Below are 115,343 nucleotides of genomic sequence, written 5' to 3' on the forward strand. Positions count from 1 at the left end.
GCCCCCCCCCAACTCCGGCTCACCGCAGAATTGCGGCCCCCGCCCATCGGCTTGACAACAAAGAACCCCCGGGTCTCTGACCTGGGGGTTTCACATGGAGCGGGTGACGAGAATCGAACTCGCGCTCTCAGCTTGGGAAGCGACGGCGCTTGCGGAGGCGAATAGCTTCTGACCTGGGTGTATGTGCTGTGACGTGACGTCCGAGGGCGCAAAATCGCACCGCTGTTGACCGTGGTTTACCGGTCTTATGGGCACGCTATGGGCACGCGGTCGGCTCGGAGGCGCGGGGAGCGCTTCTCACGGGCTGACGGAAAGCCGGCTTCCGGAGACGAGCCTCGGTCGGCAAGGTGCCGTTGCAGGAGCACATGGAATCACCGATGTCCCGGTCGTGCGTGGCGGGTCAAGAGTGGTCGAGAGGTCCGCTACTCCGGCACAGCGACTCCGTTGACCGTCTGCCCGGGCGCAGGCGCCGGGATCTTCTGCATGCCTGGCATCTGGGCGGCATGCGCGTTCCAGCCCGCTCGGAACATGTCGCTCTGCAACAGCGTCACCTCATCGGCCAGCGTCTCCATCTCCTCGACGGAGACGGCAGAGGCGCGATAGCCCAGGCTCTTCTTCAGAGGGTTCATCGCCTCGACGCCGCTGCCGGATTCGGCCGGTGTGTAGAGCGCGTGCACGATGGTGTTGCGCCGGTTGCGGAAGTTCTCTGCGCGGCTGAGCCAAGCCTCGATCGCCGTCACGTCCTCCGCGGGGAGGTGCCCGACCTTGAGAGCCGGCTTGCAGAACTCAATCAGCTGACTGGTGTTGGCCGCGTTCGCGTACATGATCAGCGTGGGTTCGATCGTGATCGCGCCGAGCAGGTGGCGCAGGCTGAAGTCGAGTTCCCCGCCGGCAAGCGTTACGCGGCCGACCGCTTCTGGACACGTTGGGCGGGCAGGGACCACGGTCCCTGCCCGCCCGACGTCAACGCGTGGCTCGATGGAACGCCTACGCATGAGCGGATGGTGCCCCAGTGTTCATGGCTTCCGGATCAGAGGTGCTTCGGTGCGGGCGGCGATGTCCTCGGCGGTGACCCCGGGTGCGGTCTCGACGAGCGCGAGGCCGGCCGGTGTGACGTCCAGTACGCCGAGGTCGGTGATGACCCGGTGGACGCACCGCTCGCCGGTCAGCGGCAGGGTGCACTCCTCGACGATCTTGGGGGTTCCGTCCTTGGCGGTGTGCTCCATCAGGACGATGACGCGCCGGGCGCCGTGGACGAGGTCCATCGCGCCGCCCATGCCCTTGACCATCTTGCCGGGGATCATCCAGTTGGCCAGGTCACCGGCGGCCGACACCTGCATGGCGCCGAGCACGGCGGTGTCGATGTGGCCGCCGCGGATCATCCCGAAGGACAGGGCCGAGTCGAAGAAGGAGGCCCCGGGCAGGACGGTGACGGTCTCCTTGCCGGCGTTGATCAGGTCCGGGTCGACCTCGTCCTCGGTCGGGTAGGGCCCGGTGCCCAGGATGCCGTTCTCGGAGTGCAGCACGACCTCCACGCCGACCGGCAGATGGCCGGGAATCAACGTGGGCAGGCCGATGCCGAGGTTGACGTACGAGCCGTCGGTGAGTTCGGCGGCGGCGCGGGCGGCCATCTGGTCGCGGGTCCAGGCCATCAGGGTCGTACCGTCCTCTTCTCGATCTGCTTGTCGGCCGCCTGTTCAGGAGTGAGGGCCACGATCCGCTGGACGAAGACGCCCGGCAGGTGGACCTCGTCGGGGCTCAACTCACCGGGCTCGACCAGCTCTTCGACCTCGGCGACGGTGGTCCGCCCGGCCATCGCGGCGAGGGGGTTGAAGTTGGCGGCGGCGCGGCGGAAGACCAGGTTGCCGTGGCGGTCGCCGCGCCAGGCCCGTACGAGGGCGAAGTCGGTGGTGATGCCGCGCTCCAGGACGTGCGGGCGGCCGTGGAAGTCGCGGGTCTCCTTGGGAGGGGAGGCGACGGCGACCGAGCCGTCGGGGGCGTACCGCCAGGGCAGACCGCCCCGCGCCACCTGCGTTCCCACTCCCGCCGGGGTGTAGAAGGCGGGGATGCCCGCGCCGCCCGCGCGCAGCCGTTCGGCGAGGGTGCCCTGCGGCACCAACTCCACCTCCAGCTCACCGGACAGGTACTGGCGGGCGAACTCCTTGTTCTCACCGACGTAGGACCCGGTCACCCGGGCGATACGTCCGGCGGCCAGCAGCACGCCCAGCCCGCGCCCGTCGACGCCGCAGTTGTTCGACACGACTTCGAGGCCGGTCGCGCCCTGCTCGTGCAGGGCCCGGATCGCGGCCTCGGGTACACCGCTGAGTCCGAAGCCGCCAACGGCCAGTGACGCACCGTCGGGAATGTCGGCGACCGCCTCGGCCGCGCTCACGCGGACCTTGTCCATGGGTGGGAGGGCCTTTCTGCTGCTACCGGTGAAGGGCGTCGGAGATCGACTTGACGCCGCCGTGCGCCGTGAGGCCGCCGTCGACCGGGATCTCGGCGCCGGTGATGAAGGACGACTCGTCGGATAGAAGGAAGACCACGAGCGGGGCGACCTCCTCGACCGTGCCGGTGCGGCCGAGTGGTGTCTCCCGGATGTTTGCCTCGCGAAAGGCGGGCGCCGCGGAGGCGGTCATGTCCGTCTCGATGAAGCCGGGGTGGATCGTGTTCACGCGGATGCCGCGGGGCCCCAGTTCCATGGCAGCGGTCCGCGACAGGCCGCGCAGCGCCCACTTGCTGGCCGTGTAGGCGACCGGGTAGTGGCCGGTGAGCGCCGCGGACGAGCCGACGTTCACGATCGAGGAGCCGGGCGGCATCAGCGGCGCCAGGTGCTGGATGCCCAGCAGCGGGCCGGTGACATTGACCGCGTGGACCCGGGCCATGTCCTCGGGGCGTACGTCGTCGATCCGGGCCCGCCAGGTGACGCCCGCGTTGTTTACCAGGCCGTGCACCTGCCCATACGCCTCACGCAGGTCGGCGGCGAGTTCCGCCCAGTCCTTCTCGCTCGTGACGTCGATACGGCGGCAGCCGGGTGACTCCGAGACGTCGGTGGCGATCACCCGGGCGCCCTCGCGGGTCAGCGCCTCGGCCTCCGCGGCGCCCTGGCCACCGGCCGCGCCCGTGACCACGACGACCCTGCCGAGGAGCCTTTTGGGATGGAGATCGGTCACGGCCGTTGCCTCGTGCGGCGTCGGGCGACGGGAACGGTCATGGGGTCCGGGCCGGCCACCACGGTGTTGGAGACGGAGCCGATGCCCTCGACGGTGAGGGTGACCGTGTCGCCGGGCTTCAGGGGAGGCGGGGACTGCTCACCCCGTACACCCCACAGCTCGGCGAGGCAGCCGCCGTTTCCGCAGGTCCCGGAACCGAGGATGTCGCCGGGGCGGACGACGGTGCCGCGGGAGGCGTAGGCGGTCATCTCCTCGAAGGTCCAGCTCATGTTGGACAGCAGGTCCTTGCCGACGATCTCGCCGTTCACCGAGGCGGTGAGCGCGAGCCTCAGGAAGCCGTCCGGGTCGCGGTACCTCTCCAGCTCGTCGGCGGTGACCAGGTAGGGACCCAGCGTCGTGGCGGTGTCCTTGCCCTTGCAGGGGCCGAGGCCGACCTTCATCTCGGCGGACTGCAGGTCGCGGGCCGACCAGTCGTTGAAGACGGTGTAGCCGACGATGTGGTCGCGGGCCTGCTCGGGGGTGAGGTCGCGGCCCTCCTTTCCGATCACGGCGGCGACCTCCAGCTCGAAGTCGAGCACGCTCGACCCCGGCGGCATGGGGATGTCGTCGTGCGGCCCGTACATCGCGTAGGGGTTGCCGAAGTAGAACGTCGGGGCCGCGTACCACCGCTCCGGTACCCCGGCAGCCCCGTCCACGGACCGTCGTACGCCCTCGACGTGTTCCTCGAAGGTGACGAAGTCCCGCACGGTGGGCGGCTGGAGCGGCGCCAGCAGGCGTACGTCGGAGACGTGGGGGCCGGCCGGGACGTCGAGGGTCGCGGAGCCCGCGTCGAGCAGTTCGGGCAGGCCGCCACCCTCGGCGAGCAGGCCGGTCAGTGAGCTGACGCCGGGCAGGGGGTGGAGAGTGCCGTCCTCTGAGACGACGGCCACCTGGCATCGGTCGCGGTACTCGTACGTGGCGAAACGCATGGCAGTTTCCTGTCGGCTGTCGGCGTGAGGGGTGGCACGAAGGCCGGGGGCGCGGCAGGGGAGTCAGGGCAGTGACAGGGTCACCGCGCCCCCGGGGACTCAGGGCTTCGCCGATCAGACCGGCGGGGCGACGAAGACGCCGCGGTCGACGTCGTTGAAGGACTCCTTGGTGACCAGTTCGTTCATGGGGTTGGCGGTGCCCCACTGGTCGGTGACCTCGGGCTTCGAGAAGTCGTAGACGTGCGGGTGCCAGGTGTCCTCGTCCAGCAGCTCCAACTCCGTCGTGTACTCGACCGTGTTGCCGTGCGGGTCGAGGAAGTAGGTGAAGGTGTTGTCGCCCGCCATGTGCCGGCCCGGACCCCAGATCTTGCGGGCGCCGGAGCGGATGACACGGCCGGAGCCGCGCATGTACTCGTCGATTCCGCGCATCTCGAAGGAGATGTGGTGCAGCGAGGTGTGCGGGCCCTTGGCGATGGCCATGGAGTGGTGCTGGTTGCTGATCCGCATGAAGTGCATGACGTCGCCGATGTGCGGATGGCCGAGCGTGTCGGACAGCCGGAAGCCGAGGTGCTCCTCGTACCAGGCCTTGGTCTTGTCCAGATCCGGCGAGTTGAGGACGACGTGCGACAGCTTGACCGGGATCGACTCCTTCTCCTCGATCTTGCGGTGCTGCCGCACCTCGACGTCGGCGGAGACCTCGATGGTGCGCCCGTCCACGTCGAAGAACCGGAAGCCGTACCCGCCCCCGGGGGTGTCCACCGTGCCCGGCTGGGAGATCAACTGCACGCCGGCCGCGAGGAGTTGTTCGGCGAGGGTGTCCACGTCGGTCGTGTTCGCGGCGCCGTAGGAGACGAGGTCCAGACGCTTCTCGTCGGCCTTGCGCAGCCGGACGACGTACTGCTCGGGGGAGCCCTCGGCGGCCAGGAAGGAGATGCCGGAGTCCTCGGCGACCTTGGTCAGGCCCCAGACGCCGGCGTAGAAGTCGAGTTGCTTGTCGTAGTCCGGTACGGCGAGATCGACGTGGCGGAGGTGGGTGAGCAGGCGGTTACTCATGGGGGCTCCTCAGTCGAGGTTGAGCAGGGCGGCGGCGTTGCCGCCCCGCACCGCGTGGAAGTCGTGGTCGGGCAGGTCCGCGGCGCGCAGCGCGCCGAGCGGGTCGTCGCTGCCCATGTCGAAGGGGAAGTCGGAGCCGAGCAGGACCCGTTCCGGGCCGACCGCTCGCAGCAGCTCCCGCAGCACCTGAGGGTCGTGGACGAGGGAGTCGAAGTACAGCTGCTTCAGATAGCTGCTCGGTTCCCGCTCACAGCCCTGGGCGTCGGGGCGGGCCCGCCAGGCGTGGTCGGAGCGGCCGATGTGGGTGGGCAGGTAGCCGCCGCCGTGCGCCGCGATCAGCCTCAGACCCGGATGACGGTCCAGAACGCCGGAGAAGATCAGGTGGGAGAGGGCGACCGCGTTCTCGGTGGGCTGGCCGACGGTGTTGGACAGGTACCACCGGTCCAGGCGCTCGTCGAGGGTGCAGCCGAACGGGTGGAGGAAGAGGAAGGCGCCCGTCTCCTCCGCATGGGACCAGAGGGGTTCGTACGCCGGGTCCGACAGTTCGTGGCCGGGCGCGTGCGAGGAGATCTCCACGCCCCTCAGCCCCTGGTCCAGGGCGTGGTCGAGCAAGCCGACCGCGAGGTCGGGATGCTGGAGCGGGACCAGGCCCAGGCCGTGAAGACGGTCGGGAGCCTTCGCACAGTGTGCGGCGGTGCCCTCGTTGGCCAGTCGGCAGACCGTCTCGGCCAGTTGGGGCTCGGCCCAGTAGTGGTAGTGGGACGGCGAGGGGCTGACCAGCTGGATGTCCACGCCCTGCGCGTCCATGGCCGTCAGGCGCACCGCGGCGTCCGTCAGCTTCGGCACGCGCGCGCCGACCATCGGACCGTTCACTGCCAGGGCCGCCGGGCCGTTGCGGCGCGCGTCGAGGGCGCGGGCCGCGGCGAGACCGGGATGACCGGCGACGGCCTCCTCGACCTCCGGGAGCAGGAGGTGGGCGTGGACGTCGATGGTCGGCGCGGAGGATGCGGTGGTGGTCACGGGCGCTCCTTGAGGAGGTTCATGGTGCGGCCGACCAGCCCGGCCATGTCGGCGTCGCGTACGCCGTCCAGCTGCCACTGGCCGATCTGCATGGACGCCTCGACGACGGTGCGCACCCGGGGGATACGGCGGTCGTGGTAGGCCTGGAACAGTTCGTCGTCCCAGTCCCGTCCGCTGGTGAGCAGCTCGGCGAGGACGAGGGCGTCCTCCAGGGACATCGCCGCGCCCTGGGCCAGGGTGGGCGGGCAGCAGTGGGCGGCGTCGCCGATCAGCACGACGCGGCCCCGGTGCCAGGAGTCCTCGACCAGCAGGTGGTCGAACCAGGTGTAGTTGACCTTCTTCGGGTCGGTGATGTGCTCGGTGATCTCCGGCCAGACCCCGCCGTAGCTCTGCGCCAGGCGGCGCATCTCGTCGGCGTAGGTGGCCGGGTCGATCGAGGTGCGGTCGCGGCAGGCTTCGACGACGTACGCGTAGAGGGTGTTCTCGCTGGTGGGGCAGTAGCCGGCGATGTAGGCGGGGCCGCCGTAGGCGAGGTCGGTGCGCGTCACGCTCTCGGGCCGCGGGGCGGCGATGCGCCAGATGGCCATGCCGGTCGGCTCGGGTTTGTCGGTGATGCCGATCGCGGCGCGGGTGGCTGAGTTGAGACCGTCGGCGGCGATCACCAGGTCGTATCTGCCCTCGCTGCCGTCGCTGAAGCGCACCGAGACGCCGTCGGCGTCCTGCTCCAGCGCTTCGGCGGTGGTGCCGAGACGAACGTCGGCGCCGGAGGCGCGGACCGTGTCGATGAGGATCTGCTGCAGCTGGGGGCGCTGCATGCCGAGGGTGGCGGGCAGGTCCTCCCCGCCGGTCTGGATGTCCTCGGCGACGAACAGGACGGTACCGTCGGGAGCGGTCACGCCCAGCGAGCCGAAGGCGTATCCGGAGGCTTTCACCTGTTCCCACACGCCCAGTTCGCGCAGGACCCGCAGGGCGTTGCCCTGGAGGGTGATGCCGGAGCCGGTGGTGGCGTTCCAGTCCGGCTTGGCCTCGATCAGGTCGACGGCGATGCCGGCGCGCCGCAGCAGGATGGTGACGGCGTTGCCTGAGGCGCCCCCGCCGATGACCAGGACGGTGGGTGTGCCCCCGGCCGGAGGCTGGGGGAGAGTGCGGCTGTCAGCCATGTCGGGGATTCCTCCCGGGGTTGGGCCGCGCGACTTCGGGCGGCGGGGGCTGCGGCTCGCCCGCTGCGAGTGCGGGCCAGAGGTGGGGACGGGGGTGCGGGGCCGGATGTGCCGCTGCTGTCCGGGGAACGGCGCATCCGGCAGTGGTGCGGGTTACTTGACGGCGATCGGGCTGACCGGGGAGCCCACGGCGCCGGTGATGGGGAGGGGAGCGGCGGTGAGCCAGAACTCGTACACGCCGTCGTCGGCGCAGTCGGCGGCGAGTGCGTCGAGGTCCCACATCTCGCCGATCAGCAGGCCCATGTTGGGGATGACGACCTGGTGCAGCGGCTGGAAGGCGTCGTCGAACTCGTTCGGCCGAACCTCGAAGCCCCAGGTGTCGGTGGCGATGGCGGCGATCTCGGTGCGGTGCAGCCAGCCGGCGGTGGTGAACGACAGGCCGGGCGCGGGGCCGCCCGCGTAGTCGCCCCAGCCGTCGCGCCTTGCGCGGGCGAGGTGTCCGGTGCGGACGAGCACGATGTCGCCGCGGCCGGCGGTCACCCCGTGGGCCTCGGCGGCCCGGGTGAGGTGCTCCTCGGTGATGGCGAACCCGTCGGGCAGCTCGCCGTCCGTGCCGACGACCTGGCCGACGTCGAGGAGCACGCCGCGTCCGGCGACGTGCGGCGCCATGTGCTCGATGCCGGTGACGAGGTCGCCATCTGAGGTGACCACCTTGTCGGCGCGCCGCCCGTTCCAGGCGAATCCGTGGTCGAAGATGTGGCCGAGTCCGTCCCACTGGGTCGAGCACTGCAGCGGCATTGCGATCACGTCGTCGGCGCCGCCGATGCCGTGCGGGAAACCCTGGTTGCCCAGCGCCGCGTCGGTGCCCGTGTCGAGCATGGTGTGCACCGGGTTGGTCCGCCGGCGCCAGCCCTTCTGCGGGCCGTTCATGTCGAACCGCTGCGACAGCGAGAAGCTGACGCCGCGGCGCACGAGCGCCGCGCCCTCGCGCCGCTTGGCCTCGTCGAGGAAGTTCAGTGTGCCGAGCACGTCGTCCGCACCCCAACGCCCCCAGTTGGAGTACGCCTTGGCTGCCTCGGCTATCGCGTCCTCCGGGTCGCGGCGGTCCAGGCTCATGCCGTTCCCTCCGCGACACAGCGGGTGCGCTGCACGCCCAGACCGGTGATGGAACCCTCCATGACGTCGCCGTCGCGCAGCAGGCGTCCCCAGTGGATGCCGTTGCCGGCCGGGCTGCCGGTCAACACCAGGTCACCGGGTAGGAGTTGAGCCGTCCGCGAGGCGTACGACACCAACCGGGCGACTCCGAAGAGCATGTCCTTGGTGGACTCGTCCTGCATGGTGTCGCCGTTGAGCTTGAGCGTGACCCGCAGGTCACCGGTGTCCGCGATCGACTCGGCCGGTACGAGCCACGGGCCGAGCGGCGTGAAGCCGGGGGCGTTCTTGCTGCGCAGCCAGTCGGTGCCGATGGCCTTCATGTCCCGGCGGAACACGGTGGCGCGGTCGGTGAGGTCGTTGGCGATGGTGTAGCCGGCGACGTACTCCAGGGCCTCCTCGACCGTCACCTGGTAGGCGGGCTTGGCGATGACGGCCGCCAACTCCAGCTCCCAGTCCGGCTTTTCGGCCCAGGCGGGCAGGACCACGTCGTCGTACGGGCCGGTGATCGCGCTCGGCAGACCGATGAAGACGTACGGCAGGTCCTCGGCGGCCCGGCGGTCCATGACCGCGGCGATCTCCTCGCGGGCCTCCTCGACCGTGCGCGGGTCGTCCGGGGAGCGGTGGGCGACCTCCAGGTCGATCACGTGTTGCCGGTAGTTGGCGCCGGACTGGAAGATCTGCCGCGGCTCGATGGGGGCGTGCACCCGCAGGCTCTCCAGTGGCCGCCAGCCGTGCGCGTCCTCGTCCGCCAGGACGCGCAGTACGGGCAGGGCCTCCTTCCACCGCTCCACCACGGCGCGCACGCTGGACGGTGCCCAGGCCAGGACACTGCTCAAGTCGAGTACCCGGCCCTTGGCCAGGAGGCCGGGAAACGACTCCCCGTCCTGAGCGGAGAACGTGCCGAGCGCGAACGGGCCGGCAGGTTGCGCGAGCGTTGCCATCTGATTTCCTCCTGCTGGGTTGCGGTCTACTCTGGCCCCGATCGGTTAATCACGGAAATCAATCCTGTGGATGCGCCGAATCCATGACATGGATGACTCTCGCTGCTAGGTGGTTGCCCGGTGAACCTGTCCCGACTCGACCTCAATCTGGTCCTCGCCCTTCGCGCGCTGCTGGAGGAGCGCAATGTCACCCGGGCCGGCGAGCGCATCGGCCTCAGCCAGCCGGCCATGAGCGCCGCGCTGTCCCGGCTGCGCCGTCATTTCGACGACGAATTGCTCGCCCGCACCGGCAACGCCTACGAGCTGACCCCGCTCGGCGCCGCCCTGCGCGACCGCAGCGCCACCGCGTGCGACCTGCTGGAACGGGTCTTCGCCAGCCAGGCCGACTTCGACCCGGCGGCGGAGTCACGTGAGTTCACCCTGCTCGCCTCCGACTACGGGGCGGCCGTGTTCGGTGCCGCACTCGCCCGCGCCCTGCACGAGGAAGCGCCCGGCATCCGGCTCACCTTCCAGCACCCGGCACCGTCCGTCGTGGAGAACACCGCCGCGGTGCTGAGCACCGTCGACGGACTGCTGATGCCGCACGGCGTCATCGACGGCTTGCCCGCCGTCGACCTCCACCAGGACCGCTGGCTGTTCCTGGTCGCCGACGATCACCCCGAGATCGGTGACGAACTCACCCTGGACCAGCTGGGGCGTCTGCCCTGGGCCGTCTACCAGCGTCCCTACGACGCCCCGGCCGCCCGCCAGCTCAGCATGATAGGGATCAGTCCCCAGGTGGAGGTGTCCGTGCAGACCTTCCAGCTGCTGCCCCACATGGTCGAGGGCACCCGCCGGATCGCGATGATCCAGGAGCGCCTGGCGCGCAAGGCGGTCCGCTCCGCCGCGGTGCGCGTCCTGCCCTGCCCGTTCGAGGCGGTACCGGTGCGGGAGGCGATGTGGTGGCACCCGGTGCACGCGCAGGACGCGGGCCACATCTGGCTGCGGCAGAAGGCCGCGGAGGTGGGCATGACGCTGGCGGGCAACGGCTACAGCAACGGCAAGGGCCCAGGGAAGGCCGTGACCGTCGACCAGAGCGCGGGGCTGCCGCCGGGCCGGCTCTGACCGGGCCCAGCGGCAGCCCGTGAGCGACGCGCTGTCGGCGGGCGGACTGGCCGCCCTCAGAACCACCGCTCCTGGCAACCGCTGGGGACGACACCCGTACAGCGGGCGGACCTTGCTGCCCTCAGGCCAACGCTCCGGCAACAGCCGGGAACGGACGACATCCGTACAACGGCCGGCCCGCGCGCCCTCAGGCCAACCGCTCCAGCAACGGCCAAGGACCGACAGCGCCCGTACACCGGCCTGCCCCCCTCAGGCCAACTGCTCCGGCAACGACCGGGGATCGACGGCACCCGTACGACGGCGGGCCGCCCACAGCCCCGCCGCGACGAGGGCGGCGGCCAGCCCCAGCACGCCCACCGCACCGGGGAGACTGCCGATGGCAGCCTCCCCGGCGAGCAGCACCAGCGGGCAGACGAACTCACCGCCGAAGAAGGCCGCCGTCCACAGCCCCGTGCCACGGCCGCGGTCCTCGAACGACAGACGGGACATGGCACTGGTGAGAAGGGCGGGAAGCAGCATGCCGGTGCCCACACAGTTGACGACCGCCCCGATGACCAGCAGCGGGGCGTTGCCCGCGAGGAACATCACCCCGAAGCCGACCGCGCAGACCGCGAGAACGACGGGAAGCATCGGGTCGGGAGAACGCTTGAGCCGGGCGAAGGTGACCGCTCCCCCCACGGTGGCGGCACTGGCGATCGCGGTGGCCAGTCCGATCACGCCGGTGTTCTCCACCCCGAGGTCGTCGAGCAGGTACGACATCTCCACCGGGACGGTGTAGAAGACGATCGCCCCGAAGAAGGTGAGGGCACAGATGCCCGCCAGCTGCCGCCAGGGGAACGGGCGGCGGGCCTCCGCCTCGGCCGGAGCCGCGGCCGGGACCTCGTCGCCGTCCGCACGGGCCGCCGGGTTGGGCAGGGCGGTTGCCATCAGCGGGGCCAGCAGCAGGCTCACGGCGTACACCCAGAAGGGCATGCGCCAGCCCGCCGATCCGGCGGCGCCGCCGAGCACGAAGAAGACGGTGGCCGATGCCGAGGCGCACATGGTCTGCAGGGCGAGGTACTTCACCCGCTGCCGACCACTGTAGTAGTCGCCGATCAGGGTCGTGCAGGCTGTCATGATCGCGGCCTCGGCGACTCCGACCAGGGCGCGGCTGGCGATGATGCCGCCCAGCGAGTCCAGCCAGAGCGGGGCGGTGCCGAACGCGGCGTACAGCAGGGCCGCCACGACCAGCAGGCGCTTGCGGCCTACCCGGTCCACGATCACACCGGCGAACGGGGCCAGCAGCGCCAGCGCGAGCGCCGGGACCGTCAGCGCGAGGGGCACCAGCGCCTCGGCCCCCGGGACCGACGCGAAGTGGTCCTGCATCTTCGGCAGCACTGGGGCGATCAGCACCGCCCCCAGGATCGGCAGACAGCTGCCCGCCATCAGAAGGGTCACCCGCAGCAGATGGGCCGGGCCCGACACGGCGACGGCTGACGGAGCGGTGGCATCGACCGCGGCGGGAGGCGGCGGGGGCACGGAACCGGGCATGGCGACTCCAGGGAACGGCGTAAGGGAGCGGGCATGCCTCACGGGCGCCGACGACGCACGGCATGCTGGGGACTCGCACGTCGGCGGCATCCGGACAGCGGCGTGCGGTAGCGACGACTATGGGGGCGCCAAGGCGCCGGTGCCATCCCCAGCGCAATCCGAATCCCGTATCCGGGTTATCCACGCGGTGGATGGGATGGGTAACCGTCACGCGGACGAAAGACGTGCACGGCCGTTCCTGCGCGCGAACAGTGGTGTCCCGGAGCTCGGTCGTCCCGGCTCCCGGGACACCGCCCGCAGTCGGCAGTCGGCAGTCGGCAGTCGGCACGGTCGCGCACGCCAGGCAGCGTCAGCGGACAGGCAGCGGCAGGACGCGCCGATAGGCGGCGACGGCGACGACCGCGACCACCACATGCATCACCATGAGCGCAGCGACGGCCAACGGCCCACTGCCGGGCGTGCCGCCACCGAGCAGGGACAGGTCGGGCGCGAACGACACGACCACGAGCACGGGCACCAGCCACCGCAGCAGCCCCGCCGGGTGCTTGGCGAGACGACGGACGACCGCCCAGCCGATGGCGCCGAGGACGACGCCGAACACCGTCAGCGGCGCGTACGCGGAGAGGTGCAGCGCAGCGAAGTCGTCCGACGCCCCCGCCGCGTGGGCGAGCACCGCGACCACCACGTTTCCGAGGACGGCCACGACAGCCGCCGCGAGAAGCCCCGCGACCACGGTCAGGCCGCGGGAGCGCGGCGCGGGCGGGGCGGACGATACGCCTTCGGGGACGGAACCGGACATGGGGACCTCCTGTGGAGAGCTCAAGAACGACAGGTGCAGCGCCAGAAAGACAGGCGTTTGATTCCTCAAACACCGGGGACGCTACTCCAAAGTGTTTGAGCAGACAAACATCTCGGTTAGAGTGGTCGGCATGACATCCCCCCGTTGGCTCACTCCCGAGGAGCTGCGCGCCTGGATCAACCTCCTCGACTGCTCGACGTTGCTGAGCGACTACCTCGATCAGCAGTTGCGGCGCGACGCGGCCATGACACACGCGGACTACAGCCTCCTGGCCCGCCTGTCCGTGGCACCCGACCGCGCCCTGGGGATGTCCTTGCTCGCCGAGCAGTTGAAGTTCACCCGCAGCCGCCTCACGCGCGCGGTGATCCGCCTGGAGGAGTCGGGCTATGTGCGGCGCCGGGAGGATCCGGCTGACGGACGGGGACAGCTGGCCGAACTCACCGAGGCCGGCAGGGAGTTGATGACCAAGGCCGCCCCCGGCCATGTGACTGCCGTCCGCCGCGTGGTGTTCGACGCCCTCAGCCCTGAACAGGTGGAGCAGCTCGCCACCATCACCGCCAGTGTGGTCGCCTCCCTCAAGCAGGCCGGTGAGGAGGACGCCTACCCGTCGGCCCTGCCGTGGCATCGCCGCTGACTCCGAGAACCTCGAAGTCCGACAACCGTCCCAGGTGGCCACAAGGCCACCTGCCCAAGCCCGTTCGGGAGGACGCCATGCGCGTCGCGATCACCGGGTCCACCGGACTCATCGGATCCGCCCTCACCCACTCGCTCCTCACCGACGGCCACCAGGTCGTTCGCCTCGTCCGCGACCGGTCGGCACGCCCCGCGGGGGACGGCAGCGAGGCGGCGCACTGGGATCCGATCGGAGGCCGCGTCCAGCCCGGTGCGCTGGACACTGTGGACGCCGTCGTGCACCTGGCCGGCGCCGGGGTCGGAGACAAGCGCTGGAGCGCCGCGTACAAAGAGGAGATCCGCCGCAGCCGCGCACTGGGAACCCGGACCATCGCGCGGGCCTGCGCCGAATCGTCCACCCCACCCCGCGTCCTTCCTTCCCCTCTCGTCACGTCGTGCACAGTGTGTCGATCTCGGCGCCCAGTTCGACCACGCGGGCGTCGCGGGCGAGGGGGCCGAGGTCGGTTCGTAGCCCCTGGAGTTCACGGGCGACGTATCCGGAGAACGTCGCTCGGGCGAGCTGCAGGGCCTCGCGGCCGTAGGTGAGGACCTGGTCCGGGTGGTGGCGCTTGGCGCCGATGGAGGCGAGGTCGGTCAGGACGGCGCCGCGGCGCCGGAAGGACTGCCCGGAGGCGAGCACGTCCTGGCTCAAAGCGGTGGTGAGGGCCTTCTCGGCGAGGTCGAGGCGGCCGAGTTGGAGGTAGCGGGCGCCGCGTTCCTCGGCGAGGCGGGAGCCGTCGAAGCGCAGCCAGCCGCCGTTGTGGAACGGGCCGTTGAGATGGCGCTCGTCAAGGAGGCCCTGGCCGCCTTACCTCCTCGAAGGCCAGGAGATCCCTGATGGCAACTTCTGGAGCCGTATTGCCCGTGAGATCACTCTGACCGATCTGCTGCGGCACGGCAGGATCACCGCCACCGACAATCTCCAGCACCTCATGCGCGCCGCGATGAGCACATGGAACGCCCGGGTATGCGGCGTAGCCCCCTCCTCCGTCGCCGCTCGCCGTGGCGCAGCCCCCCTGCACTGGACTACGGGCGAGGGAGTCCTGAGCTTCGACGCGCCCGGCTTCGTTCTCACGCTCGCACAGAAGGTCGACCACCTGACATCGGCGGCGGCACGAGCGGCGTACGAACTGCCGGCCCTCGACGAGGTCGGCAATCGTCTGCCGCTCCTAGGGCTGACCCTCAAGGCCATCACACTGGTCAACGGTGGCGGAAAGGTGGCGTACGAAGGAGAGGTGGGCGCCTTGCATGGGGACCGTCTCCGCCACCTCAGTGAATCTCTCGGACCTGGAACCCTGGTCAGGACACTCGAAGCAGCCCTGCCGCCAAGTGGCGTATCGGTGAGGTACAACTTCTCCACCCGGACCGCCTCGGTAAAACCACCCCGCGGCAGTGTCCCCCTACTGGAGCTCGTGAACACGTCCATTCGACTCTTCACGGACCTTTCCCAAGCGGAGGAGGAACGCCTCGTCGAGGTGATCCCGTCGGGCGGCCGCACCCTGCATGCTGGAATCGATCACGACATGCAGGGGACAGAGCCCCCCCCCGCTGACTGACGCGCGGCGGGTCCACAGTGGGCACACCGACACGACTCCACCGCGTGAGGCTCCGTACCACGGGAGGTACTGCCGTACTGCGGGTAGCCATGCCACGCCAGGTTGTCCGTGCCGAACCGACGTACGGCCGTGACGCTCATTTGACGCTTCGGACGCCCGCTGGCCCTCATTCGGGATCCGAAAGCCTCTCTGACCTGCTGTTTTAACGCTTGCGTTCAGGGCGACATGTTTCCGATGACGCATCATGTGGAGTGCGTTGCCATCCTTGAGCCGGTGGCTAAGGGCTCCTGACCTGCGGGTTCGCCAACTGGGTGGCTCCCGCATCGTGGGGCGCTGCCCTGGCGGACGGGGGGGAGTCCAGCACGGCGGCAGCAAACAGAAGAGGCGCGTGGAACGCGCCTTCCCTCGTGAGGGACCCGTTGAAGCGCGTGCGTTTGAGCGGCTGTTGCGATTGGTTCCTGACCAACACCCGCACCGGGTTTCCCAGTGGTCACTACACGCGCCGTCCGTGCCTCGTGCGCGTCCCCTTTGCGCACTGGTTCACCTGAAGGAGCCGTTCCGTGCGGCGTGACCGCCGATCGCGGCTCCGACCAGCCGCCTCTCGAAGGAGAGGAGTATCTGTTCGAGATCCGTCGCGTCGAACGACGTCGCATCAGTCCCGAGACTAATTCCGGCCGTCTCGGACATACCCCACACAACGAAGCAGAGCTTTCCGGAGTACGGGTCGACAGGTTTGGGGAATCGTCTGTAACGGCTCGATTCCATGGCTCGCTCGATGTCCTGCTGTGCCCTGTCCGCGCGAGCTCGGATCAGCGTGCGGGGCGCTATGGGGCGGATGTTGACCACGTACGGGTTGTGCGCGGAGCGGCCCAGTTCGGCGGAGACCTCGGCCAGGGATCGGGCATAGCGGTCGGGCTCCCGCAGGCTGACGGAGGAGGACCTGACGAGCGTCGCGTCGACGGCCCGGCACAGCGCCGGGAACCGGTCGCTGCCCAGGGACGTGTCGACCGGGACGAGGACCCTGCCGGCGATATGGGCCACCGCCTCGCGGGCGAAGGCGGTCTGCCGATTGGCCATCACGGTGTTGAACACGCAGTTGCCGATGCCGAGGTGCTCGGCGAGCGCGCACGCGTACGCGGCTTGCAGGACGGCGGCCACGGATGTCCGGTACCGCGTCGCCAGACCGGCTGCCGCGAGCGCGACCGCCGCCGAGTCGAGGCATACGAAGTTGTAGACGGCGTCCCCGTCGCTGCTCGCGGGCGCGTGGAGTTCGGGCATGACGGACTGACGGAGCATGGCCCGGTCATGGGTGTCGACACGATGGGCGTGGCGCAGCCCCGAGGGACTGGCTTCGAAGCGCGCGATCTGCCGCGGCTGCCACCCCGAACCGAGGTCGGCGCCCGGATCGGCGGACAGTCGGGCTATGCGTTCGGCCACGATCCGGGCGGCCGTCGTGTCCGCCGAGAAGTGGTGCAATGACAGCGCGATGTGGATGGGCCTGCCGTCCGCGGTGACGACGGCGGCCCGCAACGGCAGGTCGTCCGGGGCGAATCCGGGCTCGGCCAGCCGGAAGGTGAAGGCGCTCAGCTCGTCGTAGGTCGCCGGGGCGTCGGAGGCGTACTCGTCGACCTGGAGCACCCCGGAGGCCACGACGACCGCGCGCGGGTGCCCGTCCGCGTCAGGTGGATACAGCGTGCGCAGCGCCTCGAAGTGGGCCATGACCACGGCGAAGGCATGCAGCACCGCGGCCATGTCGGGCGTGCCGTCGAGTGCCCGCCCCATCCGTACGTTCCTGTTGAGGGGGCCGTGGAGATGGGGGTGGCATCCCTCGCGTGCATGGGCCTTCTGCGACCACGTCAGTTCGTGCTCTCCAGCGGTGCCGGCGACGAAGACGACGTCATGGCGCGCGATCTGTCGCATACCCGCCCCGGCCCTCCTCCGCTACGTCGGCGGCGCGCCGCGTCTCGTAGTGCGTGCCGCAAGTCCGCCGACCGGACGGCGTGGAGGCCCTCGATCCCCCACGCCGTACGGCGGTACGACGACGCGGCCGGAGCGCGGGCGCCCCATCTTCAGGCAGAGGATAGGTTCACGCGGACCGCGTGAGTCAATGCTCGGAAGGCATGGAACGCGGCAGCGGCGGACGGTTTCTGCCGCGTCCGGCCGTCACCGTGTCAGGCCGCAGAGCGAGATGCGGCAGATCGTGCACCCCGGCTACCTCCGCGGGCATCGGCGCGCTGACCGTGCGCCAGTCGTACCGGCCGTCGGTGCCCGCGGGGAGGCGGAGGAGCGTCAGCCGGGAGATCAGGTCGTCGACTCGCTGTGCGAGGGGGAGCAGGCGCAGGGTCGTGGAACGGCAGGTCGTTGGTGGGCGGCTCGGGCGGGGCGGCGTACGGCTTTCCTCGATTGCATGTCATGACGTCGAAGCGCTTCAACGTTTGATCTCGCGCTGAGCCCTGCGTCAATCACGTCTCGTCCAGCCGCCGCAAGCCGTTCTCCGAGCGTTGACGTTCCTCTCTGAGAGTTCGCCCAGAGGACAGTTCACCTGGGTAAAAGCCGCATGGAGGCCGGAGCGGGCAATCACCTTTGGCCGTGCCTGTTACCGAAAAGTGACCTGGACGGCCCGTTGTCGTGCCCGGAAACACGGTCTTAGTCTCACCGAAATATCGAAGCGCATCGACACAGCTTTCCTACCGCCGGTCGGATCTCACGAAAACGAAGGGCGGCAAACGGCATGAGCCTCGAAGACGAACCGCCGGGCTGTCCTGAGCAGCAAGAAGGACCTGACCGCCGCCCTGCCCGCCCACGGCCCCAGCACGGTCGGCAATCCGGACATCGCGTCCGTCAGACTCCCCAACGGAGCGGTCACGGAGCCGGGTTACCTGACTTTTCCCGCACGCCCGAAAGGCAAGGACCCGTCATGCCCCATGCCCCGCACCTCTCCCGCCGAGGACTGCTGGCCGCCGGCGCGGCCGCGGCCGCACTCCCTGTGCTCGCCCCCTCCGCTGCCTCCGCCGCGCCCGCCCCCGCGGCCGGGAAGCCCAGACGCACGCCCTACACCTTCCGCAACGCGGACATAGTCGGCGGCGGCTTCGTCACGGGCATCGTCTTCAACCAGTGCGAACCCGGACTGGTGTACGCCCGAACCGACATCGGCGGCGCCTACCGCCTCGACACGGCGTCCCGGCGGTGGATTCCCCTCACCGACTGGATCGGCTGGGACGAGTACGGACACAGCGGCATCATCAGCATCGCCACCGACGAGGTCGACCCCGACCGCGTCTACCTGGCGGCGGGCACCTACACCATGCCCGAATGGGACCCGAGCATGGCGGCGATCCTGCGCTCGACCGACCGCGGCCGCACCTGGAAGACCACTCCCCTGCCGTTCCGGCTGGGCGGCAACATGCCCGGCCGGGGCATCGGCGAGCGGCTGGTGATCGACCCCCACCGCAACAGGATCCTCTACCTGGGAGTGCGCGGGGGCCACGGGCTGTGGCGCAGCACCGACCACGGCAAGACGTTCGCGAAGGTGACGAGCTTTCCCAACGCGGGCAACTTCGTCATCGACCCCACAGACCCCGACGGCTACAACGGCGACAACCTGGGCGTGCTGCAAGTCGTCTTCGACAAGCGCACCGGCAGAGCGGGCAGGGCCACCCGGACCCTCTACGTCACCGTCGCCGACAAGGACAACATCCTGTACCGGTCCACCGACGCGGGAGCGACCTGGGAACGCGTACCCGGGCAGCCCACCGGCTTCATCCCGCACCACGCGGTCTTCGACCACGTCGGCGGCTACCTGTACCTGGCGACCAGCGACACCGCCGGCCCCTACGACGGGTCCAAGGGCGACGTGTGGAAGCTGGACACCGCCACCGACACTTGGACCCGCATCAGCCCGGTCCCGTCCACCAGCGACGACAACAAGTACGGCTACAGCGGCCTGACCATCGACCGGCAGAACCCGGACACCCTGATGGTGTCCACCCAGGTCAAGTGGTCCCCCGACTGCATCCTCTTCCGCTCCACCGACGGCGGCGCGAACTGGACCCCCGCATGGGAACTGGGCCCGAATTCCGAGCGCACCCTGCGCTACGACATCGACATCTCCGCCGCCCCCTGGCTGACCTGGAACGCCTCGCCGTCGCTGCCCGAGATCGCACCGAAGCTGGGCTGGATGATGGAGTCCGTCCAGATCGACCCCTTCGACTCCGACCACTTCATGTACGGAACCGGCGCGACGATCTACGGCGCCGACAACCTGTCCGACTGGGACAGCGGCGGCACCGTGCACCTGTCCGTACGGGCCCAGGGGCTGGAGGAAACCGCGGTCACCTGTGTGATCAGCCCGCCCGCCGGGGCGGCGCACCTCTTCTCCGGCGTGGGCGATGTCGGCGGCTTCCGGCACATGGACTTCCGCAAGGCGCCGAAGATGTACGACAGCCCGACCTTCGGCGCAACCCCTGCCCTGGACTACGCGGAGCTGGCGCCCCACACCATCGTGCGGGTCGGCAACCCCACCAGCGGCTGGACCCAGCACTTCGCCGTTTCCACCGACAGCGGCGACACCTGGAAGCCGTCGGGCAGTGAGCCCTCCGGCGTCACCGGGGCCGGAGTCGACGACCAGGCCGTCGCCATCAGCGCCGACGGCAGGCGGATCGTCTGGTCACCGGCCGGTGCGCCGGTCAGCTGGTCCGACGACCACGGAGCGACCTGGACGGCGTCGAAGGGGCTGCCGGCCGGGGCCCCCGTGCGCTCCGACCGGGTGAACCCGGCGAAGTTCTACGCCTACGACGCCGGCGTCTTCTACCTCAGCACGGACGGCGGCAAGAGCTTCGAGGCCACGGCGGCGACCGGTCTGCCCACCGCGGGGAATGTCCGCTTCAAGCCAGTACCGGGCCACGAGGGCGACATCTGGCTGGCCGGCGGCACCAACAAGCCCACCACCCCCACACCGTACGGGCTGTGGCGGTCGACCGACTCCGGAACGTCCTTCACCAGGTTCACGGCGGTGGACGAGGGCGACGTCGTCGGATTCGGCAAGGCCGCGCCCGGCGCCGAATACCCCGCCGTGTACACCAGCTCCAAGATCCGCGGCGTGCGCGGCATCTTCCGGTCCGACGACGCGGGCCGGCGCTGGGTCCGCATCAACGACGACCGGCACCAGTACGCCTGGACCGGCAACACCATGACCGGAGACCCCCGGGTCCACGGTCGCGTCTACTTCGGGACCAACGGACGCGGAGTCATCTACGGCGACCCGAAGTGAGGTTCGCCTCCCGGGCGCCCCGCTCCGCACCCGCCGTCCCGAAGGGGAGACCGACGTGGCCCTGCCACCATGGCAGGACGACGGACTTCTCCTCTCCCGTGTGATCCCCCCACTCAGCACACATTCCGGAGGGCTGATGAAATTCCGTAGCGGCTGGGCCGCGCTTCTCGCGGCTCTGGCTCTCGTCTTCACCCTGCCGAACTCGGCAGTGGCAGCGTCACAGACGTACTGGTTCAAGCACTACGCGACCGGCGGCAACGCCTCGACGTGGTACAGCAACGACAACTCCTGGGGTGTGAACTCCTCGACAGGCACCGGCTTCGTCGCCATGGTCAACGGCAAGGACTGGGGCTGGACGTCCCCGGTGACCACACTCCCCAAGAAGATCCGCGACGTCAGCCCCACCAACAACACGTGGTTCAGCCAGTCGGCATACCCGAAGTCCGGCTCGTACTACGACGCCGCGTACGACATCTTCATCGACCCGTACCCCGCGCCGACCGACCGCAACTCCAAGACCGAGCTGATGATCTGGCTCAACTGGTACAACACCAAGCCGCTGGCCGACCACTACGACGCGAACGGCAACGCGATCCCGGCCGCGACCAACGTCAGCCTGGGCGGCCGCACCTGGGACATCTACGAGTACACCTGGAGCAACGGCGGCCATACCCTCAGCTTCCTGGACAGGAGCAAGTCCGGCTGGTGGTCCGGCAGCCTCACCCCGTTCTTCAACTACGGCCTGAACAGGGGTTTCTACACCAACGACCACTACCTCAACAGCGTCATGGCCGGCTGGGAATTCGGGCCGGGCGACTACACGGCTCACTCCTGGGGCGCTGTGGGCTTCTGACGCCGCCACAAGCAGAAGGACGGACCGGTGACCGGCCGCCCTCTGCCGGGAAGTACCGCCCGACTCTCCGTACGGAGAGTCGGGCGGCCCGGGAGCAGCGCCCGCCTCTCCACAGGGCGGCATCGTCATGACCACACGCTGCATCACTGCAGAAGACAGCTCTCCGGTCGGCGCTCCCACGTGGCCACGGAGGAGTGGTAATTCCGGCGCCCTGCAGGCGTCCCGCAGAAAGCGACAAGATCCGTAGAGTTCTTGATGACGGTGACGCGTCTGCCGCACCGAAGGCGGGTGCCCAGCGGTTGGACAAGACGCCGGCTCGCCCACGGCGCATGACGGCGGCGGACTGCCGGGCCGCGGTCGCCCGCACACCACACGGACTCTGGGCGCCCTCACGTTGTTCGGCGAGGCGTACGGTGTGGGCGTTTCACGGGTACGCGGACGCGTGGAGCGGGCGTGGCCGGGGGCCGCTGTTGTTCTGGCCGGTGCACGGCGGGCTGGCGCGTCAGCTCGTCCCGCGCACGCAGCGCCAGTACCGCCGCGGTGACGGCCACGCAGAGCAGCACCGCCAGCAGCGCGGTCAGTCGGCGCATGCTCGCGCTGGTGGCGAGGGGCCGCGGTCTGCACCTGACGGTCGCCAACCTCCTGGACCAGGTGCCCTTTCCCGGCCTCGCCGTCGTCCCCGTGCTCGACATGCCGCCCATGGTGGTGGTCCCGGTCTGGCGGTCGACCCGGGAGAACGCGACCATCCGTGCGTTCGTGGCGTCGGCCGCCCGCGTGACCGAGGAGCGGAGCGCCGTGATCACGCGGGGGACGACACTTGCCGGGAGCAGCCGCCCGGTAGCCGCAGGGCTCGCCCCACGCCTTACGGCGTGGTCGCCACCCAGTCGGGGTGGTTCGGCATGGGTGGTGTCGTGGGTCCGTACAGCCAGGGGCGGAGGAAGGACTCCATGTCCTCGCCCGTCGTCGCGGATGCCAGATTGATGAAGTCCTGGGTGCTCGCGGTCTTTCCGCGGTAGTTCGTGAGCCAGGCCCGCTCGATCTTCTGGAAGTTCTCGGCGCCGACCTTCTCGCGCAGCGCGTAGAGCACGAGGGCCGAGCCGTCGTAGCGCATCCGCTTGAACAGGTTGGATTCGGTGGGCTCGGCCGGGGCGCCGAAGTCGCGGCGCCACAGGTTGTGGTTCGTGTACGCCGTCTTCATGGCGGCCTCGAAGCTGTCGCCGCCGTGCTCCTCGGAGTAGAGGCGCTCGTAGAAGCGGGCATGGCCCTCGCTGAGCCACAGGTCCGACCAGGTGCGCAGCGCAACGCTGTCGCCGAACCACTGGTGGGCCAGCTCATGGACGAGAGTGCGCTCGGCGTCCACCGCGGTGCCGAGCAGTTCGGCCTTGGGGACCAGCGAGAGCGTCTGCGTCTCCAGTGCGACCGAGAGGTCGGTGTCCCCGACCAGCACGCCGTACCTCTTGAAGGGGTAGGCGCCGAGGCGCTGTTCGAGCCAGTCGAGGTGCTTCGGGGTGAGGTCGAGATACGCGTCGGTCCGCTCGACGAGGTCGTCGGGTACGTAGTCGCGAAGGGGGACGCCGCCGGTGGTCGGCCGGTCGACGGGGGTCAGCTTGCCGACGGCCATCTGCACCAGCTGGGTGGAGACCGGCTGTTCGGAGTCGTACGTCCAGCGCTCCCGGTCGCCGGGGAGCGGTTCACGCGAGACGAGTCTGCCGTTCGCCACCGCGGTCAGTCCGGCGGGTGCGGAGATGCGGAAGGTGACGGGTGCACGCTGACTCGGGTGATCGTTCGACGGGAAGATCATCTTCGCGCCGTTGGGCTGCGGGTACAGCGCGGTGCCGTTGGGCGTCGGTATCCAGCCGTAGTCCTCGATGGCGTCGTCACGGTGGCGTATCTGCGTGGGGTCGGCGGTGTAGGTGACCGTGACGGTGAAGGCGCCGTTGCGCGGCAGCGCCAGCCAGGGCGTGACGACCAGTTCGTCGCCTTCGCGCACAGCTTCGGCCGGGACGCCGTTCACGGTGACCTTGTGAAGGGTGTTGCCCGCGAAGTCCAGGTTGAAGCTGGACAGTTCCTTGGTGGCGGTGGCCTGGATGGTGGCCTGCGCCTCGAACGGTGTTCTCGGCGCCTGCCAGTCGAAGTCGAGGAGGTAGCGGTTCACCGTGTAGCCGCCATTGCCGTCGAGGGGTAAGAGCGGGTCGCCGAGCCCGGCGCCACCGGGGACGGGGACCGAGTCGCGGCCCGCGGCCGGCGCGGCACCGGCCGCGGGGGCGGTGAGGGCGGCGGTCACGGTGATCGCGGCGGCGAGGGCGAGGTGCAGGGCAAGGCGGGGCTTTACCTGTGGGTTCATCAAAAACCTTCCGGCTGCAGGACGGAGGCGCCCCGCGGAAGAGTTCGGCAGGGCGCCTCGGATCATGACGTGACGGTGTGCCTAGTACGGGTCGTAGTTGCCGTCGGTAGTCGCAACACCCGTGGCGGAGGACACCTGGAAACCGTCCGGAACGGACGGGATGCAGCCGTCGGCGCACTGCGGGGTGACTGCGTCCGCCCGGGCGATGGCGGCCGGGCCGACGAGGAGTGCTGCGGCGACGCCGCCCACGGTCAGGAAGCCTGCGGCCCGGCGAGGAGTCCACTTCAATGTCACTTCTTTCGGATCCCTTCTTCCCCTTCTGGGCCTTCTGATCCCTCTGGTGAAACTCTGCAAGGCAGGGCAGCCCGATCAATGCCTCTTTACTTATGCGGCGATTAGTCGCAGTGAAGGGCGTAGCCTGCCAAACCAGCCGCGGTTGGAGGACCTGGTCATCGGGGCATGATTCGGGTGCGGCAGGAGTACGCGGCCGTCCTCATGACTTCTCCCTGTCCCAGGTGACCGGCAGGCTCTTCACCCCGTAGATGTCCGCGGTCTCCGGACGCAGGCCGACCTCCTCGGCCGGTACGGCCAGGCGCAGCGTGGGGAAACGGTCGACCAGCGCGCGGAACGCGACCCGCATCTCGACGCGGGCCAGTTGCTGACCCAGGCACTGGTGGATGCCGTGGCTGAAGGCCAGGTGCCCGCTCGTGTCCTGCCTCCGCAGGTCGAGCACGTCGGGGTCGGTGAAGCGCTCGGGGTCGCGGTTGGCGGTGTTGAAGGACAGCACGACCGTCGTGCCGGCCTCGATGGTCAGGCCGCCCACCTCGACGTCCTCAAGGGCCGTCCGCATGAACGTCTTGGCGACGCTCAGATACCGCAGCAGTTCCTCCACGGCCTTGTCGGTGAGCGCGGGGTCGGCGCGCAGCGCGGCCAGTTGCGCCGGGTTCTGCAGCAGCGCGAAGGTGCCGAGGGACAGCATGTTCGCGGTGGTGTCGAAACCGGCCGCCAGCAGGATCAGGCTGATCCCCTTCAACTCCTCATCGGTCAGATCGCTGTCGGTGAGTTCGCTGAGCACGTCGTCGGTGGGGTTCGCGCGCTTGGCCGCGACCAGCTTCGCGAGGTACTCCTGGGTCGCCGTGTAGGCCGCTATCAGCTCCTCGTCGCTCGTCTCCCCGCCCATGAACGTGTCGATCTGCTCCTGGAAGGAGCCCCGGTCCTCGTACGGCACGCCCAGCAACTCGCAGATCACGATCGTGGGGATGGGCTTGGCGAATGCGGTCACCAGGTCCGTCGGCGGCCCGGCCTGCTCCATGGCGTCCAGACAGTCGGCGGTGATCTGCTCGATGCGCTCGGTGAGCAGACGCATCCGCCGTACGGTGAACTTGCCCGCCAGCGGCTGGCGGTAGCGCCGGTGCTGTGGGTCGTCCATGAGGAGGAACTCGCCGGGCGGCGCGGGAGGAAGCTCGAAGTCCACGACGTTCAGAAGCTCCTTGCGCGAGCTGAACCGCGGGTCGGCCAGGACCGACCTGACCAGGTCGTACCCGGTGATCAGCCAGCCGGGTTTTCCGCCGGGGTGGGTGAAGCGACTGATGGGTCCGTGGCGGCGGGCTTCGGTCAGCTCCGCCGGAGGGTCGAAGGGGCAGCCGGACCGACGCGTCGTCGGCAGCGTCGTGACGGTGTGGACGGACTCGCTCATGGCCATTCCTCATCTCGCGGCATCACGTGTTTGACGATGCTCGAAAGCTACGTTGCGTTTATGAAAGCGTCAATCACGTAAAGCGCATCTTCCCAGGTGCGTGCCAGGAAATTGATGCAATGGCGAGAGAATTGAATGCAACGTTGCGTTGCAATGGATGGCGGTGAAGGTGATGCGGTCCCACAAGGTGGCCCTCCCGGACGGCAGTCGGTGAGGCGCCCCTGCGTCTGCCGGTGCGGTGATTGCGGAGGCCGGCGCAGGTAAGGGTTGGGTGAGAGCGGAGGGCGGTCGGCTCGCTGGGCATTGGGCATGTACCGGACGAAGAGTAGGGTCGGTTCGATATCGACGACGGCAGAACGGAAGCCGGTGGGAATCCGGCACGGTCGCGCCACTGTGTGCCGGTCCCTGGGAACGGGGCGGCGAGTCAGACCCGTAGCCGTCGTCATGTGCACCACCGAGATGGGACGCGAACTCCCTTAAGGAGGCCCTGCCATGGCCCAGCATGTAGCTCAGCCGACCGCCACCACCCCCGCTCTCCCCGCCAAGCTGCCGATCGGCGCGATCGTCCCGTGGGCGGTCTTCTTCGGCATCCTGATGCTGGTCCTGCTGTACTTCGTCGGCGCCGAGCAGGGCGCCACCGCCGTCGTCTCCGGCGAGGACGTCCACGAGTGGGTGCACGACGCCCGCCATCTGCTCGGCTTCCCCTGCCACTGACCCCGCGGAGTCACCACCCTCATGAACTCCGCAATCGTAAGAAACCTGCTCGTGCGGGGCATGCTGGCGGGTCTCGGTGCGGGTGTGCTCGCGCTGGTCGCCGCCTACTTCCTCGGTGAGCCGAGTGTCGACAAGGCGATCGGCTTCGAGGAGGCGCACGCTCCCGCGCACGAGCACGAGGTCGAACTCGTCTCCCGCAGTCTTCAGTCCACCGCCGGCCTGGCCACCGGTGTGCTGATCTACGGGGTCGCCTTCGGCGGTATCGCCGCCCTCGTCTACTGCTTCGCCCTCGGTCGCGTCGGCCGGTTCACCCCGCGGGCCACCGCGTTGCTGCTGTCCGGCTGCGCGCTGCTCGCCGTCTATGTCGTGCCGTTCCTGAAGTACCCGGCCAACCCGCCGGCCGTCGGTGACCCGGACACCATCGGCAAGCGGACCACGCTGTACTTCCTGATGATGGTGCTGAGCGTGCTCCTCGCGATCGCGGCGACCATCCTGGGCAAGCGGCTCGCCCCGCGGTTCGGGAACTGGTGGGCGACCGTGGCGGCGGTCCTCGCGTTCGCGCTGGCGATCGGGGTGGCGTACGCGTTCCTGCCGGTCGTCAACGAGGTGCCCGCGGACTTCCCGGCCACCGTGCTGTGGCGGTTCCGGCTCTCCGCGCTGGCCATGCAGGCCACCCTGTGGGCAGGGTTCGGGCTCGTCTTCGGCGAGTTGGCCGAGCGGCTGCTGAACCCCGGGCCGGCCGCTGCGGCGTCGGCTTCGACGGCGGCCGCCTCCGGCTGATCAGGACGCGACCATGCGCGAGGGCCCGCGGAACCATCCGGGGGCCCTCTCGCGTTCTTCGGACATCCGACCGACCCCCGGCCAGGACATGACCCGACGATCCGAGCGACCGCACCGACGGGACGGGGACGACCGAGGCGAGCAGCGGAGGACCCCCGTGGCCAAGCACCCTCAGCCCCGCCGTATCACCCTGGGCGGCCGTGAGGCCGTCGCCCTGACGCCGGAGGAGTACCGGCAACTCATCGCGAGCCGACGGCAGATCGGCGGCCAGAGCGCCCGGGTGCGGGTACTCGCCCAGCAGGCGAAGCGCACCGAGGAACTGCTGAGGGAGTTGGAGACCCTGATCGCCGCTCCGGAGGCGGGCCCTGGTGCGCCGGCCGGGAGACCGTCGTCGGACTGCTCCGGGACGTGCCGGGCCGCCGACGTGCCGGGGGAGACGAACACGGACCCGGGCTGTCTGCGTTGCGCCATCGCGGCGCTGCTGCGTCGTCATCGCGACCCGAGCGTCTGAAACCCGCCGCGTCCTCGCGACCCGAGCGTCTGAACCCGCCGCGCTCTCGCGACCCGAGGTCTGAAACCCGCCGTGTCCTCGCGACCCGAGGTCTGAAACCCGCCGTGTCCTCGCGACCCGAGCGTCTGAACCCGCCGCGCTCTCGCGATCCGAGGTCTGAAACCCGCCGTGTCCTCGCGACCCGAGGTCTGAAACCCGCCGTGTCCTCGCGACCCGAGCGTCTGAACCCGCCGCGCTCTCGCGATCCGAGGTCTGAAACCCGCCGTGCCCTCGCGAACCTTCCCGCCCTCACCCGTCGTTGTCGGCCCCCCGCGCGTGCAACGGCTGTCCCAGGCCGAGGTTCCAGCGCCCGGACCGCCCGCTGATCGCCGTCGCCGTCAACGGCGGCACGTCGACCCGCCAGAAGGCCGCCGCCGGCGCGTCCAACACCTGCACCACCACGGCCCGTACGACGTCGGGCTCCACCACGGCGACCGTACGGCCCTCCGTCCGCGCCGCGCCGTCCAGCCACCGCCCGATCCGCAGGCACAGGTCCCGCACGGACTCCCCGCCGTGCGGCGCGGACGCGGGGTCGGCGAGCCACTGACCGACCGCCGCCGGCTCGGCGCCGCTGACCTCGTCAAGAGCAAGGCCCCGCCAACGGCCCACGTCCAGCCCGGCGAGCTCCACACTCGGCTCGCCCGCCCCGAGTTCCAGCGCCTCGGCGGTCTCCCGGCAGCGCACGCTGGGGGACAGGACCACCAGGGCAGCGGGTGGCAGCACCCCGGCCGCCGCGCGCGCTTGCGCCATGCCGATGTCGTCGAGCGAGGTCGTCCCGTCGTCGAAACGGGGCCGACGCAGCGAGGGGTTCATCGCGGGGGAGACGAAGGTGACGCGGCTGGTCATCTGGCTCATCTTTCTGCCGGTGGTCGGGTGGAGGGGGCGCCCGGTGCGCAGTTGGCGCTGCTCGGCACCCGGTTCCGTAGCCCTCGGGTACCACCTTGTCGAAGTGCGGGGGCAGTTGCTCGCCGAGTCACCCGCCGCCTGGTTGGCCCTGCCGTTCATCTGAGTGGAGCAAGATCGCGAGCCCTCGGCGTGGCAGGGGGATATATTGCGACTTTTCCAATTACCCTCTCATCACTGTACGAAGTCGATCCCGCACGGATCGCACCCACCTCACTCCATCGGAGAAAGACATGCACAAGCTTCGCAAGGCTGCCGTCCTGGCCGTCGCCCTCGGCAGCGTCGGACTGCTGGGCGCCGGTACGGCCAACGCCCAGGGTCTCGACGGCGGCGGCAAAGGCGGGGGCCAGGTCAGCGTCCTGCAGAGCTCCAACTGCAAGTCGCACGACCTGAATGTCGACGTCCTCGGCCAGGTCGGCGTCCTCAACGGCGCGCTGGGCAACGCGCTCAACGGTGAGGGCAACGCCGGCGGACAGGCCGGCACCCACCTGGGCTCCGACATGGGGTGCAACAGCAGCGCCTTCTGAGGCGCGTGCTGGAACGGGGCCTCTCGGCCCGGACCGGTGCCCCAAAGGCGGGACCTGCCGGTGGAGTACGGGCCGTGGCACACGGTCCATGGGGTCCCGCTGACGGCAGTGCACCGGCGTCCCGCGAGCCGTGCTGACCGGCCGCAGGGCGATGAGGATGCCGCCGGGTTGACTGCCCCTCGGAAACCGGGCAGGGGTCCGATCCACGACCCTGGATCGCGCCCCTGCCCGGTCTGTCGCGTGGATCAGCGGCGCAACCCCAGCGCCGCCCGCCCCGCGTACCGCGCCTGCGTCCCCAACTCCTCCTCGATACGGACGAGTTGGTTGTACTTGGCGGTGCGGTCGGAGCGCGACAGCGAACCCGTCTTGATCTGGCCGCAGCCGGTGGCGACGGCGAGGTCGGCGATGGTGGTGTCCTCCGTCTCGCCGGAACGGTGGGACATCACGACGGTGTACCCGGCGCGGTGCGCGGTGCCGACGGTGGCCAGCGTCTCGGTGAGGGTGCCGATCTGATTGACCTTCACCAGGATCGAGTTGGCGATGCCGTCCCGGATCCCGGCGCGCAGCAGCGCCTCGTTGGTGCAGAACACGTCGTCGCCGGTGAGCTGACAGCGGTCGCCGAGCCGCGCGGTCAGCGCGCGCCAGCCCTCGTGGTCGTCCTCGGCCATCGGGTCCTCGACGGAGGCGACCGGGTAGGCGTCGACCAGCGCCGCGAGGTAGTCGGCGTGCTCGGTCGGAGTCCGGCGGACGCCCTCGCCCTTGTAGTCGTAGACACCGTCGCGGAAGAACTCCGACGTGGCCGGGTCCATCACCAGGGTGATGTCGGTACCCGGCTTGTAACCGGTCTGCTCGATGGCGCGTACGACGAAGTCCAGCGCCTCCTCGGCGGTGCGCAGGTCGGGTGCGAAGCCGCCCTCGTCGCCGACGTTCACGCTGTGTCCAGCGGCGACCAGGTTGCCGCGCAGGGTGTGGAAGACCTCCGAGCCCATCCGGACCGCCTCGGCGAAGGTGGCCGCACCGATGGGCGCGATCATGAACTCCTGGAAGTCCAGCGGATTGTCGGCGTGGGCACCGCCGTTGACGATGTTCATCATCGGCACCGGCAGTACCCGGGCGTCGACCCCGCCGACATAGCGGTACAGCGGCAGCCGGTGGGAGGCCGCGGCGGCCTTGGCGGCCGCCAGGGAGGCGCCCAGGATCGCGTTCGCGCCGAGACGCGCCTTGTCGGCCGTGCCGTCCAGGTCGATCAGTGCCGCGTCGACGGTCGCCTGGTCGTCGGCGGAGAGTCCGACCACGGCATCGGAGATGGTGTCGTTGACGGCGTCGACGGCGCGCCGCACCCCCTTGCCGTGGAAGCGGCCGGGGTCCCCGTCGCGCAGCTCCACCGCCTCGCGGGCTCCGGTGGAGGCGCCGGACGGGACGGCCGCACGGCCGAGCGATCCGTCCGAGAGCTCCACGTCGACCTCGACGGTCGGGTTGCCCCGGCTGTCGATGATCTCGCGTCCGACGACCCGGCTGATGACCACGGGCACGCTGCAGCTCCTCACGTTCGGTCCGTCGCGCATCACGACGGGGCTAAGTTCCAGTGGGGAACAAAGTGAGTTCCGAAAAGGAACCTACTATGGGTGCATGAGGATGCACAACGCCGACGAGACCTGCGGTATCGCCCAGGCCGCCACGGTTCTGGGCGACTGGTGGAACGTGCTGGTGCTGCGCGAGGTGGCCCGCGGACACGTCCGCTTCGACGCGCTGGCCGCCGAACTCGGCCTGTCCCGCAAGGTCCTCACGGAGCGGCTCGGCCGGCTCGTCGCGAGCGGGGTGCTGCGCCGCAGCCTCTACCAGCGGCGTCCGGTGCGCTACGAGTACCTGCTCACCGACGCCGGCGCCGCGCTGCTGCCGCTGCTCGTCGCGATGCAGGACTGGGGTGACCGGTGGGTCCTGGGGGACGGAAGCCTCACGGGGACGGCCGGGACCGAGAGCGCCGAGCACGCCCGGGTGCACGCCCTGACCGACACCCGACTGCCCGACGGCCTCGAACTGCCCGGCACGCAGGGCGCCGACCTGTCCGGCACGCAGGGCGCCGACCTGTCCGGCACGCAGGGCGCCGACCTGCCCCTCGTCTCCCCGGATGCCGCCGCGACCGTGCTGTTCACCTATCCCGGCACCGGAGTCGTATGGGGCGAGGACATCCCCGGCGCCGACGGCTGCACGCTGGAGAACCGGCTCTTCCGTGAGGCCTGGCCCGAGTTTCGGGCGGCGGGAGTGGACGTGCGGGGAGTCAGCACCCAACTCGTCCACGAGCAGCAGCGGTTCGCCCGCGCCGAGGAGGTCCCCTACGCCCTCCTCTCCGACGCCGCCCACCGGCTCGCCGCCGCCCTGCGGCTGCCGACCTTCCGAGGCGCGGGCCGACTGCGGCACAAACGCCTGATCCTGGTGGTCGACGCCGAACGGACCGTACGGCATGCGCTGTTCCCCGTCGTCGACATCCCCCACGCTGTCGCCGAGAGCCTGCGCCTGGCCGTCCGGCTCACTGGTTCACCGGTGGTGCGGTGAGCAACAGGAATCCGGCCGTCTCGTGCCTGCCGAAGTGAGGCAGTCCCTGGCCGAGCTCGCGAGGATCAAGGCCGAGCCGCGGGAGCCGTTGGCCTCCGAGGTCTCCCGACGGCTGATCGAGCGCGGCCGCCGGCTCGACGGCCCGGGGCCCACCAAGGCGGCGTTCCGTCCCCGCACCGCCGAGCAGGCCGCCGCACTCGTCCCTGACCGTCAGTTCGCGGGCTTGTAGGCGCTGATGACGTAGAGCGCCTCGTCGTCGATCGCGTTCTCCATCCAGTCCACGGAGATCCGCACCGGGTGCCCGTCGGCCGCGTACCGCGCCTCGGCCCTGTCCGCGTCGTCCCGCCGAGCCTGCTCCAGCTCGTCGAGGAGCTCCCCGATGGTGGGCACCGCGTCGGGGATGTCCTTGACGATCCGCCGGGCACTCTCGTCGAGGCCCACCGCCTCGGCCACGGCGCCGTCGCGGACCGTGATCCGGAAGGTGCCGAGCAACGTCCGTTCCCCGGCGCTGGACTGGAGCGTGTAGGTGTACGAGTCGGGCTCCTGCCACGGGGCCCGACTCTGCGTCCCCTTGCTCTTCGTCCCCACCCCCTCCGTCTGCACGCTCTGCGTCCCGTCGCCGCAGGCGGCCACCCCGCAGAGCAGCCCTGCGACCAGTACGGCCCCGGACACGGCACGGGTGGTGCGGGAGGTGAGAGATACGGCGCTCATGGCGGAAGTCCCTTCGAAACGGCTACCGCTATGACGCCGGTCGCCCCGGCAACGTTCGGCCGCCCTTCGCGAACTGTGCGGTCACCGCGCCACTCTCCGTGTTTTGGACGGGCCCTTCTCGTGCCCTTGATCAGCCCTGTACGGACGCTAACCGCTGCTTCGCAACAGTGAGATCACCCGCTCCACCAGGGAAAACATCAGAAGGGAAGAGCGCCATGGGCAGTGTCTCGCGACCGCAGCGCCGAGCCATCCTCACCGGAGGGCTCGTGGCCTCCGCAGCCGTGATCACCGGCTGTTCGTCCAAGACCGGCGGCGACTCGGCGGGGAAGGCCACGGCCGTGGGCGCGCCGGCGGCCCCGTCACCGGCCGCGAGCGCACCCCCCACCACGCCCCGGGCGGCGTACGCGCGGCTGCTTGAGGGCAACGAGCGTTGGGTGAACGGCTCGCTCCAGCGCCCCAACCAGGGCATCGGCCGGCGCCAGTCCGTCGCCGAGGAGCAGGACCCGTACAGCGTCATAGTGTCGTGCATCGACTCCCGGGTGCCGCCGGAGATGGTCTTCGACACCGGCCTGGGCGACCTGTTCGTGATACGCACCGGCGGACAGGTGGTCGCACCGGTGGTCACCGGTTCCGTCGAGTACGGGCCCGTGACGTCGGGGTCCCCGCTGATCCTCGTCCTCGGGCACCAGCGCTGCGGCGCGGTCAAGGCGGCGTACAAGGCGCTGAAGGAGCGCAAGCCGCTGCCGGGCAACCTGCAGTCGATCGTGGAGACGCTGCGCCCCGCGTACGAGGCGATATCCAAGGAGAAGCACGCCGATCCCGTCGACGCCATGATCCGCGGCCACGCCCAGCAGACCGCCGCCGACCTGCGCCGGAGCGCCAATCTCGCTCCGCTGGTGCGGAAGGGCGACCTCGCCGTTGTCAGCGCCTACTACTCGCTCGACACCGGCAAGGTGGAAGTCCTCTCCGGAGCGCCTTCCGCCTGACGAGGGGGATGACCGGCCGTTGTTGGGGGCGGCCGGTCATCGCTCGTGGTCCGGGCACCCGCAACCGGACTCCCGCTCGCCCCACCTCTCTCTCACTCGGGCAGCGCCGACGCCAGCAGTTGCGCCAGGTGGACTGCCTCGTGCCCGCCGCTGTCGAGCTCATGGATCTGCGTACGGCAGCTGAAGCCGTCGGCGAGCACGACCGTTCCGGTGTCCTCCTCCCGCAGCCGAGGCAGCAGGACGCGTTCCGCGCAGGCCCGGCTGACCTCCGAATGGCCCTGCTCGAAGCCGAAGTTGCCGGCCAGCCCGCAGCAGCCGGAGTCGAGCCGCTCGGCGTCGACCCCGGCGCTGCGCAGCAGCTTCGCGTCGGCCTCCCAGCCCAGTACGGCGTGCTGATGGCAGTGCACCTGCGCCACCGCGCGGGCGCCGCGGTCGGGCACCCGTGGGGGCTCGTACCCCGGGCTGTGCTCGGTGAGCAACTCGGCCAGGGTCACCGTCTGTTCCGTCAGCCTGCGCACATCCCGGTCGCCGGGGAACAGCTCCCCCGCGTCCGACCGGAACACGGCGGTACAGCTCGGTTCCAGACCGACCACCAGCCCACCCTCCCGCAGATGACCGCCCAGATGGCGGACGGTCCGGGCCAGGACGCGTTCGGCGATGCCGAGTTGCCCGGTGGAGATCCAGGTCAGGCCACAGCACAGCGGCTCGCTCGGCATCGCCACGCGCCAGCCCGCGTGCTCCAGCAGTTCCACCGCCGCCTGCCCCACGTGCGGGTGGAAGAGGTTGGTGAACGTGTCCGGCCACAGCAGCACCGTCCCCCGCGCCCCGGCGACGGAGCCGTCACGGCGGGCGAACCAGCTCTGCAGCGACTGCCGGGCGAACCACGGCACCTCCCGGTCCGCGACCCCGGCCACCGCGACCGCCAGCCGAGACAACGGCGGTGTGTGGGTGAACGCGTTGACCACCCGCCCGAGCCCGCCCCGCACCACGGCCTGGGCGACGACCGGCAGCCACCCCATCGACAGGTCCGAGCGCGGCCTGCGCCAGGGCCGCCCCGCGTAGTGGTGCGACAGGAACTCCGCCTTGTACGTCGCCATGTCGACATCGGCCGGGCAGTCGCTCTTGCACCCCTTGCAGGCCAGGCACAGATCGAGGGCGTCCTTCACCGCCCGCGAACGCCAGCCGTCGCGGATCGCGCTGTCCCCGTGCCCGTCGAGCATCTCGAACAGCAGCCGGGCCCGGCCCCGCGTGGAGTGCTCCTCCTCCAGCGTGACCTGGTACGACGGGCACATCACCGCTCCGCCCTCGGTGTTCGGACGACGGCATTTGCCCACGCCCACGCACCGGTTGGCGGCCTCGGCGAACGACCCGCCGTCGTGCGGGAAGCGGAAGTGCAGGTCCCGCGGGTCGTACGGCGCCCAGTCGCCGCCGAGGCGGAGGTCCTCGTCGAGCCCGTACGGCGCCACGACCTTCCCGGGGTTCATCCGGTCACCCGGGTCGAAGACGGCCTTGAGCCGCCCGAACGCCGCCACCAGCTCCTCCCCGAACATCCGCGGCAGCAGCTCGCCCCGGCTCTGCCCGTCCCCGTGCTCACCGGAGAGGGACCCGCCGAACTCGACCACGAGATCGGCCGCCCGCTCCATGAACCGCCGGTAGTCGGCCACCCCCTGAGCGCTGTACAGGTCGAACGGGATCCGCGTGTGCACGCACCCCTGCCCGAAGTGGCCGTAGAGACTGGGCCCGGCGTCGCTCAGATACCCGAACTCCTCGAACAGATCGTGCAGCCGCCGCAGATAGTCGCCCAGCCGCTCCGGGGCCACCGCCGAGTCCTCCCAACCCTCCCAGGTGTCCGGGTGCCCGGGGATGTGCGCGGTGGCGCCGAGACCGGCCTCGCGGACCTGCCAGAGCTGCTCCTCGTGGGCGGGGTCGTCCAGGAAGGCGACCTCGGGGTCGTGCTCGGACTCGTGCAGCCCGTCCAGCATCCGGTGGGCGAGCTCGTCGGCCTCCTCGACGGTCCCGCCGCCGAACTGCACCATCAAGAAGGCCTTCCCTTCCGGCAGTTGGGCGATCGCCTGCGGGTTGAGGTGCTTGAGCCGTTCGTCGTGGACGAGGTGGTGATCGACGCCCTCCAGCGCGATCGGCTCGTACGGCAGGATCTCCGGTACGGCGTCCGCGGCGAGCGCGATGTCCGGGAACCCCAGCACCACCAGCGAGCGTTCCCGCACCACGGGGACCAGCTTCAGCTCCGCCCGGAGCACGGTGACCAGCGTCGACTCGCTGCCGACCAGCAGCCCGGCGACGTCGAAGCCGTGTTCGGGGAGCAGTGAGTCCAGGTTGTAGCCGGAGACCCGGCGGGGAATCTCGGGGAAGCGGCGCCGGATGTCGTCGGCGCAGGTGTCGCGCAGGGCGCGCAACTGCCGGTACAGGGTGGCGCGCAGATCACCGTGCCGCTCGATCTCGGCGTACTCCTCGTCGCTCGTCTCCCCGCACCAGAAGCGGGTGCCGTCGTAGAGCAGCACCTCCAGGCGGGCGACGTTGTCGACGACCTTGCCGGTCGCCTGGGCGGTGGCGCCGCAGGAGTTGTTGCCGATCATGCCGCCGATCGTGCAGTTGGCGTGGGTGGCGGGCTCCGGCCCGAAGCGCAGCCCGGTCGGGGCGAGTCGGCGGTTGAGCTCGTCCAGCACGATCCCCGGCTGCACGACACAGGTGCGGGCCTGTGTGTCGACCGACTCCAGGCCCGTGCAGTACTTCGACCAGTCGATCACGACGGCCGTGTTGGCGCACTGCCCGGCCAGGCTGGTCCCGCCGCCCCGCGACAGCACGGGCACGTCGTACTCCCGGGCGACGGCCACCGCCTCCACGGCGGCCTCGGGGGTGTGCGGTACGACCACGCCGATCGGCGTCCGGCGGAAGTTCGAGGCGTCGGTGGAGTACGCGGCCCGGCTCCCGGCGTCGAAACGGACCTCGCCGTCGACGCGCTCGCGCAGGGCCGCCTCCAGGGCCGCCGGGTCGGACGGAGGTGCTGTGTCGCGGCGTACGACGGGGGCGGGCAGGTCCGAGGTGCCCATGAACGCCTCCTCGATGTCGGTGCGGGCCCCGCCCGGGTACCCGCGACCGCGCCGGGGACTACTCCGGTGCCGCCTCCGCCACGACGTCGGGAATCAGCGCGCACATCGCCTGGCGCTGGGTCGGCCCCATGAACCGGGCGAGGGCCTCCTTGACCGTCTCGGCGAGGACCCCGGAAGCCTCCTTGAGCAGGCCACGGGCCTTCTCGGTGAGGGCGACCTCGACGCCCCGCTTGTCCCCGCAGACCGACTTGCGGGTGACCAGGCCGGCGTGCTGGAGGCAGGCGATCTGGTAGGTGAGGCGGGTCTTGGGGCGGCCGAGCAACTCGGCGATCCGCGTCATCCGCAACGCCTCGCCGGGGTCCGCGGCGAGCAGGCACAGGACCAGGAACTCGTCGTGCGAGACGTCCAGCCGCTCCTTGACGACGGTGCGCAGCTCCTGCTCGACGGCTCCGGTCGCGGCCAGCATCAGCATCCAGGCGTGCAGCTCTACGGGCAGGAGTCCGTCGCCGGAGACGGAGGGGCAGTCGGAGCGGTCGGCCATGAATTCCAGTGTAGCTGTTGTTCAAATTTGGAGTATCGATTAGCGTGGAGTCGTCCAAATTTGGATTACAGATCCCCAGCGATCCCCCCGAAGCTCAGGAGTGAACGATCATGACCGTCGCCGTCGAAACCGGAACCTGGCAGCTCGACACCGCCGCCTCCACCGTCGCCGTCCGGCACAGGACGTTCTGGGGCCTGGTCACCGTGAAGGGCACCTTCACCGCGGTCAACGGCAACGGCGAGGTGCGGCCCGACGGCTCCGCCGTCGGCACGATCACCCTGGACGCCGGCTCCCTGGACACCCGTAACGCCAAGCGCGACGAGCACCTGCGCTCCGCCGACTTCTTCGACGCCGCCAACCACCCCGAGATCACCTTCTCGGTCCGCAGCGCCGAGCTGCGCGACGGCGACGAGGTGCAGGTCGTCGGTCAGCTCACCGTCCGGGGCATCAGCCGGCCCCAGTCCGTCACCGCCCGCCTCGTCGGCGCCGACGACCGGTCGCTCACCCTGGACACCGAGTTCACCGTGGACCGCGAGCAGTTCGCCATGGGCTGGAACCAGCTCGGCATGATGCGCGGCCTCACCACGGTCGCCGGCACCCTCCGCTTCACCCGGACCGCGGCAGCCTGACGTCGGCGCTCGACAGAGTCTGCGGTACGGCCGTGAAGGCCCGCAGCCGGATCCGTACGCCCGGACGGGGAAGCCGGAACCAGCCCGCGGGCGGCCGGAGTTCATAGCGTGCCGTCGTGTGGGCGGGCAGCGCGGCCGGGCCCCGTACGACCGTCCAGTACTGGTTCATGCCCTGGCCCGTGGTCAGCGTGAAGTGAGGCGTGAGGGCGGCGGCGTCGGTGTTGGTGACCTCGACCTCCAGCCCGGACACGGCAGTCGGCGTCGCCCACCGCGCCGACGTCACCCGCATGCCCAGCGGAGGCGTCCCCGTCGCCGCCCAGGCCGCGCCCGCCAGGGCCGGGGTGAGCAGCAGCGCGGCCGCAGCGAGCCGTGCCGGGCGCCGGTACAGCGGTCGCGGGCGCGGCTGCCAGGAGGTGGCGAACTCCGACGCCGGTGCGGTGACCGCCGCCGCCAGCCACAGCGGCGTCATCATCAGGTAGTAGCCGTCCTGGGAACGCGTCGCCAGGAAGAACGCGCACCACGGCAGGACGGTGGCCGCCGGCCCCAGCCGCCGGACGAACACCACGAACAGCGCGAGCAGGCCCGCCGCCAGCAGCAGGCTCGCGTGGGAGTACCAGTCGAGCCGGTCGCTGCCGTCCGTGAAGTACAGCGAGATCCCGACCACGCCCTGCCCGTGGATCACCGCGCCCTGCGTCAGCGGCAGCGCTATGCCCCGGATCCAGGTGCCGGGCTCGCTCACGACGAAATACGTGTTGAGCAGCAGCCATACGAGCCCGGCGGCCCCGGCGATCCGCCCCACCACCAGCGCCGCCGCCCGCGCGCCCAGCTCCCCGCGCCGTACGGCGTAGATCCCGGCCAGCAGGAACGGCGCCACGAACCACGGCAGTTGCTGCGCCGCACACGCCGCCCCCAGACACGCCGCCCGCGCCAGCCCGGCCGCGCCCAGCCGTCCGCCCCGCCCGATCCGCGGCCACCGCACCACCACCGGCACCAGCAGGGCCAGCGCCACGATCGCCGGATAGCCGAGGCGGCCGTACGACGGAAGGAAGCCGAAGCCGAGGCAGGCCATGGTCGCCGCCGAGCGCCAGGGCGTGGGCAGCATTCGCCACAGTGCGACCGTGCCAGCGACGAGGGCCGCCGTGCTCACGGCTGTCGCGGGCAGCGCCCCGTGCCCCAGCCACAGCAGCGGAGCCGTGAGCAGCGGGGTCAGGGGCGGATAGCCGTAGGTGAAGTCGTAGCCGCCCGAGACCGTCGGGGTGAGGGCGACTCCGTGGCCGAAGAGCCAGGGCCAGGGCTGCCCGTAGACGGGGCGCCCGGCGACCAGTTCATGGGCGGCCTGGGTGGTGAGGACCGCCTCGTCGCTGCCGGTGTGGTTCATCGCCCACGCGCACAGCGCCAGCGTCACGGCGGTCACCAGGACGCACAGATCCAGCCGTGCCAGCGACCGTGCCCGCCGCACCACCAGCGCCAGCACGCCGCAGCCCAGGATCGAGGCGTAGCACAGCGAGATGACGGCGGCCACGACGAGACGGTGGCTCGCCGCCTGCGTCCAGATCGCGCGGGTGCCGACGAAGAGGCTGATGTCCGCGAGGAGGGTCAGCACGCGGTGCCACTGGGCGGGGGGTTCCGGGACGGCGGGCGCCGGCGAGCTTGTCCGCCGGACCGGTGTCACCGACTGCTGTTCTGCCGACTGCACGCCACCGGACCGTAATCAGGCCTGGTGAGCGAGGTGCCGCCGGAGGTGAAGAGTCCGGTGTGAGGCAGGTGAGAACCGGCCCTCGGGGTCGGTCAGTAGACGTCCCGCACATACCGCTTCGCCGCCGCCAGCTGCTTCACGTACGCCGACGCCTCGGCCTCGTCCAGCCCGCCGTGCGTGACCGCGATGTCCCGGAGCGCCCGGTCCACGTCCTTGGCCATGCGCGAGGCGTCCCCGCACACGTAGAAGTGGGCGCCCTCCTGCAGCCAGCGCCACAGCTCCGGGCCGTGCTCGCGCATCCGGTCCTGGACGTACACCTTGTTGCGCTGGTCGCGGGAGAAGGCGGTGTCGAGCCGGGCGAGGGTGCCCTCGTCGAGCAGCGCGGTCAGCTCGTCCTCGTAGTAGAAGTCACTGGCCCGGTGCTGCTCCCCGAAGAACAGCCAGTTGGGCGCCCGGTGCCCGAGCGCGCGCCGCTCCCGGAGGAAGCCGACGAAGGGCGCGACACCGGTACCCGGACCGACCATCACCATCGGCGTGGCGGCGTCGGCGGGCGGCCTGAAGTGCGGGGAGCGCTGCACGAACACCGGCACCTCGGTACCGGGCCCGGCGTCGGCGAGGAACGGCGAGCAGACCCCGCCGCGCGGCTGGCCTTGCAGGTTCTCGTACCGCACCACGGAGACCGTCAGCGAGACGCTGTGCGGGTCGTCCAGCGGGCTGGACGATATGGAGTACAGCCGCGGCTGGAGCTTCTTCAGCACCCCGGCCCACTCCTCGGCGCCCGCCCGCACCGGGTGCTCGGCGACGACGTCCACGGCCTGCCGCCCCCAGCTCCACTGCGCCAGCCCGTCCTTGTTGTCCGGCCGCAGCAGCCGGCGCAACTCCCGGTCGTCACGGACGCGTTCGGCGACGAAGCGCAGCAGGTCCGAGGTGATCCGCGTGATGTCGAGATGCCGGTGCAGGGCCTCCGCGAACGGGACCGCGCCCACGCCGTCCACCTCCACCGCCGTCGCCCCGTCGACGCCGGTCACCGCGAGCCACTCCTCCACCAGCGCGGGCGAGTTGACCGGCCGCACCCCGAGCGCGTCGCCCGTCTCGTACGTCAGCGGGGTCCCGCTCGTGTCGAAGGTGAAGCGCCGCACCTCCTTGCCCGCACCGGGGCGGCTGAGCAGCCGGTTGCCGACGAGCAGGGCGGTGGTGGGAGCGGGCCTGGGACCGGCCTTCGGCTTCCCGGCAGGTTCCTTCCCGACCGGCTTGTTCCCGGACGGCTTGTTCTCGGTGGCCGGTGCGGCCGTGTCGCCCAGTGCGCCGAGGACCTGGTCGAGCCATGCGTCGGCGGACGGCTCGTAGTCCGGTTCGCAGTCCGTACGGGGGGCCAGGCGTACCCCGCCCAGTTCGTCCAGCCGTGCGTCGAGCCGCCGCCCGTGCCCGCAGAAGTCGTCGTACGACGAGTCGCCGAAGGCGAGCACCGCGTACCGCACCCCGTCCAGTCGCGGAGCGCCCGCGTCGGCCAGCGTGTCCCACAGGCCCGATCCGTTGTCGGGTGCGTCGCCGTCGCCGAACGTGCTGGTGATGAAGAGCAGGTCGGCCGCGCCGGCGAGGGCCGGGACATCGGCCTCGTCCATGCCGACCAGGGTGGTCCGGTGCCCGGCCGCGCCCAGCCGCTCGACGGTGGCGGTGGCGAACTCCTCGGCGTTGCCCGTCTGCGAGGCCCACAGCACGACGACCTCACGGCCCGGACTGTCCGGTACGGCGGGCGCACTCGCCGACCGTGAGTACATCCCGGCGAGCACGCCGTTGACCCACATCGCGTGCTCGGGGCTGAAGGGCGCGTCCGGCGGCAGGACAGGGATGCCGGGCGCGCCGGTCTCGATGCCGGACAGGAAGCCGGTCAGATAGAGGCGTTCCTGTGCGGTCAGGACGGGCGGCGGGGTGGGGGCGAGCCCGAAAGGGTCGGCACCCGGGGTGACGGAGGCGGGGTTGACGGAGGCCGGGGTGACGGAGGCCGGGACGATCACCTGAGCGGGCTCCACCGGAGCCGGGGCCAGGGCCGGCGGCTGCGCCGGCTCGTTGACCTTCGCCAGCGACACGGCGCACACCTTGAACTCCGGCTGGAAAGAGACCGGGTCCACGGCATCGCTGGTCACCGCGTTGACGCTCAGATACTCCCCGAACAGGTCGTTCCAGTGGAACGGCGCGAACGCGCACCCCGGCAATACCCGCTCGGTCACCACGGCCGGCAGCACGGCCCGCCCCCGCCGCGAGGCGACCTCGACCCGGTCCCCCTCGGCGATCCCGAGCGCCCGCGCGTCCTGCGGATGCACCTCCACGAACGGCCCGGGGTTGAGCTTGTTCAGCTTGGCGACCCGCCCCGTCTTGGTCAGCGTGTGCCACTGGTGCTGCACCCGACCGGTGTTGAGCACGAAGGGATAGTCGTCGTCCGGCATCTCGGCGGGCGCCATGTGCGGACGGGCATGGAAGACGCCCCGCCCGCTCGCGGTCGGGAACCGCAGCTCCCCGCCCTCGTCGACGTACCGGATCGGATTGCGCTCCGGTCCGTCCACCTCCGCGGCCGGCCACTGCACGGGCGTGGCCCGCAGCCGCTCGTACGTCACGCCGCGCAGATCCCAGCCGGTCGCCGGGTTCCAGGCCCGCCGTATCTCCTCGAAGACGTCCTCGGCACTGTCGTACGAGAACCCCTTCTCGTACCCCATTGCACATGCGACGGCCGCGATGATCCGCCAGTCCGCCATCGCCTCGCCCGGCGGGTCGGCCACGGGCCGGGTCAGCGTGAGGTTGCGCTCGCTGTTGACGAAGACGCCCTCGCCCTCGGTCCACATGGCGCCGGGCAGCACGACATCGGCGTACGCGTTGGTCTCGGTCTCGCCGAAGACGTCCTGGGTGACGACGAACTCGGCGGCCTCCAGTCCCTCGATGACGGTACGGCGGTTGGCGACCGAGGCGACGGGGTTGGTGCAGATGATCCAGCAGGCCTTGATCTCGCCGTCGGCCATCTTCCGGAACATCTCGACGGTGCCCTTGCCGACCCCGTCGGCGCGCAGGGTGCCCGGCGGCAGCTCCCACAGCTCCTCGACGAAGGCCCGCTCGGCGTCGACGGCGACGGACCGCTGGCCCGGCAGCCCCGGGCCCATGTAGCCCATCTCCCGGCCGCCCATGGCATTCGGCTGCCCGGTGAGGGAGAAGGGACCGGAGCCCGGACGGCAAATGGCACCCGTGGCCAGATGCAGGTTGACCAGGGCGTTCGTGTTCCAGGTGCCGTGCGTGGACTGGTTGAGCCCCATCGTCCAGCAGCTCATCCACTCACCGGCCTCGCCGATCAGCCGGGCGGCGGTGCGCAGGTCGTCCTCGGCGAGCCCGGTGATCTCGGCGACGCCGGCCGGCGCGTAGTCGGCGAGGAAGGCGGGCATCGCCTCCCAGCCCTCGGTGTGGTCGGCGACGAAGTCGGCGTCGGTGTCACCGTTCTCGACGAGCAGATGCAGCAGGCCGTTCAGGAGGGCGAGGTCGGTACCCGGCTTGAGCTGCAGAAACAGGTCGGCCTTGGCCGCGGTGGCGGTACGTCGCGGGTCGACCACGATGAGTTTCGCGCCCGCCTTGACCCGCTCCATCATGCGCAGGAAGAGGATGGGGTGACAGTCGGCCATGTTCGAGCCGATGACCAGGAAGACATCGGCCTTGTCGAAGTCCTCGTACGACCCGGGCGGCCCGTCGGCGCCCAGCGAGAGCTTGTAGCCCATGCCCGCGCTGGCCATGCACAGTCGCGAATTCGACTCGATCTGGTTCGTCCGCACGAACCCCTTGGCCAGCTTGTTGGACAGGTACTGGGCCTCCAGGCTCATCTGCCCGGACACATAGAAGGCGACCGCGTCCGGCCCGTGCTCGTCGACGATCGTGCGCAGGCGGCGGGCCGTCTCGGCGATGGCGTCGGCCATGGGGGAGGGGGCCGGCTCCTCGCCGCGGTCCCTGACCAGCGCGGTGGTCAACCGCCCCGGCGCGGCCAGCATCTCGGCCGTCGTCGCGCCCTTCGTGCACAGCCGGCCCGCGTTCGCCGGGTGCGTCTTGTCGCCGGACGCCTTCAGGACCGTACGCCGCCCGTCGGGCCCCATTCCGACGTCCAGCAGAACCCCGCAGCCGACCCCGCAGTACGTGCAGACCGTCCGGACCTGAGTCGTGGAGGTGGTCGAGGTCACGTGCTGCCCTTCTCCGGCGGACGGGGTCGTGCCTGGAGCGTACGAATTGCCCGTTACGTCGATGTCACATCCCTTGATCATGAGGAGTTACGTCGGCCACACAGCTGCCCGGAGAGCGATGTGAGGGGGGTGCGGTGGCGAGATGTGGGGGGTGTGGGGCGGTGCGGTACGGTCGCGGTCCGTGTCGCTGTTGGGCCGAACGGGTGACTTGGCGTAAGAATTGGCTGGTGCAGGCATTGAAGGCGAGTCAAGGCGGGGGGAGCCGGTGAACAGCCACGACGTCACCGATGAACAGTGGGAAGGGCTCGCCCAGGTCGTGCCGCTGCGCGGCCGGGACGCCTGGCCGTCCGCGGTGGACCACCGGGTGCCTCCGGAGGCGGTGACGGAGCCTCGGCGCCGGTTCGTCGTCCTGCGGGTCAATGTGTTCGCGGACGCCCGTGACGTCGCCGAGACGCTGATGGCGGGAATCCCGGTACTGCTGGATCTGACCGGGGCGGAGACCGAGGTCGCCAAGCGGGTGCTGGACTTCAGCACCGGCGTCGTCTTCGGACTGGCGAGCGGGATGCACCGGGTGGACCGGAACGTGTTCCTGCTCACGCCGCCGGGCACCGAGGTGAGCGGGCTGATGGAGGGGGCGGGGGTGCCGGGCACCTGAGGGTGCCTGGCCGGGCGGTCGCTCGATCGTAGGAAACGCGTCGGGCCGGAACGGTTCGCCTGACGGCAGGGGTCCTACCGTCCGGGAATGGCCGTGTCATCTGTGTCTGGTGTGTCCGGTGTCGTTTCCCTGCCGTCTCAGGCGGGCCCGGCCGAAGAGGACACACCTCCCGGCCGGCCGCACGTCACCGAGCTCAGACTCTCCGCGTTCGCCGGGCATCGGCGGGCCGCTTTTCCGCTGGGTGCGTGCACCCTCCTCGCCGGGCCGAGCGGGTCCGGGAAGACGACCGCGTTACGGGCCTACGAGGCGCTGGCCCGGCTTGGCGGCGGCGCCGGGGTCGGTGAGGTCTTCCCCGACCCCGGGGCCTGTGTTCCGGAGCGGGCCCGGCCCGACGCCCAGCGGCGGCGCGGCTTCCGTATCGGCTGCACGGCCGACGGCCCCGAGGGGCCGGTCCGGCTCGATGTCGCCGTGCAGGCCGAGCCCGGACTGCGGATCGTGGGGGAGCGGTTGAGCGCCGGCGGGCTCGTCCTGCTGGAGACGGCTCTGCGGGATCCGAGCCGGCCCTTCGTACAGGCCGCCTGGCATACGGCCGGTCAGTCGCCGGTGACACGGGCGCCCCTGCCCGACGACCGGCTCGCCACCGCGCTGCTGCCACTGCGGGTGGCCGGCAAGACGGACGGGCAGCGCCGGGTGATCGCCGCCGCCGAACAGATGGTGGTGGCGCTGCGGTCGGTCTTCGCCTGCGACCCCCGTCCCGAGCGGATGCGCCGCCCGGTACCGGTCGGATCCGGGCGGCTGCTCGGCGGCTGCGACAACCTCGCCGACGTGCTGTGGCGGACCCGCGCCGAGTGCGGGCGGCGCCATACGCAGTTCGTGGCCGCGGTGCGGGCGGGGTGTGCCGGGGCCGTCGCGGACGTGGCCGCGGAGGTGCTCGGCGGCGGGAGCGTGCGGGCGGTGCTCGACCGGGGCGACGGCATCCGCACCGAGCTCCGCCGGCTGGGCGACGGCGAACTGCGCTATCTCGCCCTGTCGCTGGTGCTGTTGACCGGCCCCGGGGTGCTGGAGGTCGACCCGGCGGGTGAGGTGCCCGCGGCCATGCAGGCGTTGACCGTGCTGGCGGACGGGCTGGACCGGGGGCTCGATCCCCGGCAGCGGGGGGAGTTGGCGCGGTTGGCGGCCCGGATGTGCGAGCGGGGGCACATCAGGGTGGTCGGGACGGTGAGTGACACGTCGGGGCTGGTGGGGGTGACCGGGGCGGCAGGGACGGCGGAGGCATCGGGGGCGGCGGAAGTGGGTGGGGTGACGGTGGTACACCTGGAGCCGTGACCGAACCTCTTGATGTGGCCAGGCTGCAGCGACGGCTGGCCGAGTTCGCCGCCGCGCGCAACTGGCAGCCGTACCACACACCGAAGAACCTCGTCGCGGCGCTGAGCGTGGAGGCGTCCGAACTCGTCGAGATCTTCCAGTGGTTGACCCCGGAGGAGTCGGCGCGGGTCATGGATGACGCGGACACCGCGGAGCGCGTGACGGACGAGGTCGCGGACGTGCTGGCGTATCTGCTGCAACTGTGCGAGGTGCTGGGGATCGATCCACTGGCGGCGCTCGACGCGAAGATCGACCGGAACGAGCGGCGGTTTCCCGCGCCGTAGTGAGCGGCGGGGGCGGGGGTGGGCTGCGACGGTTGCCGCGCGGGGAGGAATCCAGTCCACTTTCACTCTCCGTATAGATTCGGCTGGCCGTAGCTGAAAAGTTGTCCGCAGATTTCCGTCTTCCTCTGGCTTTTCGTCTCAGAGCCCTTCACTCTGGGTAGTGAACAGGGGAGTTCGGGCGGACGCGTGGGCAGCGCGTCGGGACAGATGGGGACTGCGGATGGACGCGGTGCGGCTCATCGGGACTAGCAGGCGTGCGCTGGCGGGCAGTGGGGGCGCGCCGGACATCATGACCGAGGTGTGGCAGGCGCAGGCCCTGGCTCAGGCCATAGGGAGTCGGCTGGCCGTGTTCGGCCCACCTGAACTGCGGGGCGAGGCGCTGGGACTGACGGAGCTGGCCGGGCGCGGCTGCGGTGTGCTGGACACACCGGAACTCGCGGAGGGCGACTTACGCGCCGCCCAGCTCACGGAGTTGGGGGACGCCCGGCAGGCACTGATGCACCTGGGGAGCCTGCTGGGGGAGGTGGGGATCGCCCTGGTCGGCGTGGCCAGCGGTGCGGACGACGAGACGACGTACTGGCAGTGCATGGAGGCGATCGACGCGGCGGACGAGTCCCGGGACCGGGTGCTGGAGATGCTGCGCAGACTGGCGGACCGGGATCAGGTGCTGGCGGAGAGGGAGGCGGGGTAGAGGGGCGGGGTGGAGGGCGGGCGCCGGGGTGCCCCTGCTCGCAGAGCCGGCGGGGGAGGCACCCCGTCACGCCGGGCCGTGCACCCACCCCCGGCCCGCCCCTCGACCGGCCCTTGGCCCGCCCACGGCCCACCCCGGCGCCGAGCACTCAGTCAGAGCGCGCTGCCTCAGCCGGTCTCCGCGTCCTGCCGCTCGCCCACCCCGGACGCCCCGGTCGACTGCAGATCCGCGTCCAGTGCCGACAGGTCCGCGTTCAGCGCGGCCATCAGCTCCTCCATCTGCTGCAGCAGCCCCTTCGGCTGACCGGCACCACCGGCCTGCTGTGGTGCGAGTTCCTCGGACATGACGGCCTCCTCGGCCTCCGGCCCCCCGGATAGAAGTGGGCCGACAGAGTGACGCTCCGGCGGTCACCGACCGGCGCGGGTGCCGGGCGGTCCGGCTCCGTTCGAGCCAACGATCACCGTCGGGGCCGGTCACTGGCCCGGGCGAACGGCGGCAATCGCACGCACGGAATTCACCCGACCGTGGACGCGGGCGGCGGAGGGACCGGTGCGGCCGACCTTCGCCTCGGCGTGCAGGATGGAGGTATGGATCTTCGCATCTTCACCGAGCCCCAGCAGGGGGCCACCTACGACACCCTCCTCTCCGTGGCGAAGGCCACCGAGGACCTTGGCTTCGACGCGTTCTTCCGGTCGGACCACTATCTGAAGATGGGTTCCGGGGACGGTCTGCCCGGCCCCACCGACGCCTGGATCACGCTCGCCGGCCTCGCCCGCGAGACCAAGCGGATCCGCCTCGGCACCCTGATGACCGCCGGCACCTTCCGCCTGCCCGGCGTGCTCGCCATCCAGGTCGCCCAGGTCGACCAGATGTCCGGCGGCCGCGTCGAACTCGGCCTGGGAGCGGGGTGGTTCGAGGAGGAGCACAAGGCGTACGGCATCCCGTTCCCGAAGGAGAAGTTCGGGCGGCTGGAGGAGCAGCTCGCCATCGTCACGGGGCTGTGGGCCACCGAGGTCGGCCAGACCTTCGACTTCCACGGCACCTACTACGACCTCACCGAGTCGCCCGCCCTGCCCAAGCCCGCCCAGGACAGGATCCCGGTGCTGATCGGCGGGCACGGCGCCACCCGGACGCCGCGGCTGGCCGCCAAGTACGCCGATGAGTTCAACATGCCGTTCGCCTCGATCGAGGACAGCCAGCGGCAGTTCGGGCGGGTGCGGGCCGCCGCCGAGGCGGCCGGGCGCAAGGGCGACGAACTCGTCTACTCCAACGCCCTCGTCGTGTGCGTCGGCAAGGACGACCAGGAGGTCGCCCGCCGCGCCGCCGCGATCGGCCGGGAGGTCGACGAGCTGAAGGTCAACGGGCTCGCCGGCTCCCCCGAGGAGGTCGTCGACAAGATCGGGCGGTACCAGGAGATCGGTACCCGGCGGCTCTACCTCCAGGTCCTCGACCTGGGCGACCTGGATCACCTGGAACTCATCTCGTCCCAGGTCCAGTCGCAGCTGTCGTAGCCCTTCCCCGCCCTTCCCGCCTCTTCCCTCTCCTTCCCTTCCCTTCCCTCCTCCTGGTCCTTCTTCTCTTCCGCTCCCATCCCGTCGCGGCCCTCGGCAGCATCCAGCCGGGGGCCGCGCCGTGGACAGGGGCCGCAGAAGGGGCGAACGAAAAATCCCGGGAGGTTCCGACGTGGGCTCTGTACTTTGGACAGGCTGCGCACAGGCGCAGCTCAGACCCTATTCGAAGGCCGACCCACCGTGTTCCTGACCATCACCACCACCGGGACCCCCGAACGCCCCGCCACAGATCTCGGCTTCCTGCTGCACAAGCACCCCGAGAAATCGCAGGCGTTCTCCACCTCCTACGGCAAGGCGCACGTCCTCTACCCGGAGGCGGACGCCGAACGCTGCACGGCGGCGCTGCTCCTGGAGGTCGACGCGGTGGCGCTGGTCCGGCGCGGGAAGGGCAAGGGCCGCGGCGGGGCGCCCGACGCGGCGCTCGCGCAGTACGTCAACGACCGGCCGTACGCCGCCTCCTCGCTGCTCGCGGTCGCGCTCAGCAGCGTGTTCTCCAGCGCGATGCGCGGCGTGTGCAACGCCCGGCCCGAGCGGGCGGCCGAGCCGCTGCCCCTGCGTATCGAGGTGCCCTCGCTGCCGGCCCGGGGCGGCCCGGAGCTGGTACGCCGTCTGTTCGAGCCGCTCGGCTGGGCGGTGACCGTCGAGCCGGTGCCGCTGGACGTACGGTTCCCGGAGTGGGGCGACTCGCGCTACGTGCGGCTCGTCCTGGACTCCGAGACCCTGACCCTCGCCGAGGCCCTGCGACACCTGTACGTCCTCCTCCCCGTCCTGGACGACGCCAAGCACTACTGGGTCGCCCCCGACGAGGTCGACAAGTTGCTGCGGGTCGGTGAGGGCTGGCTGCCGGACCACCCGGAACAGAAGCTGATCACCAGCCGGTATCTGTCGCGCCGCTGGTCGCTGACCCGCGAGGCGATGGAGCGGCTGGAGCTGGTGCGGCTCGCGGAGGCCGACGACATTGAGGTCGAGGACATCGACAACGCCGTCGAGGCCGAGAGCGAGACGGAGGAGAAGCCGACCCCGCTCGCCGTGCAGCGCCGGGACGCGATCGTGGCCGCGCTGAAGGCGTCCGGTGCCGCGCGCGTGCTCGATCTCGGGTGCGGTCAGGGCCAGTTGGTGCAGGCCCTGCTCAAGGACCCGGCGTTCACCGAGATCGTCGGCGTGGACGTGTCGATGCGGGCACTCACCATCGCCGGACGGCGGTTGAAGCTGGACCGGATGGGCGAGCGGCAGGCCTCGCGCGTGAAGCTCTTCCAGAGCTCCCTCGCCTACACCGACAACCGCCTCAAGGGCTACGACGCCGCCGTGCTCAGCGAGGTCATCGAGCACCTCGACCTGCCCCGCTTGCCCGCCCTGGAGTACGCGGTGTTCGGCGCCGCACGCCCGCGGACGGTCCTCGTGACGACCCCGAACGTCGAGTACAACGTCCGCTGGGAGTCCCTCCCGGCCGGGCATGTCCGGCACGGCGACCACCGGTTCGAGTGGACGCGCGAGGAGTTCCGCGCGTGGGCGCACTCGGTGGCCGAACGGCACGGGTACGGCGTGCAGTTCGTGCCCGTGGGGCCCGACGACCCCGAGGTGGGGCCGCCGACCCAGATGGCCGTCTTCGAAATGAACGCAGCCGTGACGAACGTGAACGACGAGAAGGGGGCGAAGGCCGCATGACTCAGGAAACAAAGGGGCGTGTCCTGCCCGTCACCGACCTCTCCCTCGTCGTGCTCGTCGGCGCCTCCGGCTCCGGCAAGTCCACCTTCGCCCGCCGGCACTTCAAGCCCACCGAGGTGATCTCCTCCGACTTCTGCCGCGGCCTGGTCTCCGACGACGAGAACGACCAGAGCGCGAGCCGGGACGCCTTCGACGTCCTGCACTACATCGCGGGCAAGCGTCTGGCCGCCGGACGCCGCACGGTCGTGGACGCCACCAACGTGCAGCAGGACTCCCGCAAGCAGCTGATCCAGCTCGCCAAGCAGTACGACGTGCTGCCCATCGCGATAGTGCTGGACGTCCCGGAAGAGGTGTGCGCCGAGCGCAATGCCGCCCGCACCGACCGGGCCGACATGCCGCGCCGCGTCATCCAGCGGCACATCCGCGAACTGCGCCGGTCGATCCGGCACCTGGAGCGAGAGGGCTTCCGCAAGGTGCACGTCCTGCGGGGCGTGGAGGACGTCGAGGGCGCCACCGTCGTCACCGAGAAGCGCTTCAACGACCTGACCCACCTCACCGGCCCCTTCGACATCGTCGGCGACATCCACGGCTGCGCGTCCGAACTGGACTCCCTGCTGGGCAAGCTGGGCTACGTCGACGGAGTGCACCCGGACGGCCGTACCGCCGTCTTCGTCGGCGACCTCGTCGACCGCGGCCCGGACAGCCCGGGTGTGCTGCGCCGCGTGATGTCGATGGTGAAGTCGGGCAACGCGCTGTGCGTGCCGGGCAACCACGAGAACAAGTACGGCCGCTACCTCAAGGGCCGCAAGGTCCAGCACACGCACGGACTCGCCGAGACCATCGAGCAGATGGAGACCGAGAGCGAGGAGTTCCGCGCGGAGGTCCGGGAGTTCATCGACGGGCTCGTCAGCCACTACGTCCTCGACGGCGGCAGGCTGGTGGTCTGCCACGCCGGTCTGCCGGAGAAGTACCACGGCCGTACGTCGGGGCGGGTGCGTTCGCACGCGCTGTACGGCGACACCACCGGGGAGACCGACGAGTTCGGGCTGCCGGTGCGCTACCCGTGGGCCGAGGACTACCGGGGCCGCGCGGCCGTGGTGTACGGCCACACCCCGGTGCCGGACGCCACATGGCTGAACAACACCATCTGCCTGGACACCGGTGCCGTCTTCGGCGGCAAGCTGACCGCGCTGCGCTGGCCGGAGCGCGAACTGGTCGACGTACCGGCGGAGCAGGTCTGGTACGAGCCGGCCAAGCCGCTGCGGACGGAGGCACCGGGCGGGCACGACGGACGGCCGCTCGACCTGGGCGACGTACAGGGCCGCAGGGTCGTCGAGACCCGGCACGCGGGCCGGGTGTCGGTCCGTGAGGAGAACGCGGCCGCGGCCCTGGAGGTCATGAGCCGTTTCGCCGTCGACCCGCGCCTGCTGCCGTACCTTCCGCCGACCATGGCGCCCACGGCCACGAGTCACATCGAGGGCTATCTGGAGCACCCGGCGGAGGCCTTCGCGCAGTACGCGGCGGACGGCGTCGAGCGGGTCGTGTGCGAGGAGAAGCACATGGGTTCGCGGGCCGTGGCGCTGGTGTGCCGGGACGCGGACGTGGCGCGCAAGAGGTTCGGTGTGGACGGCCCGACCGGGTCGCTGTACACCCGTACCGGGCGTCCCTTCTTCGACGACGAGTCGGTGACCGAGACGATCCTGGACCGGATCCGGGAGGCCGTCGGCGAGGCCGGTCTCTGGGACGAGCCGGCCACATCCAACAGCGCCTCCGGCGCGGGGGACTGGCTGCTGCTCGACGCCGAGCTCATGCCGTGGTCGCTGAAGGCGGCGGGCCTGCTGCGCTCGCAGTACGCGGCGGTCGGCGCCGCATCCGGGGCCGCGTTCCCGGGTGCGCTGGCCGCGCTGGAGGGCGCTGCCGCGCGCGGCGTCGACGTGTCCGACCTGCTGGCGCGCCAGCGCGAACGCGCGTCGGACGCGGCCGCGTTCACCGAGGCGTACCGCCGCTACTGCTGGACGACGGACGGCCTGGACGGCGTACGCCTGGCACCGTTCCAGATCCTGGCCGCCGAGGGCCGCAGCCTCGCGGCGCTCCCGCACGACGAGCAGCTCGCGCTTCTCGACCGGCTGGTGGAGCACGACGGCAGCGGGCTGCTCCAGACCACCCGACGGCTGTACGTCGACACCGGTGACCCGGAGTCGGTGCAGGCCGGCGTCGACTGGTGGCTGGAGATGACGGGCCGCGGCGGCGAGGGCATGGTCGTCAAGCCGCTCGGTGCGGTGGTGCGCAGTGGGGAGGGCCGCCTCGTGCAGCCCGGCATCAAGTGCCGGGGCCGCGAGTACCTGCGGATCATCTACGGTCCGGAGTACACGCGCCCGGACAACCTGGACCGGCTGCGCAAGCGGTTCCTCAACCACAAGCGGTCCCTCGCCATCCGCGAGTACGCGCTGGGGCTGGAGGCCCTGGACCGGCTGGCCGAGGGCGAGCCGCTGTGGCGGGTGCACGAGGCGGTGTTCGGGGTGCTGGCGCTGGAGTCGGAGCCGGTGGACCCGCGGCTGTGACGGGCAGGGGTGACGATCGGTCGGCTGCGGCGATCGGTGGCTGACCCACGGTCAGTCGACCAGCCGCAGCCGCTCCCGGCACACCCCCACGCGAACCGTCTGGCCCCAGGTCAGCTGGACCGCGTCCGTCTCCATGCCGTCCCCGAACGCCACGAGCCGTTCGGACTCGACGGTGAGCTGCAGACGGGTCGCGGCGGCGAGTTCCCCGGCCACCAGTGACGTACCGGTGGCCGGGGACGGCCAGGCCTCGCGGACGTACCACAACAGGCGGGCCTCGGTCGGGGCGGGCAACCGCAGTCGCCCGCCCCGCTCCTGCCACACCGACCGGATCCAGCCGGTCGCCCCCGTCCCGGTGCCGATGAGCACCCCGGACGAGGCCTGGGCCTCGACGACACCCCCGTCGTCCTCCAGGCCCAGGCGGTATCTGGCCGTCTGGTGGCCGACGGCGCCCAGGTAGATCTCGTTGAGCGCCACCAGCCGCTGTGTGTCGTCGGCGACGGCCTCGACCATGGTGAGTTCGTCGCAGCGGCCCCCTCCGGATTGCGTGGCGGCGAGCAGTGAGCCGGTGTCCTCCGGGCGGTGACGGACCAGGACACCCGGGTTGCGGCCGGGATCGGCGTCGATGCCCAGCACCGGCTGCCCGGCCAGGTACTTGGCCACGTTCGCGACCAGACCGTCCTGCCCGACCACGACCACGACGTCCTCCGGGGCGAACAGGAAACGGTCCAGGTCGGTCCGCTCGACCCGCGCCTGACGCCATGTCATCGGCACGGCGGAGGCGACCTCGGCCAGCGCCCGCCCGGCGCGCTGGTGGCGCTCCGCGATCTCCCGGATGTCGCGGCCCCGGGAGGAGAGGAAGAAGGCGGCCTGGCCGTGAGTGCCGTGCCGGGCCACCAACTCCTCGTACTCCGTGGTGCGATGGACGAGAACGACCCGTGGGGCGAGGCTCACTCCTGCTCCCGCGTCCCGAGCCGGGCGAGCAGCCCCGTCAGCACGTCCGGCGACACCGTCACGCTGTCGATCCGCGGCAGGTTCTCCGCCAGCCGCGTCCCGGTGAGGGCGTGCAGAGTGGCCACGTCCACCTCGGCGTGCACCCGCAGCCAGGCCGCCTGCGCCTGCGCCCGCGCCTCACCGACTTCACGCGCCCCCTCGGCCTCGGCCCGGGCCAGCCGCACGGACCGGGTGGCCTCGGCGTCGGCGAGCCGAACGGTGCGTGCCGCCTCGGCCTCGGCCCTGACCGCGTCGGCCGACGCGTGCTCCTCGGCCTCGCGGCGCGCGTTCGTACCGCGCTGCTCCACCAACTGCTCCTCGCGGCACGCGAGTTCGATCTGGCTGGCCAGTTCGTTCTCGGCGATGGTCCGCTCCCGCTCGACGGCCACCGCCCGCCGTTCGTACGTCGCCCGGTCCGCCTCCTGCTGGATCTGCTCCCGGGCCGGGGTGCGCAACGCCCGCTCCACCTCCGGTTCCGGACGCAGCGCCACGACGCGTACGGCGACCACCTCGATGCCGGTCGCCGGCAGGCGGGGCTCCCCGGCGAGGCCGGCCGCGATCCGCTCTCGCACCGCCGTCAGCCCCGTCTGGTGGGCGTCCAGGGCCGCCGACAGCGGCGTACGCGCGAGGACGTCCAGGGCGTGCTGCTGTGCCGTCTCCGTCAGGAGCGTGCCCAGCTGTTCCAGCGGGGTGCCCCGCCAGGCGCCCGTGTCCGGGTCGATGGAGAAGTCCAGGCGCGTCGCGGCCATCGCCGGGTCGCTGATCCGGTAGGTGACCGTCGCCTGTACGGCCACGTCCTGGAAGTCGGACGTACGGGCATGGAAGGTCATCGCCAACTCCCGGTCGTGGACCGGGACTTCGGAGAGCGCGGCGGTCAGCGCACGGAACCAGAAGCTGAGCCCGGGACCGTCGTGCAGCAGCTTTCCGCCGCGGTGGTGGCGGATGTGCGCCGTGGGTGCGCCGCGCAGATGGCGCCAGCCGAGGCGCCGGGTGATGTCGGCCATGAAGCCCCCTCTTTTTCGTCCCCTTGACGATAAGCGTGAGGCCCACTTGTCGTCAAGGGGACGAAAAGAAGAAGGGGGCAAGTAGGGGGTGAACACGGTCCCCGGTGGTCAGGATGGAGGCATGGCGTTTCATGTCGACTCCGAGGCCGGGCGGCTGCGCCGCGTCATCCTGCACCGGCCGGATCTTGAGCTCAAAAGGCTCACCCCCAGCAACAAGGACGCGCTGCTCTTCGACGACGTGCTGTGGGTCCGCCGGGCGCGCGCCGAGCACGACGGGTTCGCCGACGTGCTGCGCGACCGGGGTGTCACCGTCCATCTCTTCGGCGACCTGCTCACCGAGGCCCTGGAGCTCCCGGCGGCCCGGAGGCTCGTCCTGGAGCGGGTCTTCGACGAGAAGGAGTACGGGGTGCTCGCCACCGACCACCTCCGTGCGGCCTTCGAGGGCCTGCCCTCGCCCGAGCTGGCCGAGGCCCTAGTCGGCGGCATGACCAAGCGGGAGTTCCTGGAGGTGCACCCCGAGCCGACCTCCGTGCGCTTCCATGTCATGGAGCTCGACGACTTCCTCCTCGCACCCCTGCCCAACCACCTCTTCACCCGTGACACCTCCGCCTGGATCTATGACGGCGTCTCGGTCAACGCGATGCGCTGGCCCGCCCGGCAGCGCGAGACCGTGCACTTCGAGGCGATCTACCGACACCATCCGCTGTTCCGCGAGGAAACGTTCCACTTCTGGTCCGAGGGGCAGGCGGACTACCCCTCCACCATCGAGGGAGGGGACGTCCTGGTGATCGGCAACGGCGCGGTGCTGATCGGCATGAGCGAGCGGACGACGCCCCAGGCCGTCGAGATGCTCGCCCACAAGCTGTTCGCCGCCGGGTCGGCGCAGACCATCGTGGCCCTCGACATGCCCAAGCGGCGTGCGCTGATGCATCTCGACACCGTGATGACGATGGTCGACGGCGATGTCTTCACCCAGTACGCCGGGCTCGGCATGCTCCGCTCGTACACCATCGAACCGGGCGCCGGCGACAAGGAACTGAAGGTCACCGACCATCCGCCGGAGCACATGCACCGCGCGATCGCCGCCGCCCTCGGACTGAACGAGATCCGGGTCCTGACCGCGACGCAGGACGTCCACGCGGCCGAGCGCGAGCAGTGGGACGACGGCTGCAATGTGCTCGCCGTCGAGCCGGGTGTCGTAGTGGCCTACGAGCGGAACGCCACCACCAACACGCATCTGCGCAAGCAGGGCGTCGAGGTGATCGAGATTCCGGGCAGCGAGCTGGGGCGGGGGAGGGGTGGGCCGCGCTGTATGAGCTGTCCGGTCGAGAGGGCGGCCGTATAGGGGAGATGTGTGCCAGGTGACGAAGGTCGCCCTGTATAGAAATGCTGATGGTCGTATAGACTTCCAAGGTCCCCTGTACTCGTACCTCTGGAGCGCCCTCATGGCGACTGTCCCGACCGCCCTCGCCGGCCGCCACTTCCTCAAGGAGCTCGACTTCACCGAGCAGGAGTTCCTCGGGCTGGTCGAGCTGGCCGCCGAGCTGAAGGCCGCCAAGAAGGCCGGGGCCGAGACGCAGTACCTGCGGGGCAGGAACATCGCGCTGATCTTCGAGAAGACCTCCACGCGTACGCGCTGCGCCTTCGAGGTGGCCGCCGCCGATCAGGGTGCCTCGACGACGTACCTGGACCCCTCGGGCTCGCAGATCGGCCACAAGGAGTCCGTGAAGGACACCGCGCGCGTGCTGGGGCGGATGTACGACGGGATCGAGTACCGCGGGGACAGCCAGGCGAACGTGGAGGAGCTGGCGCGGTACGCGGGCGTGCCCGTCTTCAACGGCCTGACCGACGACTGGCACCCCACCCAGATGCTGGCCGACGTGCTGACGATGACCGAGCACAGCGGCAGGCCGCCCAAGGAGATCACCTTCGCCTACCTGGGCGACGCCCGCTTCAACATGGGCAACTCGTACCTGATAACCGGCGCGCTGCTCGGCATGGACGTCCGGATCGTCGCGCCCAAGGAGTACTGGCCGGGCGACGAGGTCGTGGCCCGGGCCCGCGAGCTGGCGGAGGGCAGTGGCGCCTTCATCACCCTCACCGAGGACGTTGCCGAAGGAGTGCGCGGCGCCGACTTCGTCGCCACCGACGTGTGGGTGTCCATGGGGGAGCCCAAGGAGGTCTGGGACGAGCGCATCGCCGCGCTCGGCGCCTATGCGGTGACCATGGACGTGCTGCGGGCCACCGGGAACCCCGACGTCAAGTTCCTGCACTGTCTGCCGGCGTTCCATGATCTCGGCACGAAGGTCGGCCGCGAGATCTTCGAGAGCCATGGGCTGCAGTCGCTTGAGGTGACCGACGAGGTCTTCGAGTCGGTGCACTCGGTGGTCTTCGACGAGGCGGAGAACCGGATGCACACGATCAAGGCGGTCTTGGTGGCGACGCTGGGTTGATTCGCGGGGAGCGCCGCAGGGGTGTGGGCGATCCGCCGGCCATCGGTTGGGTGTGGCTCGTCGCGCCCACGCGGCGGTGGCCGCATATTCAGCACAGCCCCGCGCCCCTGAAGTCGGTCAGACAGGGCGGCGTTGAGCAGGTACCGACGGCAGTCGGAACCACACCGCCTTGCCCGAGTCCGTCGGACGGTGGCCGCAGGAGGAGCTCAGGGCGCGGATCAGGAGCAGCCCGCGACCGTGCTCCTGCCAGGGGTCGGGGTCGCCGACGGCCGGGCGGGTCAGGTTGCCCGGCGGGGCCGGGTCCCGGTCGTGCACCTCGACCTGGCAGCCGGACGGCAGCAGCTCCACCACCAGCTCTATCGGGCCGTGGCCCGCGGTGTGCTCCACGGCGTTCGCGACCAGCTCCGCCGTGAGGAGCTCCGCGGTGTCGCTGTCGGCGGCATGCTCCAGCTCGGCCAGCGCCGTACGGACCAATGCACGGGCCACAGGCACGGCCGCGGCGGTGTGCGGCAGCGCGATACGCCAGGAGGCGGAGGCAGCGGAGCGATCTTGCAAGGCGGGTCCGTTCATGAGCAGGCTGTCCTGCTTTCAACCTTATGAATGGTACGGCGCCACTCGGCAGAGGCATCCGACGGGCACCGTTCGGGACCTTCGGCCCCGACTGCTGGGCGGCTTACCCAGGTGAACGGTCGGCCTCGCACGGACGATCCCGCCGTTACCGCGGTGTCGACGAGTCGTGACGGATGTGACGGGGCCAGGTCACATCCAGGCCACACCAAGGTCACACCCGATCGGGTTATCGCGCGGTCGTGACGACGGTCAAAGTTGGGTGATAACTTCGAGGGACAGAGCTCGAAGGGTAGAGCTCAGTGATGCAGTGCCCGCCGTCCGTCCGAGGAGGCCGCACGTCATGAGTCCCTTCACCGGCTCCGCCGCCCGCACCCCCGAGTGGAGGCATCTGCGGGTCGAGCACGCCGACGGGGTCGCCACCGTTACCCTCGCCCGCCCCGAAAAACTCAACGCGCTCACCTTCGGCGCCTACGCCGACCTGCGCGATCTGCTCGCCGAGCTGTCCCGCGAGCGGGCGGTACGGGCGCTGGTACTGGCCGGTGAGGGCCGCGGCTTCTGCTCCGGCGGTGACGTCGACGAGATCATCGGCGCGACCCTGTCCATGGACACCGCCCAGCTGCTCGACTTCAACCGGATGACCGGGCAGGTGGTGCGGGCCGTACGGGAGTGCCCGTTCCCGGTGATCGCGGCGGTGCACGGAGTGGCGGCGGGAGCCGGTGCCGTACTGGCCCTCGCCGCCGACTTCCGCGTCGCCGACCCCACCGCCCGCTTCGCCTTCCTCTTCACCCGGGTGGGCCTGTCGGGCGGCGACATGGGCGCGGCCTATCTGCTGCCGAGGGTGGTCGGCCTCGGCCACGCGACCCGGCTGCTGATGCTGGGCGAACCGGTGAGGGCGCCCGAGGCCGAGCGCATCGGGCTCATCAGCGAGCTGACGGACGAGGGTCGGGTGGACGAGGTCGCGGGGGCACTCGCCCGGCGCCTCGCCGACGGCCCGGCGTTGGCGTACGCCCAGACGAAGGCCCTCCTGACAGCCGAGCTGGACATGCCACTGGCGGCAGCGGTGGAAATGGACGCGTCGACGCAGGCGCTGCTGATGAACGGCGAGGACTACACGGAATTCCACGCGGCGTTCACGGAGAAGCGTCCACCGAAGTGGCGGGGGAGGTAGAGATGCTCTCGGCCAAGGGGGCTGCAACGCCGCCAGGGGCGCGGGGCTGCGTTGAATTTGCGGCTACCGCCGCGCGGGCGCGACCAGCCACATCGAACCCGCAGCCGCCGACGAAGAAGAACCACCCCCTGCGAGTCGCAATCATCGGCGGCGGCCCCGGCGGCCTCTACGCCGCGGCGTTGCTGAAACGCCTCGACCCCAGCCGTGAGGTCACCGTCTGGGAACGCAACGCCCCCGACGACACCTTCGGCTTCGGAGTGGTCCTCTCCGACGAGACCCTCGGCGGCATCGAACACGCCGACCCCGTGGTCTACGAGGCCATGCAATCCCACTTCACCCGCTGGGACGACATCGACATCGTCCACCGAAACTCCCGCCAGACCTCCGGAGGACACGGCTTCGCGGCACTCGGCAGAAAACGCCTCCTGGAAATCCTGCACGACCGCTGCCACACCCTCGGCGTAGAGCTCCGCTTCCGCTCCGAGGCCCCCTACCCCGCCTGGCTGGCGGAGGCATACGACCTCGTCATCGCCGCCGACGGTGTGCACAGCACCACCCGCGAGGCCTACGCCCATGTGTTCCGGCCCCATGTGGCCGAACACCACTGCCGTTACATCTGGCTCGCCGCGGACTTCGCCTTCACATCCTTCCGCTTCGAGATCGCCGAGACCGAGCACGGCGTGATGCAGCTGCACGGATACCCGTACGCGCCCGACGCCTCCACCGTGATCGTCGAGATGCGGGACGAGGTCTGGCAGGCGGCCGGGTTCGCGGAACTCGACGAGCAGGAGTCCGTCGAGCGCTGCGCCAAGATCTTCGCGGAAGCACTCGGCGGACGGCCCCTCAAGTCCAACAAGTCGGCCTGGACGACCTTCCGCACGGTCGTCAACGAGCGCTGGTCGCACGGCAACATCGTCCTGCTCGGCGACGCCGCCCATACCGCTCACTTCTCCATCGGCTCCGGCACCAAACTGGCCGTCGAGGACGCCCTGGCACTCGCCGCCTGCCTGGAGGAACAGCCTTCCCTGGAGCGGGCGTTGGCGGCCTACGAGGAGGAACGCAAGCCGGTCGTCGCCTCCACGCAGCGCGCCGCCCGCGCCAGCCTGGAGTGGTTCGAGAACCTCGGCCTCTACCTCGACCAGCCGCCGCGGCAGTTCGCCTTCAACCTGCTCACCCGCAGCCGCCGCGTCACCCATGACAACCTGCGCCTGCGCGACGCCCACTTCACCGAGTCCGTGGAGGGCGAGTTCGGCTGCCCGCCTGGCACGCCCCCGATGTTCACCCCCTTCCGGCTGCGCGGCCTGACCCTGCGCAACCGGGTCGTCGTCTCCCCGATGGACATGTACTCCGCCACGGACGGCATCCCCGGCGACTTCCACCTCGTCCATCTCGGCGCCCGTGCCCTCGGCGGCGCCGGCCTGGTGATGACCGAGATGGTGTGCGTCAGCCCGGAAGGACGGATCACCCCCGGCTGCGCGGGCCTCTACACCGGCAGGCAGGCCGACGCCTGGAAGCGGATCGTGCAGTTCGTGCACGCCCAGGCACCCGGCACCGCGATCGGCGTGCAGCTCGGCCACAGCGGCCGCAAGGGGTCGACCAAGCTGATGTGGGAGGGCATGGACGAGCCCCTGGAGGACGGCAACTGGCCGCTCGTGGCGCCGTCCCCGATCCCCTACAAGCCGTACAGCCAGACCCCGCGCGAGCTGAGCCGCTCCCAACTCACCGACATCCGGGAGCAGTTCACGGCGGCCGCCTGGCGCGCCGCCCGGGCCGGCTTCGACCTCCTCGAACTGCACTGCGCGCACGGCTATCTGCTCTCCGGCTTCCTCTCCCCGCTCACCAACCGGCGCACCGACGCCTACGGGGGCTCCTTGGAGAAACGGCTCCGCTTCCCACTCGAAGTCTTCGACGCCGTGCGCGGCGTATGGCCGGAGGAACGGCCCATGACCGTCCGTATCTCCGCCACCGACTGGGCCGAGGGCGGCACGACCGGCGACGACGCCGTCGAGATCGCCCGCGCCTTCGCCGCGCACGGCGCCGACGCCGTCGACGTGTCGACCGGGCAGGTCGTGGCCGACGAGCGGCCGGAGTTCGGGCGGTCGTACCAGACGCCGTACGCGGACCGGATCCGCCACATCACCGGCCTCCCGGTGATCGCGGTCGGTGCGATCTCCTCCTGGGACGACGTCAACTCCCTGGTCCTGGCGGGCCGCACGGACCTGTGCGCCCTCGCCCGCCCCCACCTCTACGACCCGCACTGGACGCTGCACGCGGCGGCCGAGCAGGGCTACGTCGGTCCGGGCGTCGTCTGGCCGGCCCCGTACCGGGCGGGCAGCCGCCGCCCGCAGACCGGACGCACAGACGCCCCCAAACCCCGGCTCACGCTGGGAACTTGAGGGGGCATCCGCTCATCGGGGTGTGCTGCAGAGCGGCCATCCCGGCGGTCGGCGTCGTACCGTCCGCAGACGGGCGATCGTGGTCCTGCCCGCGCTCGGCAGCCCCGTCAGCCAGACCGTGGCCCCTGGGCCCTTGACGTGGTGGTCATGCGCAACAGTCCTCATCTCATGGTGTGCCCGAGGTCATAGACCGGCGAACGTCGCTCCCGCGTCGCGCAGACGCGCGTGCAGTCCCCGGAAGACGGCGGCCGAGCGCGCGCCCGGCCAGTCCTCGGGCAGCAGCCGGGCGGGCAGGCCGGGGTCGGTGTACGGGAGATGGCGCCAGGAGTCCAGGGCGAGGAGGTAGTCGCGGTAGGCCTCCTCGGGCGGGGTGTCCTGCCGTCGCTCCCAGCCGTGCAGCACGCGCGCGTGGCGGTCGAGGAACGCCTCGTGCTCCTTGGCGATCGCGGCCAGGTCCCACCAGCGGGCGACGGCCTCGGCGGTCGGCGTGAAGCCGAGGTGCTCGCCGCGGAAGAAGTCGACGTACTCCTCCAGGCGCAGCCGCGCGAGGGTGTGCCGGGCCTCCTCGTACAGCCGCGCCGGCGCGATCCACACACCCGGGGCAGCCGTCCCGAAGCCGAGCCCGGCCAGCCGGGAGCGCAGCACATGCCGCTTCTGCCGCTCCGACTCCGGCACCGAGAACACCGCGAGCACCCAGCCCTCGTCCTCGGGCGGCACGGTCGTGTAGATGCGCCGGTCGCCGTCGTCGAGCAACTGACGTGCGTCCCGCGACAGTTCGTACCCGGCCGCACCCTGCGCCGTACGGGCGGGCAGCAGCAGTCCGCGCCGCTTGAGACGGGACACCGACGAACGTACGGAGGGGGCGTCCACGCCGACCGCGGCCAGGAGTCTGATCAGCTCCGCGACCGGCACCGGGCCGGGCATATGGCGGCCGTAGGCGCCGTAGAGCGTGACGATGAGAGACCGTGGTGCATGCTGGTCGGACACGTTGATCATCTTAGGTCGTACGGGTCACTGCCGGTCACCCCGCGGGTCACTGCCGACGCGCAGCCGGAACCGCTGGAGCTTGCCGGTCGCCGTGCGCGGGAGCGCGTCCAGGAAGACGATCTCACGCGGGCACTTGTACGGCGCCAGCTCGGCCTTGACGAACGCACGCAGCGCCTCCACGTCGCGTCGCGCACCCTCCCTGAGCACCGCGTATGCCACCACGACCTGACCGCGCGCCTCGTCGGGGCGCCCCACCACCGCCGTCTCCAGGACGTCCGGGTGGCGCGACAGGGCCTCCTCGACCTCCGGGCCCGCGATGTTGTAGCCGGCCGAGATGATCATGTCGTCCGCGCGGGCGACATAGCGGAAGTAGCCGTCACTCTCCCGGACGTAGGTGTCGCCGGTGATGTTCCAGCCGTACCGTACGTACTCGCGCTGACGCGGGTCGGTGAGATAGCGGCAGCCGACCGGTCCCCGCACGGCGAGCAGCCCCGGTTCCCCGTCGGGCACTTCCTGGCCGTCCTCGTCGACGACACGCGCGTGCCACCCCGGTACCGGCACGCCCGTCGTCCCGGGCCTGATGTGTTCGTCGGCCGCGGAGATGAAGATGTGCAGCAGCTCGGTGGCGCCGATGCCGTTGATGATGCGCAGCCCGGTCCGCTCGTGCCAGGCCTGCCAGGTTGCGGCGGGCAGGTTCTCGCCCGCGGAGACACAGCGGCGCAGCGAGGTGATGTCGTGCGAGTCGAGCTCGTCCAGCATCGCGCGGTACGCCGTCGGCGCGGTGAACAGCACCGACACCCGGTGTTCGCCGATCGCGGGCAACAGCTGTCTGGGACCGGCCTGTTCGAGGAGCAGGGCGCTGGCGCCGGCCCGCATCGGGAAGATGACGAGTCCACCGAGGCCGAAGGTGAAGCCGAGCGGGGGACTGCCGGCGAAGACATCGCCCACATGTGGTTGCAGCACATGTTCCGAAAAGGTGTCCGCTATGGCGAGCACATCCCGGTGGAAGTGCATACAGCCTTTGGGGCGTCCGGTGGTCCCCGAGGTGAAGGCGATCAGCGCGACGTCGTCGGCCGCGGTGTCGGCGGCGGGATACGGCGCGTCGGGTGCCGGGCGGCGCAGCAGGTCGTCGGGGGCGTCACCGCCGTACGTCGCGATCCGCAGGCCGGGTATCTCGGCCTTGGCGAGGTCGTCGACGGCCCGGATGTCGCACAGCGCGTGCCGCACCTCGGCTATCTCGCACATGGTCGCAAGCTCGTGCGGCCGCTGCTGGGCCAGCACCGTGACGGCGACCGCGCCCGCCTTCAGCACCGCCAGCCAGCAGGCCGCCAGCCACGGTGTCGTCGGGCCGCGCAGCAGCACCCGGTTGCCCGGGACGACGCCGAGGTGGCCGGTGAGCACATGGGCGAGCCGGTCGACGTGGGCGCGCAGTGTGCCGTACGTCCATGTAGGGCCGGACGGGGTGTGGAACACGGGCCGCTCGGCATCGGGGCCGTCGAGCAGTTCGGCGGCGGCGTTGAGCCGTTCGGGGTAACGCAGCCCCGGCAGGTCGAAGCGGAGCTCGGGCCACTGGTCGGGCGGTGGCAGATGCTCGCGGGCGAAGCTGTCGACGTGGGCGGAGCGGTGCAGACCGGCCATGGCGGTTCGCCCCCTTGCCGTGTGGGCTGCCTTATGGGCGTCGTGCTGTGCACGTGGTGCGGGTGGGCATCGCGGTGGGCCAAGCGACCCCGGGGGAGTGTGGGTGCGTTTCCCCGGACCCGCTTACCACAGGGAGCGTATCGTGTTGGTGACGACAGTCAATGGTGCGCGATATCGTCGAGATGGTCCGGCGAAGAGGTCCGTCGAGCAGGTCGTCGCGAGCGTCCGTCGCGGACGGCTCCGCAGGGAGGTCGGCAATGCCCGCATTCTCACTCGATCCGACGCAAACCGCCTGGTGTGCGGAGCTGCGCGCCCTGGCCGCCGAACGTCTGCGCCCGCTCGCGGAGAAGGGCGAACCCGGGCACGTCAACCGCGCGCTCGTCGCCGAACTCGGTCAACTGGGCCTGCTGGAGCGGCTGTTCACCTCCGGCGCGGTCGACCTGTGCCTGATGCGGGAGTCCCTCGCGTACGCCTGCACGGAGGCGGAGACCGCGCTCGCCCTGCAGGGGCTGGGCGCCCACCCCGTGCACGCGTACGGCACCCCGGCCCAGCGGGAGCGCTGGCTGCCCCGGGTGGCCGAGGGCAGTGCGGTGGCGGCCTTCGCGCTGAGCGAGCCGGGCGCCGGGTCGGACGCGGCGGCGCTGGAGCTACGGGCGGAACGGGACGCCGAGGGGGGCGACGGGGAGGGCGCCGGCTCGGACACCGAGGGGGCGAGTAAGGGGGCGACCGAACCGCCCGTCGCCGAGCCCGACGGCCCCGCCCGCTGGCGGCTCACCGGCGAGAAGTGCTGGATCTCCAACGCCCCCGAGGCCGACTTCTACACCGTCTTCGCCCGCACCACCCCAGACGCCGGATCCCGCGGAGTGACCGCCTTCCTGGTCCCCGCCGACCGGCCCGGCCTCACCGGGGCGGGCCTCGACATGCTGTCCCCGCACCCCATCGGCGCCCTCGCCTTCGACTCCGTCCCCGTCACCACCGACGACATGCTCGGCGAGCCCGACCGCGGTTTCCGGGTCGCCATGGGCACCCTCAACCTCTTCCGGCCCAGCGTCGGCGCCTTCGCCGTCGGCATGGCGCAGGCCGCCCTGGACGCGACCCTCGCCCACACGGCCGAGCGGGACGCGTTCGGCGGCAAGTTGAAGGACCTTCAGGCGGTCGCCCACCAGGTCGCCGAGATGGCCCTGCGCACGGAGGCGGCCCGCCTCATGGTGTACGCGGCGGCGACGGCGTACGACGAGAAAGCGGCGGACGTGCCGGGACGGGCGGCGATGGCGAAGCTGCTCGCGACGGAGACCGCGCAGTACGTCGTCGACAAGGCGGTCCAACTGCACGGTGCCCGGGCCCTGCGCCGCGGTCATCTGCTCGAACACCTCTACCGCGAGGTGCGCGCGCCGCGTGTCTACGAGGGCGCCAGCGAAGTCCAACGCGGCATCATCGCAAGGGAGTTGTACGCGACCGTGGAGGCCGGCCAGTGAGCACCGAGCGCGTCAACCCGCCCGACCTGTCCCCGCCCACCGGCTTCTCCCACGCGGTCGTCGCCACCGGCTCACGGGTCGTCTTCCTGGCCGGCCAGACCGCCCTCGACGCGGACGGCAAAGTCACCGGGGCCACCCTGCCCGAGCAGTTCGAGCGGGCCCTGGCCAATCTGCTGGCGGCACTCACCGCGGCCGGCGGCACCCCCGCCGACCTCGCCCGGGTGACGGTCTACGCCACCGATGTCGCCGCGTATCGCACACAGGCCGGCGAACTCGGCCGTGTCTGGCGGCGGTTGGCGGGGCGGGACTATCCGGCGATGGCGGTCGTCGAGGTCGTACGGCTGTGGGACGAAGAGGCGATGGTGGAGCTCGACGGGTTCGCCGTGCTGCCGTAGCTCCCGCTCATGCGAGGGGGCCCCTCATGCGGGGTTCCGTCAATGCGGGGGTCCCGCTCACGCCGCCATCGCGAGGCGCTCGGCCGGCACCCGGTGCGGCGCGACGACGCGGCCGTCGGGCAGCAGCTCACCGCTGTCGTCGAAGACGATCGCCCCGTCGCAGAGCAGGCTCCAGCCCTGCTCGGGGTGTGCCGACACCACATGTGCGCTGTGGTTGCCGGAGGAAGGGCACGAAGGCTGGTGGGAACACATGGCGCACCTCCACATCGGGCGGACGAGCCGTGTGGTTCGTCCATATGGGTAGACCATGCGCCCGCCGCGACCTCATCGGAACGGCCGGTCATGAACCGTGACAACACGCGGACAACACTCTGACCGATCCACGACGGTCGGGGCGGACTCGCCACCGAGTGGGTGACGGTCACGTCCGCGGGCGCACCCGGCGGGTACCAGTGGAAGGCCCCACTCCGCCCACCCGGGAGGTCATCCCATGCCCCTGCGCCCCGCTCTCGCCACCGCCGCCTGCGCCGCGCTGCTCCTGCTGGTCGCCGCGCCCTCGGCCCCCGCTCACTCCGGGGCGGCCGCGGGCCCCGAGGAGATCGTGACCATCGACAACACGGGCCGTATGTCCGCGGACGGCACCGTCACCCTGTCCGGTACCTACCGCTGCGTCGACAGTGTGGGCCCGGTGTTCGTGAGCGCCTCCATCAGCCAGCGGACCGAGACCGTCCGATACGCCATCGGCGGCACCTCTGCCGTGTGCGACGGCAAGCTGCACCGCTGGGAGAACAAGAGCAAGTCCGCCCCGACCACGCTCAAGCACGGCAAGTCGGACGTCGAGGCCACCATCGTGGAGCTCCACCCCGTCGGCATCCTGCCGCTGCCCCGCTTCCACGCACTGCTGAAGGAGAACATCATGCTGAAGAAGGCGTGACGGCGGCCCACCTACCGCACGACGCGGGCCACGCCCCTCCCGGTCGGGAGGGGCGCCGTGTCATCTGCCGCTCGCACGCCCTGACTTATATGTGCGGGTGCCACATAGGCAGTTACCTCATGTGTGGGTGTCACATGTGTGCGTGTCACACGGGTGGGTGGGATACGGGTGGTTGCCCGGCTCACCGCTCGGCCAGGTGAAGAGCCGCATGTTCGTGGCCCGGTGGTCCTGGAACCAGGACGCGACCGCCGCCGTGTCACCCGCGAAGACCCGGCTCATGCTCGCTCCTCGGGGCGTACGGGGACGGACTGTCGTACGGGGACGGACAACGGTGCGGGTGCGGGTGCGGGCTCGGGGTCGGAGCCGCCGTCGGTGCGCGTCTCCAGCGCCCGCAGTACGGCCACCATGTCCTCGCCGCCGTACCCCTGCGCCACCGTCTCCTGGAACAGGCTGTGGCAGACGTCGAGCAGCGGGGAGGCCAGGTCGGCCCTGCGGGCGGCCTCGGCGATCAGGCGGTTGTTCTCCAGGACGTTGGTGACGGCCGCCTGGACGGTGAAGTCGCGGTCCAGCAGCTTGGACCCCTTGGTACGGGAGACGGCGCTGGCCATCGGGCCCGCGTCCAGGACGTCGCGGAGCAGGCGCTGGTCGAGGCCGTGCCGGTCGGCGAAGTGGAACGCCTCGGTCAGCCCGGTGACCAGGGTGATCAGGAAGAGGTTCACCGAGAACTTCATCAGCAACGCGCCCGGGACGGGACCACAGTCGAACATCTCCCGGCACATGGGCGCGAGCAGGGGCCGTACGGCAGTCACGGCGTGTTCGTCACCCGCCAGCATCCCCACCAGTTCGCCCTGCTCGGCCGGGACGCGGGAGCCGGAGACGGGGGCCTCGACATACCTCCCGCCCGCCGCCCGGATGTCACCCTCAAGGCCGCCCGAGTACTCGGCCGAGGTGGTGCCCATGTGGACGACGGTGTGGCCGGCGACGCGCGTGGCGAAGTCCGGGGTGCCGCGCCCCAGCACCGTGTCGACGGCGGCCTCGTCGGCCAGCATCAGGATCACGGTGCCGGCCCGTTCGAAGACCTCGGCGGGGCTCGCCACGACCACGGCTCCGTCGGCGCGCACGGGCTCGCACCGCTCGGGCGTGCGGTTCCACACGACGAGGGGTGTCCCGGCCCGGGCGAGGTTCAGCGCCATGGGCTGCCCCATGACCCCGAGACCGACGAAACCGACGAAATCGACGTGCACGATGAGCGCCCACTCTCGGTTGGCCAGGACTATGACGGCAGTCATAGTAGCCGACCTCTATGACAGTGGTCATAGGATGGGTTGCGGAGAGTTCGACGAAGGGAGAGACCGACGATGTCCGAACGGGGGCCGCGCGAGCGGATGGTCTTCAGCGCGGCTCAGCTCATCCGGCGCGACGGGGTCGCCGCCACCGGGATGCGCGAGGTCGCCGCCCATGCCGGTGCGCCGCGCGGTTCGCTCCAGCACTACTTCCCCGGCGGCAAGGAGCAGCTGGTCAACGAGGCGGTGGGCTGGGCGGGGAGGTACGCGGGGAACCGGGTCGCCCGCTTCCTGGCCGCGTTGCCCGAGCCGACGCCCGGAGGGCTGTTCGCCGAGATGGTGCGGCAGTGGACCGATGAGTACGAGGCGGCCGGGTTCGCCGGGGGCTGTCCCGTGGCCGCCGCCACGGTGGACTGGGCGGAGTCCACCACGTCCACACGGGAGGCCGCGGCAGCCGCCTTCGCCACCTGGACCGGCCCGGTGGCGCGCGCCCTGGCCGACATGGGCGTGCCCGAGGAACGGGCCGGTGCGCTGGCCACGCTCATGATCAGCACCCTGGAGGGAGCGATCCTGATGGCGCGCGCCGAACGGGACGTGCGCGCCCTGACGACCGTTGTCCGGGAACTCGGGCCACTGCTCGACGGGGCGGTGAGCGACGAAGCGGTGGCCGATGGGGCGGTGGGTGACGGGGCGGCGGGCAAGGACGACTGACCGGCCGGGTCACGCGCATCTGGTCGCCGTGGGTCCCTCCAAGTGACGTCCAATCCGGTTGCCGCGAATCGATCTCGCGACCTACCGTCGGCCCATGGCGGACGACGAACCCACGCGCGCGGCCCGGCTGTTGGACGCTCAGGCGAAGGCGGAGCGGCTCTTCGCGGAGATCGGGGAACGCGGGCTCGTCGCGCCCGGCCAGGGGGAGCGGGCGGTCAGTGACCGGGTGCGGGACCTGGCGAACGAACTGTTCGGCACCACCCGGCACTGGCACAAGCGGATCGTGCGCTCGGGGCCGAACACGTTGATGCCGTACCGGGAGAACCCGCCGGACCGGGTGATCGGCGCGGACGACATCGTGTTCGCCGACTTCGGGCCGATCTTCGAGGAGTACGAGGCCGACTTCGGGCGGACCTTCGTGCTGGGCGACGACCCGGTCAAGTGGCGGCTGCGGGACGATCTGCCGGAGGTCTTCGCCGCCGGGAAGCGGTACTTCGAGAGCGATCCCGACATCACCGGGAAGCGGCTCCACGCCGAGGTCGAGCGGCTGGCCGCCGAGGCCGGGTGGGAGTTGGGCGGCTGGCATGCCGGGCACCTGGTCGGGGAGTTCCCGCACGAGTGGATCGACGGCGCCGACGTGGAGTCGTACATCGCGCCCGGCAACGACACCCCGCTGCGCCGTACCGACAAGGCGGGGCGTCGCTGTCACTGGATCCTGGAGATCCATCTCATCGACCGGGGACGGGAGTTCGGCGGGTTCTACGAGGAACTGCTCACTCTCGGCTGACAGATGGGCCAGGCGGGCCAGGCGGCCAGGCGGAACAGGCGGCCAGGCGGAACAGGCGGCCAAGCGGAACAGGCGGCCGGCCGTTCGGCCGGCCGCCTGTGATCTCTGCCCGGTGAGGGGCAGGCCCGCCTAGAAGGCGGTGTTGTTGCAGCCCATCGTCGATCCGAGGTGGTTGGCCTGGCTTCCGGACTGGCCCTCGCCGTTGAGGCCGTTGCCCAGAACGCCGTTGAGCACGCCGACGATGCCCAGGATGTCGAGGTTCAGGTCGTGGGACTTGCACTGGGTGCTCTGCTGCACCTTGACGTTGTTGCCCCGGCCGTCGCCCCGGCCATCGGCGTGGGCGGTGCCTGCGGCCAGGGCTCCGACGCTGGTGAGGGCAGCGACCAGGACGGCGGCCTTGCGAAGCTTGTGCATGTCATCTCCGGTGGAGTGTGGAGTGAGGTGGATGCGGCACGGGAGGAAATGACCCCGTACAATCAGGGAAGATTAATTAGAAATGCCCCAAATCGTCCCTTGGCGCGCCGAGTTTCGTGATCTTGTGTCGGAAACCGGGTGGCCAGGAGGGATCCGATGGAACGTGCGAATCCCGATCCCGCAAGTCCCGTACGCACAGGTGCTGTACCTGCGGAGCCCGCACCTGCGGATCCTGCGCCCATGGACCCCGCACACACCCGCTCAGGACGCATCGACGTCCACCAGCATGTGATCCCGCCCGACCTCGCCCGTGCCGTCACCGGCCGTGCCGCGGCCGTCGGATGGCCCGCCCCCGCCTGGGACGAGCGCAGTGCGATCGCCATGATGGACCGGCGGTCCATCGCCACCGGAGTGCTGTCCTTCGCCGCGCCGCTCGCCGGCCCGGACGACCTCGCCGGAGCACGTGAGGTGGCCCGCGGCGTCAACGAGTACACCGCCGAACTGGTCAGGAACCGCCCCGACCGCTTCGGGCACTTCGCCGCCCTCCCGCTGCCCGACGTGGACGGCGCACTCGCCGAGGCGGCGCACGCCCTGGACGAACTGCACGCGGACGGCGTCGTGGTGCTGTCCAACGTCCACGGCCGCTACCTCGGCGACCCGGCGTTCGAGCCGCTGTGGGCCGAACTCGACGCCCGCGCCGCAGTGGTCCTCGTCCATCCGACGGCGCCGCCCGGCGCCCCCGTCCCCGATGTGCCCCCGCCACTGGCGGACTTCCCCTCCGACACGACCCGCGCCGCCCTGCACTTGACGATGCGCGGCGTCCCGCGCCGTTACCCCCGGATGCGGATGATCCTCCCGCACGCCGGCGGCTTCCTGCCGTACGCCGCCCACCGCTTCGCCCTGGCCGCCCGCCTCCCCAACGGCGAGACCCCCGACGGCCCGCGCCGAACCCCCGAGGACTTCGTCACCGATCTCCGGCGCTTCTACTTCGACACCGCCATCTCCGCCGCCCCGGCGACCCTGCCCTCACTCCTCGCCTTCGCCGCACCCGAGCGCGTCCTCTACGGCAGCGACTTCCCCATGCTCCCGGAGGACTGGGGCACCGGCTTCGACACGGCCCTGGACGAGTACCCGCACTGGGATCCGGGCCGCTTGCACGCCGTCAACCGCGGCAACGCGGAACTTCTCATGCCGTGCCTGGCCGCGGCGACGAAGGGCACACGCGACCTCTGACGAGTCAGCCCACGGCGACGCCCTCGGTCGTGCTCGAACCCGGAGACGGGCTGGGCAGCGTTCCCGTGCAGGTGGCGCGGCCGAAGTCACCGCTGGCGGTGGCGCTCTGCAGATGCCGGCCCCGGACGGCGACGGCGCAGCGGGCCCGGCCGCCCTTCTCGCCGAGCACGATACTCACGACGGGGCTGCGGCCGAGCGGCACCGGCACGGTCTTGCGCCACGGCAGGGCGGCGCCCCGCACGACAGTGGCCTTCCCGGACTCGCTGCGCGCCTGGTAGGTGATGTCGGCGGTGCCGGTGCCTGTCACCTCGTACGTGACCGATGCGGTGGGTACCGCGGGCTTCTTCTTCTCCTCGCCGCCCCCGGAGAGCACCCCGTAGAGCACGAGTCCACTGCACACGGCGAGCGCCACGGCGGCCGTGATCACCCCGGACCGGTCCGGACGGCTCGCACCGGACCTGACCTCGGACCTGGCATCGGACGCGGCATCGGACCTGGCATCGGACCTGACCTCGGACGTGGCATCGGACCTGGCATCGGACCTGACCTCGGACGTGGCATCGGATTTCGCGGTGGAGTCACGCATGAATTTCCCCCCTCGAAAAGTGAATTACCGGTGCACCCAGCTCGCGCGGAGTGATGTCGGGCCGCGTTATACCGCACGGCGTCGGCCGTTTTCCAGCCCCCGGAAAAATCGGACACAAAGCCCCGCCCGTATGGCTGTTTTGGGAGAGCTGGGCCGCCAAGTTGGCGAATTGTCTTGACACTTGACGTGACGTCAGTCAAATCACTAGACCCCGCCTGGAATTCAACGACCTTCGACGGAAAGGTTTGGTGTGAGTCCCAGATTGGGCAAAGCACTGGCGTGCCTCGTGGCGGCTGCCGTGACAAGTTCACTGCTGCCCCAGGTGGCTTATGCAGCGTCCGGTTCCGATGGTGACGGCGGGAGTCTCGTCGACAGTGTCAAGGACTGGTTCGCGGATGACGACGGCCGGGAATCGGAGCAGCCGTCGTCCCACGACGAGGCGGGGGTGGCCGAGCGGCAGAAACTGCCGAAGGGCAAGGTGGCGCCGAAGGCGAAGCGGCTCGCGGAGCTGACCGGGCGGCGCACGGCGAACACCCGCTTCTTCCAGATGTCCGACGGACGGGTGCAGGCCGAGGTGTCGGCCGTACCGACCGCCTACCGGGCGGGCAAGGCGTGGCGGGACATCAGGACCCGGATCGAGAAGTCCGGGCAGGGCGGCTTCGAGTACGCCAACACCAGCAACGCGCTGCGCAGTTGGTTCGACGGCGACGCCGACCGGCTGATGCGGGTCGGGTCCGCCGACGGGCACACCGTGACGCTGGGACTGGAAGGCGCGAAGGGCTTACTGGATCCGGTGGCGAAGGGTGACACGGTCACCTACCGCGATGCGGTGGCCGGCGCGGATCTGTCGTACGAGGTCGGCGCGGGCCGGGTGAAGGAGAACATCACCCTGGCCGAACGCCCCGACGGACCGCTGAAGTTCGTCTTCACCCTGGACACGGACGGGCTGACGCCGAAGGCGGGCAAGGACGGCTCGATCGCCTTCCACGGCGAGGGCACGAACCCCGTCCTGGTCATCCCGGCCCCGTTCATGACGGACGCGCGGAAGGACGCCGAGTCGCCCTACGGCACCGCCTACTCCACCGCGGTACGGCAGCGGCTCACCCGGGACGGCAAGGGCTGGAAGCTGACGGTCGTCCCCGACGCGAAGTGGCTCGCCTCGCCGCGGCGGCAGTATCCGGTGACCATCGACCCGACCATCCAGATCGCCCCGACGCCGGCGACGGCGCAGGACGTGATGATCTCCTCGGACGGCCCGGCGTCGAACTACGACACCAACTGGCGTCTCTCGGTGGGCAACACCGGCACGGGCAGCTCCCGCGCACTGCTGCGGTTCCCGCTCGGCGGGGTCCCCGCGGGCACGAAGCTGGACTCGGCCGACCTGAGGCTCTACTACGACCAGACGCACACCACCGACGACAGCGAGGTGGACCTGGAGGCGCACCGGGCGACCGCGGCCTGGAGCGAGGAGCAGGCGACCTGGAACAACGCGTCCCAGATCACCGGCGAGCTGTCGGGGACGTCGGTCCTGGTGGACGACGGGGACGCGGGCACCACGGCCGCGAAGGGCTCCTGGCCCGCCTCGGGGAACACGGCGTACACGCAGTACGCGGTGAACCAGGACTACCTGTACAACAAGGACACGGTCGCCGGGGACACCTACACCTGGCAGCCGAACCTTCCCGAGGACGGCGACTACCAGGTCCAGGCGCACTATGTGCCCGCCTCGGACCGGGCGACGGCCGCCCCCTACACGGTCACCTACGACGGCGGCAGCAAGGCGTACACCGTCGACCAGCAGGCCGGTTCGGCCGGTGTGTGGAAGACGCTGGGCACCCACCGCTTCAAGGCGGGCACGGCGGGCAGGATCGTGCTCGGCGACGGGCCGGCGTCCGCCACGACGTCGGTGATCGCGGACGCGGTGCGGTTCACCAAGGGCGGTGTGGTCACCAAGCGGCCCTCCGAGCTGAACGTCTGGCACTCCTTCCCGGTGACGAAGACGGTCCAGTCGTGGATCGACGGCGTCAACACCAACCACGGATTCGTGGTCAAGGCCGCCGACGAGTCCGCGAACGCCCCCAAGGGCGGCCCGCGCTACGAGGGCAGTGAGTACGCCTACGAGGGCGAGACCGCCAACTACCCCCGTCTGGTGCTGACCTACGGCCGTCCCGGTGTCGAACTGGAGGCGCCGACGACGATCCACGACACGGGCGCGGAGCTGAAGTGGTCGGCGTACACGGACCCGTCCACCGCGACCGGTGACGACATCGTCGAGTACCAGGTGCACCGCTCGGTCTACCAGACGTTCACGCCCTCGGCGGCGACGCTGGTGGCGCCGGTGTCCAAGTCGCAGACGTCGTACACGGACACCTCGGCCACACCGACCGCGGCGGACAGCGCGGACGAGTTCGGGCGGGCGTACTACTACATGGTCGCGGTCAGGACAGCGGACGGCCAGGTCAGCGGCGCGCCCACCCAGCTGGTGCGACTGCCCAAGGCCGGCCGCACCACGAAGATCGTCGAGGCCGCGCAGGACACCACCCTGTCGCAGACGGAGTCGACCACCCCGCACGACACCCTCACCGACGGCATCGCGCAGAAATGGCTGGGAGTGGGCAACAACTCGCCCACCTACGGCACCACCCGCGCACTGCTGAAGTTCCCCGCCCTGGACATCCCCACGAGCGCCCGGGTGCTGGACGCCACCATGCGGCTGTGGGGCACCCAGACCACCACCGAGAACACCGGCGCCGTCTACGAGATGCGGCCGCTGACCCGCGACTTCGACGAGGCGTCGGCGACCTGGGTGAAGGCGGACGCCACCACCGGCTGGACCACCGCCGGCGGCGACTTCGGCGCCACGGTCGCCGACACCGTCCCCGCGCTGAGCAACGACCCGTCCCGTCACGACTGGAGCGCCGCCTCCCTGGTCCAGAGCTGGGTGCGCACCCCCGGCTCCCGCCAGGCCGTGCTGCTGAAGACGGCGGACGAATCGGTCAAGCAGGAACGCACCGTGTTCCTGTCCTCCGAGGCACCGGAGAAGAAGCTGCGCCCGCGCATGGTCGTCACCTACCTCGACTCCACCACGGACTCGACGTACTACGCGCCCAAGACGCCGGCCCGGATGACGCCGAACTCCGCCTACACGGTCGAGTTCACCCTCACCAACACCACCGACGCGACCTGGACCGCGGCCGACAAGGTGCTGTCCTACACCTGGGCGCTGCCCGACGGCACGGACAGGACCACCGGCGGCAACCAGGTGCAGACCGCGCTGCCCGAGGACGTGGCTCCCGGTGAGACGGTCACGCTGCAGGCGCAGGTCAGGACGCCGATCAACAGCGACAACGGCAACAAGCGCACCGACCACGTGCTGACCTGGGACCTGTTCGACAAGACCGCGGGCACCTGGCTGTCGGCCGGGACCGGCGGTATCCCGGGCCTGAAGCAGAACGTGGCGGTCGAGGACCCGACCTCCAACAGCCTGGGTCTGGAGAAGTTCTACTCCTACACCGGCAAGAACACCGGAGCCGGGTCGACGGTGATGAACAACCTCGCCGCCGGCAACACCGTGTGGTCCTACAACGCGTTCACCAACCCCGGACGCGGCCTGACCACCTTCGCCCGCTTCACCTACAACTCCCTGGACACCTCCGACACCGTGCTCGGCGGCGGGTGGTCCGCGCAGCTCGCCGGTCCGATACGCCTCGGCGCGCCGCTGGACTTCCACCCCAACCCCAGCGCCAACGCGACCGAGATCCGCCTGCCCGACGGTGACGGCACCACCCACACCTTCGCCAAGCAGGCCGACGGCACCTGGAAGGCCCCCGCGGGCGTCCACTACCAGGTGACGATGAAGCCGGGCCTGGACTGCACCCCGGACAAGGACCCCGTCCCGGACGCCTGGACGCTGCTGCGCCCGGACGGCACCCGCTTCCTGTTCGGCTGCGACGGATATCTGACCTCGGTGGTCGACAAGAACGGCAACACGCAGACGTACACCTACGAGGAACGCAAGTCCAACAACAAGCCGACCAAGTTCCTCTCCTACATCACCGACCCGGCCGGCCGGCGGTCGCTGGCCGTGGAGTACTACTCCAAGGCCGAGGCGAGCAGCCCGAAGATCACCGACCACGTCAAGTCGATCACGGACATCTCCACCCGCAAGCTGGCCTTCGAGTACTCCGACCAGGGTCTGCTGACCAGGATCACCGACGGTGCGGGCTCGTCCCAGCCCAAGGTGTTCGGCTTCACGTACGACGCCACGCAGGGGAACAAGAACGTCAAGCTGGTCACGGCCACCGACCCGCGCGGCCACGACACGAAGCTGGCGTACTACGCGCCGCAGACCGGCGACGACCCCAAGTACCACTGGTGGACCAAGAAGATCACCGACCGGGTCGGGGGTGACACGCTCTTCGCGTACGCGGCGAACACGGCGAACACCAAGTTCACCGACACCACCGTCACCGACGCCGAGACCCGCGCGACCAGGTACGTCGCCGACGACTACGGCCGCCCGGTGCAGACCACCAATGCCAAGTCCCAGACCACCAGGATGAGTTGGGACGCGGACAACAACGTCACCTACCTGGAGGAGGACAACGGCGCCAAGACCGCGTACTGCTACAGCCAGAAGACCGGCTACCCGCTCTGGCAGCGCGACGCCGAGAACAACAGGAACGGCGTCCCGGACCAGACGGCCACCTGTGTGAGCGACACCTCCAAGTGGCCCGCGAACGCGGCGAAGTACGAGTACCAGACCCGCGCCGACGGCTACACCGCCGACCTGTTCCGCAAGACCTCACCCGAGGGCCGCGCCTGGCAGTTCGGCTATGACACCTACGGCAACCTCAAGACGGTCACCGACCCCAAGGGCGTGGCGACCGCCACGGCCGGTGACTACACCACGAAGTACGACTACGACGCCTACGGCCGGCTCACCAGGGCGACCGACGCGGGCGGCAACCCGACCTCGTACGCCGAGTTCCACGCGACCGGATACCCGAAGCGGATCACGGACGCCAAGTCGTTCCCGACCCTGTTCGACTACGACGACCGCGGCCAGGTCACCAAGGTGACCGACGCCGACCTCAAGGTGACGACGCAGGCCTACGACACCTACGGCCGTCCGAAGGAGGGCACGGAACCCAAGGACCAGGCGGCCGGTGACCTGATCACCACGCCGGCCCCGGAGTACGACGCCAACGACAACATCACCAAGGCGACCTCACCGAACGGCGCGGTCTCCACGGCGGTGTACGACGACGCGGACCAGATCACCTCGGCGACCGCGCCGAAGGACACCACCACGTCCGACGAGCGGCGCACGACGTACACGTACGACAAGGTCGGCAACCTCAAGGCGACGACCGAGCCCAAGGGCACCCTGACGGCGTCGGACACCACCGACTACGTCACCACCAACCACTACAACGAGATCCACCAGCTCACCTCCGTGGTCAACGCGGCCGGTGACAAGGTGAGTTATGAGTACGACAACGTCGGCAACGTCGTCACGGTCGTCGACCCGAAGAAGAACGCGACGGCGGACACGACCGACTTCTCCAGCAGGACGGCGTACGACCTGAACCACCGCGCCACCGTCGTCACGGACGCGGCCGGCAAGACCACCAAGCGGGGCTACGACAAGGACTCGCTGGTCACGTCGACCACGGACGCGGAGAACAACGTCACCACGGTCGTCTACGACGAGCGCGGCAAGCAGTCCGAGGTGAAGGTGCCCTACGAGGGCGGCACGATCCGTACGACGAAGTACGAGTACGACCAGGTCGGCAACGTCACCAAGGTCATCACGCCGCGCGGCACCCAGACCGCGACCGCGGACGACTTCACCCTGCGCACCGCGTACGACGAGCTGAACCGGCCGGTCAGGCAGTACCAGCCGTACGACCCGGCGGACTCCCGCTACAACGACCCGAACGTCTACACCGAGACCGTCTACGACAAGATCGGCCGGGTGGCGAAGACCTCGCTGCCGCCGTCCGAGGGCGAGAGCGTCCGCAACGACACCACGTTCGAGTACTTCGACAACGGCTGGGTCCGCTCGTCCACCGACCCGTGGGACATCGCCACCACGTACGACTACGACGAACTCGGTCTGCAGACGGCCCGCACGCTGACGTCGGCGGGCGGTTCCTCCAACCGGACCATGTCGTGGTCTTACTACCCCGACGGCAAGCTGAAGTCGAAGTCCGACGACGGTGTGCCGGTGGGCAGGTCGGTCGTCCTCGCCGACAATTCCGACACCCAGAGCACGTCCTTCACCGGCACCTGGACGACCGGGAACGTCACCGGCCAGCAGGGCTACGACCACCGCACCCACACGGCGGGCACCGGCACGGACGCGTACACGTGGACGCTGAACATCCCCAAGGACGGCACGTACACCGCGTATGTGAAGTACCCGCAGGTCACCGGCGCCACCACCACCGCCAAGTACACCCTCACCCACGGCACCACCACCGAGCCGGCCGTCACCAGGAACCAGACGACGGGCGCGGGCACCTGGGTCAGCCTGGGCACCTTCCCCCTCAAGCGGGACGAGAGCACCAAGCTCAGGCTGGACCAGAGCGGCGGCGGCATCGCGGTCGCCGACGCGGTCAAGCTGGTGCGCGACAACGCGGGGGAGACCGACACCGAGAAGAAGACCTTCGCGTACGCCTATGACGTCAACGGCAATCTGACGTCGATCGACGACACCTCGTCGGGCGCGAAGGTCGATGCCTACACCGTCGCCTACACCGGCCTCAACCAGGTCCAGAAGGTGACGGAGGCGCTCGCAGGCCAGGAGAAGAAGGCCACCTCGTACACGTACGACGCCAACGGCCTGCCGGAGACGGTCACCCACCCCGACCAGTTCTCCAAGTACACCTACGATCTGCGCGACCTGGTCAAGACCGTCTCGGTCGGCAAGAACGCGACGGACACCGACCCGAAGCTGAGCTCGTACACCTACACCGACCGCGGTCTGAAGCTGAAGGAGACCAAGGACAACGGCAACACGGTCGACTACGCCTACTACCTCAACGCGGCGCTGAAGACGTCCACGGAGAAGAAGGCGAACGGCACGCTCGTCGCCTCGCACACCTACGCCTACGACCCGAACGGCAACAAGGCGCAGGACGTGGCGAAGAAGATGAACGCCGACAACCACTCGGCATACCTCGAATCGACCACCGACTACACCTACGACCCCGTCAACCGGCTGAAGGAGTCCGCCAAGACCGGCAACGGCGCCGGCACGGAGACCTACGTCCACGACGCCAACGCCAACGTGATCCGGCAGACGGTCGACGGCGCCGAGACGGCGTACGAGTACGACCGCAACAGGCTGCTGACGGCGACGACCGCGGGCGTGGGCGCGCAGTACACCTACGACCCGTTCGGCCGGCTGGAGACGGTCACCTCGCAGGGCGAGGTCATCGAGCGCAGCGTGTACGACGGCTTCGACCATGTCGTCGAGTCGCAGAAGATGGACGACTCGGGGACCCTGAAGTCGACCAAGTACACCTTCGACCCGCTGGACCGGACCGCGTCCAAGACGACCGACGGCAAGACCACCGACTTCGCCTACCTCGGCCTGTCCGGCGAGGTGCTGAACGAGGAGGTCGCGGGCGTCCTGTCGAAGTCGTACCAGTACAGCCCGTGGGGCGAGCGGCTGTCGCAGGTCAAGCACAACACCGACGGCACGACCGAGGACGGCTACTACGGCTACAACAGCCACACCGACGTCGAGACGCTGACGGACGAGGCCGGCGACACGAAGGCGACCTACGGCTACACGGCCTACGGCAAGGACGACGAGGCCGAGTTCACGGGCATCGACAAGCCGGACACCGCCGACCCGGCCAAGGAGACGTACAACGCCTACCGCTACAACGCCAAGCGCTGGGACGCCCAGTCGGGGACGTACGACATGGGCTTCCGCGACTACGACCCCGGGCTCAACCGGTTCGTGACCCGGGACATGTACAACGGCGCCCTCGCCGACATGGGCCTCGGCTCCGATCCCTTCACCGGGAACCGGTACGCGTTCGGCGGCGGCAACCCGACCACCTTCATCGAGTACACCGGGCACAAGCCGGCCGAGTGCAACGAATCCGGCTACTCCTGCTCGATGAACGACGCGGGCGGCTGGGACGTCAACTACACCGCCCCGCCGTCCAGCGACGGCTACACCGAGGGGACCGCGTCGGAGCCCTTCTTCGACTTCGGCAACGACTTCCCCTACGACCCGAACGCCGAGGCGACCTGGGACGACTACAAGAACTGGAACCTGTGGGGGATCAAGAAGAACGGCGGCATGCTGCTCTCGGCGCTGGGCATCTACTCCGACGGTGCCCTGGACGACGCCGTACCGCTCTACTCCCACTACCGCACCGGCCTGGGCACGGACCAGGAGGTCAACTACCGGGAGGGCTACTACGAGGACTCCGGGATCAGAACGTCGGTGGACGACGAGATCGCCCGTGCGCAGCAGGCGGCGGAGAAGCTGAGCGTGCTGCTCGGCACCGACACCTTCGACATGACGGGCGGTCTGCATGGCGTCAAGCAGTATCCGACGACCGAGAACTGGCAGAAGGCGATCGGCGACCACAAGGTCTGGGGCAGCGCCAACGTGACGCGTGACGGCGATCAGATGACCATGACGATCACCGTGCACGCCCTGGACCAGTACGACTTCAACGCGGGCGCCTCGGACATCGCCTCCGGCACCCCCGACGACGTCAACGGACGGTTCGCCACGCTCGGCTGGGCCGCGCCGTTCCTGGTGCGGGGCACGTTCACCCGCAACGTGACCTGGACCGTGGGCCAGGCCGGAACGACTACGGTAGGCAGCGATGTGCACCGATAGACGACGACACCGGGCCGGCGGGCGAGGGGCCCGCAACATCTGCCTGGCCGCGGCGACCGTGGCCATGGCCGCGCTCGCCCTGACCGGCTGCGCCGAGCAGCGGACGCAGGCGGTGGACACCGGCCGGCCCCAGGGCTCCCGGGCGACCGCGACGGCCGGATCTCCGGCCGCCGACGGTCTCCGGAAGGACGAGGAGCCGGTGCGGGCGCGCTTTCCGGAGTTCGGGGACTTCGCCGCCGTGGTCTGGAAGGGCGAAGCCCTCGGCCAGAACGACCGGTCGTCGGTGCCCGGTCCCACGGACGTCCGAATGTCCGGAGTCGTCCGGCTCACCGAAGCCGACGCGACCCGGCTGCAGGACACGTACACCTGGCAGGGCACTTCCGCCCAGCCGGACCTCCCGACCGACCTGCGCGCCCAGCTGCCGTCCGGCGCCCGGTGGCAGACGAGCACGGACTTCACCCGCGCCGTCACCGGGGACCGCTACACGGCGACGTTCCATGCCGACCTCGATCGGAAGGTGCTGGTCTTCGACGCGGTGAACCCGGAGAAGAAGGGATAGCCCGGAGAAGAAGGAATAGCCCGGAAGAGAAGGGATAGCCCGGAAGAGAAAGGGCAACGCCTTCCCCGAACCCGACGGCCCGCCGTCCGGACCCTGCGTCCGGGCGGCGGGCCGTCCGCTTGCGGGCGCGCCCTCCGCGGCGGCTGGTGCCGCAGCTCGTGGCGCGGGGTCACCATGTGCCGCCCACGACGGTCGGCGAAGCGGTGGCGGCCGCCCGGCCGGACGCGATCGTTTCCGCCGGCCAGTCCGGTGGGACGGCCCGGCGCCTGTCTCTCTGCGTGTGCGAGTGCGTCCGCGTGGGTTGCGGCCGACCCTGGATGTACGGGTTCCTGAGCGGACGGAGCTGGAGGAGAGGGCCATCATGGAGAAACCGCTCGTCGTTTCGGCGCAGGACTGGGAGGACGCACGTCGGGAGTTGCTCGTGGAGGAGAAGCAGCTGACGCGCGCCCGTGACGCACTGGCCGCCAAGCGCCGACGGATGCCGTGGCTCGCGGTGGAGAAGCAGTACGAGTTCGACGGGCCCGAGGGCAGGGTGGGTCTGGTCGACCTGTTCCAGGGGCGTCGGCAGCTGATCGTCTACCGCGCCTTCTTCGAGCCGGGCGTGTCCGGCTGGCCCGACCACGCCTGCGTGGGCTGCTCCATGGTGGCCGACCATGTCGGCCACCTCGCCCATCTGAACGCCCGCGACACCACGCTGATCTTCGCCTCGCGGGCACCGCAGCCGGACATCGAGCGTGTGAAAGCCCGGATGGGCTGGACGATTCCCTGGTACACGATCACCGACGACTTCGACGCCGACTTCGGTGTGGACGAATGGCACGGCACGAACGCGTTCATCCGCGACGACGACAGCGTGTTCCGCACCTACTTCATCAACGCCCGCGGCGACGAGGCGATGGGGAGCACGTGGAGCTACCTCGACATGACCGCGCTCGGTCGGCAGGAGACATGGGAGGAATCACCCGAGGGCTATCCCCAGACCCCGCCCTACGAATGGTGGAACTGGCACGACCAATACGGCACTCGGTGACGGGGTTGCCGCCGTCTGCCGTCTGCCGTCTGCCGTCTGCCGTCCGCCGGCTGTCGGGTGTTACGGGGCGGCGGGGCCGGCGAGCACGGCGGCGAGGCGGTCGAGTACGCCGGGCCAGCCGTTCCCCATGCCGTCGAAGGCGGCCTTGCCGAGCGGTGAGTCGAGGTCGAAGCCCTCGTGGGTGAGGAACAGCCGGGTGCCGTGGCCCTCGGGTTCCAGGCGCCAGGTGACCGTGGTGTCCAGACTCCCCTCGGCGAAGCTGTAGCGCAGCAGCCGCTCGGGTTCGACGGCGAGGACCTCGCAGGGCTGCTCGCCCCAGGGCCCCATGTCCAGGCTGAAACGGTGGCCGACGACCGGACGTACATCGCCCGCGGCCCACCAGCGGGCGTGCAGCTCGGGGTCCGTCAGTGCCTTCCAGACGGTGGCGGGGGAGTGGGGCAGGAACTGGTCGCAGTGGATGGCGGGGGCGCCGTCGGCGGGTGCGGAGGTCATGGTCGGGCGTCCTTGCTGTTCTGGTCGGTGTCCTGCTCGTCGAGCAGGTCGCGCAGTGAGCGCATACGTGCGTGCCAGTAGTGCTCGAAGGGGTGCAGCCACTCGCCGACTTCCGCCAGCGGCGCGGGTTCCAGGTGGTAGAAGCGCTGTCGGCCGCGTGGCTCCTCCCGCACGAGCCGGGCCTGGCGCAGCACCTGGAGATGTTCGGAGATCGCCGGCCGGCTCAGCTCGAAGCGGCCGGCGAGGTCATTGACGGCACGCGGCCCGTCCCGCAGGGCATCGAGAAGTTGACGCCGCACAGGGTTGGCGAGTGCGCTGAAGACGTCCGGGGGCATGGCCGAAACAATAGGTCGGAGATTCCCGACGCGTCAAGGTATTCCGACACGTCGGATCGGCGGGCGATTCCCCCCGAAACCCGGCAGCGCGCTGCTGTCGAAGCAGGTGAAGACGCCGCCCTGCCGGACCCGCGTTCACGCAAGTCGGGCAGGGCGCGGCGGTGTCCGCGATTCAGATGTCGCGGAAGATCTCGATCTGCGCCCCGATCGAGTTCAGACGCTCGGCCAGGTCCTCGTATCCACGGTTGATGACGTACACGTTCCGCAGCACGGACGTGCCCTCCGCCGCCATCATCGCCAGCAGCACGACCACGGCGGGCCGCAGGGCGGGCGGGCACATCATCTCGGCGGCGCGCCAGCGGGTGGGGCCCTCGACCAGGACGCGGTGCGGGTCCAGCAACTGGAGGCGGCCGCCGAGGCGGTTGAGGTCGGTGAGGTAGATCGCGCGGTTGTCGTAGACCCAGTCGTGGATCAGGGTCTTGCCCGACGCGACGGCCGCGATGGCCGCGAAGAACGGGACGTTGTCGATGTTCAGGCCCGGGAACGGCATCGGGTGGATCTTGTCGATCGGCGCCTCCAGCTTGGAGGGCCGGACGGTCAGGTCCACCAGTCGCGTACGGCCGTTGTCCGCGAAGTACTCGGGCGTACGGTCGTGGTCGAGCCCCATCTCCTCCAGGACCGCCAGCTCGATCTCCAGGAACTCGATCGGCACCCGGCACACCGTCAGCTCCGACTCGGTGACGACGGCGGCGGCCAGCAGGCTCATCGCCTCCACCGGGTCCTCGGACGGCGAGTAGTCGACATCGACGTCGATGGTGGGCACACCGTGCACGGTGAGAGTGGTCGTGCCGATGCCCTCGACCCGGACGCCGAGCGCCTCAAGGAAGAAACACAGGTCCTGGACCATGTAGTTGGAGGAGGCGTTGCGGATGACGGTGACGCCGTCGTACCGCGCGGCGGCCAGCAGCGCGTTCTCGGTCACCGTGTCGCCGCGCTCGGTCAGCACGATCGGGCGGTCGACGCGGACGGACCGGTCGACCGTGGCGTGGTACTGGCCCTCGGTCGCCGCGACATCCAGCCCGAACCGGCGGAGCGCGATCATGTGCGGTTCGATGGTCCGCGTGCCGAGGTCGCAGCCGCCGGCGTACGGCAGCATGAAGTGGTCCATGCGGTGCAGCAGCGGACCGAGGAACATGATGATGGAGCGGGTGCGTACGGCGGCCTCGGCGTCGATGGCCGCCATGTTCAGCTCGGACGGCGGCACGATCTCCAGGTCGACACCGTCGTTGATCCAACGGGTGCGCACACCGATGGAGTTGAGCACCTCCAGGAGGCGGTAGACCTCCTCGATGCGGGCGACGCGGCGCAGCACGGTGCGGCCCTTGTTGAGCAGCGAGGCGCACAGCAGGGCCACGCAGGCGTTCTTGCTGGTCTTGACATCGATGGAACCGGACAGTCGACGTCCGCCGACGACCCTGAGATGCATCGGCCCGGCGTACCCCAGCGACACGATCTCGCTGTCCAGGGCTTCACCGATTCGGGCGATCATCTCAAGGCTGATGTTCTGGTTGCCGCGCTCGATGCGATTGACGGCGCTCTGAGAGGTGCCGAGCGCCTCGGCCAGCTGCGTCTGTGTCCAGCCTCGGTGTTGCCGGGCGTCACGGATGAGCCTGCCGATGCGTACGAGGTAGTCGTCTGCCATGGAGTCGAGGTTATCTCAGATATGAGATGGCACATTTCATGGGGTCCATTCGGGTGACGCACCGTCAAGGTCGCCTGGCGGCACGGGTAGGACATCACCCGAAAGAACCAGTCAAATCCACCGATGTAGTACGACGTTCCACTGTTCGATACTGCCACTGTGGGCGTGTCGCGCCGAGGTGACGCGAAAAGGCCGACCCGGCGCGTTCGGCGCCGGGTCGGCCTTCTCGATGTCCGTACCCTCGTGGTGGGTCAGTCCGTGCCGGACTCCATCGCGGCGCGGTCCAGGGCGCGGTCCTCCTCGGAGACCTCGCCGCGGGAGGCGATGGCCTCGGCGCCGCCCTCGGGCAGCTCCGGCATCGTGCCGATCAGGCCGGTCGCGGCGGCCTGGGAGGCGCCGACGGTGGGGCTGCCGGTGCCGATCAGGCCGAGGCCGACGTACTGCTCCAGCTTGGCGCGCGAGTCGGCGATGTCGAGGTTGCGCATGGTGAGCTGGCCGATCCGGTCCACCGGGCCGAACGCCGAGTCCTCGGTGCGCTCCATGGAGAGCTTGTCCGGGTGGTACGAGAATGCCGGGCCGGTCGTGTCCAGGATCGAGTAGTCCTCGCCGCGCCGCAGCCGGAGGGTGACCTCACCGGTGACGGCGGCGCCCACCCAGCGCTGCAGCGACTCGCGGATCATCAGCGCCTGCGGGTCCAGCCAGCGGCCCTCGTACATCAGGCGACCGAGACGCCGGCCCTCGTTGTGGTACTGGGCGAGGGTGTCCTCGTTGTGGATCGCGTTCACGAGGCGCTCGTACGCCGCGTGCAGCAGGGCCATGCCGGGGGCCTCGTAGATGCCGCGGCTCTTGGCCTCGATGATCCGGTTCTCGATCTGGTCGGACATGCCCAGGCCGTGGCGGCCGCCGATGGCGTTGGCCTCCATCACCAGGTCGACGGGGGAGGCGAACTCCTTGCCGTTGACGGTGACCGGACGGCCCTGCTCGAAGCCGATCGTCACGTCCTCGGGGGCGATCTCGACCGACGGGTCCCAGAACCGGACGCCCATGATCGGCTCGACGGTCTCGACGCCGGTGTCCAGGTGCTCCAGGGTCTTGGCCTCGTGGGTGGCACCCCAGATGTTGGCGTCCGTGGAGTACGCCTTCTCCGTTGAGTCCCGGTAGGGCAGGTTGTGGGTGACCAGCCACTCCGACATTTCCTTGCGGCCGCCGAGCTCGGTCACGAACGCCGCGTCCAGCCAGGGCTTGTAGATCCGCAGGTTCGGGTTGGCGAGCAGGCCGTAGCGGTAGAACCGCTCGATGTCGTTGCCCTTGAAGGTCGAGCCGTCGCCCCAGATCTGGACGTCGTCCTCAAGCATCGCCCGCACCAGCAGCGTGCCGGTGACGGCACGGCCCAGCGGCGTGGTGTTGAAGTACGCCCGCCCGCCGGAGCGGATGTGGAACGCGCCGCAGGTGAGCGCGGCCAGGCCTTCCTCGACCAGCGCGGCACGGCAGTCGACCAGACGCGCGACCTCGGCGCCGTAGGTCTTGGCACGGCCGGGCACCGAGGCGATGTCGGGTTCGTCGTACTGGCCGATGTCAGCGGTGTAGGTGCACGGGACGGCGCCCTTGTCGCGCATCCAGGCGACCGCGACCGAGGTGTCGAGACCGCCCGAGAAGGCGATGCCGACGCGCTCGCCGGTGGGGAGGGAGGTGAGGACCTTGGACATAGGAAGAGTATGCATCAATACGCATGGTCATGCAAAGGGGGTGCGTGAGTCCAGTGCCGCACATCACTTGGGGGGCGTCGATCGGGGGTGGATGAGCCGCCTCTGACACACGACAGGGAGGCCGGGCATGACCATCCCGGCCCCATGTACTAGAGTTATCTCGACATCGAGATATCTGCCGAGGCGCACCCGTAGCCGCACGCCCTCGTCGAGTCCGACGCTAAGGGTTACCTAACTTAGCCTTACCTTAGCGGATCGGCCAAGATGCCGTGGCGGCAGGATCGTGGTGGTACGCGCACATCAATGAAGGAGACTGTCGTGTCGGCGAACAGCTTCGACGCCCGCAGCACGCTGCAGGTGGGCGACGAGTCGTACGAGATCTTCCGGCTGGACAAGGTCGAGGGCTCCGCGCGCCTCCCTTACAGCTTGAAGGTGCTGCTGGAGAACCTCCTCCGCACCGAGGACGGCGCGAACATCACCGCCGACCACATCCGCGCCCTCGGCAGCTGGGACTCCCAGGCCCAGCCGTCGCAGGAGATCCAGTTCACGCCGGCCCGCGTGATCATGCAGGACTTCACCGGCGTGCCCTGTGTCGTGGACCTCGCGACGATGCGTGAGGCCGTCGCGGCGCTCGGCGGTGACCCGGCGAAGATCAACCCGCTCTCCCCGGCCGAGATGGTCATCGACCACTCCGTCATCGCCGACAAGTTCGGCACGAACGACGCCTTCAAGCAGAACGTCGACCTGGAGTACGGCCGCAACAAGGAGCGCTACCAGTTCCTGCGCTGGGGCCAGACCGCGTTCGACGACTTCAAGGTCGTCCCGCCCGGCACCGGCATCGTCCACCAGGTCAACATCGAGCACCTCGCGCGTACGGTCATGGTGCGCAACGGCCAGGCCTACCCCGACACCCTCGTCGGCACCGACTCGCACACCACGATGGTCAACGGCCTCGGTGTCCTTGGCTGGGGCGTCGGCGGCATCGAGGCCGAGGCCGCGATGCTCGGCCAGCCGGTCTCCATGCTCATCCCGCGCGTCGTCGGCTTCAAGCTCACCGGTGAGCTCACGCCGGGCACGACCGCCACGGACCTCGTGCTCACCATCACCGAGATGCTCCGCAAGCACGGCGTCGTCGGCAAGTTCGTCGAGTTCTACGGCGAGGGCGTGGCGGCCACGAGCCTCGCCAACCGCGCCACCATCGGCAACATGTCGCCGGAGTTCGGCTCGACCGCCGCGATCTTCCCGATCGACGACGAGACCATCAAGTACCTCAAGCTCACCGGCCGCTCCGAGCAGCAGCTCGCGCTCGTCGAGGCGTACGCCAAGGAGCAGGGCCTCTGGCTGGACCCGAAGGCCGAGCCGGACTTCTCCGAGAAGCTGGAGCTCGACCTCTCGACGGTCGTGCCGTCCATCGCCGGCCCGAAGCGCCCGCAGGACCGCATCGTCCTCGCGAACGCCGCCGAGCAGTTCAAGAGCGACGTCCGTAACTACGTCGACACCGTGGACGAGGCGGGCCAGGAGTCCTTCCCGGCCTCCGACGCCCCGGCCGTCGCCCCGAACGGCGCCCCGTCCAACCCGGTCACCGTGACCGCCCCCGACGGCTCGACGTACGAGATCGACCACGGTGCGGTGACGGTCGCGGCCATCACCTCCTGCACCAACACCTCCAACCCGTACGTCATGGTCGCCGCCGCCCTGGTGGCCAAGAAGGCGGTCGAGAAGGGCCTGACCCGCAAGCCGTGGGTCAAGACCACCCTCGCCCCGGGTTCCAAGGTCGTCACCGACTACTTCGACAAGGCGGGCCTGACCCCGTACCTCGACAAGGTCGGCTTCAACCTCGTCGGCTACGGCTGCACCACCTGCATCGGCAACTCCGGCCCGCTGCCGGAGGAGGTCTCCAAGGCCGTCAACGACCACGACCTCGCGGTCACCTCGGTCCTCTCCGGCAACCGGAACTTCGAGGGCCGTATCAACCCCGACGTCAAGATGAACTACCTGGCCTCCCCGCCGCTGGTCGTCGCCTACGCCCTCGCCGGCTCCATGAAGGTAGACATCACCAAGGACGCGCTCGGCACCGACCAGGACGGCAACCCGGTCTTCCTGAAGGACATCTGGCCCTCCGAGGCCGAGGTCAACGACGTCGTGGCGAACGCCATCGGCGAGGACATGTTCTCCAAGTCCTACTCCGACGTCTTCGCGGGCGACGCCCAGTGGCAGGCCCTGTCGATCCCGACCGGCAACACCTTCGAGTGGGACGCCGAGTCGACGTACGTCCGCAAGCCCCCGTACTTCGAGGGCATGACGATGGAGACCACCCCGGTCTCGGACATCGCGGGCGCCCGCGTCCTGGCCAAGCTGGGCGACTCGGTCACCACCGACCACATCTCGCCCGCCGGTGCCATCAAGGCCGACACCCCGGCCGGCAAGTACCTCACCGAGCACGGTGTGGAGCGTCGTGACTTCAACTCCTACGGCTCGCGCCGAGGCAACCACGAGGTCATGATCCGCGGCACGTTCGCCAACATCCGCCTGCGCAACCAGATCGCGCCGGGCACCGAGGGCGGCTACACCCGCGACTTCACCCAGGCCGACGCGCCGGTGTCGTTCATCTACGACGCCTCGCAGAACTACCAGGCCGCCGGCATCCCGCTGGTCATCCTGGGCGGCAAGGAGTACGGCTCCGGCTCGTCCCGCGACTGGGCGGCCAAGGGCACGGCCCTGCTCGGCGTCAAGGCCGTCATCACCGAGTCGTACGAGCGCATCCACCGCTCGAACCTCATCGGCATGGGCGTCCTGCCGCTGCAGTTCCCGGCCGGCCAGTCGGCAGACTCGCTCGGCCTGACCGGCGAGGAGACCTTCTCCATCGCGGGCATCACCGAGCTGAACGAGGGCACCACCCCGAGCACGGTGAAGGTCACCACCGACACCGGTGTCGAGTTCGACGCGGTCGTCCGCATCGACACCCCCGGCGAGGCCGACTACTACCGCAACGGCGGCATCATGCAGTACGTGCTGCGCAGCCTGATCCGCAAGTAAGCGATCGAGCAGGCGGTACGGAACGGCAGTTCAGTACGGCGGTCGAGGGCCGCATCCCCGGTGACGGGGGTGCGGCCCTCGCCGTGTCCGCGTGAAGAAACCCCAGGTCATCACCCACCCTCAGGTAGAGCACAGGCCTCCCTCAGCGGACGCGGACAGGATCGGGACATGACCGCAACCGCAGGGTCCCGAAACGGCCGCGTCCGCGTGCTCGTCGTCGACGACGAGCACGCGCTCACCGACGTACCCGACGGGATGCAGCGCGGACTGCTGCGCCGGGCACGGGGCGAGCGGTCCCGGACCGACAGCAGCCGGACGCCGCTGCGCCACGCCGTGCGCGGCCCGAGCTGCACCATCGGGCCGGTGGAGGACGGCAGATGAACACCCACCCGCGCCCGAGCCTGCGCACCCACCCGCGCCCGAGCCTGCGCATCCGCCCGCGCCTGAGACTGCGCATCCGCTCCATACGCACCCGCCTCCTGGTCTCCGTCACCGCCGCCCAGGTCTCCCGGGCACCGCTCGACCGGGGCGAGGTCACCGGCATTACCCGGGTCCCGGCCTCGGACACCGACCCCGGCAGCGAGATCGGCCAGGTCGGCGCAGCGCTCAACCGGATGATCGACCACGTCGAGTCCTCCGCGACCGCCCGCCAACGCGCCGAGGAGCGCATGAGCCGCTTCCTGTCCGACGCCGGCCACGAACTGCGCACCCCGCTCGCCTCGATCGCCGGCTACGCGGAACTCATGAACCGTGGCACCGGCAAGAGCGAGTCGGTGCTCGCCTGGCGCCGCGTCTCGGCGGAGTCGGCGCGCATGACGGGCCTGGTCGAGGACCTCTTGCTGCTGGCCCGTCTCGACGAGGGACGACCGCCGCAGTCCGTCGAGGTGGACCTCGCGGCGGTGGTCGTGGAGGCGCTGTGGGGCGCGCGGGCCGCCGGGGGTGGGCACGACTGGCAGCTCGAACTCTGCCTGGACGCAGAGCCGTTGGTCGTCGGCGACGAAAGGCAGCTCCACCAGGTGGTGGTCAACCTGCTCGCCAACGCGCGCGTGCACACTCCGGCCGGCGCAACGATCGTGGCCACGGTGGAGGCACGGCACGCGGGCCGGGTTGTGGTCCGCGTCCGGGACGGTGGCCCCGGTATCCCGCGGGCCCTCCTTCCGACGGTCTTCGAACGCTTCACCCGCGCCGACGCCTCCCGCACACGTGCCGACGGCATGGAGGGCGGCTCCGGGCTGGGCCTGGCCGTCGTCGCGGCGATCACGGCGGTGCACGGCGGCCGTATCGCCGTACAGAGCGAACCGGGCCGGACCGAGTTCACGGTCGAGCTGCCATCGGCGACCGAGGGTCACGCACATGATCGACCCACGAGTCTCGTGCCCATGAACTTGCCTTGAAACCATGGTACTTGGGCCAACTGCAACGCAATCAGGTTCTCCGGAAGCTAACTTGGGAATGCAGTCAGTGGGCCGTCGGGCCTGCGGATGCCGTGTGTCATCGCTCGGGTGCCGTGTGCGGTGCCCAGCCCTGGCGTGGGGGTATTCGCCTGCGGTAGTGCACAAACGTCCACTAACATGGATGAGCACCGTTTCAGGCGCATCGGGGGAGCAGGAGGGCCGAGGTGGTGCATAAGGGGAAACCCTTGTGGCGCAAGAGCAGCTTATGCGGCAATGAGAACGAGTGCGTGGAGGTCGCCGTGGGGGAGGGCCGAGTGCTTGCGCGCGACTCCAAGAAGCCGAAGCGTTCGCCGCTGTGCTTCACCACCCCCGCCTGGACGGAGTTCCTACTTGCGTTGACGCAGGGGGAGCTGGACGGCCTGTGACGTTCTGGACAAGCCATCGGCGGTAGGTAGGGGGCCTCTATGGGTGCCGAGGCATCTTCAGTTCAATACTCGGGCAACGGTGGACGGAAGCGGTATGCGGGTGTGAGCGGAGCCGTCGCCTTCTCTCTCAGTGCCGGCGTGCTGGCGACGCTGGCCGCCGCTCTTGCATCCCTGCTGGTCGACAGTGTCCTCGTCAAACGGATGCTGTGGGTGGCCGTGGCCGTGGCCGTGGCCGTCGGTGCGGGAGTGTGGCGGGCCGGATGCGCCGCTATGACGTCCCTACCTGATTCTGATCGCCGTCCGCAGGGTTCGCGGACGAGTTCTCCGGGGTAGCGTCCGCGGCTTGACGCCGCTTCAGTATCCGCTTCCCCCACCGGGCGACCAAGCCGGTGATGCCGGACGTCACCAGGAATGTGGCGGCGACAGTGCCGATCCGCGACCAGGGCAACTTGAGCTCACCGGCTGCCTGGACGACGAGGACCACTGCCCCGACCACGACGATCAGCGCGACCAGGCACAGCAGTCCGATGCGGGTCACGAGCTGGATCTTTATGGCGCCGCGGGCGTTGTCTATCGCTATGAGCCTCCGTGTCTGCGCTTCGTCCTGTATGGCTTGCAATTTGACGTCTTCGTCACTGGTTGCCCCGGCGAGTACGTTCTGCAGGCCTTGCCATATCGACCTGAAGACCACGTTGGTCCTCCCCCTGGCTTCACCACCAGAAATGGCACCGCGGATCTAGCGGGCCGCGAGGTCTTGCTTAATGTGACCGATCAGGTCGAGTGACTCGGTCTCGCCGAGCGCCAGATGCGTGATCGTCTGGAAGCACTCCTGGTAACGGGCCAGCAGTTCCAGGTCTTCGCCGCCGGTCATGCTGCCCGCGGCGTGCTCCAGATACAGCAGATCGTCGTCGTCGGGGAAGCCCAACAGGACGAAGCTGCCCAGCGTGCTGTAGTGGGCCCCGGCCTCGAAAGGCAGGACGCGGATCGTGATCCCGTCCCGTGTGCCGAGGTCGAGCAACTGCTGCAACTGCTCGCTGAGTACCGCCTTTCCGCCGATCTGCCGCCGCACCGCGGCCTCGTCCAGGATGAAGGTGGCGTCGGGGCCGGCGGATCCGTCGAACATTCTCGTCCGCCGTTCCATCCTCAAGCCCACCACCCGCCCGGTCCGTTTGGGGGTCAGGCCACGCGGGGTGAGTAGCGCCTCGGCGTACCCGGGGGTCTGCAAGTGCCCGGGAACGACGATGGGGTGATACGTCTGAAGTGACGTCGCCGCGCTCTCGTACCCCAGGTACTGGGCGTACTGCGGTGTGACGACGTCGTGGTACTTGGACCACCAGCTGGGTCCTTTGCTCCCTCGGGCCGCCTCCTCCAGTTCGTGCACCGTGGACGGGGCGGTGACGCCGTACAGCGTCAGCAGCGCCCGCAAGTCGCTCACGGACACGCTGACGGTTCCGGTTTCCACCCGGATGAGCTTGGACTGCGACCACTCCACCCGCTCGGCGGCCTCACGCTGGGTCAGACCGGTGGCTTCGCGCGCCTGCCGCAAGGCAAGGCGCAGCTTGCGCCGGTTGAGGCTGGGGTCCACGGGGGAAGTCATCGCCGCTCCTTCATCCGTGCACGTACCCTGATGTCTGTCAGCCATGCACAGAAAGTTCCTAGCTCTTGGCACCCTTCATTATGCATCGCGCAAAAAGGATAGAGCTGATTGCTGCTGGCTGATTGCAGGCTGGTGCCGGTGGTGTGCGGCTGGGGTGCGGAGGCGGCGTGAGCTGCACCGCTGTCACGACTCCCCACTCATCGCAGGAACGGTCGGGACGGCGTTTGTGCTCCCGGGGGACGCTCTGTGGCGTCAGGTCGTGGAAGCAAGGGGGCTCAACCGGCGCACGAATCCGTTGACGGCGCGTCAAAATGCGCCGGGCGCAAGAAACCTGGACCGCTCTGTGCTCCGGGCAACCTCGCACCCGGCATCGCCAGGGTCGCACCCGCCCGGTGGGGCTCTTGTGCGTCCAGGCGTTTACAACTGTGGCGCACGGCGCTACTTTCCGAACCAAGTGGAGGTGGGAGCGCTCCCATGCGGTGGACCGGAACCCGCCGCCGGGCCGCTCCCACCCCATGCATCCGCCCGCACATGTATCCGTACGGCCCGCTCTTGAAGGAACGGATTCATCTGTCATGATCCTGACAAAAGTGCGAAGTGCATCTCCGCCCCGTCGATTAACCCTCCCCACCCGCGCCAGGGCCCTCTTCCTCGTCCTGGTCTCCCTGCTCGCGACCATCCCGGCCATGGCTCTCGTCATGAGCGCCGGCGGTCGGGCGGAGGCCCACGGCACCCCCATGAAGCCCGGCAGCCGCACCTTCCTGTGCTGGCAGGACGGGCTGACCGACACCGGTGAGATCAAGCCGGTCAACCCGGCGTGCCGGACGGCCCAGCAGGTCAGCGGGACCACGCCGTTCTACAACTGGTTCTCCGTGCTCCGCTCCGACGGTGCCGGCCGCACCCGCGGTTTCGTGCCCGACGGTGAGCTGTGCAGCGGCGGCAACACCAACTTCACCGGCTTCAACACGCCCAGCAAGGACTGGCCGCTCACCCATCTCACCTCGGGCGCGACGGTCGACTTCTCGTACAACGCCTGGGCCGCGCACCCGGGTTGGTTCTACGTCTACATCACCAAGGACGGCTTCGACCCGACCCGGACCCTCACCTGGGACGACATGGAGGAGCGGCCCTTCCTCTCCGTCGACCACCCGCCGCTCAACGGATCCCCGGGCACGGTCGAGGCCAACTACTCCTGGACAGGAAAGCTTCCTGACAACAAGTCGGGGCGCCACATCATCTACATGGTCTGGCAGCGCTCCGACAGTCAGGAAACCTTCTACTCCTGCTCCGACGTCGTCTTCGACGGCGGCAACGGCGAGGTGACCGGCGTCAAGGAGCCCGGCAACCCGACCGACCCGGTACCCGGCAAGTGCTCCGCCACCCGCCGTACGACCGGCAGTTGGACGGGCGGCTACCAGTCCGAGGTGACCGTCACCAACACCGGCGACGTCCCCATGCTCGGCTGGATGGTCGACTGGACGCTCCCCGCCGGCCAGAAGGTCGAGAGTCTCTGGAGCGGCAACGCGACCTACAACGGCCAGGCCGTGATGGTCCACAACTCCGACTGGAACGGTTCCCTGAGTCCAGGTCAGACCGCGACATTCGGCTACGTCGTCTCCGGCTCCGGCGGAGACAGCGCGACAACCCTGCCCTGCCGGGTGGGCTGAACCGGCGTACGGCCCGGACCCGGTGGGCGACGGCTCTGACTCACCGGGTCCGCGGCGCCGGAGGCGTGTCAGATGAGTGATTGACAGGGAAACAAACTGATAACAGGGGGCAACTCCCAGGGGGTTCGGCGTGGTCTAGCCCCGCATGAAGATCTCCTTCCTGCTGCACAACGCCTACGGCATCGGCGGCACGATCACCACCACCTTCAACCTGGCCCAGGCGCTGGCCGAGCGGCACGAGGTGGAGATCGTCTCCGTGCTGCGGCACCGGGAACGCCCCAACTTCACCCTGGACCCGAAGGTTTCCTTACGACCACTGGTGGATCTGCGGCACGAGAAGGAACATCCCCTGCATCTGAGGCCGGCGAGGGTGTTCCCCGTCGCCGAGTACCGGCACCGGCAGTACAGCGAGCTGACCGACCAGCGGATCGGCGAGTGTCTGGCGGCGATCGACTCCGACGTCGTCATCGGCACCCGGCCGGGGCTCAACGTGCATCTCGCGCTCCAGGCGCCGGAGCGCGTCGTCCGGGTCGGACAGGAGCACCTCACCCTCGACAACCATCCGCCCCGGCTGCGCACCGCCCTGCGCCGGGCCTACCGCCGGCTCGACGTGCTCACCACCGTCACGGAGGCCGACGCCACCGCATACCGGCGCAGGATGCGGCTGCCCGGGGTCCGGGTGGACGCGCTCCCGAACAGCGTCCCCGACCCCGTGCTGCCCGCCGCGGACGGCACCGCGAAGGTGGTGGTCGCGGCGGGCCGACTGGTCCCGGTCAAGCGGTACGACCTGCTCATCGAGGCGTTCGCCCTGGTCGCCGCCGAACGCCCGGACTGGCAGCTGCGCATCTACGGCAAGGGAGAGGAGCAGGCCCGGCTGCAGCAGCTCGTCCACCGTCTGGGCCTCGGCGAGAACGTCTTCCTGATGGGCGCCGCCGCCCCCATGGAGGCGGAGTGGGTCAAGGGCTCCATCGGTGTGGCCGCCTCCAACTTCGAGCCGTTCGGCATGACCATCGTCGAGGCGATGCGCTGCGGCCTGCCGGTGGTGAGCACCGACTGCCCGTACGGACCCGGCGAGATCATCGAGGACGGCGTCGACGGCCGACTGGTGCCGGTCGGGGACCGTGACGCGTTGGGCACCGCACTGCTGGACCTCGTCCGCGACGACGAACGGCGCCGGCACATGGGCCGCACGGCCATGGCGAACGCCCGACGCTTCGCCCCGGTCCCGGTCGTGGCGCACGCCGAGCGTCTGATCGACGAGGCACTGGCCGCCCGCAGGGCAGTGCGACGGCTTCCCCCCGAACCCGGCCGAATACGCAACGCCCTGGTCAGCCAGGGCTTCGCCGCACGCGACACCGCCCACGCCGCGGCCTCCCGCGCCCTGCGCACCATACGGAGGGGGCCGCGATGACGACACGGTCCGGCGCCACACATGACACGCCCGTCCGTGCCGACTGCACCATCGAGACGGACGGCCGGATCACCTTCACCCTTCGGCCACCGGCCGCAGTCGACTGCCCGTCGCCCCGGCTGCTCCTGCGGTTGCGCCCCAAGAAGGGGCAGCCCGAGAAGCTCCTGCACCCCCTCGAACCGGAGCTTTCCGACGACGGTCGCCTGCGCGCCGTTCTGGAGCCGCAGCCCGCACTGGCCGAGGGGCGCTGGGACGTGTACCTGCTCCCGGAACCCGGCGAACCCGCAGAACGGCGACGCATCCGCCCCGGCCTGCGCGACCTACGCGCACTCGTGGACGGACAGAGCCGTGACTGGCCCGCGCCGGTGGCCGTCCGGGTCCCGTACACCACCAAGGACGGCTACCTCGCCGTGCGGGCCTGGCGGCGCCGCGCCCACGCAGAGGTCGAGGGGATCGAGGTCACCGACCGGTCGATGACCGTGAGGGCCCGACTGCACGGCACCACCTTCGCCGGGGAAGCCGCCGTACGGCTCCGGCTGCGGGGCGGCAACGGTGTCGTGCGGACCCTCAAGCCACGGGCCGCGAGCGACGGCCGGGCGTTCTCCTTCACCGTGGACTACGGGGAGTTGGCCGCGGACCACGGGACCGGAACCCGCGTCTGGGACCTCTCCGTCCAGCCCCGGCCCGCTGCCGAAGTGACCGCGATTCGGATCGGCCGGCTCTTCGACGACGTGGCGGACCGCAAGGAGATCTTCGTCCATCCGGAGGCCCTGGTCGGCGATGTCGTCGTGCGCCCCTACTACACGGTCGACAACGACCTCTCCGTGGAGGTGACCGCCGCGACGACGTGATGCCCGCTCTCAAGCGAACGTCAGGCCGGCCGAGGTTCGAACCCCAACACCTCCCGCAACCAATCCAGTTGGCGGCGGACCTGCACCGCGTCGCCGCCTTCGTGGCCGTTGAACGGATAGGCGTGGATCTCCTTGCGCGGCGCGGAACCCGACAGTTCCGCATACCGGTTGAAGGCGCCGTACGCCCCGCTGGGCGGGCACACCTTGTCGCGCAGGCCCACCCCGAAGTGGGCCGGGGCATGGGCGCGCCGGGCGAAGGCGATCCCCTCCATGTAGGAGAGCGTGTCGTAGGCGGCCCGCTCGGCTCCCCGATGCACGCAGAGGTACGCGGCGATCTCGCCGTACGGTCCCGCGTCGGTGAGGTCGAGTGCGCGTCGGATGCCGCACAGGAACGGGGCGGTGACCAGGGCCGCCGCGAGGTCGGGGACGAGTCCCGCGACGGCCAGGGCGAGCCCGCCGCCCTGGCTGTTGCCGACGGCCGCGATCCGTGAGGCGTCCACGCCCGGCAGTGCGCGCAGCGCCGCGACCGCGCGTACCGCGTCCGTGATCAGCCGGCGGTAGTGGTGGTCCCGGGGGGAGAGCAGGCCGCGCACCGCCGGGCCCGGTCCGCCCGGTGCCGTGGCGTACGGGTCCGGGGTGGCGCCGCCGTTGCCGTACTGGTCGCCCTGGCCCCTGTTGTCCATCAGCAGATGCGCGTACCCGGCGTTCACCCAGGTCAGCCGCTCGTGCGGGAGGCCGCGGCCCCGGCCGTAGCCGGCGTACTCGACGACGGCGGGCAGCGGTGCGCGCACCCCGGCCGGTCTGCTGAACCAGGCCCGCACCGGGTCGCCGCCGAAGCCCCGGAAGGTCACGTCCCAGGTGTCGGTCAGCCGCAGTCCGGTCTCCACCGGGTGGGCCGACACCAACGCCTCCGGCTGGGCCGCCTCCTTGAGGGTGTCGTGCCAGAACTCGTCGAAGTCGGCGGGCTCCTGAAGGTCCGGACGGTAGCGCTCCAGGTCCGTCAACGGCATGTCGAACGCGGGCATTCACTGCCTCCGATTGTTGCGCTTCTACATCAGAATGTTTCGCGACTGTCGACGAGTCCTGGTCTCAATCTCCTCAACTCTCCTTCCGCGTCAGCCCCATTGACAGCCATTACACCCGCCCCTAACCTCGCCGCAAAGTTGCCGGTACGACCCCGAAACTTTCGGTGTCAACGGGAGGCCACCGCATGAGCACCTCCACCACGTCGGCTCCACCGCCCGGCACACAGGAGCCGCCGTCGACGAACTCCCCGCCCCGCCGCGGGCGGCCGCCGGCGCGCACCGGCTGGCGGCGGGCGCTGCGCCGGGACTGGCAGCTGTACTCGCTGGCCGTGCTGCCGCTGCTGTTCTTCCTGGTCTTCCGCTATCTGCCGATGATCGGCAATGTGATCGCGTTCCGGCGCTTCGAGCCGGGCGGTTCGATCTTCGGCGAGCAGTGGGTGGGCCTGCGCTATGTCGAGATGTTCCTGAGCGACCCCACCTTCTGGCAGGTGTTCCGCAACACCCTGTGGCTCGGCGCGCTGACACTCGTCCTCTGCTTCCCGATCCCGATCGTGCTCGCGCTGCTGCTCAACGAGGTGCGGCGGCGTGCGCTGAAACGGTTCGTCCAGTCGGTGTCGTATCTGCCGCACTTCCTGTCGATCGTGATCGTCGCCGGCATCACCATGCAGATGCTCGCCACGGACGGCCCGGTCAACCATGTCCTCGGATGGTTCGGGCACGACCCGATCCGGTTCATCCAGGAACCCGAGTGGTTCCGCGCCCTCTACGTCGGCTCGGAGATCTGGCAGACCGCCGGGTGGGGCACGATCCTCTACCTCGCCGCGCTCACCACCATCGACGAGGACCTGTACGAGGCCGCCCGCATCGACGGCGCCAACCGCTGGCAGCAGATCTGGCACGTCACCCTGCCCGGCATCCGGCCCACCATGATCACGCTGCTGATCCTCAACATCGGCACCTTCATGGCCGTCGGCTTCGAGAAGGTCCTTCTGCTGTACAACCCGCTGACCTACCAGACCTCCGACGTGATCTCCACGTACGTCTATCGGACCGGCGTCGAGTCCAACAGCTTCAGCTACGCCGCCGCCATCGGCCTGTTCGAGGCGATCATCGGCCTGGTCCTGATCACGTCCGCCAACCAGGTCTCGCGCCGCACAGTGGGGACCAGCCTGTGGTGAAGCCCAGCCGTTCCCACCGTGTCTTCCAGGGCGTCAACGGGGTGATCCTCACCCTCGTCGTGGCCGTCACCCTGTACCCCTTCCTCAACATCGTGGCGCGGTCCTTCAGCGGGGAACGGCAGATCCGGGCCGGTGAAGTGACCCTGTGGCCCAAGGGGTTCAACCTCACCACGTACGAGATCGTGTTCCGGGACCACATGTTCTGGCGCAACTACGGCAACACCGTGCTCTACACGGTCGTCGCCACCGCCGTCGCCATGGTGCTGACCACCTGTTACGCCTACGTCCTGTCGAAGAAGCACCTCAAGGGCCGCTCCGCGCTCGTCGGCGTCGCCGTGTTCACCATGTTCTTCACCGGCGGCCTGATCCCCAACTATGTGCTGATCACCAGCCTCGGCCTGAAGAACAGTGTGTGGGCGATCGCCCTGCCCAATGCGATCAGTGTGTTCAACCTTCTGGTCATGAAGGCCTTCTTCGAGAGCCTGCCGACCGAGCTGGAGGAGGCCGCGCAGATCGACGGCCTGAGTACCTACGGCATCCTGCTGCGGATCGTGCTGCCGCTGTCCAAGGCGGTCGTCGCGACGATGGTGCTCTTCTACTCGGTGGCCTTCTGGAACTCCTGGTTCAGCGCCTTCCTCTACATGGACAGCTCCGATCTGATGCCGGTCACCGTCTACCTGCGGAACATGATCCAGGGCGCCACCGGCGGCTCCAACGCGGGCGCCACCACGGACCAGCTCAGCCAGGTCGGGGCCAACATCCAGGCCGTCACGATCGTGCTGACCGCGCTGCCGATCCTCTGCGTGTACCCGTTCGTCCAGCGCTACTTCGTCTCGGGCGTGATGCTCGGCGCCGTCAAGGGCTGACGCTCCGTCATCCCGCTTACGGAACAAGGGAGTATCCGTGCAGAACTCAGGACACCTGTCGCGGCGGCAGATCCTCTCCGCCGCCGGTTTCATCGGCCTGGCAACCCTCACCGGCTGCGGCAGCGGCGACGACGGAGGCGACTCCAAGGACCTGTCGAAGAAACAGAACGGTGCGATGAAGGAGTACCGCGCCGGGCAGCAGTTCAAGGCGGCGGCGCCGCTCTCCTTCTCGCTGCTGCACAACAACAACCCGGTCTACCCGATGAAGGGCGACTGGCTCTTCTGGAAGGAGGTCACCAAGCGCACCGGGATCACCCTGAAGCCTATCGACGTCCCCCTCGCCGACTACGAGAAGAAGCGCAGCGTCCTGATCGGCGCGGGTGACGCCCCTTTCCTGATCCCCAAGACGTACCACCCCTCCGAGGTCGCGTTCGTGTCGTCCGGCGCGATCCTCCCGGTCAGCGACTACGTGCACCTCATGCCCAACTTCCGGGACAAGGTGAGGAGATGGAAGCTGGAGCCCGAGCTCGACTCCATATGCCAGTCCGACGGCAAGTACTACCTGCTGCCCGGCCTGCACGAGAAGGTCAAGTCCGGCTACTCGCTGTCCTTCCGCACGGATGTCCTCGACAAGCTCGGTCTGACCCTGCCCACCAGCTGGGACGAGGTGTACGACGTCCTCAAGGCCCTCAAGGCCGAGTACCCCGGCAAATACCCCTGGACCGACCGCTGGAGCACCAACACCCCCTTCCCGTGCGGGGCGTTGTTCAGCTATCTCGGTCAGGCGTACGGGGTGAAGTCGGGCTGGACGTACGACAACATCAGCTTCGACACCAAGGCGGAGAAGTTCGTCTTCACCGCCACTGCCGACGGCTACCGCCAGATGGTCGAGTACCTGCGGAAGATCGTCGCCGAGAAGCTGCTCGACCCGGAGAGCTTCACCCAGCAGGACGACCAGGCGCTGCAGAAGCTGCTCGCCGAGAAGTCCTACGTCATCAGCGCCAACCCGCAGGTACTGGTGCAGGACTACCGCTACAACCTGGAGAAGCAGGTCAAGGGCTCCAAGATCGAGATGGTGCCGGTACCGCTCGGCCCGGCGGGACCGGTCGTCATCGGCGGGGCCCGGCTGGAGAACGGCATGATGATCTCCAGCAAGGCCCTCAAGAGCGACTCCTTCGTCGCGATGATGCAGTTCGTGGACTGGCTCTGGTACTCCGACGAGGGCCAGAAGTTCTGCAAGTGGGGCGTCCCCGGCGTCACCTACACCGAGTCCGGCGGCACCTACGAGCTCAAGCCCGGCATCTCCCTCATGGGCTCCGACCCGGACGCGCCGAAGGACCTCCAGAAGGACTACGGCTTCTTCAACGGCGTCTTCACCTACGGCGGCAACTGGGCCCTGGTCTCCTCCAACTTCAGCCCGGACGAGAAGAAGTTCCAGGACGCCATGGCCCAGCGCCAGGAACTCCCCATCGACCCCGCCCACCCGCTGCAGTCCATGGAGCAGGAGCAGGCGACCCTCTGGGACACCCCGCTCAAGGATCACACCATCCAGAACACGCTCAAGTTCGTCCTCGGCAAGCGCCCGATGTCCGAGTGGGACGCCTTCCTCGCCGAGCTGAAGGCCAAGAACCTGGACCAGCTCGTCGACCTGCACAACAAGGCCTACGAACGCTTCAAGAAGGAGAACGGGTGAGCGGCGGTGCCCCGAGCCGGCACAAGGGGGCCTCATGAGCGGGGTCCGCACGGCCGACTTCGGCGCCGGAGTCCTCTCCCGCGCCGCCGGCCTCGTCCACACCCTCGTCACGGTCGAGGCCCTGCTGCTCCTCGCCGCCGCACCCGGACTCGCCGGCCTGTCGCTGATCGGTCCCGACCAGGCCAACCTGCCCCTCGCGGCCGTATGCCTGCTGCCGCTGGGTCCGGCGCTGTCCGCTGCCCTGTACGCGCTCCACCACCGCAGCCACGACCTCACGGACCTGCACCCGGCCCGCACCTACGTACGAGGCTGGCGGCTCAACGCCCTGCCGGCCCTGAAGCTCTGGGCGCCCCTGCTCGCCTGGCTGACCGTCATCGCCTTCACCGTCACCCACTTCCCGGCCACCGGCCTGCCCGGCTGGTGGGCGGTACTGCTCACGGTCATCGGCGCCGGCTCCCTGCTCTGGGGCGCGCACGCACTGCTCCTGACCTCGCTGTTCACGTTCCGTACCCGGGACACAGCCCGACTGGCCGGGTACTTCCTCTTCCGGCACGCCCGCGCCACCCTCGGCGCCGCCTCTCTGCTCGTGCTGGTGGCCGCGTCGACCGCCCTGCTGACCGAGGCCCTGCCCGCCCTGCTGGCCGCCCCGCTGCTGCTCTCCCTGCTGCACAGCGGCCGCCCGGTGATCGCCGAGACCCAGGAGGACTTCACCGCATGACCGCGCCGCGCACCCCGAGGATCCCGTACGGCGGCGACTACAACCCCGAGCAATGGCCGGAGTCGGTCTGGGACGAGGACCACCGCGTGTTCACCCGGGCCCGCATCGACACCCTCACCGTCGGCGTCTTCTCCTGGTCCCTCACCCAACCCGCCCCCGACACCTACGACTTCACGGTCCTCGACCGCATCCTCGACCGCGCCGCCACCGAGAACCGCCAGGTCTGCCTGGCCACCGGCACCGCGGCCCTCCCGCCCTGGCTGGCGAAGCGGCACCCCGAGGTCAACCGCACCGACTTCGAGGGCCGCCGCCACCGCTACGGTCAGCGCTACAACTTCTGCCCCAGCTCACCGGCGTACCGCGACCACGCCACGGCGATGGCGGCCCGCCTGGCCGAGCGTTACGCGGACCATCCGGCGCTGCTCGCCTGGCACATCAACAACGAGTACGGCGGCGCCTGCTACTGCGACCTGTGCGCCGAGGCGTTCCGGGCATGGCTCCAGGACCGGTACGGCACCCTCGACGCCCTCAACGACGCCTGGTGGACCACCTTCTGGTCCCACCGCTACACCGACTGGGCCGAGATCGAGCCCCCGAGCGCCCTCACCGAGCACTGGCGGGGCCCCGACCACACCGCCTTCCAGGGCATCACCCTCGACTACTCCCGCTTCACCACCGACGCCCTCCTCGGCTGCTTCCTCGCCGAGAAGGAGGTGATCCGCGCCCACGACCAGGACACGCCCGTCACCACCAACTTCATGGGCATGTTTCGCCCCCTCGACTACCACCGCTGGGCACCCCACCTCGACTTCGCCTCCTGGGACAGCTACCCGCCCCTCGACGCCCCGCCCACCTGGCCCGCCCTCGCCCACGACCTGATGCGCGGCCTCAAGGACGGCGCGCCGTTCTGGCTGATGGAGCAGACGCCGTCCACGACGGCCTGCCGCGACGTCAACCCGCTGCGCAGACCGGGGGAATTGAGGCTCGCCACCTTCCAGGCCGTCGCCCACGGCGCCGACGCGGCCCTCTACTTCCAGATGCGTGCCTCACGCGGCGCCTGCGAGAAGTACCACGGCGCAGTCATCGGCCACGCCGCCCGGGACGACACCCGTGTGTTCCGCGAAGTGGCCGACCTGGGACGAGAGCTGGCGACCCTGGGCGACGCGACGCTCGGTGCCCGCACTCCCGCCCGCACCGCCCTCCTCTTCGACTGGGACAGCTGGTGGACCCTGGAGATCTCCGACGGCCCGTCCCGGCTGGTCAGGTACCAGGAGGTGGTCCACGCCCACTACCGGGCCGCGCGTGGGGCCGGCGCGGATGTCGACGTCGTCGCGGTCACGGCCGACCTCACGGCGTACGACGTGGTCCTCGCGCCGGTCCTGCACATGGTCAAGGGCGACCTGACGCAGCGCCTGGAAGCCGTGGCCGCACGCGGCGGCACGGTCCTGACGACGTTCCTCTCGGGCCGCGTCGACGAACACGACCGCGCCTTCCTCGCCGACGTGCCCGGCCCGCTCGCGCCCCTCATGGGCGTCCGCGTCGACGAATGGGACTCCCGGCCGCGTGACTTCGTCCAGCCCGTGCGGATGGGGGAGTACGAGGCGGAGGCCCGGCTCGTCTTCGAGCTGGTGCAACTGCGCGGCGCCGAGCCGGTCGGCACATACGGCGCCGACTTCTACGCGGGCACCCCGGCCGTCACCCGGCACGGTTTCGGGGACCGCGGGGGAGAGGGCTGGTACGTCGCCACCGCTCTCGACCAGCCGGGGGTCGACCGGGTCGTCCGTCGCGTCCTTGCCCGCCACGACCTCATCGGCCCCTACGCCGACCACCCGACCGTCGAGACCGCGACCCGCCTCTCCCCCGACGGCACCCGCCTCCTCTTCCTCCTCAACCACGCCCCCGAACCGGCCCGCCTGACCGCCCGCACCACCGCCACCGACCTGCTCACCGGCAAACGGGTCGACGAGGGCGAACCGCTCACCCTGGACCCGCTCGGCACGGCGGTCCTGCGCGTTCAGTAGATGCGCCGCCCATGTGCGTCGGGCACACCCGACTTGCGCAAGAAGTAGCTGTTGATCTGATCGCGCCACTCGCGGGCACTGCGGAGCTGCTCCTCGTAGCGCTCGGCGACCCGCGCGTGGCGCGCCGGGTCCACGAGGCCCGCCAGCCCCTGCCACTCCCGCTGGGCCGCCTCCACCTCTTCCACGCCTTCGAAGTGCGTGTCGTATATGTGCTGGATCACCGTCTTCCCGCTGCGAAGTACATGGTCGTACGACACGTGGTGGAAGAACAGCAAAAGCTCGTCGGGGCAGGAGGTAGGTGATTCGTACACCTCGGCCCACGGCTTGGCGTACTGCCCCGCGTACCCGGTGCCGGTCGCCGCGCTGCGGTCGACGCCGATGCCGTCGCGGTCGGCGAAATGGTAGGTGCCCCAGGGGCTGTACTCGTAGCCGTCCACGCTCGGCCCGTAGTGATGGCCGGGCTGCACCATCCAGCCGACCCCGAGCGGCGCGGTGTACTTCTCGTACGTCCGCCATGAGCCGTCGAGCACCGCGCGCACCCCGGCCACCGCGGCGGCCTCGAAGGTGAGCCCGATCCATTCGTCGAGGATCCGGCCCGGGTCCGCGTCCGGCTGCCAGGCCAGCCGCCCGAAGGTGTACAGGTTCGCCTGGGCCAGCGGATGCCCGGTCCAGAACGGATCGTCACCGACGTTCGACACGGCGACGAGACCGCCACGCGCCAACTCACTCACGAACCCGCCCTCTTCGGGCCCACCCGGCCGGAACCGCAGCACCTCGCTCCACATCGGCCCGAGCCAGCACACATGCCGTTGCTGCCCGGTGTACTCCTGGGTGGCCTGCATCTCCACCGCGAGCCGGGTGCGCGGCATGGCACCGATCAGCGGCGAGACCGGCTCTCGTACCTGGAAGTCCATGGGACCGTGCTTCACCTGGAGCACGACGTTGGCGGCGAACTCCCCGTCCAGCGGCACGAAATGGTCGTACGCCGCCCGCGCCCGGTCCGTCGTGCGGTCCCGCCAGTCCTGGCGGTGGTCGTAGACGAACGCCCGCCAGTGCACCGTGCCGCCGGACCTCGTGGCGGAGCCGCTGTCAGCCGCAGTCAGCGCGGCGGCCAGCATGTTCGCACCGTCCGCGTGACTGCGGCCGTACGCGAAGGGCCCCGGCTGTCCCTCGGAGTCGGCCTTCACCACGTACCCGCCGAAGTCGGGGATCGCCCCGTACACCCGCGCGGTCGCCTCGGCCCACCACGCGCGTACCGCCTCGTCCAGCGGATCGGCGGTCGCCAGGCCCCCGAGCACCATCGGCGCGGCGAAGGTCACCGACAGATGGGTCCGGATGCCGTAGGGCCGCAGCGCGCCCGCGATGTCGGCCACTTCGCCGATCCGGTCGGTCAGCAGATGCGCCTCGGCCGCGTGCACGTTGACGTTGTTCACGGCCACGGCGTTGATCCCGCACGCCGCCAGCAGCCTGCCGTACGCCCGCACCCGCCCCAGCAGTTCCCCACGAGCCCGGCCGTCCGCCCAGAACAGCGACCCGCCGGCGTATCCGCGCTCCACCTGGCCCATCACCGGATGCACCGCCACGTTGTCCCAGTGGTCGAGCATCCGCAGCGCCACCTCGGGCCGGTGCGTCGAGCGTTCGTGCGAGCCCTGGAACGCCGCCTCCCCGAGCCGTACGACGTGGAAGAGGCCGTACAGCAGGCCGGGGCCGCCGGAGGCGGTCACCGTCGTACGGCCGCCCCCGCGCTCGAAGGTGAACGCCTCGCCGCCGTCGCCTCCGTCCGTGCCGGTCAGCTCCAGCAGCAGGTCGCACGGTCCGGGGGACGCCTCGCGCGAGACGCTTCCCGCGAACCGTGCGCAGGCCTGCGCCACCTCCCCGTGCACGGTGTCCACCAGTGGACCCGAGCCGCGGATCAGTGTCCGCCGGGTGCCGATCGGCCGGAACGCCCCGTCCGGCAGCCAGGCCGGATCGACACCCTGCATGAGACCCCCAACGTCGTTGCTCAGGCGAGCAGTTCGACTTCCGACACCACCGCCTCACCGTCGATCACCAGGCGGTACTTCCCGTACGTACCCGGAGACCCCACGGTGAACGCCCGTGACTGGCGGTCCCATGTGAAGGACTGCCCGGAGCGCTCGTCGAGGGTCCGCCATGTGGTGCCGTCCTCGGACCCCTGGAGCTTCCAGCCGGTCGGCGCCTTCGCCCGGTCCGCCGGCGAGGTGAGGGTGTACTGCACGGCCTTGGCACCCTCGGACACCGGCAGGTCCACCGCGGTGACGCTCGCCTCGGTCCCCGACGTGTTGTCGAACAGGGCCCCGTCACCCTTCAGTACGTCCGCCCGTGGCGTCGGCACCTCGTCGTCCTCGGTGATCGACACGGGCGCCGCGTTCTTGCCGGTGCCCCAGGACGAGGGCTTCGGCCCCATGTCGAACTCCAGGACCCCGCCCCTCGCGATCAGCGAGTGCGGCAGCGAAGTCGACCTCCACGGAACGCCGTTGACCTTCAGGCCCTGGACGTACACATTGCGGGCGCTGTTCCTCGGCGCCTTCACCACCAGCTCGCGGCCGTTCTCCAGATGGACGGTCGCCCTGGTGAACAGGGGCGAGCCGATGGCGTACTCGCCGCTGCCCATGACCAGCGGATAGAAGCCCAGCGCGGAGAACAGGAACCAGGCCGACTGCTCGCCGTTGTCCTCGTCGCCGTGGTAGCCCTGCCCGATCTCGCTGCCGACGTACAGCCGCGACAGCACCTCACGGACGTTCTTCTGCGTCTTCCAGGGCTGCCCGGCCGCGTCGTACATGTAGGTGGCGTGGTGGGCGACCTGGTTGGAGTGGCCGTACATGCCCATGCGGACGTCCCGCGCCTCGGTCATCTCGTGGATGACGCCGCCGTAGGAGCCGACGAAGTCGGGGGAGGCCGTCTCCGGGGTGGCGAAGTACTCGTCGAGCTTGTCGGCGAGGCCGCTGCGGCCGCCGTAGAGGTTGGCGAGGCCCCGGCTGTCCTGGGGGGCCGTGAAGGCGTATCCCCAGCCGTTCGTCTCGGTGTAGTCGTAGCCCCACACGCGCGGGTCGTACTTCGAGGACTCGACGCGCCAGTCGCCCTTGGCGTCCCGGCCCTGGAAGAAGCCGGCCTTCGAGTCGAAGAGGTTCACATAGTCCTGGGCGCGGTTGAGGAAGTACTCGGACTCCTCCTTGTAGCGCTTGTCACCGGTCTTCTTGTACAGCGCCAGGCCCATCCGCGCGATGCCGTAGTCGTTGAGGTAGCCCTCCAGCGCCCACGACAGGCCCTCGTGCGTCTCGGCGCTGGTGTAGCCGAGGAAGGGCGAGGTCTCCATGCCCTTGCGGCCCACGCCCGAGGACGGCGGCACGACCGTGGCGTTCTTCACGGCCGCGTCGTACGCCGACTTCGCGTCGAAGTCGACGCCCTTGACATAGGCGTCGGCGAAGGCGACGTCCGAGGAGGTGCCGGTCATCAGGTCGGCGTAGCCGGGGGAGGACCAGCGGGAGGTCCAGCCGCCGTCCTTGTACTGCTGCACGAAGCCGTCGACCATCTCACCCGCCTGGCTCGGCGTCAGCAGTGAGTACGCCGGCCAGGTGGTCCGGTAGGTGTCCCAGAAGCCGTTGTTCACGTACACCTTGCCGTCCACGATCTTCGCGCCGGTGTGCGTCGGCGTGTCGGGATTCGGCATCGGCGAGAACGGAGACGCGTAACGGAACTTCGAACCGACCTTCTCGAAACCGGAGTTGGGGTACAGGTACAGCCGGTACAGGCTGGAGTACAGCGTGGTCAGCTGGTCCGGCGTGGCGCCCTCCACCTCGACCTTGCCGAGCAGCCGGTCCCACTGGCGCTGGGCGCGTGACTTCACGGAGTCGAAGGAGGTGCCGTCGGGGATCTCCTGGCGCAGGTTGTCCCTCGCCTGGTCGATGCTGATCAGCGAGGTGGCGAGGCGGAGCGTGACGGTCCGGTCGGCGCCGGCGTCGAAGCGGAGGTGTCCCTTCACTCCACTGGAGGAACCCTCGGTCACCGGCTTGTCGAACGTGCCGTACACGAAGAGCCGGGTCGCGCCCGTCGACAGTCCGGACTTCACGTCCGAGTAGCCGGTGACGATGCCGTTCTCCTTGTCGAGGGTGAGCCCGGCCTGGTCCGTCACGTTGTCGAAGAGGACGCTCGCGTCGGCGCCCGGGTAGGTGAAGCGCAGCGCCGCCGCATGGTCGGTCGGTGCCATCTCCGCCTTGAGCCCGTTCTCGAACCGCACCCCGTAGTAGTACGGCCGGGCGGTCTCGTTCTCGTGCCGGAAGGCCAGCTCGCGCGCCTCACGCCCGCTGTCCGGGGTGCCGGCGGCGGCCGACGGCATCACCTGGAAGGTCTGCCGGTCACCCATCCAGGGGCTGGGCTCATGGCTGGCGCTGAACGCCTGGATCGTCGGCAGGTTGTCGTCGTTGTTCGCACGTGCGTAGTCGTACAGCCAGCTCAGCGAGCCGGCGTTCGTCACCGGCGTCCAGAAGTTGAAGCCGTGCGGCACGGCGGTCGCCGGGAAGTTGTTGCCGCGCGAGAAGCCGCCGCTGGAGAGGGTGCCGCGCGTGGTGAGCGCGTAGTCCGAGAGGTGGGCCTTCGGCTTCTCGGGGGCCGCGGACTTCAGCGTGAGGTCGTCCAGCCAGCCCCGGAACTTCGCCGGGCCCTTGGGGGAGTCGTACGCCACGAGTATCCGGTCGACCGTCCTGCCCGCGGCGACCGACCCGATCCGCGAGGCGACGTGGTTCCACTGGTTGACGTAGAGCACCTTGGCCGCGCCCTGCCCGCGCGGGGAGAGCGGGAAGCCGTGCTGGTCGGTGGCGCCGAGGTCGCTGAGGTGGGTGCCGTCGGTGAAGGCGAGGTCGACGGAGACGTTCGTGGCGTCGTAGTCGCGGTCGCCGTCCGCCATCGACGGGAAGATCCGGTAGGAGAGGCGGGTGTCGCGGCCGACGGCCACGTTCACGTCGTAGACCTTGTTGTACGAGTACGCCCGCCCGTCCGCCGTGTGCCGGCCGGCGTATCTGAGCGCCCGCTTGCCGGTGAAGCCGGCGCCCGCCTTCGCGGTCGGCGAGCCGCTCGGGCCGCGGTCGACCAGGGAGAGCATGTCCTGCGGGACCGGGCCGTCGCCGCCGCCCGTGGAGAACTGGACGTCGGCGAGCTGGAGGATGTCGGAGGCGCCGTTGTTCTTGGTGACCTCCAGCCGGAAGTGCTGGTACTCGGCCGGTTCCGCGATGTCGTACGTCTTTGTCTGGAACCTTTCGGTGAACGTCTCACCGGCGCGGCTGTCGAGGGTCTTCCAGTCCTTGCCGTCCGTGGAGCCCTTCAGGGTCCAGTCGCGGGGGTCACGCTCGGCGTAGTCATTGGCCGAAGTGAGTGCGTATTTCGCGACTTTCACCGATTTGTCAAGGTCGAACTCCACCCACCCGGCGGATTCGAAGACCAGCCATTTGCTGCTCGACTCCCCGTCGACGAGGTTCTCCTTCACCTCCCCGCCGCCGGCGTTCTCGCCGCTCGCGCGTACGTCCGTGACATGGTCGGTCACATTGCCCGGAATGCCGCTGCTGTAGCCGCCGTCGACGCCCGAGGCCCGCTTGGTGCCGTCCGGTTCCGTGTCGACGGTATTGAGCCAGTCGGGTGCCGGGTCACCCGCCTCGAACGAGGAGGCGAACTCCCGGTCGGCCGCCGCGGGCGCCTCGGGCAGGGCGACCGCCGCGCCCTGCGAGCCCACGGCCAAACAAAAGGCGGTCGCCGACACGACCGCCGTACCCCATCTGTGCCGAGCTCTCTGCTGCTTCAACGGGTACCCTCCCTGCGCACGGGACAACGTTGTCAACTTCGCTGCGCAAGGATCAGTTGTGGCTCAAGTGCCAAGTATTGTCAAGGGCGTTGGCTGTGGCGTTCGGGGCTTATGTCGCGGATTTTTCGGGCAAGCGACGCACAGGCCACTCATATTTCCGTGAGGTCTCAACTCGGAAAAGACCATCGGCCAACCTTGCATTCGATCTTGCTCCGCTGGCGGGAAGTGGACTATACCTGTCGGCACTTCACATGATTCCGCACTTCCTGCACGACCCCAGCTTGACCCGATCGCGGTGCCGGGAGGATCCGGTTCACCGCCTGAGTCCTGGAGAAGGCGAGGACTTGAGCATGGGATCCACTTCCGCACAGAACCCTGGGAAAAACGGCTCCGCAGGCGTGGGGCGCCGCGATCTGATCAAGCGGTCCGCCGCGCTCGGCCTGATCTCCGTCCCCACGATGAGCTTCCTTTCCGCGTGTGCCAGCAGCGGGGGCGGCGGCAACGGTGACAAGGCCAAGGAAGGCAAGAAGACCGAGAAGAACCCGCTCGGCGTCAATGACACCGCGCAGATGGAGTTCGTCCTGTTCGACGGCGGCTTCGGCAAGGAGTACGCCGAGGACTCCGTGAAGATCTACGAAACGAACTTCCCCAAGGTGCAGGTGAAGTTCTCCGCCACCCAGAAGATCCAGTCCACCCTCCAGCCCCGCTTCAACCAGGGCACCCCGCCGGACCTCATCGACAATTCCGGCGCCGAGCAGATGGATATGGGCGTCCTGGTCGGCAAGGATCAGCTCGCCGACCTCACGCCCCTGCTCGACTCCCCGTCGTACGACGACCCGAACAAGAAGGTCCGCGACACGCTGCGCCCCGGCATCGTCGAGATGGGCCAGTTCGACGGCGACCCGGTCTGGATCATGTACTACGCCTACACGGTGTACGGCGTCTGGTACTCGCAGAAGGCCCTGGACTCGCTCGACGAGCAGTACCCCGAGACCTGGGACCAGATGCTCGCGGTCTGCGAGAAGGCCAAGAAGAAGGGCATGGCGGGCTGGACGTACGCGGGCAAGTACCCGTACTACCTGCCCTTCTCGCTCTACCCGATGATCGGCAAGGTCGGCGGCGTCGAGGTCCTCGACGCCATCGACAACCTGGAGCCGAACGCCTGGAAGCACCCGGCGGTCAAGGCCTGCTTCGAGGCCTACTACGAGCTCTACAAGAAGGGCTACGTCCTCAAGGGCACCCCGGGCCTGGACCACATCCAGTCGCAGACCGCGTGGGCCCAGGGCAAGGCGCTGTTCATCCCGAACGGCTCCTGGGTGGAGAACGAGTCGGCGAAGGTCATCCCGAAGGACTTCGCCCTCGCCGTCTCCGCGCCGACCGGCATCGACAGCTCCGACAAGCTGCCCTTCGGCACGATCTGGGCCTCCGGCGGTGAGCCCTTCATCGTCCCTGCCAAGGCGAAGAACACGGCCGGCGGTATGGAGCAGCTGCGGATCATGCTGAGCGAGGCGAGCTCCAAGAACTTCACCAGCAAGGTCAAGTCGCTCACCGCGTACAACGGCGGCACCGACGGCATCACCCTCACCCCGGGCCTCAAGTCCGGCGTCGCGGCGCTGGAAAAGGCCGGCCAGAACGTGGTGAACCCGCGGTTGCAGGACTGGTACGTGCAGCTGCAGAAGGAGAAGATCGGTGTGTCCGGTCTCGGCGAGATGATGGCCGGCCGTCTCACCCCGGCCGAGGCCATCAAGAAGATCCAGGGCTTCGCCGACGAGGCGGCGAAGGACACGTCGATCAAGCACTACAAGCACCAGTAGGTCCGTTGAGGACCCGTCACCAGCGGCTGCACCCGCGCGCAGATCGGGGTCGATAGCAATGCAGCACGGCAAGTACCGGTTCATCGTGGGGTTCCTCGCGGTGCCCCTGGGGCTGTACGCGCTCTTCGTCGTCTGGCCGTTCATCCAGTCCATCTACTACTCGTTCACGGACTGGACGGGGCTGAGCCCCGAATTCAAGATGGTCGGCTTCGACAACTACGAGAGAATGCTCGACGACGACATCTTCTGGAAGTCGTTGCAGCACAGCCTGTTGTTCGCGTTGTTGCTGCCGCTGGTGACACTCAGTTTCGCGCTGTTCCTCGCCTTCATGATCAATGTGGGCGGACGGCGGAGAAAGGGCGGCCCGGCCATCACCGGAGTCCGCGGCTCCTCCTTCTACAAGATCGTCTATTTCTTCCCGCAGGTGCTGTCGATCGCCATCGTCGCCCTGCTGTTCGCCTTCGCGTACAACCCGGACAGCGGCGCGATCAACTCGATCCTGCGCGGCATCGGACTCGACAGCGTCCAGCCGCTCTGGCTGGGTGACCCGAACCTCGCCCTGTGGGCGGTGATGGGGGTGATCGTCTGGTCGACGGTCGGCTTCTTCGTGGTCCTGTTCTCCGCCGGTATGGCCTCCATTCCGGCGGATCTGTACGAGGCCGCGCTGCTCGACGGCGCCGGCCGCGCCAGTACGTTCTTCCGGATCACCCTGCCGCTGCTGTGGGACACCGTGCAGTCCGGCTGGGTCTACATGGGCATCCTCGCCCTCGGCGCCGAGTCGTTCGCGGTCGTACACATCATGACGACCGGGCCCGGCGGTCCCGACTACTCGACCACGGTCATGGTCCTGTACGTGTACCAGAAAGCGTTCCGTGACGGGCAGGCCGCCTACGCCACCACGATCGGTGTGGCCCTGCTCGTCGTCACGCTGGCCTTCGCCGCGGTCGTGATGCGGCTGGGGCGGCGCGAGCGGCTGGAGTTCTGAGAGAGATGAAGACGACCGAGACCACCGCTCCCGTACCGGCCGAGTCCGGTATGCCCGTCACCAAGATCGACGTACCGACGAAATCGCCGGGGAGGGAGAAGAAGGAGGGCGGCGTCCTCAACGTCTTCTCCCACGGCGTTCTCGTCATCTGGGCGTTCATGGTCGCCATGCCGCTGCTCTGGGCGGTGATGACGTCCTTCAAGGACGACGCCTCCATCTTCGGCTCGCCCTGGGCACTGCCGGACACGCTGCACTTCTCGAACTGGTCGCGGGCGTGGACCGAGGCCAACATGAGCGACTACTTCCTCAACACCATCCTGGTGGTGGGGGGTTCGCTCATCGGCACCCTGGTTCTCGGCTCGATGGCGGCCTATGTACTCGCCCGCTTCGACTTCCCGGGCAACCGCTTCATCTACTTCCTCTTCATCGGCGGCATGAGCTTCCCGATCATGCTCGCGCTGGTCCCGCTGTTCTACGTCGTGAACAACATGGGGCTGCTCAACACGATCCACGGCCTGATCCTGGTCTACATCGCGTATTCGCTGCCGTTCACGGTGTTCTTCCTCACGGCGTTCTTCCGCACGCTGCCCACGTCGGTGGCCGAGGCGGCCTTCGTCGACGGCGCCTCGCACACCCGTACGTTCTTCCAGATCATGCTCCCGATGGCCAAGCCGGGCCTGATCAGCGTCGGCATCTTCAACTTCCTGGGCCAGTGGAACCAGTACATGCTGCCCACGGTCCTCAACACCGACCCCGACAAGCGGGTCCTCACCCAGGGCCTGGTGCAGCTGGCCGTCAGCCAGGGCTACAAGGGCGACTGGTCGGGCCTCTTCGCCGGTCTGGTGATGGCGATGCTGCCGGTGCTCGCCGCGTACATCGTGTTCCAGCGGCAGGTGGTCGCGGGGCTGACGGCGGGGGCGCTGAAGTAGCCGCCGGGCGTTGAAGCCGTGAAGTAAACGCTGTCTGTTGGTCCCAACGTGAGGAGCGTGTCACTCCGCGTCGACAGTGAGCCACCCCACACAGGGGTGGCTCACGTGTGCGTGTACACAATCCCGGATCCGGTTCAACCTCTTGACGGGAGGCAACCCGAACGGCTCAGCTTAGAGTTCACTAGTTGGACACGAACGGGGCCTCATCGAAGCGGTCCCGCGCGCAGGAGGTCGTCGTGGAGACTCCGGGGTCGCAGTCGTCGCTGCACCGAGCCAATCTGGAGCGGGTCGTGCGGGCCGTACGGCTGGCCGGATCTCTCACCCAGGCGGAGATCGCGCGGACGACGGGTCTGTCCGCTGCCACGGTCTCCAATATCGTCCGTGAGCTCAAGGACGGCGGAACGGTCGAGGTCACGCCCACCTCGGCGGGCGGCCGCCGGGCCCGCAGCGTCTCGCTGAGCGGAGACGCCGGGATCGTCATAGGGGTCGACTTCGGCCATACGCATCTGCGGGTGGCGGTCGGGAACCTCGCCCACCAGGTGCTGGCCGAGGAGTCCGAGCCGCTCGACGTCGACGCGTCCTCGTCGCAGGGCTTCGACCGGGCCGAGGAGCTGGTCAACCGGCTGATCGCGGCGACCGGCGTCGACCGCTCCAAGATCGCCGGGGTGGGCCTCGGCGTGCCCGGCCCGATCGACGTCGAGTCCGGCACCCTCGGCTCCACCGCCATCCTGCCGGGCTGGACCGGCACCAAGCCCGCCGAGGAGATGCGCGGCCGGCTCGGCGTGCCCGTGCACGTGGACAACGACGCCAACCTGGGCGCGCTGGGCGAGCTGGTCTGGGGCAGCGGGCGGGGCGTGCGGGACCTGGCGTACATCAAGGTCGCCAGCGGTGTCGGTGCCGGCCTCGTCATCAGCGGCAAGATCTATCGCGGCCCGGGTGGCACAGCGGGAGAAATCGGGCATATTACTCTGGATGAATCCGGCCCGGTCTGCCGCTGCGGAAACCGGGGCTGCCTGGAGACCTTCGCGGCCGCCCGCTATGTGCTCCCGCTCCTCCAGTCCAGTCACGGCACCGACCTCACCATGGAGGGCGTCGTGCGGCTGGCCAGGGAGGGAGACCCGGGTTGCCGTCGGGTGATCGCCGACGTCGGCCGCCATATCGGCAGTGGAGTCGCCAACCTCTGCAACCTTCTGAACCCGAGCCGAGTGGTCCTGGGCGGTGATCTCGCCGAGGCCGGCGAGCTGGTCCTCGGGCCCATCAGGGAGTCCGTCGGGCGCTACGCCATCCCCAGTGCGGCGCGCCAACTGTCCGTTCTTCCTGGGGCACTTGGCGGTCGCGCAGAGGTGCTCGGAGCCCTCGCGCTCGCGCTGAGCGAGATGGGTGATTCGGCGCTTTTGGACGGGAGTGCGGCCGGCGCGCTGCATGCGGCTGCGCCTGCCTTCACTTAGAGAACGGATGGCACCGTTGCCAACCCGTTAAGGATTTACTTCTTGACGTCGCACGTGTGGCCGAGTTGACTTCCAGCCACCTCGGCCGCAACGTCGCGGCCTCGTCAGGGAGGTTTCTGAAGTGAACACGCGTATGCGTCGTGCCGCCGTTGCCGTTGCCGCAGGTGCGATGGCCATCTCGCTGGCTGCCTGTGGCAGCGCCGAGGAAGCGGGCGGCGACAACGACTCCACCGCCAGCGCCGCCAAGGGCGACAACATCAAGGTCGGTCTCCTGCTCCCGGAGAACCAGACCGCTCGCTACGAGAAGTTCGACCGCCCGCTGATCGAGCAGAAGATCAAGGAGCTGACGAACGGCAAGGCGAAGATCGACTACAACAACGCCAAGCAGGACGCCAACCTGCAGGCGCAGCAGGTCGACACCATGATCACCAACAAGGTGGACGTCCTCATCCTGGACGCGGTCGACGCCAAGGCGATCAAGAACTCTGTGCAGAAGGCCGTGGACCAGGGCATCAAGGTCGTCGCCTACGACCGTCTGGCCGAGGGCCCGATCAGCGGTTACACCTCGTTCGACAACGAGGAGGTCGGCAGGACCCAGGGCGAGGCCCTGCTGAAGGCCCTGGGTGACAAGGCCACCAAGGACTCCAAGATCGTCATGATCAACGGCTCGGTCACCGACCCGAACGCCGCCCAGTTCAAGAAGGGCGCCCACTCCGCCCTCGACGGCAAGGTCACCATCGCCAAGGAGTACGACACCAAGGAGTGGAAGCCGGAGAACGCCAACTCCGAGATGGAGGCGGCG

The 115,343-nt window shown here is 69.8% G+C and carries 94 protein-coding genes and 2 pseudogenes (1 of these 96 running past the window's edge); 51 read left to right on the top strand and 45 right to left on the bottom strand.

Annotation, left to right across the window (positions count from 1 at the left end):
• Positions 1-422: 422 nt before the first annotated feature.
• The 10 genes from POF73_RS16575 to POF73_RS16620 form a co-directional block, all read right to left on the bottom strand.
• A complete protein-coding gene (locus POF73_RS16575) occupies positions 423-995 on the bottom strand; it encodes a hypothetical protein (protein ID WP_272115856.1) in 573 nt (190 codons plus the stop codon).
• Positions 996-1,016: 21 nt separating this feature from the next.
• A complete protein-coding gene (locus POF73_RS16580) occupies positions 1,017-1,652 on the bottom strand; it encodes a CoA transferase subunit B (RefSeq protein WP_272115858.1) in 636 nt (211 codons plus the stop codon).
• Positions 1,652-2,407 (bottom strand): CoA transferase subunit A, encoded by a 756-nt coding sequence (locus POF73_RS16585; protein WP_272115859.1) that lies wholly within the window; start codon positions 2,405-2,407, stop codon positions 1,652-1,654. Before POF73_RS16585 ends, POF73_RS16580 begins: the two co-directional genes overlap by 1 nt.
• A 22-nt stretch (positions 2,408-2,429) precedes the next feature.
• Positions 2,430-3,173 (bottom strand): SDR family NAD(P)-dependent oxidoreductase, encoded by a 744-nt coding sequence (locus tag POF73_RS16590; RefSeq protein WP_272115860.1) that lies wholly within the window; start codon positions 3,171-3,173, stop codon positions 2,430-2,432.
• Positions 3,170-4,141, bottom strand: a complete 972-nt coding sequence (locus POF73_RS16595) for a fumarylacetoacetate hydrolase family protein (protein WP_272115862.1) — start codon at positions 4,139-4,141, stop codon at positions 3,170-3,172. The genes POF73_RS16590 and POF73_RS16595 overlap by 4 nt, the downstream gene beginning before the upstream one ends.
• Before the next feature lie 114 nt (positions 4,142-4,255).
• Positions 4,256-5,194 (bottom strand): VOC family protein, encoded by a 939-nt coding sequence (locus POF73_RS16600; RefSeq protein ID WP_272115864.1) that lies wholly within the window; start codon positions 5,192-5,194, stop codon positions 4,256-4,258.
• Between the two features lie 9 nt (positions 5,195-5,203).
• The gene (locus tag POF73_RS16605; protein ID WP_272115866.1) at positions 5,204-6,214 is read right to left on the bottom strand and encodes an amidohydrolase family protein; all 1,011 of its coding nucleotides are present in this window, start codon (positions 6,212-6,214) and stop codon (positions 5,204-5,206) included.
• Complete coding sequence (locus POF73_RS16610) at positions 6,211-7,374, bottom strand: FAD-dependent oxidoreductase (protein WP_272115868.1); 1,164 nt, start codon at positions 7,372-7,374, stop codon at positions 6,211-6,213. Before POF73_RS16610 ends, POF73_RS16605 begins: the two co-directional genes overlap by 4 nt.
• 153 nt (positions 7,375-7,527) lie before the next feature.
• Entirely contained in the window at positions 7,528-8,490 is a 963-nt protein-coding gene (locus tag POF73_RS16615; RefSeq protein WP_272115870.1) for a cyclase family protein, read from the bottom strand.
• Positions 8,487-9,470 (bottom strand): fumarylacetoacetate hydrolase family protein, encoded by a 984-nt coding sequence (locus POF73_RS16620; protein WP_272115871.1) that lies wholly within the window; start codon positions 9,468-9,470, stop codon positions 8,487-8,489. The genes POF73_RS16615 and POF73_RS16620 overlap by 4 nt, the downstream gene beginning before the upstream one ends.
• 120 nt (positions 9,471-9,590) lie before the next feature.
• Between POF73_RS16620 and POF73_RS16625 the strand changes: the two genes are divergently transcribed.
• Positions 9,591-10,574 carry a LysR family transcriptional regulator gene (locus POF73_RS16625; protein WP_272115873.1) on the top strand — a complete coding sequence of 328 codons (984 nt, stop codon included), beginning with the start codon at positions 9,591-9,593 and terminating at the stop codon, positions 10,572-10,574.
• A 249-nt stretch (positions 10,575-10,823) separates the two neighbouring features.
• Here POF73_RS16625 and POF73_RS16630 read toward each other — a convergent pair whose 3' ends face one another.
• On the bottom strand, positions 10,824-12,104 hold the full coding sequence (locus POF73_RS16630) for an MFS transporter (protein ID WP_272115876.1): 1,281 nt from the start codon (positions 12,102-12,104) through the stop codon (positions 10,824-10,826).
• Positions 12,105-12,453: 349 nt separating this feature from the next.
• Positions 12,454-12,903, bottom strand: coding sequence for a DUF6069 family protein (locus POF73_RS16635; protein ID WP_272115878.1), 450 nt, complete (start codon positions 12,901-12,903; stop codon positions 12,454-12,456).
• 130 nt (positions 12,904-13,033) lie between these two features.
• Here POF73_RS16635 and POF73_RS16640 point away from each other — a divergent pair, with 130 nt between their 5' ends.
• Together POF73_RS16640 and POF73_RS16645 are read left to right on the top strand one after the other, a co-directional pair.
• Positions 13,034-13,537 (top strand): MarR family winged helix-turn-helix transcriptional regulator, encoded by a 504-nt coding sequence (locus POF73_RS16640; RefSeq protein WP_272115880.1) that lies wholly within the window; start codon positions 13,034-13,036, stop codon positions 13,535-13,537.
• A 77-nt stretch (positions 13,538-13,614) separates the two neighbouring features.
• Positions 13,615-13,956: pseudogene (locus POF73_RS16645) on the top strand (NAD-dependent epimerase/dehydratase family protein); the annotation flags it as partial.
• A 7-nt stretch (positions 13,957-13,963) separates the two neighbouring features.
• Here POF73_RS16645 and POF73_RS16650 read toward each other — a convergent pair.
• Positions 13,964-14,227, bottom strand: coding sequence for a tetratricopeptide repeat protein (locus POF73_RS16650; RefSeq protein ID WP_334313607.1), 264 nt, complete (start codon positions 14,225-14,227; stop codon positions 13,964-13,966).
• A gap of 121 nt (positions 14,228-14,348) precedes the next feature.
• On the opposite strand from POF73_RS16650, the gene POF73_RS16655 reads away from it, so the two are divergent.
• A complete protein-coding gene (locus tag POF73_RS16655) occupies positions 14,349-15,131 on the top strand; it encodes a hypothetical protein (protein ID WP_272115882.1) in 783 nt (260 codons plus the stop codon).
• 540 nt (positions 15,132-15,671) lie between these two features.
• Here the strand turns inward: POF73_RS16655 and POF73_RS16660 are convergent.
• The gene (locus POF73_RS16660; RefSeq protein ID WP_272115884.1) at positions 15,672-17,051 is read right to left on the bottom strand and encodes a condensation domain-containing protein; all 1,380 of its coding nucleotides are present in this window, start codon (positions 17,049-17,051) and stop codon (positions 15,672-15,674) included.
• 997 nt (positions 17,052-18,048) lie between these two features.
• Here POF73_RS16660 and POF73_RS16665 point away from each other — a divergent pair.
• Together POF73_RS16665 and POF73_RS16670 are read left to right on the top strand one after the other, a co-directional pair.
• Entirely contained in the window at positions 18,049-20,400 is a 2,352-nt protein-coding gene (locus POF73_RS16665) for a sialidase family protein (protein ID WP_272115886.1), read from the top strand.
• A 136-nt stretch (positions 20,401-20,536) separates the two neighbouring features.
• On the top strand, positions 20,537-21,253 hold the full coding sequence (locus POF73_RS16670) for a GH12 family glycosyl hydrolase domain-containing protein (RefSeq protein ID WP_272115888.1): 717 nt from the start codon (positions 20,537-20,539) through the stop codon (positions 21,251-21,253).
• 389 nt (positions 21,254-21,642) lie between these two features.
• Here the strand turns inward: POF73_RS16670 and POF73_RS16675 are convergent, their stop codons facing one another.
• The 4 genes from POF73_RS16675 to POF73_RS16690 all read right to left on the bottom strand — a co-directional run bounded on the left by POF73_RS16675 (position 21,643) and on the right by POF73_RS16690 (position 25,293).
• Entirely contained in the window at positions 21,643-22,056 is a 414-nt protein-coding gene (locus POF73_RS16675; protein WP_272115890.1) for a hypothetical protein, read from the bottom strand.
• 59 nt (positions 22,057-22,115) lie between these two features.
• Entirely contained in the window at positions 22,116-23,597 is a 1,482-nt protein-coding gene (locus POF73_RS16680; protein WP_272115892.1) for a M1 family metallopeptidase, read from the bottom strand.
• Between the two features lie 81 nt (positions 23,598-23,678).
• Positions 23,679-23,885, bottom strand: a complete 207-nt coding sequence (locus tag POF73_RS16685) for a hypothetical protein (protein ID WP_272115895.1) — start codon at positions 23,883-23,885, stop codon at positions 23,679-23,681.
• A gap of 205 nt (positions 23,886-24,090) precedes the next feature.
• Positions 24,091-25,293 (bottom strand): cytochrome P450, encoded by a 1,203-nt coding sequence (locus tag POF73_RS16690; protein ID WP_272115897.1) that lies wholly within the window; start codon positions 25,291-25,293, stop codon positions 24,091-24,093.
• A 492-nt stretch (positions 25,294-25,785) separates the two neighbouring features.
• Here POF73_RS16690 and POF73_RS16695 point away from each other — a divergent pair, with 492 nt between their 5' ends.
• The 3 genes from POF73_RS16695 to POF73_RS16705 all read left to right on the top strand — a co-directional run bounded on the left by POF73_RS16695 (position 25,786) and on the right by POF73_RS16705 (position 27,298).
• The gene (locus POF73_RS16695; RefSeq protein WP_272115899.1) at positions 25,786-26,007 is read left to right on the top strand and encodes a CbtB domain-containing protein; all 222 of its coding nucleotides are present in this window, start codon (positions 25,786-25,788) and stop codon (positions 26,005-26,007) included.
• A gap of 21 nt (positions 26,008-26,028) precedes the next feature.
• Positions 26,029-26,787 carry a CbtA family protein gene (locus POF73_RS16700; RefSeq protein ID WP_272115901.1) on the top strand — a complete coding sequence of 253 codons (759 nt, stop codon included), beginning with the start codon at positions 26,029-26,031 and terminating at the stop codon, positions 26,785-26,787.
• Positions 26,788-26,944: 157 nt separating this feature from the next.
• Positions 26,945-27,298: a hypothetical protein gene (locus POF73_RS16705; protein ID WP_272115903.1), complete on the top strand. Its 354-nt coding sequence runs from the start codon at positions 26,945-26,947 to the stop codon at positions 27,296-27,298.
• Between the two features lie 288 nt (positions 27,299-27,586).
• Here the strand turns inward: POF73_RS16705 and POF73_RS16710 are convergent, their stop codons facing one another.
• A complete protein-coding gene (locus POF73_RS16710) occupies positions 27,587-28,183 on the bottom strand; it encodes a histidine phosphatase family protein (protein WP_272115905.1) in 597 nt (198 codons plus the stop codon).
• A 290-nt stretch (positions 28,184-28,473) separates the two neighbouring features.
• On the opposite strand from POF73_RS16710, the gene POF73_RS16715 reads away from it, so the two are divergent.
• Positions 28,474-28,767, top strand: a complete 294-nt coding sequence (locus tag POF73_RS16715) for a hypothetical protein (RefSeq protein ID WP_272115907.1) — start codon at positions 28,474-28,476, stop codon at positions 28,765-28,767.
• 245 nt (positions 28,768-29,012) lie between these two features.
• Here POF73_RS16715 and eno read toward each other — a convergent pair whose 3' ends face one another.
• The gene (gene eno, locus POF73_RS16720) at positions 29,013-30,293 is read right to left on the bottom strand and encodes a phosphopyruvate hydratase (RefSeq protein ID WP_272116113.1); all 1,281 of its coding nucleotides are present in this window, start codon (positions 30,291-30,293) and stop codon (positions 29,013-29,015) included.
• A 103-nt stretch (positions 30,294-30,396) separates the two neighbouring features.
• On the opposite strand from eno, the gene POF73_RS16725 reads away from it, so the two are divergent.
• Together POF73_RS16725 and POF73_RS16730 are read left to right on the top strand one after the other, a co-directional pair.
• A complete protein-coding gene (locus POF73_RS16725) occupies positions 30,397-31,320 on the top strand; it encodes a winged helix-turn-helix transcriptional regulator (protein WP_272115909.1) in 924 nt (307 codons plus the stop codon).
• Between the two features lie 22 nt (positions 31,321-31,342).
• The gene (locus POF73_RS16730; protein WP_272115911.1) at positions 31,343-31,549 is read left to right on the top strand and encodes a hypothetical protein; all 207 of its coding nucleotides are present in this window, start codon (positions 31,343-31,345) and stop codon (positions 31,547-31,549) included.
• Here POF73_RS16730 and POF73_RS16735 read toward each other — a convergent pair.
• A complete protein-coding gene (locus tag POF73_RS16735; RefSeq protein ID WP_272115913.1) occupies positions 31,531-32,031 on the bottom strand; it encodes a DUF6174 domain-containing protein in 501 nt (166 codons plus the stop codon). The genes POF73_RS16730 and POF73_RS16735 overlap by 19 nt on opposite strands.
• Positions 32,032-32,246: 215 nt before the next feature.
• Here POF73_RS16735 and POF73_RS16740 point away from each other — a divergent pair, with 215 nt between their 5' ends.
• Entirely contained in the window at positions 32,247-33,017 is a 771-nt protein-coding gene (locus POF73_RS16740) for a carbonic anhydrase (RefSeq protein ID WP_272115915.1), read from the top strand.
• 92 nt (positions 33,018-33,109) lie between these two features.
• Here the strand turns inward: POF73_RS16740 and POF73_RS16745 are convergent, their stop codons facing one another.
• Together POF73_RS16745 and POF73_RS16750 are read right to left on the bottom strand one after the other, a co-directional pair.
• Positions 33,110-36,085 (bottom strand): FAD-binding and (Fe-S)-binding domain-containing protein, encoded by a 2,976-nt coding sequence (locus POF73_RS16745; RefSeq protein WP_272115916.1) that lies wholly within the window; start codon positions 36,083-36,085, stop codon positions 33,110-33,112.
• Positions 36,086-36,143: 58 nt separating this feature from the next.
• Positions 36,144-36,626, bottom strand: coding sequence for a MarR family winged helix-turn-helix transcriptional regulator (locus tag POF73_RS16750; protein ID WP_272115917.1), 483 nt, complete (start codon positions 36,624-36,626; stop codon positions 36,144-36,146).
• A gap of 110 nt (positions 36,627-36,736) precedes the next feature.
• Here POF73_RS16750 and POF73_RS16755 point away from each other — a divergent pair, with 110 nt between their 5' ends.
• Entirely contained in the window at positions 36,737-37,255 is a 519-nt protein-coding gene (locus tag POF73_RS16755; protein WP_272115918.1) for a YceI family protein, read from the top strand.
• Here POF73_RS16755 and POF73_RS16760 read toward each other — a convergent pair.
• Together POF73_RS16760 and POF73_RS16765 are read right to left on the bottom strand one after the other, a co-directional pair.
• The gene (locus POF73_RS16760; RefSeq protein WP_443049530.1) at positions 37,233-38,951 is read right to left on the bottom strand and encodes a hypothetical protein; all 1,719 of its coding nucleotides are present in this window, start codon (positions 38,949-38,951) and stop codon (positions 37,233-37,235) included. The genes POF73_RS16755 and POF73_RS16760 overlap by 23 nt on opposite strands.
• A 92-nt stretch (positions 38,952-39,043) precedes the next feature.
• Positions 39,044-43,156: a bifunctional nitrate reductase/sulfite reductase flavoprotein subunit alpha gene (locus tag POF73_RS16765; RefSeq protein WP_272115920.1), complete on the bottom strand. Its 4,113-nt coding sequence runs from the start codon at positions 43,154-43,156 to the stop codon at positions 39,044-39,046.
• A 265-nt stretch (positions 43,157-43,421) separates the two neighbouring features.
• Here POF73_RS16765 and POF73_RS16770 point away from each other — a divergent pair, with 265 nt between their 5' ends.
• From POF73_RS16770 to POF73_RS16785, 4 genes are all read left to right on the top strand, one after another.
• Positions 43,422-43,811 (top strand): cell division protein SepF, encoded by a 390-nt coding sequence (locus POF73_RS16770; RefSeq protein WP_048587163.1) that lies wholly within the window; start codon positions 43,422-43,424, stop codon positions 43,809-43,811.
• A gap of 87 nt (positions 43,812-43,898) precedes the next feature.
• Positions 43,899-45,137 carry an AAA family ATPase gene (locus POF73_RS16775; RefSeq protein WP_272115923.1) on the top strand — a complete coding sequence of 413 codons (1,239 nt, stop codon included), beginning with the start codon at positions 43,899-43,901 and terminating at the stop codon, positions 45,135-45,137.
• On the top strand, positions 45,134-45,460 hold the full coding sequence (locus tag POF73_RS16780) for a nucleotide pyrophosphohydrolase (RefSeq protein WP_272115925.1): 327 nt from the start codon (positions 45,134-45,136) through the stop codon (positions 45,458-45,460). Before POF73_RS16775 ends, POF73_RS16780 begins: the two co-directional genes overlap by 4 nt.
• Before the next feature lie 220 nt (positions 45,461-45,680).
• Entirely contained in the window at positions 45,681-46,151 is a 471-nt protein-coding gene (locus POF73_RS16785; RefSeq protein ID WP_272115928.1) for a DUF6099 family protein, read from the top strand.
• Between the two features lie 167 nt (positions 46,152-46,318).
• Here POF73_RS16785 and POF73_RS16790 read toward each other — a convergent pair whose 3' ends face one another.
• The gene (locus POF73_RS16790; protein ID WP_272115930.1) at positions 46,319-46,495 is read right to left on the bottom strand and encodes a hypothetical protein; all 177 of its coding nucleotides are present in this window, start codon (positions 46,493-46,495) and stop codon (positions 46,319-46,321) included.
• 243 nt (positions 46,496-46,738) lie between these two features.
• Here POF73_RS16790 and POF73_RS16795 point away from each other — a divergent pair, with 243 nt between their 5' ends.
• From POF73_RS16795 to POF73_RS16805, 3 genes are all read left to right on the top strand, one after another.
• Positions 46,739-47,662 (top strand): LLM class F420-dependent oxidoreductase, encoded by a 924-nt coding sequence (locus POF73_RS16795; protein ID WP_272115932.1) that lies wholly within the window; start codon positions 46,739-46,741, stop codon positions 47,660-47,662.
• 240 nt (positions 47,663-47,902) lie between these two features.
• On the top strand, positions 47,903-49,387 hold the full coding sequence (locus tag POF73_RS16800) for a 3' terminal RNA ribose 2'-O-methyltransferase Hen1 (protein ID WP_272115934.1): 1,485 nt from the start codon (positions 47,903-47,905) through the stop codon (positions 49,385-49,387).
• Complete coding sequence (locus POF73_RS16805; protein ID WP_272115936.1) at positions 49,384-51,948, top strand: polynucleotide kinase-phosphatase; 2,565 nt, start codon at positions 49,384-49,386, stop codon at positions 51,946-51,948. Before POF73_RS16800 ends, POF73_RS16805 begins: the two co-directional genes overlap by 4 nt.
• 51 nt (positions 51,949-51,999) lie before the next feature.
• Here the strand turns inward: POF73_RS16805 and POF73_RS16810 are convergent, their stop codons facing one another.
• The gene (locus tag POF73_RS16810) at positions 52,000-52,899 is read right to left on the bottom strand and encodes a hypothetical protein (RefSeq protein WP_272115938.1); all 900 of its coding nucleotides are present in this window, start codon (positions 52,897-52,899) and stop codon (positions 52,000-52,002) included.
• A complete protein-coding gene (locus POF73_RS16815; RefSeq protein WP_272115939.1) occupies positions 52,896-53,942 on the bottom strand; it encodes an SPFH domain-containing protein in 1,047 nt (348 codons plus the stop codon). Before POF73_RS16815 ends, POF73_RS16810 begins: the two co-directional genes overlap by 4 nt.
• Positions 53,943-54,063: 121 nt before the next feature.
• Between POF73_RS16815 and POF73_RS16820 the strand changes: the two genes are divergently transcribed.
• Both POF73_RS16820 and argF read left to right on the top strand, forming a co-directional pair.
• Positions 54,064-55,287 carry an arginine deiminase gene (locus POF73_RS16820; RefSeq protein ID WP_272115940.1) on the top strand — a complete coding sequence of 408 codons (1,224 nt, stop codon included), beginning with the start codon at positions 54,064-54,066 and terminating at the stop codon, positions 55,285-55,287.
• 100 nt (positions 55,288-55,387) lie between these two features.
• Positions 55,388-56,395, top strand: a complete 1,008-nt coding sequence (argF, locus tag POF73_RS16825; protein WP_272115942.1) for an ornithine carbamoyltransferase — start codon at positions 55,388-55,390, stop codon at positions 56,393-56,395.
• 117 nt (positions 56,396-56,512) lie between these two features.
• Here the strand turns inward: argF and POF73_RS16830 are convergent, their stop codons facing one another.
• Positions 56,513-56,965, bottom strand: coding sequence for an ATP-binding protein (locus tag POF73_RS16830; protein ID WP_272115944.1), 453 nt, complete (start codon positions 56,963-56,965; stop codon positions 56,513-56,515).
• A 340-nt stretch (positions 56,966-57,305) separates the two neighbouring features.
• Here POF73_RS16830 and POF73_RS16835 point away from each other — a divergent pair, with 340 nt between their 5' ends.
• Positions 57,306-58,133, top strand: coding sequence for an enoyl-CoA hydratase family protein (locus POF73_RS16835; RefSeq protein ID WP_272115946.1), 828 nt, complete (start codon positions 57,306-57,308; stop codon positions 58,131-58,133).
• Between the two features lie 2 nt (positions 58,134-58,135).
• On the top strand, positions 58,136-60,529 hold the full coding sequence (locus POF73_RS16840; RefSeq protein ID WP_272115948.1) for a bifunctional salicylyl-CoA 5-hydroxylase/oxidoreductase: 2,394 nt from the start codon (positions 58,136-58,138) through the stop codon (positions 60,527-60,529).
• A 183-nt stretch (positions 60,530-60,712) separates the two neighbouring features.
• Here POF73_RS16840 and POF73_RS16845 read toward each other — a convergent pair whose 3' ends face one another.
• Positions 60,713-61,525 carry a PaaX family transcriptional regulator gene (locus POF73_RS16845; protein WP_272115950.1) on the bottom strand — a complete coding sequence of 271 codons (813 nt, stop codon included), beginning with the start codon at positions 61,523-61,525 and terminating at the stop codon, positions 60,713-60,715.
• A 15-nt stretch (positions 61,526-61,540) separates the two neighbouring features.
• Positions 61,541-63,154 carry an AMP-binding protein gene (locus POF73_RS16850; protein ID WP_272115952.1) on the bottom strand — a complete coding sequence of 538 codons (1,614 nt, stop codon included), beginning with the start codon at positions 63,152-63,154 and terminating at the stop codon, positions 61,541-61,543.
• A gap of 257 nt (positions 63,155-63,411) precedes the next feature.
• Here POF73_RS16850 and POF73_RS16855 point away from each other — a divergent pair, with 257 nt between their 5' ends.
• Positions 63,412-64,629, top strand: a complete 1,218-nt coding sequence (locus POF73_RS16855) for an acyl-CoA dehydrogenase family protein (RefSeq protein ID WP_272115954.1) — start codon at positions 63,412-63,414, stop codon at positions 64,627-64,629.
• Entirely contained in the window at positions 64,626-65,024 is a 399-nt protein-coding gene (locus POF73_RS16860; protein WP_272115956.1) for a RidA family protein, read from the top strand. Before POF73_RS16855 ends, POF73_RS16860 begins: the two co-directional genes overlap by 4 nt.
• 57 nt (positions 65,025-65,081) lie before the next feature.
• Here POF73_RS16860 and POF73_RS16865 read toward each other — a convergent pair whose 3' ends face one another.
• Complete coding sequence (locus POF73_RS16865; protein WP_272115957.1) at positions 65,082-65,276, bottom strand: DUF5999 family protein; 195 nt, start codon at positions 65,274-65,276, stop codon at positions 65,082-65,084.
• Between the two features lie 238 nt (positions 65,277-65,514).
• Between POF73_RS16865 and POF73_RS16870 the strand changes: the two genes are divergently transcribed.
• Positions 65,515-65,958 carry a DUF6299 family protein gene (locus tag POF73_RS16870; protein ID WP_272115959.1) on the top strand — a complete coding sequence of 148 codons (444 nt, stop codon included), beginning with the start codon at positions 65,515-65,517 and terminating at the stop codon, positions 65,956-65,958.
• A gap of 117 nt (positions 65,959-66,075) precedes the next feature.
• Here the strand turns inward: POF73_RS16870 and POF73_RS16875 are convergent, their stop codons facing one another.
• Complete coding sequence (locus POF73_RS16875; RefSeq protein WP_272115961.1) at positions 66,076-66,237, bottom strand: hypothetical protein; 162 nt, start codon at positions 66,235-66,237, stop codon at positions 66,076-66,078.
• Positions 66,234-67,247 (bottom strand): NAD(P)-dependent oxidoreductase, encoded by a 1,014-nt coding sequence (locus POF73_RS16880; protein WP_272115963.1) that lies wholly within the window; start codon positions 67,245-67,247, stop codon positions 66,234-66,236. The genes POF73_RS16875 and POF73_RS16880 overlap by 4 nt, the downstream gene beginning before the upstream one ends.
• A gap of 69 nt (positions 67,248-67,316) precedes the next feature.
• Here POF73_RS16880 and POF73_RS16885 point away from each other — a divergent pair, with 69 nt between their 5' ends.
• Together POF73_RS16885 and POF73_RS16890 are read left to right on the top strand one after the other, a co-directional pair.
• Positions 67,317-67,952, top strand: a complete 636-nt coding sequence (locus POF73_RS16885; RefSeq protein ID WP_272115965.1) for a TetR/AcrR family transcriptional regulator — start codon at positions 67,317-67,319, stop codon at positions 67,950-67,952.
• Between the two features lie 94 nt (positions 67,953-68,046).
• Positions 68,047-68,739: a M24 family metallopeptidase gene (locus POF73_RS16890; RefSeq protein WP_272115967.1), complete on the top strand. Its 693-nt coding sequence runs from the start codon at positions 68,047-68,049 to the stop codon at positions 68,737-68,739.
• Positions 68,740-68,868: 129 nt separating this feature from the next.
• Here POF73_RS16890 and POF73_RS16895 read toward each other — a convergent pair whose 3' ends face one another.
• Positions 68,869-69,153 carry a hypothetical protein gene (locus POF73_RS16895; protein ID WP_272115969.1) on the bottom strand — a complete coding sequence of 95 codons (285 nt, stop codon included), beginning with the start codon at positions 69,151-69,153 and terminating at the stop codon, positions 68,869-68,871.
• A 240-nt stretch (positions 69,154-69,393) separates the two neighbouring features.
• On the opposite strand from POF73_RS16895, the gene POF73_RS16900 reads away from it, so the two are divergent.
• Positions 69,394-70,386: an amidohydrolase family protein gene (locus POF73_RS16900; RefSeq protein WP_272115970.1), complete on the top strand. Its 993-nt coding sequence runs from the start codon at positions 69,394-69,396 to the stop codon at positions 70,384-70,386.
• A gap of 4 nt (positions 70,387-70,390) precedes the next feature.
• On the opposite strand, the gene POF73_RS16905 is transcribed toward POF73_RS16900, so the two are convergent.
• On the bottom strand, positions 70,391-70,972 hold the full coding sequence (locus tag POF73_RS16905) for a hypothetical protein (protein ID WP_272115973.1): 582 nt from the start codon (positions 70,970-70,972) through the stop codon (positions 70,391-70,393).
• A gap of 1,237 nt (positions 70,973-72,209) precedes the next feature.
• On the opposite strand from POF73_RS16905, the gene POF73_RS16910 reads away from it, so the two are divergent.
• From POF73_RS16910 to POF73_RS16920, 3 genes are all read left to right on the top strand, one after another.
• On the top strand, positions 72,210-79,850 hold the full coding sequence (locus tag POF73_RS16910) for a golvesin C-terminal-like domain-containing protein (RefSeq protein ID WP_334313606.1): 7,641 nt from the start codon (positions 72,210-72,212) through the stop codon (positions 79,848-79,850).
• Positions 79,837-80,409 (top strand): hypothetical protein, encoded by a 573-nt coding sequence (locus POF73_RS16915; protein ID WP_272115977.1) that lies wholly within the window; start codon positions 79,837-79,839, stop codon positions 80,407-80,409. Before POF73_RS16910 ends, POF73_RS16915 begins: the two co-directional genes overlap by 14 nt.
• 361 nt (positions 80,410-80,770) lie before the next feature.
• Positions 80,771-81,439 carry a DUF899 domain-containing protein gene (locus POF73_RS16920; RefSeq protein WP_272115979.1) on the top strand — a complete coding sequence of 223 codons (669 nt, stop codon included), beginning with the start codon at positions 80,771-80,773 and terminating at the stop codon, positions 81,437-81,439.
• 60 nt (positions 81,440-81,499) lie between these two features.
• Here POF73_RS16920 and POF73_RS16925 read toward each other — a convergent pair whose 3' ends face one another.
• The 4 genes from POF73_RS16925 to argG all read right to left on the bottom strand — a co-directional run bounded on the left by POF73_RS16925 (position 81,500) and on the right by argG (position 85,674).
• Entirely contained in the window at positions 81,500-81,931 is a 432-nt protein-coding gene (locus tag POF73_RS16925; RefSeq protein WP_272115981.1) for an SRPBCC family protein, read from the bottom strand.
• Complete coding sequence (locus POF73_RS16930; protein ID WP_272115983.1) at positions 81,928-82,266, bottom strand: ArsR/SmtB family transcription factor; 339 nt, start codon at positions 82,264-82,266, stop codon at positions 81,928-81,930. The genes POF73_RS16925 and POF73_RS16930 overlap by 4 nt, the downstream gene beginning before the upstream one ends.
• 172 nt (positions 82,267-82,438) lie before the next feature.
• A complete protein-coding gene (locus tag POF73_RS16935; RefSeq protein ID WP_272115985.1) occupies positions 82,439-83,968 on the bottom strand; it encodes a helix-turn-helix domain-containing protein in 1,530 nt (509 codons plus the stop codon).
• Between the two features lie 251 nt (positions 83,969-84,219).
• Positions 84,220-85,674 (bottom strand): argininosuccinate synthase, encoded by a 1,455-nt coding sequence (argG, locus tag POF73_RS16940; RefSeq protein WP_272115987.1) that lies wholly within the window; start codon positions 85,672-85,674, stop codon positions 84,220-84,222.
• Positions 85,675-85,992: 318 nt separating this feature from the next.
• On the opposite strand from argG, the gene acnA reads away from it, so the two are divergent.
• The 4 genes and pseudogenes from acnA (at position 85,993) to POF73_RS16960 (ending at position 90,529) form a co-directional block, all read left to right on the top strand.
• Positions 85,993-88,710: an aconitate hydratase AcnA gene (acnA, locus tag POF73_RS16945; RefSeq protein ID WP_272115989.1), complete on the top strand. Its 2,718-nt coding sequence runs from the start codon at positions 85,993-85,995 to the stop codon at positions 88,708-88,710.
• 168 nt (positions 88,711-88,878) lie between these two features.
• Positions 88,879-89,091 (top strand): hypothetical protein, encoded by a 213-nt coding sequence (locus POF73_RS16950; protein ID WP_272115991.1) that lies wholly within the window; start codon positions 88,879-88,881, stop codon positions 89,089-89,091.
• A gap of 101 nt (positions 89,092-89,192) precedes the next feature.
• A pseudogene (locus POF73_RS16955) lies at positions 89,193-90,104 on the top strand (sensor histidine kinase); the annotation flags it as partial.
• 227 nt (positions 90,105-90,331) lie between these two features.
• Positions 90,332-90,529 (top strand): DUF397 domain-containing protein, encoded by a 198-nt coding sequence (locus POF73_RS16960; protein ID WP_272116118.1) that lies wholly within the window; start codon positions 90,332-90,334, stop codon positions 90,527-90,529.
• 268 nt (positions 90,530-90,797) lie between these two features.
• Here POF73_RS16960 and POF73_RS16965 read toward each other — a convergent pair whose 3' ends face one another.
• Positions 90,798-91,220, bottom strand: a complete 423-nt coding sequence (locus tag POF73_RS16965) for a hypothetical protein (RefSeq protein ID WP_272115993.1) — start codon at positions 91,218-91,220, stop codon at positions 90,798-90,800.
• Between the two features lie 45 nt (positions 91,221-91,265).
• Complete coding sequence (locus POF73_RS16970) at positions 91,266-92,126, bottom strand: helix-turn-helix domain-containing protein (RefSeq protein ID WP_272115995.1); 861 nt, start codon at positions 92,124-92,126, stop codon at positions 91,266-91,268.
• 575 nt (positions 92,127-92,701) lie between these two features.
• On the opposite strand from POF73_RS16970, the gene POF73_RS16975 reads away from it, so the two are divergent.
• From POF73_RS16975 to POF73_RS16985, 3 genes are all read left to right on the top strand, one after another.
• Complete coding sequence (locus POF73_RS16975) at positions 92,702-93,793, top strand: lytic polysaccharide monooxygenase auxiliary activity family 9 protein (protein WP_272115997.1); 1,092 nt, start codon at positions 92,702-92,704, stop codon at positions 93,791-93,793.
• A 145-nt stretch (positions 93,794-93,938) separates the two neighbouring features.
• Positions 93,939-95,204 (top strand): glycosyltransferase family 4 protein, encoded by a 1,266-nt coding sequence (locus POF73_RS16980; RefSeq protein WP_272115999.1) that lies wholly within the window; start codon positions 93,939-93,941, stop codon positions 95,202-95,204.
• Positions 95,201-96,055, top strand: coding sequence for a transferase (locus POF73_RS16985; protein ID WP_272116002.1), 855 nt, complete (start codon positions 95,201-95,203; stop codon positions 96,053-96,055). Before POF73_RS16980 ends, POF73_RS16985 begins: the two co-directional genes overlap by 4 nt.
• 20 nt (positions 96,056-96,075) lie before the next feature.
• On the opposite strand, the gene POF73_RS16990 is transcribed toward POF73_RS16985, so the two are convergent.
• Positions 96,076-97,080 (bottom strand): acetylxylan esterase, encoded by a 1,005-nt coding sequence (locus POF73_RS16990; RefSeq protein ID WP_272116004.1) that lies wholly within the window; start codon positions 97,078-97,080, stop codon positions 96,076-96,078.
• Positions 97,081-97,265: 185 nt separating this feature from the next.
• Between POF73_RS16990 and POF73_RS16995 the strand changes: the two genes are divergently transcribed.
• From POF73_RS16995 to POF73_RS17015, 5 genes are read left to right on the top strand one after another with little or no spacing between them, the layout of a single operon-like run.
• Complete coding sequence (locus POF73_RS16995) at positions 97,266-98,258, top strand: ABC transporter permease (RefSeq protein WP_272116006.1); 993 nt, start codon at positions 97,266-97,268, stop codon at positions 98,256-98,258.
• Complete coding sequence (locus tag POF73_RS17000) at positions 98,252-99,124, top strand: carbohydrate ABC transporter permease (RefSeq protein WP_272116008.1); 873 nt, start codon at positions 98,252-98,254, stop codon at positions 99,122-99,124. Before POF73_RS16995 ends, POF73_RS17000 begins: the two co-directional genes overlap by 7 nt.
• Before the next feature lie 37 nt (positions 99,125-99,161).
• Positions 99,162-100,817: an ABC transporter substrate-binding protein gene (locus POF73_RS17005; RefSeq protein WP_272116010.1), complete on the top strand. Its 1,656-nt coding sequence runs from the start codon at positions 99,162-99,164 to the stop codon at positions 100,815-100,817.
• 34 nt (positions 100,818-100,851) lie between these two features.
• Positions 100,852-101,535 (top strand): hypothetical protein, encoded by a 684-nt coding sequence (locus POF73_RS17010; protein ID WP_272116011.1) that lies wholly within the window; start codon positions 100,852-100,854, stop codon positions 101,533-101,535.
• Complete coding sequence (locus POF73_RS17015; RefSeq protein WP_272116014.1) at positions 101,532-103,556, top strand: beta-galactosidase; 2,025 nt, start codon at positions 101,532-101,534, stop codon at positions 103,554-103,556. The genes POF73_RS17010 and POF73_RS17015 overlap by 4 nt, the downstream gene beginning before the upstream one ends.
• Here POF73_RS17015 and POF73_RS17020 read toward each other — a convergent pair.
• Both POF73_RS17020 and POF73_RS17025 read right to left on the bottom strand, forming a co-directional pair.
• On the bottom strand, positions 103,550-105,538 hold the full coding sequence (locus tag POF73_RS17020; protein ID WP_272116016.1) for an alpha-glucuronidase: 1,989 nt from the start codon (positions 105,536-105,538) through the stop codon (positions 103,550-103,552). The genes POF73_RS17015 and POF73_RS17020 overlap by 7 nt on opposite strands.
• 20 nt (positions 105,539-105,558) lie before the next feature.
• Positions 105,559-109,302, bottom strand: a complete 3,744-nt coding sequence (locus tag POF73_RS17025; protein ID WP_272116120.1) for a GH92 family glycosyl hydrolase — start codon at positions 109,300-109,302, stop codon at positions 105,559-105,561.
• A 413-nt stretch (positions 109,303-109,715) separates the two neighbouring features.
• Here POF73_RS17025 and ngcE point away from each other — a divergent pair, with 413 nt between their 5' ends.
• The 5 genes from ngcE to POF73_RS17050 all read left to right on the top strand — a co-directional run.
• Positions 109,716-111,179 (top strand): N-acetylglucosamine/diacetylchitobiose ABC transporter substrate-binding protein, encoded by a 1,464-nt coding sequence (ngcE, locus tag POF73_RS17030; protein WP_272116017.1) that lies wholly within the window; start codon positions 109,716-109,718, stop codon positions 111,177-111,179.
• 58 nt (positions 111,180-111,237) lie between these two features.
• Positions 111,238-112,164: a carbohydrate ABC transporter permease gene (locus POF73_RS17035; RefSeq protein ID WP_272116019.1), complete on the top strand. Its 927-nt coding sequence runs from the start codon at positions 111,238-111,240 to the stop codon at positions 112,162-112,164.
• 5 nt (positions 112,165-112,169) lie between these two features.
• Positions 112,170-113,093, top strand: a complete 924-nt coding sequence (locus tag POF73_RS17040; RefSeq protein ID WP_272116021.1) for a carbohydrate ABC transporter permease — start codon at positions 112,170-112,172, stop codon at positions 113,091-113,093.
• Positions 113,094-113,329: 236 nt separating this feature from the next.
• Entirely contained in the window at positions 113,330-114,541 is a 1,212-nt protein-coding gene (locus POF73_RS17045) for an ROK family transcriptional regulator (protein ID WP_272116023.1), read from the top strand.
• 133 nt (positions 114,542-114,674) lie between these two features.
• On the top strand, positions 114,675-115,343 hold the 5' portion of the coding sequence (locus POF73_RS17050; protein ID WP_272116123.1) for a sugar ABC transporter substrate-binding protein. The gene runs 432 nt beyond the window's last position; 669 of the gene's 1,101 nt are visible here — the first part of the coding sequence; the start codon lies at positions 114,675-114,677; its stop codon lies beyond the right edge, outside the window.

The organism is Streptomyces sp. HD, from assembly GCF_028369295.1.
In the GTDB taxonomy this organism is placed as follows: Bacteria; Actinomycetota; Actinomycetes; order Streptomycetales; family Streptomycetaceae; genus Streptomyces.

Coding starts and splice junctions, on each gene's coding strand:
- POF73_RS16575 (WP_272115856.1), bottom strand. CDS start 995: ATGCGTAGGCGTTCCATCGAGCCACGCGTTGACGTCGGGCGGGCAGGG.
- POF73_RS16580 (WP_272115858.1), bottom strand. CDS start 1,652: ATGGCCTGGACCCGCGACCAGATGGCCGCCCGCGCCGCCGCCGAACTC.
- POF73_RS16585 (WP_272115859.1), bottom strand. CDS start 2,407: ATGGACAAGGTCCGCGTGAGCGCGGCCGAGGCGGTCGCCGACATTCCC.
- POF73_RS16595 (WP_272115862.1), bottom strand. CDS start 4,141: ATGCGTTTCGCCACGTACGAGTACCGCGACCGATGCCAGGTGGCCGTC.
- POF73_RS16600 (WP_272115864.1), bottom strand. CDS start 5,194: ATGAGTAACCGCCTGCTCACCCACCTCCGCCACGTCGATCTCGCCGTA.
- POF73_RS16610 (WP_272115868.1), bottom strand. CDS start 7,374: ATGGCTGACAGCCGCACTCTCCCCCAGCCTCCGGCCGGGGGCACACCC.
- POF73_RS16615 (WP_272115870.1), bottom strand. CDS start 8,490: ATGAGCCTGGACCGCCGCGACCCGGAGGACGCGATAGCCGAGGCAGCC.
- POF73_RS16620 (WP_272115871.1), bottom strand. CDS start 9,470: ATGGCAACGCTCGCGCAACCTGCCGGCCCGTTCGCGCTCGGCACGTTC.
- POF73_RS16630 (WP_272115876.1), bottom strand. CDS start 12,104: ATGCCCGGTTCCGTGCCCCCGCCGCCTCCCGCCGCGGTCGATGCCACC.
- POF73_RS16635 (WP_272115878.1), bottom strand. CDS start 12,903: ATGTCCGGTTCCGTCCCCGAAGGCGTATCGTCCGCCCCGCCCGCGCCG.
- POF73_RS16640 (WP_272115880.1), top strand. CDS start 13,034: ATGACATCCCCCCGTTGGCTCACTCCCGAGGAGCTGCGCGCCTGGATC.
- POF73_RS16660 (WP_272115884.1), bottom strand. CDS start 17,051: ATGCGACAGATCGCGCGCCATGACGTCGTCTTCGTCGCCGGCACCGCT.
- POF73_RS16665 (WP_272115886.1), top strand. CDS start 18,049: ATGCCCCATGCCCCGCACCTCTCCCGCCGAGGACTGCTGGCCGCCGGC.
- POF73_RS16670 (WP_272115888.1), top strand. CDS start 20,537: ATGAAATTCCGTAGCGGCTGGGCCGCGCTTCTCGCGGCTCTGGCTCTC.
- POF73_RS16680 (WP_272115892.1), bottom strand. CDS start 23,597: ATGAACCCACAGGTAAAGCCCCGCCTTGCCCTGCACCTCGCCCTCGCC.
- POF73_RS16690 (WP_272115897.1), bottom strand. CDS start 25,293: ATGAGCGAGTCCGTCCACACCGTCACGACGCTGCCGACGACGCGTCGG.
- POF73_RS16695 (WP_272115899.1), top strand. CDS start 25,786: ATGGCCCAGCATGTAGCTCAGCCGACCGCCACCACCCCCGCTCTCCCC.
- POF73_RS16700 (WP_272115901.1), top strand. CDS start 26,029: ATGAACTCCGCAATCGTAAGAAACCTGCTCGTGCGGGGCATGCTGGCG.
- POF73_RS16710 (WP_272115905.1), bottom strand. CDS start 28,183: ATGACCAGCCGCGTCACCTTCGTCTCCCCCGCGATGAACCCCTCGCTG.
- POF73_RS16715 (WP_272115907.1), top strand. CDS start 28,474: ATGCACAAGCTTCGCAAGGCTGCCGTCCTGGCCGTCGCCCTCGGCAGC.
- POF73_RS16725 (WP_272115909.1), top strand. CDS start 30,397: ATGAGGATGCACAACGCCGACGAGACCTGCGGTATCGCCCAGGCCGCC.
- POF73_RS16735 (WP_272115913.1), bottom strand. CDS start 32,031: ATGAGCGCCGTATCTCTCACCTCCCGCACCACCCGTGCCGTGTCCGGG.
- POF73_RS16740 (WP_272115915.1), top strand. CDS start 32,247: ATGGGCAGTGTCTCGCGACCGCAGCGCCGAGCCATCCTCACCGGAGGG.
- POF73_RS16745 (WP_272115916.1), bottom strand. CDS start 36,085: ATGGGCACCTCGGACCTGCCCGCCCCCGTCGTACGCCGCGACACAGCA.
- POF73_RS16750 (WP_272115917.1), bottom strand. CDS start 36,626: ATGGCCGACCGCTCCGACTGCCCCTCCGTCTCCGGCGACGGACTCCTG.
- POF73_RS16755 (WP_272115918.1), top strand. CDS start 36,737: ATGACCGTCGCCGTCGAAACCGGAACCTGGCAGCTCGACACCGCCGCC.
- POF73_RS16775 (WP_272115923.1), top strand. CDS start 43,899: ATGGCCGTGTCATCTGTGTCTGGTGTGTCCGGTGTCGTTTCCCTGCCG.
- POF73_RS16785 (WP_272115928.1), top strand. CDS start 45,681: ATGGACGCGGTGCGGCTCATCGGGACTAGCAGGCGTGCGCTGGCGGGC.
- POF73_RS16790 (WP_272115930.1), bottom strand. CDS start 46,495: ATGTCCGAGGAACTCGCACCACAGCAGGCCGGTGGTGCCGGTCAGCCG.
- POF73_RS16795 (WP_272115932.1), top strand. CDS start 46,739: ATGGATCTTCGCATCTTCACCGAGCCCCAGCAGGGGGCCACCTACGAC.
- POF73_RS16805 (WP_272115936.1), top strand. CDS start 49,384: ATGACTCAGGAAACAAAGGGGCGTGTCCTGCCCGTCACCGACCTCTCC.
- POF73_RS16815 (WP_272115939.1), bottom strand. CDS start 53,942: ATGGCCGACATCACCCGGCGCCTCGGCTGGCGCCATCTGCGCGGCGCA.
- POF73_RS16820 (WP_272115940.1), top strand. CDS start 54,064: ATGGCGTTTCATGTCGACTCCGAGGCCGGGCGGCTGCGCCGCGTCATC.
- argF (WP_272115942.1), top strand. CDS start 55,388: ATGGCGACTGTCCCGACCGCCCTCGCCGGCCGCCACTTCCTCAAGGAG.
- POF73_RS16830 (WP_272115944.1), bottom strand. CDS start 56,965: ATGAACGGACCCGCCTTGCAAGATCGCTCCGCTGCCTCCGCCTCCTGG.
- POF73_RS16835 (WP_272115946.1), top strand. CDS start 57,306: ATGAGTCCCTTCACCGGCTCCGCCGCCCGCACCCCCGAGTGGAGGCAT.
- POF73_RS16840 (WP_272115948.1), top strand. CDS start 58,136: ATGCTCTCGGCCAAGGGGGCTGCAACGCCGCCAGGGGCGCGGGGCTGC.
- POF73_RS16845 (WP_272115950.1), bottom strand. CDS start 61,525: ATGATCAACGTGTCCGACCAGCATGCACCACGGTCTCTCATCGTCACG.
- POF73_RS16850 (WP_272115952.1), bottom strand. CDS start 63,154: ATGGCCGGTCTGCACCGCTCCGCCCACGTCGACAGCTTCGCCCGCGAG.
- POF73_RS16855 (WP_272115954.1), top strand. CDS start 63,412: ATGCCCGCATTCTCACTCGATCCGACGCAAACCGCCTGGTGTGCGGAG.
- POF73_RS16865 (WP_272115957.1), bottom strand. CDS start 65,276: ATGTGTTCCCACCAGCCTTCGTGCCCTTCCTCCGGCAACCACAGCGCA.
- POF73_RS16870 (WP_272115959.1), top strand. CDS start 65,515: ATGCCCCTGCGCCCCGCTCTCGCCACCGCCGCCTGCGCCGCGCTGCTC.
- POF73_RS16875 (WP_272115961.1), bottom strand. CDS start 66,237: ATGAGCCGGGTCTTCGCGGGTGACACGGCGGCGGTCGCGTCCTGGTTC.
- POF73_RS16880 (WP_272115963.1), bottom strand. CDS start 67,247: ATGACTGCCGTCATAGTCCTGGCCAACCGAGAGTGGGCGCTCATCGTG.
- POF73_RS16885 (WP_272115965.1), top strand. CDS start 67,317: ATGTCCGAACGGGGGCCGCGCGAGCGGATGGTCTTCAGCGCGGCTCAG.
- POF73_RS16890 (WP_272115967.1), top strand. CDS start 68,047: ATGGCGGACGACGAACCCACGCGCGCGGCCCGGCTGTTGGACGCTCAG.
- POF73_RS16895 (WP_272115969.1), bottom strand. CDS start 69,153: ATGCACAAGCTTCGCAAGGCCGCCGTCCTGGTCGCTGCCCTCACCAGC.
- POF73_RS16900 (WP_272115970.1), top strand. CDS start 69,394: ATGGACCCCGCACACACCCGCTCAGGACGCATCGACGTCCACCAGCAT.
- POF73_RS16905 (WP_272115973.1), bottom strand. CDS start 70,972: ATGCGTGACTCCACCGCGAAATCCGATGCCACGTCCGAGGTCAGGTCC.
- POF73_RS16910 (WP_334313606.1), top strand. CDS start 72,210: ATGATCTCCTCGGACGGCCCGGCGTCGAACTACGACACCAACTGGCGT.
- POF73_RS16915 (WP_272115977.1), top strand. CDS start 79,837: ATGTGCACCGATAGACGACGACACCGGGCCGGCGGGCGAGGGGCCCGC.
- POF73_RS16920 (WP_272115979.1), top strand. CDS start 80,771: ATGGAGAAACCGCTCGTCGTTTCGGCGCAGGACTGGGAGGACGCACGT.
- POF73_RS16925 (WP_272115981.1), bottom strand. CDS start 81,931: ATGACCTCCGCACCCGCCGACGGCGCCCCCGCCATCCACTGCGACCAG.
- POF73_RS16930 (WP_272115983.1), bottom strand. CDS start 82,266: ATGCCCCCGGACGTCTTCAGCGCACTCGCCAACCCTGTGCGGCGTCAA.
- POF73_RS16935 (WP_272115985.1), bottom strand. CDS start 83,968: ATGGCAGACGACTACCTCGTACGCATCGGCAGGCTCATCCGTGACGCC.
- argG (WP_272115987.1), bottom strand. CDS start 85,674: ATGTCCAAGGTCCTCACCTCCCTCCCCACCGGCGAGCGCGTCGGCATC.
- POF73_RS16950 (WP_272115991.1), top strand. CDS start 88,879: ATGACCGCAACCGCAGGGTCCCGAAACGGCCGCGTCCGCGTGCTCGTC.
- POF73_RS16970 (WP_272115995.1), bottom strand. CDS start 92,126: ATGACTTCCCCCGTGGACCCCAGCCTCAACCGGCGCAAGCTGCGCCTT.
- POF73_RS16975 (WP_272115997.1), top strand. CDS start 92,702: ATGATCCTGACAAAAGTGCGAAGTGCATCTCCGCCCCGTCGATTAACC.
- POF73_RS16980 (WP_272115999.1), top strand. CDS start 93,939: ATGAAGATCTCCTTCCTGCTGCACAACGCCTACGGCATCGGCGGCACG.
- POF73_RS16985 (WP_272116002.1), top strand. CDS start 95,201: ATGACGACACGGTCCGGCGCCACACATGACACGCCCGTCCGTGCCGAC.
- POF73_RS16990 (WP_272116004.1), bottom strand. CDS start 97,080: ATGCCCGCGTTCGACATGCCGTTGACGGACCTGGAGCGCTACCGTCCG.
- POF73_RS16995 (WP_272116006.1), top strand. CDS start 97,266: ATGAGCACCTCCACCACGTCGGCTCCACCGCCCGGCACACAGGAGCCG.
- POF73_RS17010 (WP_272116011.1), top strand. CDS start 100,852: ATGAGCGGGGTCCGCACGGCCGACTTCGGCGCCGGAGTCCTCTCCCGC.
- POF73_RS17015 (WP_272116014.1), top strand. CDS start 101,532: ATGACCGCGCCGCGCACCCCGAGGATCCCGTACGGCGGCGACTACAAC.
- POF73_RS17020 (WP_272116016.1), bottom strand. CDS start 105,538: ATGCAGGGTGTCGATCCGGCCTGGCTGCCGGACGGGGCGTTCCGGCCG.
- ngcE (WP_272116017.1), top strand. CDS start 109,716: ATGGGATCCACTTCCGCACAGAACCCTGGGAAAAACGGCTCCGCAGGC.
- POF73_RS17035 (WP_272116019.1), top strand. CDS start 111,238: ATGCAGCACGGCAAGTACCGGTTCATCGTGGGGTTCCTCGCGGTGCCC.
- POF73_RS17040 (WP_272116021.1), top strand. CDS start 112,170: ATGAAGACGACCGAGACCACCGCTCCCGTACCGGCCGAGTCCGGTATG.